Raw genomic sequence first — 90,259 nt, 5'->3', positions numbered from 1 at the left:
AAGCCGCTGTGGGAAGCTTGCTTGCAAGCGAATGGGTCAACGCCGGAGGCCGTATTCGCCAGCAAGCTGGTCTCGCACGGAGTGTGCTCCGAAGCCGCCGTGGGAAGCTTGCTTGCAAGCGAATGGGCCAACGCCGGAGGCCGTATTCGCCAGCAAGCTGGTCTCGCACGGAGTGTGTTACGAAGCCGCTGTGGGAAGCTTGCTTGCAAGCGAATGGGGCAACGCCGGAGGACGGAATTCGCCAGCAAGCTGGTCTCCCACGGAGTGTGCTCCGAAGCCGCCGTGGGAAGCTTGCTTGCAAGCGAATGGGTCAACGCCGGAGGCCGTATTCGCCAGCAAGCTGGTCTCCCACGGAGTGTGTCACGAAGCCGCTGTGGGAAGCTTGCTTGCAAGCGAATGGGTCAACGCCGGAGGCCGTATTCGCCAGCAAGCTGGTCTCGCACGGAGTGTGCTCCGAAGCCGCCGTGGGAAGCTTGCTTGCAAGCGAATGGGCCAACGCCGGAGGCCGTATTCGCCAGCAAGCTGGTCTCCCACGGAGTGTGTCACGAAGCCGCCGTGGGAAGCTTGCTTGCAAGCGAATGGGTCAACGCCGGAGGGCCAAATTCGCCAGCAAGCCAGCTCCCACGGGGTGAGCGGTTAATGCTCTGTAACAATTCCGTATCAAAAGACTGAATGGATGCGCCAAAGTGCCCCGGGCTCTTGCGCTGGCGCCCGCCCGCCGGTACCGTCCTGGCTTGCCGGCCCCGGGGGGCGGTCATAAACCGGTAACAGAGAGTCCTGAGCCTGTTGCTCTGAAGCGCAGGGAGCAGGACCCCATGCCGATTTCTGTCGAACGGAACACGGCGCGCCGGGGTTTGCGATGGCGAAATGAGCAGGGCCTCGGGCCGGGCAGGATCGGAGAATCGCTGCTGGCATAGCCATCCGGTGGTAAAGTCGATGTAAAATGCCGCCTGCCGCCGTATTCACGACGTAACGGCCGGGTCATAATCCCGCTCCGGAAGGAGTGTCACAACGGGTTGGAAAAGGATCCCCAGTGGTTGATTGGGCTAAGTGGTTAAAAGGCAGCGCCATCGTCGCGCTGGCCGGATGGGTGTCCGGGGTGCACGCCGCGCCCTGGGTGGAAACCGGTGATTTGCGAGCCAGGCACCATGTGGAAGCGCTGTCCGCCATGGGCTGCTTCAAGGGCCTGACCCTGACCTGGCCCCTGAACTGGTCGGCGATTGCCGTGGGTATGTCCGGCATGCCGGAAGAGTGCGGGAGTTCCGATCACGCCGCCTACTTGCGCGCCGCCATGGATCAGGCCAAGGGCCAGACCCGCACCGCCACACTGACACTCGGCGGCGCCAACCAGGAACCGTTGTTTTCCCATTTCGGCTCCCAACCCATGGGTGAAGCCGATGCCCGCATGGCCGTCAGCTACACCGGCCGGCGCTGGGCCGCCAACATCGAAGCCCAATACATCGACAACGACCGAGATGAGAGTGAAGTGCGCGCCGACGGCAGCTACGTGGCCGGCCGCTTCGGTAATTGGCAACTGGGCGTCGGCGCCATCGACCGTTGGTGGGGTCCGGGCTGGCACAGTTCCCTGGCCTGGTCGTCCAATGCCCGCCCGGTGGCGGGCTTCTGGGTCAGCCGCCAAACCCCGTACGCACCCCAGTCCCGATGGCTCAACTGGATTGGCCCCTGGGATCTGCAAATGTTCGGTGGGCAACTGGAGCAGGACCGTACCATCCCTGATGCCAAACTGCTGGGGGGGCGCCTGACTCTGCGTCCGGCCTCCTTCCTGCAAATCGGCTTCACCCGATTGTTCCAATGGGGTGGAGAGGGCGGCTCCGAAAGCTGGGATTCTTTGGGGGATGCCATCATCGGCAAGGACAACGGGCAGCAGGATCAAGACCCCAGTAACCAGATTGCTGGCTTTGATTTCCGTGCAAACTTTCCGCTGTTCGGCGTACCCACCAGTTTCTATGGCCAGGCCATGGGCGAGGACGAGGCCGGCTATCTGCCGTCCAAATACGCCACCCAGTTCGGCTTCGACTTCCTCACCCATATGGGTAAGGGCAGTCAGCGCTTCTTTATTGAAGGCGCCAACACCGTGGCCGGCGATCTGTTCGGCAATGCCCGTGAAGGCGTGATGTACGAACATTCAAGATATACCAGCGGCTTCCGATATTATGGACGCAATCTGGCCAGCACCTGGGAAAGCGACGCCAAAGTGGCGACCCTGGGGATGCAGCAGTTTTTCCGCGGCGGCGTGGTGTTCACCGCGGCCTTCAGCAGCGCCACCCTCAATGTGGATGGTGGCAAACGGGCCCAGGTGCACCCGGACGGTGCTGAAATCCTCCAGGCCGTGGAGGAGCAGGATGTGCTCCTCGGTGAGCTGCGTCTGGAACACGATTTTCTCGGGGGGCGGCTCACCTGGGCTTTGGCCGCCACCGACGATCCGGTGGAAACCTTCGCTGGCGAGAGCGAACGGTTGACCGCCATGGCGCAATGGCGCCGTACTTTTGACTGGTAACAGGACTTTCCGGTGACTATGACGACAACTATCAAGTCCCTGCCGATCTTTGCCCTGCTGGGAGTGCTGGGCGGTTGTGCCTTCGCGCCGGGCGCGCACATTTCCAATGCGCCGGGCTGGTTCAGCGAAGACGACGGCGTGGAAGCCGAGGCGCTGCCCGACGTGGTGGAAATACATCAAATCAGCACCGCCATCCTGCGGCGGACAGGACAGGAAGGGCCCCTGATGCCCCCGGAAGAACTGCTGCGGGAGCCGGAAGACTATGACTACCAGGTCGGTCCGGGCGACGTTTTGCAGATCACCATCTGGGATCACCCGGAGCTGACCATCCCCGCCGGTTCCATGCGCAGTCCCTCCGAAGCCGGCAACTGGGTGCACAACGACGGCACCATCTTTTACCCCTATGTGGGCAAGATTCAGGTCAATGGTCTGAAGGTGACGGAAATTCGTGATCTGATTGCCGACCGCATTTCCGAGTACATCGAGGACCCCCAGGTGGACGTGGCGGTGGCGGCGTTCCGCAGCCAGAAAGTCTATGTCACTGGTGAAGTGAAACAGCCGGGGGCTTACCCCATTACCAACGTGCCCATGCGTCTGCTGGACGCGGTGAACGCCGCCGGCGGCCTGGGGGAGAACGCGGACTGGACCGATGTGGATCTGAGCCGGAACGGTCAGGATTACCGGCTCAGCCTGCGCGCGGTATACCAGCAGGGCAACCCGGCCCATAACGTGCTGATGCGCCCCGGCGATGTGGTGCATGTGGCCCGCAACGAAGATAACAAGGTGTTCGTGCTGGGTGAGGTGAAGGAACCAAAACCGGTACCCATGACCCGCAATGGGCTGACCCTGGCGGAAGCCCTGTCCACCGTGGGCGGCTTCAATCAGCAGAGCGCGGACGCCTCAGGCGTCTTCGTGGTGCGTCGTGCTCAGCCCGGAGCCGAGCATCTGGTTGACGTCTACCAATTGAACGCCAAGGATGCGACGGCCCTGGTGATGGCGGACGCATTCAATCTGCAATCCCGCGATATTGTCTATATTACGGCGGCGCCGGTGGCCCGTTGGAATCGGGTGATCCAGAACATCATGCCAACCGTTCAAATGATTTACTACGGGGCCTTGGCCGAAGACCGGCTGAGGGATCGGGACGACTGATGTTTGAGAACATCCTGGTCGTTTGTGACGGCAATATTTGCCGCAGCCCCACTGTGGCGGCCTTACTGCAAGAGCTGAAACCGGAGAAATCGGTCAGCTCGGCTGGCTTGGTGGGCCTTGAAGGGCACGATATGGACCCGTTGGCCCGGGACGTGGCCCGGGCCAACGGCTTGGAATGCGGCGAGCACAGCGGCCGCAAGCTGACCAGCGCTCTGTGTCGTGACACCGACCTGATTCTGGTGATGGAGACCCGTCAGCGGGATCGCATTATCAGCCAGTTTCCGGAGGCCAGCGGCAAGACCTTTCTGCTGAGCCATTGGAACGGCGGTCACGATATTCCCGACCCTTTCCGCCGCGGGCGGGAAGTGTTCGAACGCATCTACCCCATGCTGCGGCAGGCCACCGAGGCCTGGGCCGGCAAACTTTGATCAAAAGGAACGATCTTTCCCTATGAGCAGCCCGCAAACCAATAATTCCGGCCGCCTCAACGTGATCAACGACGAAATCGACCTGCGCCGCCTGTGGGGCCTGTTAATGGACGCCCGCTGGCTGGTCATCGGCACCACGGTGTTGGCGTTACTGTTGGGGCTGGCCTACGGTTTCGTCGCTACCCCCATCTATAAAGCGGACGGCCTGCTGCAGGTGGAACCGAAAACCGGCAGCATGGCCAGCATCGGCGATTTGAACGAGCTGTTGAGCCAGGAGTCCTCCTCCGAAGCCGAGATCCAGTTGATCCGTTCCCGTATGGTGCTTGGTCAGGTGGTGGATCAGTTGCACATGGACATTGGTCTGGCGCCGGACCGGCTGCCGTTGATCGGTGCTTTTAGCGCACCGGAGCCAGCACCGGAAGGGACCCAGGTGCCGCTGTTCGCCGGTTTCCGGGACAGCCAAACCTACGTCACCGTGAACCACTTCAATGTGCCGGACCGCTTGCTGGACGAGCCCTTCACCTTGAAGTCCGAGGACGGCCAGCCGGCGCTTTATTATGATGAAGAATTAGTGGCCAAGGGCCCAGCGGATCAACCTCTGCGCAGCGAGGACGGCGGCATCCATCTGGAGCTGGGCGAATGGCAGCCCGGTAACGAAGAGCTCCTTCTGATCAAATACTCCAAGCTCACGGTGGTCAATGGGATTCGCGCTAATCTGGGCGTGAGCGAGGTGGGCAAGCAAACCGGCATCATCAATATGAGCTACACCGGTACCAATAAAGCTCGCATCCGGGCCGTGCTCAACGCCATCGCCGATAACTATGTGCTGCAGAATATTCAGCGCACCGCCGAGGAGGCGGAAAAGAGCCTGGAATTCCTGGACCAGCAGCTGCCGGAAATCAAGAGCACGCTGACCAGCGCGGAAGAAAAGCTCAACGCTTACCGCCTCAAGAGCGAGTCCGTGGACCTGAGCCTGGAAACCCAGTCCGTGCTGGAGCGGCTGGTGGCCATCGAAGCCAAGCTCAACGAACTGAAAATCAAGGAAAGCGAAGTCTCCGCCCGTTTTACCCGTGAACACCCAGCTTACCGGACCCTGCTGCAGCAGCGCCGTTCCCTGGAAAACGAAAAGGCGGAAATCAACAAACAAATTAATCAACTGCCGGAAACCCAACAGGAAATTCTGCGGCTGATGCGCGACGTGGAGGTCAACCAGGAAATCTATGTGGCGCTGCTGAACAAGGTGCAGGAGCTGCGCATCATGCGGGCCAGTACCGTGGGTAATGTGCGTGTTATCGACAATGCCTTGGTGCAACCAGAGCCGGTGAAGCCCAAAAAAGGCCTGATAGCCGCTCTGGCTGGTGTGCTGGGCTTGATGATGTCGGTGGGCTATGTACTGATCCGTGCCGCCTTCAATCGCGGTGTGGAAACTCCGGATCAATTGGAAGAGCAGGGTATTTCGGTTTACGCGGCGGTGCCGTTGTCCGAGCATCAGCAGAAACTGGACCGGGTGATGGCGGCGTTGCGCCGTCGTAAAAAGGGTAAACACGAGCCGATTTCCCTGCTGGCGGAAAAGGATCCGGGCGATCTGGCCATCGAGGCGCTGCGCAGCCTGCGCACCAGCCTGCATTTCGCCATGATGGAAGCGGACAACAAGGTACTGATGATCTCCGGCCCCAGCCCGGGGGTGGGCAAGTCCTTTGTCACCGCCAACCTGGCGGCGGTGCTGGCACAGGTGGGGCAGCGCGTGGTGGTGGTGGACGCCGATATGCGCAAGGGGCACCTGCACCGTTATTTCGAGAACGACGGGCAGACCGGGCTGTCGTCGTTCCTGTCCGGCCAGGCGGATCTGGATCAGGTGCTGGTACAGACCAAAGAGGAAAACCTGTCCTTCATTTCCCGTGGCCAGATTCCACCGAATCCGGCGGAACTGCTGATGCACAAACGCTTCGGCGAGCTGATGGACAAGCTCTCCGAGCAATTCGATCTGGTGCTGGTGGATACGCCGCCGATCCTGGCGGTAACCGACGCCGCCATCGTCGGTCAGATGGCTGGCACCAGCCTGATCGTGGCCCGCTACGGCCAGAACTCGGTGAAGGAAATCGACGTCACCGTCAATCGCTTCGAGCAGAACAAGGTCACCATCAAGGGGGCCATCCTCAACTGTATCGAACGCCGCGCTTCCAACGAGTACGGTTATTACAGCTACTATAAGTACAGTAGCGATAAGAGCTGAGGCTCTTTCCGTGGGAGCTGGCTTGCTAGCGAATGTTTTTATTCATACGTAAGGGCAATTCGCTAGCAAGCTCGCTCCCACAGCAAAGCCACACTCAGATCCAAACGCTATATCCCCATAGCCAATCAATCATTGAATGGAATATGCGAGCCAGTACCATGGATGGCTTAACGGTAATCCGCTACCTGACCACGGGTGCTCCCTGACCAATGACTCCGGAAATCCTGTTCACACTGCTGATTGTTCTGGGTGTACTGATTGCCCTGGCCAGTAACCGGGTACCGGCGGAAGTGACCATGATGGGGGCCATGGTGATTGCCCTGGTCACCGGCATCATCACCCCGCGGCAGGCCCTGGCCGGGTTCGCCAACCCGGGGTTGATGACCGTCGGTGTGCTGTACATCGTGGCCGCCGCGCTACGGGATACCGGCGCCATCTACTGGGTGGCCCATAAGCTGCTCGGCCAGCCCAAAACCGCCTTCGGCAGCCAGCTGCGTCTGATCGCGCCCACTGCCTTGCTCAGTGCTTTCCTTAACAACACCACGGTGGTGGCGATGATGATCCCGGCGGTGCAGGAATGGGCTCAGCGTCTGCGTTTGTCCGCCTCCAAGCTGCTGATGCCGCTCAGCTACGCCGCCATTCTCGGTGGCACCTGCACCCTGATCGGCACCAGCACCAACCTGGTGGTGGACGGCCTGGTGCAGCAAAAAGGGCTGCCCGGCTTTCATATTTTTGATCTCACCTGGGTGGGCTTGCCGCTGCTGGTGATCGGCTCGGTGTTTCTGTTGTTGTTCGGGCGGCGCTTGCTGCCCAGCCGGGAAGGGCTGGTGGAACAACTGAAGAACGCCCGCGAATACCACGTGGAAATGCGCATCCCCGAGGGCAGCCCGTTGCATAACAAGACCATCCAGGAAGCCGGCCTGCGCAATCTCACCCACGGTTATCTCACCGAGATCCAGCGCGACGGCCATCTCTATACCGCGGTGGGCCCGGACATGCAGCTGCAGACCGGTGATCAATTGGCGTTCATTGGCGCCCCGGAGACCGCACGGGAATTACAACGTATCAATGGCCTGGTGCCGGCCCATGGCGCGGTGCACAAACTGAACCTCAACACCCATCAGCGTTGTCTGGTGGAAGTGGTGATCGGCCCCGAATTCCCCGGCGTTAACCAGACCGTCAAGGACGCGGCGTTCCGTACCCGCTACCAGGCCGCCATTCTCAGCATCAGCCGCCATGGCTTGCGCCTGCCCGGCAAAGTGGGGGAAAGGGTGCTCAAGGTGGGTGACACGCTGTTGCTGGATACCGGCGAGAGCTTTGTCGAGCAGTACCGTTACCGTCGCGACTTCATGCTGGTCAGTCCGCTGCGGGATTCCACGCCGCCGGATTTCCGCAAGGCGCCGCTGGCCACCGGTATTCTAGGGCTGATGATTCTGATGAACGTGCTGGGTTGGTTCTCGGTACTGGAAGCGGCGTTTCTGGCCGCCGGTCTGCTGCTGATGACCCGCTGTGTCACCGTCAACCGCGCCCGTATGAATGTGAGTGTGAACCTGCCGGTGCTGGTGGTGATTGGAGCGTCCTTTGCCCTGGGCACGGCGCTGGAAGAGAGCGGGGCGGCGGGCTGGATCGTGGACGGCCTGTTCCGCGCCCATATCACCTCGCCGTGGATGGCGTTGGTGTTGATCTATGTGATCACGGCGCTATTCACCGAGCTGATCACCAATAACGCCGCCGCGGTGCTGGTGTTTCCGCTGGCGTTGGGGGTGGCGGAGCAGTTGGGGGTGAGCCCGACGCCGTTCATCGTCGCGGTGATGTTTGCTGCCTCGGCGAGCTTCATGACGCCGCTGGGTTATCAGACCAACTTGATGGTGATGGGCCCCGGTGGCTATCGCTTCACTGATTACCTGCGCATCGGTGTGCCCATGAGCCTGCTGGCGGGGGCGGTATCCATCACACTGATCCCGCTGGTCTGGCCGTTCTGAATTCTGTCGAAACAATATTCGCGAGCAAGCTCGCTTCCCACAGCGGCTCCGTAGTCATGCTTGTTGTGTGAGACAAACTACGGAGCCGCTGTGGGAGCGGGCTTGCCAGCGAATTTAAACCCCAATCCCTTCAATCAACTGCTTCACGCAGGCTTCAATATCATTCTCGGCGGTGTTGATTACCACCTCGGGTTTCTCCGGTGCCTCATACGGACTGTCGATACCGGTGAATTCTTTGATGATGCCCTGGCGCGCTTTCTGGTACAGCCCTTTCGGGTCACGCTTCTCGCATTCTTCCAGCGGCGCGTCCACGAACACCTCCACGAACTCGCCGTCCTCGAACAGCTCGCGGGCGGCATCGCGGTCGGCGCGGAACGGGCTGATGAACGCGGTCACCACCACCAGGCCGGCGTCCACCATCAGCTTGGCCACTTCGGAGACACGGCGGATATTCTCGGTGCGGTCCTCGTCGCTCATGCCCAGGTTCTTGTTCAGGCCATGGCGCACATTGTCCCCGTCCAGCAGATAGGTGTGCTTGCCTTGCTGAGTCAGAGCCACTTCCAGAGCGTTGGCCAGAGTGGATTTGCCGGAACCGGACAAGCCGGTCAGCCAGATGCACTTGGGGGTCTGGCCCTTGGCCTTGGCCCGATCGGCCTTGGTCAGATGGGATTGGTGCCAGATCACCTCGGCCTTGGCGTCGTGCTCGCGCTTCTGATAAGGGCTGTCGCTCATTGAATCCTCCGTTGCTGATGAATGCCGGCTGGCAGCCGGTATGGTAGGGCTTTGGCTGGGGGCTTCAATATCTATTGGTTCTTTACTTAAGCATTCGCTGGCAAGCTCGCTCCCACAGCGGCTTCGTGGATCGCCGTGGGAGCGAGCTTGCTGACGAATGTATACCGCGCCCCCTCGCATAATAATCACGGAAATAATAAAAAAGCATTGTCATTTTCTTTTTATTAATTCTTTAGGGTTAGATAAAAGAGCACGATCGTCCAACCCAACCCCTTGAAGCGGCAACACTTTTAGCGAAAACGTCGTTGTCAGGAAAGGGTCAAGAAAGACTACTAAAATAGCCCTCCGACAATAATATTGTGAACGAATCCGGGTGCCGGTAGTATCGTGCCCCTGGCGGGCTAAACGTGATGAAACCTGGTGCGGTGTTAGCAGCGGCGGAGTGTTACAGAGCTGTAAAAACTTCACAAACCGGTATCCGCTCAATATCCAGGGTCAGGGGGATCCCAGTACAGTGCGGAGCGGCTGGCGCGATTGGAATGGTCGTGGGCCAGGCCGAGTAGTTCGTAATCAGTGAAGACGTAAGGATGCGATCGGCATGAGCAGGCAAGCAATTTGGGACGCCCGGCGACAGCCATGGGCCGCCACGCCATGCCGGCCCGCCTCCAGAGGCCACGGCTAATTATGTTGGACCCCAGCTCATCCGCCATGAACACCGCCGCCAGTCAGAATGCCTGGTATGTGGTGCAGTGCCGCGCCAACCAGAACTACCGGGCCCGGGAAAACCTGGAAAACCAGGGTTTCACCTGCTTTCTCCCGGAACTCTCCGTGGAACGCCTGCGCGCCGGACGTCGTATCCAGCGTGAGGAACCGTTGTTCCCCGGCTATTTGTTCATCCGTCTTGATCGCGCCGGTGGCTGGCACACGGTGCGCTCCACTCGTGGGGTGCAAAAATTGGTCACCTTCGGCAACCAGCCGGTGCCGGTGCCCGACCAGGTGGTGGAAGAACTGCAAACCCGTACCGAAAGTCAGCACCAGGAGCAGGCCTTTGCTCCTGGCGACACCCTGCGCATTGAAAATGGTCCGTTCAAGGATCTGGAAGCGGTATTCCAGCGCTTTGATGGCCAGGAAAGAGTCATTGTTTTGATGGGCATGCTGCACAAGCAGCACCAGTTAACCCTGTCCATCAAGGACGTGAGCGGCCATTAGACCATCCCCCAAATGGGGGATGGTCAACCGGATCGGCGGCCATACAATGCAACCGGGCCAACACTGCCCACCCGTTCTCAGGGAACCGACGGTAAACCCTGTGGCGGTAGCGTGCCTGGAGAGGGTGAATAGCAGCTTCACGGCATACCCAAATTCGCGCTATATTCATAACTGCTCAATATGAATAGGAGTCAGCCATGGCTACGACAAGTTTGACCTTGGGCTCCCATTGGGAGCGCTTTGTTAAAGAAGAGGTCGCTAGCGGTCGGTACGGATCCGTCAGTGAAGTGATCCGGGACGGGTTACGTACTCTGGAAATGCGCCAGACAAAATTGGCGACTTTGCGCGCTCATCTCTTGGAAGGCGAAGCGCAGGCGGCTCGTGGTGAATACGTTGACAACTTCAGCATGGATGAGCTGATCAGGGATCAGGATGATGCCAAACAGCACTCGATATCGGGTAACACTCCGGGCCAGGGATGACCTCATTGCTATTGCCCGATATACAGCAGCCAATTGGGGCCGGGCGCAGCGCGACATATACATGCGGAACATGGAGCAACGTTTCGTGTGGCTTGCGGAAAATCCGGCGCGGGGGCGTCATCGACAGGATATCAAGAAGGGCTACCACTGTTATCCTCAAGGGAGCCACTTAATCTTCTATGTAATCAATGAGTGGGGAATCGACATCATCGGCATTCCCCATAAACGCATGGATATAGAAGAGCACTTCTAACATTTCCTGCTGGCCCTCTACATCGCCGCTGTGGGAAGCTTGCTCGCAAGCGAACAGACTGCTGCGATAAGCCAGCCGAACGCTGTATTCGCGGCCAAGCGGAGCGCCGCCCGGGCCGCTTCCCACAGCGGCTTCGAAGCCCCCTGTGGGAAGCTTGCTCGCAAGCGAACAGACTGCTGCGATAAGCCAGCCGAACGCTGTATTCGCGGCCAAGGCCGCTTCCCACAGCGGCTTCGAAGCCCCCTGTGGGAAGCTTGCTCGCAAGCGAACAGACTGCTGCGATAAGCCAGCCGAACGCTGTATTCGCGGCCAAGGCCGCTTCCCACAGCCGCTTCGAAGCCCCCTGTGGGAAGCTTGCTCGCAAGCGAATCCGTTCTGCCCAACAGGGGGAACGGATAAAAAACAAAAAAAGAAACACCAAGGAAGGGGGGGAACCACAATGCACCAACCGAACACCCAGTGGCCGGAAATCCGCCACCACGGCGCCGTTGACGGCGTCACCGGATCCGCCCACGAACTGCGCCTGGACCACCAGCACAGCCTGCTGGTGGACTGCGGGCTGTTCCAAGGCCGCGACCAGGGCCCCGGTGGCGCCAACGCCGACGACCTGGCCATCGACTTCCCGGTGGCTCAGGTCAAGGCCCTGGTGATCACCCACGTGCACATAGATCACGTGGGCCGAATACCCTGGCTGCTGGCGGCGGGCTTCAAGGGCCCGATCCTCTGCAGCCAACCCTCGGCGAAGCTGCTGCCCATCGTCTTGGAGGACGCCTTCAAACTGGGCTTCAGCCGCCGGCCGGACGACATAGACCGCTACCTGCGAGTGATCAAACGGCGCCTGGTGCCGCTGCCTTACGACCAATGGCATAGCGCCCTGGACGCCGGCCACGGCCAGATACGAATAAGGCTGCGACGAGCCGGCCACATCCTCGGCTCCGCTTATGTGGAATGCGACGTCAAAGGGCCACCGGGCCGCCACCGGGTGGTGTTCTCCGGGGACCTGGGCGCACCGCGCGCGCCCCTGCTGCCGGCGCCCAAGCCGCCCCATGGCTGCGACACCCTGGTGATTGAAAGCACCTACGGGGATCGCAACCATGAGAACAGAAAGGAACGCCAGCAGCGGCTGCAACGGGTACTGGCCCGCGCCCTGCAGGATCAGGGCACCGTCCTGATTCCGGCCTTCAGCATCGGCCGCACCCAGGAACTGCTGTACGAACTGGAGGACATTCTCCACCGCAACAAACAGAGCAGGGTGCACAAAACCCTGCCTTGGAGCGAACTGCCGGTGATCCTGGATTCCCCGCTGGCCAGCCGCTTCACCAGGGCCTACCGGGCATTGAGACCCTACTGGGAACAGGAGGCGATCAAGCGGATCACCAAAGGCCGCAAGCCCCTGGGCTTTAAACAACTGCTCACGGTGGACGACCACGACGCCCACCTGAGAATGGTCCGCCACCTGGCGGACAGCGCCCGCCCCGCCGTGGTGATCTCCGGCAGCGGCATGTGCACCGGCGGCCGCATCGTCAACTACCTGAAGGCGATGCTGCACGACCCCAGGCATAACGTGCTGTTCGTGGGCTATCAGGGCAAAGGCACACCAGGGCGGCAAATACAGAGGCAAGGGCAGGGCGGTACCGTCACGCTGGACGGCGATACCCACACCATCCAGGTTGGCATCGATAGCCTGGGCGGCTACTCCGCCCACGCCGACCAGCAAGGGTTGATACGGTTCGTCACCGGCATGCGGAAAGCCCCAAGCGCCATCCGCGTCGTGCACGGTGACGACGATGCCAAACGGCACCTGCAAGGTGAGCTGAAGCGCTTGCTCCCCCAATGCCGCATTGTATGCCCCTGTGGGAACCAGCTTGCTGGCGAATAAGCTTTCGGTCCCGTGGAACACCTCCTTGGTACTCCCACGCAACGCCGACAAAGCCCCTGTGGGAAGATTGCCGGGCGGCGCTCCGCTCGCAAGCGAACAGGCTGACTGTAGGAGCGGTCCACGGACCGCGATAAGACAACATTAAAGTGCTCATATTCTTGAGAAGGTATACACTTAACCCCCAATAAAGGGGTGTAAATGTATACCTATGACCCGAGATGAACTGCAGAAAACGCTCAGTGAATGGGACAAACGTGGCCGGTATGTCTTCTCCCGCCACGACATGCGACGCCTGTTTCCCAATGAATCGGAAAAGTCATTGGAAAAGAGTCTGGCGCGCATGGTAGAGCGTGGCTTGCTGCAGCGCGCCGCCCGAGGGGTATATCTGAACCCCTACGCCGGCAGCCAGGACGGCTACGCCATCGAGCATATCGCCAAGGCACTGCGTCCCGGTGAGTACAACTACGTGAGTCTCGAATCTGCCCTGAGCGAATACGGCGTGATTTCGCAGATCCCCATCGACCGGCTCACCGTGATGACCACCGGCCGCAAGGGCACCTACCGGACCCGTCACGGCACCATCGAGTTCACTCATACCAAGAGAGGGCTCGACGAGATATTAAAGAGCATGGTGCCGGTACCGGGGCGGCCATTGCGCATCGCCACGCTAGCCGCCGCCCGCCGGGACTTGCGCCGTGTAGGCCGCAATTGCCATCTGATGGAACAGGAAGAGGCCGGTGATGGCCAGTAAGGATTTCGAGGCGCTGGTCACCCGGGCCATGGCGGTGCCGGGCCGGACCCACATGCGCCCGGTGGTGGAAAAGGAGCTGTTGCATTACGACATCCTGTTCGCCTTGGACCGGCAGGGCCTTCTCGACCGGTTGACGTTTCAGGGCGGGACCAGTCTGCGGCTTTGTCACGGTGCCCCCAGGTTCTCGGAAGACCTGGATTTCGTCGCCGGCACGGAGTTCGGTGATCCGGAACTTCAGGACATCAAAGTCTGCCTGGAACAGTATCTGGGCGAGCGTTATGGGCTCCAGGTGTGGGTCAAAGAGCCCCTGTCAGGTGACGATACCCGGCCGGGCGTACAGGTCCGGCGCTGGCAGGTCAGTATTCGTACCGCTCCGGAGCGGCCGGATCTGCCACACCAGCGGATCAAATTGGAGGTGGTCAATGTGCCCGCCCATACCCGGGTACTCATGCCGCTGCGCCACAACTACGATTTTCTGCCCGATGGCTATGACGAAACCCTGGTCGGTGTGGAGACCCTGGACGAAGTGTTCGTGGACAAGCTGATCGCCTATCCGGCAACGGCGCACCCCCGCTACCGCGACATCTGGGACTTGCAATGGCTGGCCCAGAGGGAAGCTAAAATGGACGAAGCCGTACTGCGCGCCAAAATCGATGATTATGGGCTTGAGGATTATCCCGGCAAGCTGGAACAGGCCATCAAGGAACTGCCGGGACGTATCCAAAGCCAGGCTTTCATGGATACACTGAGCCGTTTTCTGCCCGAGGATACCCTGGATCGGACCCTCAAAAGAGCAGGGTTCCTGGACTATCTGACCAGCGCCGTCGGCGGCCATTTGCAAACCGCCCTAAAGGCGTTGCGAGCGGGCTCCGCGCCTGAACCACCGTTCAACATGTAAATATGCTGTCCGTGGCAGCGCCTGCAACGCAAACCAAGCCGCCTGCTCCCCCAGCCCTGCTGGCGAACCCGCCCTCTACATCGCCGCTTCCCACAGCGGCTTCGAAGCCCCCCTGTGGGAAGCTTGCTCGCAAGCGAACAGACTGCTGCGATAAGCCAGCCGAACGCCGTATTCGCGGCCAAGGCCGCTTCCCACAGCGGCTTCGAAGCCCCCCTGTGGGAAGCTTGCTCGCAAGCGAACAGACTGCTGCGATAAGCCAGCCGAACGCCGTATTCGCGGCCAAGGCCGCTTCCCACAGCCGCTTCAAGTCCCCCTGTGGGAAGCTTGCTCGCAAGCGAATGGCTTTAATGGCCAGCTCCGTAGGCTTAGGTCGCTTGGATGTAATGTGAATATATGCTACAAAAAAAGTAAATTAATCGAATTTGAGGCATATATTCACATGACATTGCAAGAACTTGGCACCCAGCTTGCCGGGTTACGCAAGGCAAACGGCCATAGCCAACAACAAGTGGCCGCCATGAGCGGGGTGGATCGCACCGCGATTTCCCGCTTTGAATCCGGCCGGATCACGGAACTGGGCTTCAGCAAAGTGGAGCGGCTATTCGCGCTATATGGGATGGAACTGGCGCCAAGGCCCCGTAAAACGCCGACGCTGGACGATCTGGTGAGGGAGCGTGAGGGGAGGTAGGTGGTGAGGAACAGAGGGAATCCCCACCTCCACATCAGCGTAGCTGATGGTTAGCGTAAGGGCGCGTGGCAGCCGTCCTGAAATTTGTTAGAATATCCTCGGCCACCACTGATAGGAGGTGCCTATGGCTACTGCTTCATTTGATAAAAGCTTCGTAGTCAAAGACAAGCAATCCATTGACCAAATTCATCAGGATATGGCGAACCCCCGCCATATCAAGGTCAAGAAGCGTGACTACACGGCGGAAAGCAAGCGGGGGATAGAACTATTAAAACAACGATTATCCGACTCGGAGACTTGTTGACGGAGCTTGGTGAGGCCGCGGTCACCAAGCTTCTCAGCACCTTTGCTTGCAACCGCAACGCTGACGTCGAAAATTTTCTCAAGCACCCTGGTAAAGCCATCCGTTTCGAGCAAACAGACAACGCCAGAACTTACCTGATTCTAGATGCCGACAATGGCGATATCCTTGCTTACTTTTCCGTGTCATTTAAAGAGTTGGTACTGGAAGGGGCCAAAATCAGTAAAAACAAGGTTCGTCAGTTGGATGGTATTTCAAAGCATGCCGAACGAATCCGGGCTTTTCTGATTGGGCAAATTGGTAAGAACTCAGCCATTGCTGACAACCCGCTATCACTAGCCTCCATTCTTGACGAAATTTACGCGGTGGTCTCCGAGGCCAGAGCGCTTGTTGGTGGCCGCATCATTATTCTGGAATGTGAAGACTGCCAAGAACTGATTGACCTGTATAAACGCCATGGCTTTACCCTCATCGACATAGAAGGGAACAGCGGAACTTTGCTGCGAACGATGTACACCCATGTGACGGAACACAGAAAGGTCTGAAAACCGGACGCCCTCCATGTGCCTGAATTGAAAGACGCCTCCCCGCGCTTTCCGGATGTGGCACCCGCCATGATAAAAGCCTGGGAGGAAGCAGTGAATGAAATCGCGGCATGGGCATAGGCCCTGCTCCCACAATGCCGCATTTTATGCCCCTGTGGGAGCCAGCCTGCTGGCGAATAAGCCTATGCCGAACGCCGTATTCGCGGCCAAGGCCGCTTCCCACAGCCGCTTCGAGCCCCCCTGTGGGAAGCTTGCTTGCAAGCGAATAGGCTTACTGTAGGAGCCAGCCCCGCTGGCGAACCGGGGGCTCCCCAAGCCCCCAAGCTACATGAATCACCTGGCCCCATCACCGGGACCCGCAACTCAGAAATACGGGAAATAAAACCCCAATGACCGAACAGAAACGCATCCTCAGCATCTTCGGCACCCGTCCGGAAGCCATCAAAATGGCCCCGGTGGTTAAACAACTGGACGCTGACCCGCGCTTTGACAGCCGTCTCTGCGTCACCGCCCAGCACCGGGAAATGCTGGATCAAGTTCTGAATCTGTTCGAACTGACCCCGGACCACGATTTGAACATCATGGCGCCAGGCCAGGATCTGTATGACATCACCTCCCGAATCCTTCTGGGGTTGCGGGATATCCTCAAGGAAGAAAAGCCCGATATGGTCCTGGTGCACGGCGACACCACCACCACTTTGGCTGCCTCGCTGGCCGCGTTCTACCAGCAAATTCCCATTGGCCACGTTGAGGCAGGGTTGCGCACCGGCAACTTGATGTCCCCCTGGCCGGAAGAGGCCAACCGCAAACTCACGGGTAATCTGGCCCGGCTGCACTTCGCGCCTACCAACACGGCCCGGGATGCCCTGCTGGCGGAAGGCGTCAGTGAAGATATCATCAAGGTTACCGGGAATACCGTTATTGATGCCTTGCTATGGGTGAAGGAACGAATCGAAAGCGACACCGGATTACGAGCGGACCTGAAGGGCCAACTCCCTTACGGTACGGATCGGCCTTTGGTTCTGATCACCGGCCACCGCCGTGAGAGCTTCGGTGGTGGTTTTGAGCGCATCTGCCAGGCCATCGCCAAACTGGCCGGAGAACACCCGGACAAGGAATTTGTATACCCAGTGCATTTGAATCCTAACGTTCAGGAGCCGGTAAATCGCTTGCTAAAAGGCCACGGCAATGTCCACTTGATCCCACCGCAGGATTACCTGCCTTTTGTCTGGCTGATGATGAACGCGCGGCTGATTCTCACTGACTCTGGCGGCATCCAGGAAGAGGCGCCCTCATTAGGCAAGCCCGTTCTGGTAATGAGGGACACGACCGAACGCCCGGACGCGGTATCCGCGGGGACTGTCAAGCTGGTTGGTACGCAAAGTGAGAACATCTTCAACGAAGCGCACCGTCTGCTCACCGACGTAGACGCTTGGCAAACCATGAGCCGGGCCCATAACCCCTACGGCGACGGCACTACCGCCGCTCAAATAGCGGATCACATCAATCAGTCGTCTCTCTAACTATTTTGAATGTAAGAACGGTCCTCTTCATATAGAAAGGGCCACAATTCTCCGGCTTACAACAACCTCATTTACGAACTCTGCTCTAGGACAAGGAACACCGTATGAACTTCGACACTATCTGTGTAGTCGGCCTCGGCTATATCGGACTCCCCACCGCCACCATGTTCGCCTCTCGCCGCAAAAAAGTGATAGGAGTGGACGTTAATCAACATGCGGTGGACACGATCAACCGTGGTGAGATCCATATTGTGGAGCCAGAGCTGGATATTGCGGTTCATGCGGCGGTGAAAGAAGGTTATCTACGCGCAACTACTCGTCCCGAACCCGCGGATGCTTTTCTTGTGGCTGTGCCGACTCCGTTCAAAAAGGGCGCTGACGCGGGTAACATCCCGACACCGGACCTCAGCTATATTCAGGCCGCCGCGGATTCTATTGCTCCTGTTTTGAAAAAGGGGGACCTGGTTATTCTCGAATCAACGTCCCCGGTTGGTGCTACCGAACAAATGGCTGCCTGGCTGGCCGAAGCCCGCAGTGACCTGAGCTTCCCACAGCACTCAGGTGAAGAGTCTGATATCCGCGTCGCTCACTGTCCGGAGCGTGTACTGCCTGGAAGAGTGATGTATGAATTAATAGAGAATGACCGAATCATTGGTGGAATGACCGCGAGATGTAGCCAAGCTTCAGCGAAGCTGTACAAAACCTTCGTGCGGGGCGACTGCATAACTACAAATGTTCGAACTGCGGAGATGGCAAAGCTAACTGAAAATGCTTTTAGAGATGTCAATATTGCTTTCGCGAATGAGCTATCGATGATTTGTGATGAATTCGAAATAGATGTGTGGGAGCTTATAAAATTGGCAAATCGACACCCTAGGGTTAATATTTTACAGCCAGGGGCAGGAGTTGGTGGACACTGTATAGCTATCGATCCATGGTTTATTGTGAATGCGGCTCCTAAAATAAGTGAAATGATTCATACGGCTAGAAGGGTGAACGATAATAAGCCGTGGTGGGTAACTGACAAGATAAACAAAAAAATTAAAGATGACTTCAAAGAGTGCAAGAGAATTGTATGTATGGGGATATCTTTTAAAAAAGACATTGACGATATGAGAGAAAGCCCAGCGTTGGAAGTGGTTCAAAATCTTAAAGCAAAGCACAGCAGTAAAGTCTATGTTGTTGAGCCAAACATAGATAAAATAAAGATAAAAGGTTTGGGTTTGGATCCGATAGACATTGATGACATTAATGTAAATGAAGATTTTGTTGTTGTTTTAGTTGATCATACGGCGTTTAACCAATGGCTTTCTAAGGAAAAGCCAAAATATCTATTGAATTTTCGAGGCTAATTTAAAGGAACTGATTTGATCTCCACTAGAGTTATTCGATCTGGGGGTGGGTCCATTGCTATTAAATTAGCTGGAGCGGCACTCTCTTTTATTTCAACCGCCTTCCTATCGAGATCTTTAAGTGTTCAAGAGTTCGGGTTTTATTCAGTGGTTGTATCGACTATTACTTTTATTCTGATACCAACACAACTGGGGCTCCCAGTTTTAGTCATAAGGGAAGCTGCATCGGCCAAAGTAAATAACAATTACGAAAGAATCCATCACTTAATAATCTTCTGCCAAAGGATATTAATTCTTTTGGCTGCACTGCTTCTCTTGGCTTCATGTTTTGCTGCACTCTTTGATAAAAAAATAACTAGCTGGTTGGGGCAGCAGGATGTAATTATTATAATAATGGCTATTCTTGGAATGTCGTGGCTATCTATCGCCTCTGCTCAAATTAGGGGATATTCATATGTCTTGATAGGTCAGCTGCCGGATGTGGTTTTCCGTCCCTTATTTTTTGTTCTTATATGGGCGGGTGCCCTTGTTGTTTTGGATCAGCTTACCTACCACATTGCCTTCTTTGTTCTATTCCTCTCCTCGGCACTTTCATGCCTTTTGGCTAGAATAATGTTGGGTATGATTTCAAAAAGAAATAAGAATAGAGATAGACCTAAAAGACCGCGGGGGGGGTGGTGGCCTTATATTATGCCTCTTGCGATTCTTTCTGGTGCACAGGTCATTAATGGCCAGATAGATATAGTAATGATTGGATTATTTAGGCCTATAGAAGAGGTGGCAAATTATCGCATTTCGGTTCAGATGGCTGTTATGATTAGCTTCGGTCTACATGCCCTTACTGCAATGTCAGCCCCAATAATTACGACACTTTATAAAGAAGCAAACTTCTACGGCCTAAGAAAGTATGTTTTCCAGATTTCAATTATGAACCTAAGTATATCATTACCAATATTTATTATTTTTGTTGTTTGGGGGGAAAGCCTGATAGTCTCTTTTTTCGGAGGGGGGTATTCGGAGGCATTTACGCCTTTAGTGATCCTTGCCTTATCGCAATTGATCCATACAACTATAGGGCCAGTAACTACCTTAATGAATATGCTTGGTAATGAAAAGTGGTCAATGAAGGTTATTGTTTTTTCTTCAGTTTTAAATGTTGTATTAAATCTGGTGCTGGTGCCGCACTATGGCATGATAGGAGCAGCTATTTCTACAGCTGTTTCATTATCTCTTGCCAATGTGGCTCTTTGGGCTATGTTGAAAAAAATTAATGGGATTGATGCATCTATATTCTCAGCGATCGAATTAGGAAAGAGAAAGTCGTGAACGTACTGATAATTTGCGAACACTATAGTCCTAATCTTGGAGATCAACTTATATCCAAAGCGATGAGTGAGCTTTTTGGTAAGAGTTGTAACGTGATTAAGTTCGATTTATCCTTAAGAAGCGAAGATACTGAACATTCATTTGGCTTTTCATCTAAAACAGCCATCAGCAAAATTATAACCTCTTTGTTAAAAAGAGATTATTTGAGTCCATATATAGGGCATCTTATATGGGCGTGGAGATCAAAAAAGAACTATTACGCCAGCCTTGAAAAAAAAATAATTAAGTGTGACTTTGTGGTTATCGGTGGAGGCCAGATTATAACTGAGCATTTTTTTAGCTTTTCTCAAAAAATGAAAGTTATAAACGATTTATGTTTGAAGCATGGTCGCCCGTATGCAATTTTCTCATGTGGGGTTGGGGATAAATTTACGCATTGGGGGAGGTATATATATAAAAGGCTTTTTGAAAAGGCAAGTTATGTTTCCTTGAGGGACCCTATATCATTAGAAAGAGCACGTCGTTTTTTTAATATAAAAAGGAAAATAGAAATTGTTCCAGATAGTGCTTTTGGGTTGGGTCTTAAAAAAGAAGAGAAAAGTGGGTGTAATATTGGAATTGTAGTTCAGTGTAGGGAAGAGTTTAATGCGAAATTAGAGAAGAGCCAAAGGGTCACGCATGAAGAGTTCACAAATTTTTATGTGTGCTATATTGCCCATATGAGAGATGTCTTCAATGAGCAGAGTTTTTCTATATTTACTAATGGTGCACCTGCCGATCGTTTGGAGGCGAGAAATGTTTGGCTGGCAGCTAAGAAAAAATACCCAAACCTCGATATTGATTTATCAGAACCAGAAAACCTAGATCAACTAATTAACTTGTATATGTCTTGCAAAGCAGTCCTTTGTTCAAGAATGCATGCTGGAATTTTGTCTTATATACTAAATGTCCCCTTTGCTCAATTAGTGTGGGACAAAAAAATACGGGGTGTGTGGAAACAGCTTCGCTTAGACGGGGAATTAAATGACGCTCAAGTTATAAAAGAAAATAATAGTTTCAAAGATATCTCATATATACATCCAGAATGTTTAGAAGAAGAGAGGCGCTTATTACAGATTTCCTCGAAAAAATGTCTAAGCCTTATGAGGGATAGATAAAAGAGATGAAAATTCTTTTTCTTATGTCCCAATATCAGCTTCTTGGTGGAGCTGAGCGTCTACAGGTTGAACTTGCAGAAGAACTTGCTAGACAAGGAAAAAAGGTTGAAATTTTATCACTCTATAATCTAAAAGAGCATGCACAAGGGGGGCAGATTGATAGGGCGAAAAAGGCAGGAGTTAGATTTGAGTGCTTGAACTACACTCCTAACCCTGGCTGGATAAAATCTTTATCTATGATTTTTAAGTTGCGGAAAAAAATAAAAAATAATTACTATGAGGTGATAGAAACATCTTCCTTTTCAGTAAACTTGGTCTTGCTGATAGCGACTTTTTTCCTAAAGCAAAGAATTATTAATGGTGTTCATCAAGTATATATAAAGTCTGAACATAACTCCTTAAAACACAAAATATGGAAGGGTATGATTTCTATAAGGAAATCCATGAAGCATTACTGCGTTTCATATTTTGTAAAGAGTGCATGGGTGCGATTTATCGAAAAAGAAAGTGATGTTTGGGTTCTGTATAATTCTGTCAGCGATATAGAGGAAAAGCAAGAAATAATACCTTATTTTGGAAATAAGCCAGTCGCATTATATGTTGGCCGTATTGCTGAATATAAAGGTTTAAATTTTTTGTTTGATGCGTTAACGCCATTATTAGTGAATAATGAAATTAATTTGGTTTTCGTAGGCCATATAGATGAGTCTATAAGTGGCACAGCTCAGATGCTATCTTCCTTAAGAGAAAAAATAATCTCGTATGGCCTAGATGAAAAAGTTCAATTTTTAGGAAGAAGAACTGATATATACTCATTGATGCGTTCCGCTTCAGTTCTTGTTCATCCAACTAGAACAGAAGGGTTTGGCTTGGCCTTAGTTGAAGCCCTAAAGGTCGGCCTCCCTATTGTTTCCACAAATGTAGATGCTATTCCGGAAATATTGTCCGACACCAAATCGGTAATTGTAGACTATGGGAATCATTCTGCCTTTGCTGGGGGCGTAAGAAGTGTGTTGAATTTTTCGGAAAATGAATTGATGGATGTTAAGAGGAAAGGAAAAAAAAGGGCCCATATTTTCAGCATAGAAAATAGAGCGAAAGGATTCATAAAGCTGATTAATGAGGGCTGAAGGCATGGGTGAACTTTCTTTTCTGCCCCGTAATGAAAATTACAAGAAAAAATACCTTGCAGCTGGGCTAGGCATATTAATCCAAGTATGTTCTGTTTCTGTTCTTTCTTTCTTTGATAATGACATATCTACATTATATTCTTGGGTTGTTTTGTTTTGGGGAATGGCGGTTCTGATTCTGACTCTAAATATTGTTGTTCCTGGTATTCTTGTTAACTACATTAGATTTGGAGCTTTGCTACTTTTAGCGGCAGTTATTATTCGAATTTATGTTGATATCAACTTTCAAAAGTACCAAACAACGCCTGACGCGATACACTTTTATTCAATGATATCATCGGATAATGCGAAAAGGTCGCTGTTCGAAATTAGCTCGCTGTCCGTTGGAAGTCTCGCTATAAAAATATGGAGTATAGGGGGGTGGATCGTGGAATCAATAGGCTTGAATTTAAGCCCATCTCTCCCTATTATCATGAATTGTGCTGTTATGTCACTTTCGCTTTCACTACTTTTTTTTGTAAGTGATAATTTGAAACTGGATCGTAGAGTTTCCTTCTTTATTTTTTCATCTCTGTTTTTTGTTATTTATCTTTTCTCATCATTGATATTGAGAGGGGGGTTTGTGTTCATGGCCTCCAGTTTAGTGGTTGTTGGTGTCCACTGTTATTTCTTTTACGAAAAACAAAAGAGCTGGATTTTTCTGGTTGGATTGTTTTCTGTGGCAGCTTATTTTGCCTTCTATCTTCGCCCTCCGTTGATTTTTATCTATACTTATTTAGTCGCGTCAACAATTCTTTTTAGTTTAAGGCCAGGGCTCACATATGCAAAGGTTATATACTTCTTTCTATCTTTCTTATTGTTAGCATTTCTATCTTTCCATTTTTCTGTTTTCGAAAACGTTTCACAGGTAAGTGGTAGGTATCATGATGCATATACAGAGCTAGGTTCGAAATCTTCACAAATGGGCTCCCTCGGTAATGCTTTGCTTTTTCAACAACCAATTCTTATTCGAATTATTGTTGGGTCATTTACACTACTTTCGCCTATTCCTTTTTGGGCTAACCTAAAAATGGGGATAGAAGAATACCATCTGATAAGAGGAATCACTTCTTTATTCTTCATGATTACGTTTCCTTACTTTGTAAGGGGTGGATTGGGGTCTCTCAGGGAAGGAGGGGTTAATGGCCGGTTTTATCTCGTTGTGGCCTCAGCTTTTTTACTAGGGCTAATTTCGGTGTCTGCTACTTCTTTAGAACTAAGGCACCTCTTGCAATTTTCGCCATTTTATCTGGTTTGTGTTTTTATGTCTTTTTCAAGGCCGGATTTCGGGCGAAAATGGGTTTTTAAAATTTGGTATTTATCTGTTTTTTTTGCTCATCTTATGTGGCTCTTTCTTGTTTTCTATCGTTAATTGGATTCTTGCGATGAGGGTGCATTGTGTGTATAGAGTACATAAAAAGTGACTTATTTAGATATGCAGGAAAAGTTAATGCACTATGCTTTTTTGTACATTACATTAAAAATCCGGCCTTCAAATATTGCTTTTGGTTAAGGCTATGCAGAAGCAGCTCTCGTATTGTTAGGTTTTTTGCAGTTATTAGGCATAGAGCATTGTCTACCAAATATAATTTGCAAATTCCCAGAACGACAAATATAGGCTACGGTCTTTATATTGGCCACCATATGTGCGTGGCTATTAATTCTACTGCGATCATTGGTGACAATTGCAACTTAAGCCCATTCGTTACAATTGGGTCAAATTATGGGCGCGCAGCTAATATTGGTAATGGTGTTTATATTGGACCCAATGTAAGTATTGTTGAAAATGTTGATGTTGGTGATGGTTCGACAATTGCTGCAGGTTCAGTGGTTGTTACGAGTATACCACCTGGAGCAACAGTGGCTGGTGTGCCGGCTAAGGTTATCTCATGTTCTAATTCCTCCCGCTTCATTAGAAATCCTTGGATAGTAAGGGAAATGGGATGAAGTTTCTATATTTTGGTTCTAAGCCACCGCCAATTGGCGGGGTGACAGTTAGTATATATAATTACGCATCTGCGCTAAAAAAAAGGGGGCATGAAGTAAGCTACTTTAGCCCCAAATCGCTGCTAAGGAGATATGATATTTCCCATGGCCACTATTCTAAGCCATGGAAGCGCGCTTTGGCCGTAATTATAGGCAGGCTTCTTTCAAGAAAAGTTTTGTTCACGGTTCATGGTAAATATTTAGATACCGAGTCTATTTTAAATAGAATTGCAATTAAACTTTGCGATGGTGTTATCTTGCTTAATAAAAGCACTTACGATTATGTGGTCGACTACATGTCTAATAGGAAGTGCGTGGCCCTTCTGCCCTCTTTATTTCCTGAAGGTGATCATCCGCTTTCAAAAATAGGAAAAAAAATAACTCTAGAAAAAAATAGAAATTATAAGTATTTTTTGGTGTATGCCCAAAATCGTTACTTCCATAAAGGGAAAGAAATATATGGTATATCATTCGTATTGAACAGTCTTGGATTTTTTCCAGAGGATGTGAATTTGATTTTGGTTGATATTAGTAAGGAATATAGAGATGACGTTAAAAGTTTTAAAAATATTATTTACATTGATGAGGAGGTTGATTTCTCTTTCTTGTTGAATCAGGTGGACGTTTATTTGCGACCTACAGCAATGGATGGAGACTCTCTCGCGGTAAGAGAGGCTCTAACTATGAATGTTCCGGTGGTAGCCAGTGATGTTGTTCCAAGGCCAGAGGGGGTCTGCATATATAAATATGAAGATACGGAGTCATTTATCGAATGTATAAGAAAAGCCAGTATTAGTAGCGGGTCATCAGAATCTCAAAAAGGCAGAGTATCGATAGATGATTATATTGATTTTTGTGCGCGGCTGTAGATGGTATAAAGTATGCTGAATTATTTCAAAGAAAATCTCAACCAGTTACCGCTTCCGCTTGGTGTTATTTTGGCACATTTCCCATATGCTTATAGGCCTGGGATGGGCGCTATTTATAAAGAAAGAGTGTCGGAAATAGATAGTTTTAAATCGATGGATTTGGGTGAGAGAAAGAGGTTTATATTCGAGAGGGTGAAAGAAATCTCCTCTCATGCTTATAAGAAAGTTCCGTTCTACAACAGAGTCTATAAGGCTGCGGGGGTGCGGCCGGACAGATTTGACTCATTTGAAAATTTGTTTGATCTTCCTGTAATAAGCAAAGCCGACTTACAGGAAGTTGATATTGATGAGCGTTCATGTAAGACAGAAAATAAATATGTCGCTAATACTGGGGGGACTAGTGGTAATCCGTTGTCTTTTTATATTCAGCCATCAAGTATTGGGCACGAGTGGGCTCATATGCACGCTATATGGCGTGATCTTGGTTTTAGGCAAAACAACTTGAAGATGCTTTTGGCAGGCCGGGCCGTTATCAAAGGGTTGGCTCAGTATGATTCCATTAGGCATCACTTTGCTGTGAATATCTATAAAGGGTGGTCGGAAGTTTCGGATATAATATGTGATTTAATAAAGAGGTATCGAATTAATTATCTCCATGGTTATCCTTCCGCTATATTCGATCTCATTTTGTGGGCTAGTGAAAACCACAGGGAACTACTTTCAGTTTTAACTGACAACATTAAAGGACTGCTTCTTGGGTCAGAATACCCTTCGCCGGTGCTAAGAGGTAAGGTGGAGTCGCTCATAAATGCCCAGTCAATCTCTTGGTATGGTCATACGGAGCGAGCTGTTTTGGCTAGGGAATTGGTCGGGGCGCATGGCGTCTATTATCCGTTTCAAACTTATGGTTTTTGTGAGGCTCTGTCTTTTGAGGGGCAACATCATCTTTTGGGGACATCTTATTATAATTACGCCTCGCCTTTAATTAGGTATGATACTGGTGATCTTGTGGCCCCTGTTTTTTTAGGCGAACTTTTGGAGTCTTTCTCTGTTTCACGGGGGCGATCAGGGGAATATATATTTGACCGAAATGGAAATAAAGTGTTTCTTACCGCGCTTATTTTTGGGCGCCACCATTCGGCTTTCAATTTTTGTTCTAGTGTTCAAGTGTCGCAGCAGAGAAAGGGGGTGGCAAAAATTTTTGTTGTTTTGATAGGAAAAGATATAAGTATGACGGATGTTGTAAGGGGTTTTGATTTTAGTGATGTTTTAGTGGACTTTGATTTTTTTGTGGTCTCCGAACCTAAAAAAACAAAATCGGGAAAGGTTTCGTTACTGATTGATGAGCTGTGAGGCTTTTTTTATTTCTATTTTGACGAAAAGGCGTTGAAGGGAATTAGATGAAACAAATTCTTCAGGATATGGCCAAGGGCGGTACGGTAATTACGGATTCTCCTTCACCCTCAGTTGGCACGGGATCGGTACTTGTCTCGACAACGGCATCACTGATTTCCGCGGGCACCGAGCGGATGCTGGTTGATTTCGGCCGTGCCTCTTATCTGGATAAAGCCCGGCAACAGCCAGAGAAGGTCAAAATGGTTATTGAGAAGGTTCAGACCGATGGCCTTATGACAACGGTGGATGCCGTAAAATCCAAGCTGGCGCAGCCGCTTCCTCTGGGTTATTGCAATGTGGGGAGCATTTCCGAGGTTGGCAAGAAAGTTAACGACTTCAAAGTAGGGGACCGCGTGGTTTCCAATGGCCCCCATGCCGATATGGTCCGCGTAAGCAAAAACCTTTGCGCCAAAATTCCTGATGAAGTGAGTGATGAAGAAGCTTCTTTCACGGTTGTCGCCAGTATCGGTTTGCAGGGGATCAGATTGGCGCAACCTACTTTGGGCGAGGCCTTCGTAGTAACCGGCGTTGGTTTGATTGGGCTGTTGACCGTTCAGTTATTACGTGCACACGGCTGCCGCGTGCTTGCGATCGATTTTGATGACTCGAAACTTGCGTTGGCTGCTCAATTCGGTGCCGAGATTTGCAACCCAGGTAAAGGCCAAGACCCTGTTGCGGCGGGCATGGCGTTCAGTCGTGGTAATGGTGTGGATGGCGTTATTATTACTGCCTCGACGAAACAAAGTGATCCGGTTATTCAGGCGGCACGGATGAGCCGTAAGCGTGGCCGTATCGTCCTTGTCGGTGTCACTGGCCTGGAATTGAACCGCGCGGACTTCTATGAAAAGGAGCTTTCTTTCCAGGTATCCTGTTCCTATGGCCCCGGTCGTTACGATCCTTCCTATGAAGAGCAGGGTAACGATTACCCGCTGGGTTTTGTACGCTGGACGGAGCAGCGTAACTTCGAAGCCGTTTTGGATATGATGGCCAGTGGGCGGCTGGATGTTAAGCCGTTGATTACCCACCGGTTTGAATTCGAGGATGCACCCAAGGCCTATGACCTTCTGACTTCTGATAAGTCGGCGCTCGGCATCATTCTGAACTATTCCAGTGATGTCGAGAGCCGGAACATCCGCTCTGTAGCCCTTTCAGACGGTGGGGTTGTCGATCCGGCGAAGCCCGTTGTTGGTTTTATCGGGGCGGGCAATTACGCTTCTCGGATGTTGATCCCCGCCTTTAAAGAAGCTGGGGCCCAGTTGCACACCATCTCCACTTCTGGCGGCGTTAATGGTGTCATTCATGGTGAGAAAGCCGGGTTCGCTCATGCAACCACGGATACCCAGGGTATGCTGGACAACCCGGATATCAATACGGTAGCCATCGTAACCCGTCACAATTCCCACGCGAGTTTTGTCGCCTCGGCTCTGGATGCCGGTAAACATGTTTTTGTTGAGAAGCCCCTGGCGGTAAATCGGAAGGACCTTGAACTCGTTCAAGAGGCCTATGAACGTAAAGGTGCACAGGCGCCAATGTTAATGGTCGGGTTTAACCGCCGCTTTTCTCCTCAGATCCAGAAGATGAAATCTCTCTTGGAGCCGATCTCAGAGCCTAAATCCTTCATTATGACGATGAATGCAGGGGCTATTCCTGCTGATCACTGGACCCAAGATATTGAGGTGGGCGGTGGTCGGATCATTGGTGAGGCTTGTCATTTTATCGACCTGATGCGGTTTCTAGCGGGTTCGGAAATTGTTTCAGTACAGGCCCGCGGGATGGGCGAGGTACCAGGCATAGCTATTACTGAGGATAAGGCGGCGATCACCTTGGGCTTTGCTGATGGCTCTTTCGGTACTATCCACTATTTGGCCAACGGTGCGGCGAGCTTCCCTAAGGAGCGAGTTGAGGTGTTTGCCGCTGGAAAGGTTTTGCAGCTGGACAACTTCCGCAAGCTGCGGGGCTTCGGTTGGGCGGGCTTTAAGAAGATGAATCTCTGGCGGCAGGATAAAGGCCAGAATGCCTGTGCGGCAGCCTTTTTGTCGGCGATTGAGACGGGTGGACCGGCCCCCATTGCCGTTAACGAGTTGTTTGAGGTCGCCGCAATTACTCTGGATGTGGTGGATCAACTAAGAAGCCAATGAACCCTCTCGCTCTTAAGATCATCACTGCCTGGAATCTGGGCACGATCAATATCGGTCGCGCTTTGTTTTATCGTCTTGGATTGCGCTTTGGTTGGAATCCGGTCAGGAAGATAGCGGCGGATCAGCCCGCGACACCGTTCTTCTTGCCTGTTGTGTCCCGGCGGATGGCCAGTGATCCGCCCGTACCCGATTTTGACATTGCGGAACTTTCTGCCTTTGGTCTGCCCGCCGACTATGATTTGTCGAATGGCGGGCCTGATTGGCACAGGAGCATCATTACCGGCGGTGCTGCTCCTCGCCTTCCATGGTGGCAAATACCCGACTTTGTCGATGGCCTTGGTGATATCAAAGGGGTCTGGGAAGCTTCCCGTTTCGATTGGGTGCTGATGTTTGCCCGCCAGGTGGCGGCGGGGGACGATGATGCCCTGGATAACCTGAACGTCTGGTTACGGAACTGGTGTGAGCAGAACCCCCCTTATATCGGTGCAAACTGGAAGTGTGGGCAGGAAGCGTCCATTCGGGTTATGCATCTGGCGATGGCCGCTCATATATTGAGGCAGATCAGTGGGCCTGCTTTTGGTTTGGTGGATCTACTTCGGGTCCACCTGAAGCGCATAGCGCCCACCATCCAATATGCGATTGCGCAGGATAACAACCACGGCACTTCGGAAGCTACGGCATTATTCATTGGGGGGAGTTGGCTGGCGGTTCTATTCGAAGAGGACATCGATGCTCGTCGCTGGAGGGCGATGGGTAGAAAGTGGCTGGAGAACCGAGCCAGGCGGCTGATCGAAAAGGATGGTTCATTTAGCCAGTACTCCTTGAACTATCACAGGGTCATGCTGGATAGCTATTCGATGGCGGAGATTTGGCGGCGTACTTTGAACCTTCCGGCATTTTCGAATGAATTGATTGACAAACTGACAGCCGCCACCGCATGGCTGGGGAACATGGTCTCTCCCGATAGTGGGGATACGCCGAATTTGGGGGCTAATGACGGTGCCCGTTTGCTTCCTTTGGCTGACACTGACTATCGAGATGTTCGGCCCTCCGTGCAGCTGGCTTCGGTATTGTTTGCAGGCGTGAGGGCTTACTCCACGCCGGGGGAATACGACACTCCACTGCACTGGTTGAAAGTGTCGTTACCTGATGAGTCTGTGAGCTACGCTGAATCACATCAGTATGATCATGGTGGCTATGTGGTGATGCGCCGGAGCAAGGTAATGGCACTGCTGCGCTACCCTCGTTTTCGTTTCCGCCCTGGCCAGTCGGATCTGCTCCATGTGGATTTCTGGCGGGGCGGGCTTAACCTGCTGCGTGATGGTGGCTCATACAGTTACAACTGTGATGAGCCGTGGCAAAGCTATTTTCCAGGTTCGGCCGCCCATAATACGGTTCAGTTCGACGGGCGCGATGCCATGCCAAGGCTCAGTCGTTTTCTGTTCGGGGCATGGCCGAAAGCGGAGAAAGTGCTTCCTCTGGAGGAAAGTGCTGGAGGTATTCGTGCGGGGGCGGGGTATAGCGACTGGAAAGGCGCCAATCATTACCGAATGGTGACCTTAACGGACCGCATTTTAACCGTTACCGATGAGATCCGTGGTTTTGAAAAGGCGGCAGTTTTACGTTGGCGGCTTGCACCTGGTGAATGGCATTGGAAGGATGAAGAGCCGAACGGTGGTTATCTGGAAGGGCATGGGTGCAGGTTACGTATTACTGCCAGCCAACCATTAGTGCGTTGTGAGTTGGTTGAAGGCTGGGAATCCCGGTATTACTCGCAAAAAACGCCTCTGCCCGTATTGGAGGTGGAAGTGGCCAAGGCCGGAAAGCTGATTACTGAGTTGAGTTTCTGATATGCACGTTTTGTATTTCCACCAACATTTCTCCACCCCCAAGGGTTCAACCGGCATTCGCTCCTACGAAATGGCACGACGGCTGATCAAGGCAGGTCATGACGTTACCATGGTTTGCGGCTCCTATGGTGGAGGCAATACCGGGCTCGAATCGCCATTCGCGCGCGGACGCCGGGAAGGTGTTGTTGATGGCATCAACATCATTGAGTTTAATCTGGCCTACTCCAATAGCGATGGCTTTCTTAAGCGCTCGTTGATGTTCCTGCTGTTTGCCTTGCGTAGCATCTGGGTGGCCATGACGAAGCAGTATGACGTGGTTTTTGCCACCACGACGCCGCTGACAGCGGGGATTCCAGGTATTTTCGCTCGTTGGTTGCGTGGTAAGGCTTTTGTTTTTGAAGTCCGGGACCTTTGGCCTGAATTGCCTAAAGCCATGGGCGTGATCAAGAATCCTGCCGTGTTATGGCTAATGTCCGTTCTGGAATGGTGTTCCTACCATTCCGCGCATCGTCTGATCGCGTTGGCGCCAGGAATGGCTGAAGGCATCATGAGTCGTGGCATCCCGGAGGATCGAATTGCGATGATCCCCAATGGGTGTGACTTCGATATCTTCGCGGATTCGGACAGTCCATGGCGGCCGGAAGGTGTTGGGTCGTCCGATTTTCTGGCTATTTTTACCGGAACACACGGTATGGCGAATGGCCTGGGGGCGGTTTTGGATGTCGCGGCAGAGCTGAAGTCGAGAGGGCGGGAGGATATCAAACTGGCACTGGTCGGGGACGGCAAGCTTAAGCCGGAACTGATGGCTCGCGCAAAACAGGATGACTTGACCAATGTGATCTTTCACGATCCAGTGGATAAGAAACGGTTGGCGGGATTGATGTCAGGGGCGGATGTGGGACTTCAAGTTCTGGCCAATGTCCCTGCTTTCTATTTCGGTACATCCCCCAATAAGTTCTTCGACTATATCTCGGCCGGTCTGCCGGTTCTCAATAACTATCCTGGATGGCTGGCTGAATTGTTGAACGATTCCGGCGCTGGTGTGGCGGTGCCACCCGATGATATGGGTGCGTTCGCGGATGCTTTGATTGATCTCGCCGACCATCGGGACCAGTTGTCGGCAATGTCGCAGGCCGCATCGGCTTTGGCCCATGAACGCTTTGATCGGAATATCTTGGGGGAACGTTTCGTCCAGTGGCTTGAGGAAACCTTCGTCACGAACCGGTCTCAACCGGTTAAGCGTACATTTGACTTCTTGGCCTCCGCGGCGGGGCTACTTGTACTTTCCCCCGTGCTGTTGGTTCTTGCGATCATGGTACGGTCGAAGCTCGGCTCTCCCATCCTGTTTACCCAGGAAAGGCCCGGTCTCGACGGAAAACCCTTCAAGATGATGAAGTTCCGCACCATGACGGATGAGCGGGACGAGGAGGGTGATCTGCTGCCTGATGAGGCGCGTTTGACCAGGTTCGGTGCTTTTCTGCGTTCCACGAGTCTGGATGAGTTACCCGAACTGATTAATGTCATTAAGGGCGATATGAGCCTGGTCGGGCCTCGTCCGCTGCTGATGGAGTACTTGCCCCTGTACTCCGAGCGCCAGTATCGCCGTCATGAAGTGCGTCCTGGTATTACCGGCTGGGCTCAGATCAATGGCCGGAATGCCTTGTCTTGGGATGAGAAGTTCGAGCTCGACGTTTGGTATGTCGAGAATCGCTCCCTGTGGCTGGATATCAAGATCCTGTTTCTCACCGTTTTGAAGGTGGTGAAGCGGGATGGGATTAGCCATGGCGGGGAGGCGACCATGCCGAAGTTTACGGGTAGCGGCGACAAGGCCGGGAAATAGCCATGAGACGACTAGCGATCCTAGGTGCTAGCGGGCACGGCAAGGTGGTGGCTGATGCCGCCTTATGCGCCGGTTGGGACGAGGTGTGCTTTTTTGATGATGCCTGGCCGGGCCTGGAACGTAATGATGAGTGGCCAGTGGTGGGCGACTTCGCCCGTATGTTGCGCCAAGAAGGTGCTGACTTTAATGCTGTGGTTGTGGGTATCGGGCGTAATGAAGTTCGCCTTGCCAAGATGGCGGCTCTCAAGGATGCGGGTGTTCCGCTGACCAGCGTTGTTCATCCTGCCTCCGTGGTGAGTCGTTACGCCTCTATTGGCGAGGGGTGCGTTATTTTTGGCGGGGCTATCGTCAATGTCCGCGCCGATCTTGGCGACGGCTGCATTATTAATACTGGTGCGACGGTGGATCACGATTGTCGCCTGGCTGAAGGCGTTCATATCAGCCCCGGAGCAAATCTTGCTGGCAATGTAACGGTTGGAGAGGGCTCCTGGATTGGTATCGGGGCCTGTGTTCGCCAGGGCGTTATCATTGGCCGGAATGTGATGGTGGGTGCCGGTGCGGCGGTGGTTTCGGATATCCCGAATGATGTGACTGTGGTGGGCGTGCCCGCCAAAGTGGTGGAGAGGGATTGAGTCAGGTTGCTCACCCGCCTCTAGCCCTGGAATCAGATGGGCTTGGCTTTTGAGGTGGACAGGGAAAACATCAAAAAGCAATTCGGAGTGGAAACAGGGAAGACGTCGCTGGGAACAGGGTTGACGTGCCTCAGGATGACCCCACGTGCCGCCTGTTGCCTTCGGCACGATAGACAACCAGCTATCTGTGGACAGCCTTCAATAAATATAGTAACGTACCTACATTGTGGTTTCGTGTAGGAGGTGACGCCATGACCATCACGACGTTATCCAGCCGGGAGCTTAATCAGGACGTTTCCCGTGCAAAGAAGGCGGCCAAGAGTGGTCCGGTGTTCATCACGGATCGCGGCAAGCCGGCTCATGTGCTGTTGAGTATTGAGGAATACCAGCGGTTGACAAAGCAACGCCGGAACATCTCTGATGCTCTGGCTATGCCAGACGTCGCGGACGTCGAGTTTGAACCGCCGCGTGTGACCATCGACACCCAGCCGGCTGATTTCTCATGATGTTCGTTCTGGACACCAACGTAGTGTCCGAACTGCGAAAGGTTCGGGTTGGTAAAGCTGACCCAAGCGTTGCGGCATGGACGGAAAGCGTCGATGCCGCCGAGCTTTTTGTCTCCGTCATTACCATCATGGAGTTGGAGCTTGGCGTGCTGTCGATTGAGCGCAAAGACGTCACCCAGGGGGCCGTGCTACGTTCGTGGCTGGAGCAACACGTGCTGCCGGAGTTCTCCGGGCGGACGTTGCCAGTCGATACCGCCGTGGCGCAAAGCTGCGCCCGGTTACACGTCCCCGACAAGCGCGGCGAGCGTGATGCACTCATTGCGGCAACGGCGCTTGTGCATGGTATGACGGTCGTTACTCGCAATGTGGCCGATTTTGAGCCGACAGGAGTGGCCATCCTCAACCCGTGGGAGGAGGGCATTGGAAGGTCGAAGACATGAAGAGGTTGCCGCCTAATCTTGCCCCGCCAAATCCATTGAGGCAAGAGGGATTGAGTCAATCTGGGGTTACGCCCGGCCAGTTGCCTCTGATGGGCATTAAAGGTGCTGACCAGAGGTGGTGGCTGGGTGCCGCGCTGGACGTAGAGGGCATGGCGCATTTGCTCTTGATGCTGGCCATATGGTCAGTGTATTGTGACGATTGATCTATGGGGGAGGCCAAATTCGGAACGAATCCTCCTGGCGGAAGCGTTGTGGGACAGCGTTGTCGCGGAGAATGCGGATATCCCTCTCTCGGAGTCTCAGAAAGATGAACTTGATCATCGGCTCTCCGCGCTCGAAATAGATCAGGATGAAGGTGGCTCATGGTCTGAGGTCAAAGCCAGGGTATTGTCAAAGAGCTGACCTCGTGGCTAGACCTCAAACGTTTCGCATTATGTGACTTTTTTTTGATATATATCGCGAAAGAATTGCGAGAGTATCATGGGGCGCTATAACTCCCTATCCAGTGTGATCGACGCCGCCGAGCGGGCCGGCAAGCTGAATTTACGCATGCAGGACATTCGCGTGGCCTTGCCCGAAGCCAGTTCGAGCGCGTTGCGGCAGGCGCTCTATCGGCAGCAGCAGCGTGGCCGGCTCGTCCGCTTGTCACGCGGCTCGGATCACTGGCTCATCGTGCCCTTGCAGTACGCTGCCGCTGGTGCTCCGCCGCCGGAAGCCTGGTTGGACCGCTACATGAGCAAAACGCTGGGCGTTCCCTACTATGTCGCGCTGCTGAGTGCCGCCGAGACCTTTGGCGCATCGCCCTACGCGGTGATGGTGATGCAGGTGATGGTGGCCGAACGTCGGCGTCCTATCACGGTCGGTCGCCACGAGGTAGTGTTTCACTCCCGTGCACGGATTGAAGACATGCCGACACGCTGGCACGAGACTCCGGACGGACGCTTCAGGGTGGGTACACCGGAACTGACCGCGCTGGAACTGGTCGAGAGAGTGTCACTGCTTGGTGGCATGGCCCGTGTTCGAGAGGTGCTGCGGGGACTGTGGGCCTCCTGCACTCCACAGGGGCTCTCCGAGGCGCTGGATGCCCTGCGGGAAGTCCCGACCGCGCAACGGCTCGGGGCCTTGCTTGCCTTGGATGGCCAGGACGCCCTCGGAGCGCGGGTCGCCGAATGGTTGGGCGACAAAGCGCCGCGTCTCATACCTCTGGAGCGTGGACAGACGCGGGATGTAGCCTCTGAAGTCGATACTTCCTTCAAGGTGCGGCTGACCTTTGATTCCGGGAGTGCCAATACATGATCCAGCACACCCACCTGACGGCTTGGCAGAGCCATGCGCCGTGGCCCAAGCGCAGTCAGATCGAGCAGGATCTGCGGCTTTCCCGTGGCGTGGGGCCATCTTTGCCGATCCAGTTCTAGGTGAACATCTGGCGATGCGCGGCGGCACGGTCCTGCACAAGGCGATGGAGGCCTTGGTCTGGTATCTGGATAAGGAAGGAACACACGTGGGGCGCGACGAGGCCAATGCTCTGCTTGATGCCAGACTGCGCAAGATGGCCTTTCGTCGAGACATGGACACGCTGTCGCGGCCGGGGTTGCCAACGTTCGACGTGGATGAGGGCGCCGCAATTGTGCGGGATGCTTATTTCAAGCATTTAGAGGTATAGCGTTCAGAGTTTGCGCCTGGAAAACGGGTTGAGTCAGTGAGGGGTTGTTGCTTCGCACCCCTTGTCTCCTGTGAGGGCGTTGCGAGAGAAGCGAGGCGGACCTGAATTCGGGGTCGCTGTGGGAAGATTGCCGGGCGGCGCTCCGCTGGCAAGCGAATTGCCAACGGCAGGGAAAATAATTCGCTGCCAAGGCAGCTCCCACAGCGGCTTCATTTAACGAATCTTTGGATAAATTATGCTGAATGGACCTTTTCCCCCCTGGCCTTCCTTTACCCAGGAGGAAGCGGAGGCAGTACAGCGTGTGCTGCTGTCCAACAAAGTGAACTACTGGACTGGCCAGGAGTGCCGCGAGTTCGAGAAGGAATTCGCTGCCTTTGCCGGCACGGAATACGCCATCGCCGTGGCCAATGGCACCGTGGCGCTGGATCTGGCGCTGCAGGGGCTGGGCATTGGGCCTGGCGATGAAGTGGTGGTGACGCCACGTACTTTCCTGGCCTCCGCAACCGCGGTGATCAATGCCGGGGCGACACCGGTATTTGCCGATGTGGATCCGGATACTCAGAACATCACCGCTGAAACCGTCGCCAAGGTGGTGACGCCGCGTACCAAAGCCGTTATCTGTGTGCACCTGGCCGGTTGGCCCAGCGATATGGGTGCCATGATGGCTCTGGCCGAAGAGCACGGCTTCTATGTTATTGAAGACTGCGCCCAGGCCCATGGTGCTACCTGGAAAGGGCGCCCGGTGGGTGGCCTGGGCCATGTGAGTTGCTGGTCCTTCTGCCAGGACAAGATCATGACCACCGGCGGGGAAGGCGGCATGGTTACCGTGAATGACCGCGACCTTTGGTCCCGCATGTGGAGCTTCAAAGACCATGGCAAGAGCTGGGATGCGGTATATGAGCGCGACCACCCACCTGGCTTCCGTTGGTTGCATGAGAGTGTGGGCACCAATTGGCGCATGATGGAAATGCAGGCGGCCATTGGGCGGATTCAACTAAAGCGCATGCCGGAGTGGACCCGCCAACGTCTGGCCCATTCCCAGGCGATCTGGCAAACCGCCGGTGACATCCCTGCTTTGCGTGTGCCGGAGATTCCCGCCGAAGCCGGGCATGCCGGTTACAAATGCTATGTGTTTGTGCGGCCGGAGAAACTGGCCTCAGGCTGGGACCGGGACCGCATCATGAATGAGATAGTTGCTCGTGGGGTGCCTTGTTTCTCCGGTTCTTGCTCGGAAGTCTATTTGGAGAAGTGCTTCCAGGACCTCGATCTGGCGCCGCGGGAACGTTTGCCGGTAGCGAAGGCGCTGGGGGAGACCAGCTTGATGTTCCTGGTGCATCCCACTCTGGAGCAGGCGCATATCGATAAGACTTGCGAGACGCTTCGGGCGGTGATGGCGGAAGCTTCGGCTTAGAGGCCGTTCGCCAGCAGGCTGGTTCCCACGGACCATGCCACGAAGCCGCTGTGGGAGCCTGCCCGCAGGCGAATGTGCCAACGCCGTACGGCCTGTTTGGAACATTCGGATGACAGGGCAAGGGGCCCGTGGGCTGACCGCTGCTTCCCAGGCGAGGGGTAGGTTGACAGCCTGAAGCGGGGCGGTGAAGATGCCGTTAATCCGTTGATTTTCTAATCTTTTCGAGTGCAAGTCATGCAAGCTCGTAGGGGACGGTTTAACAGCAAGCGAAGAATCCGCTCGTTGGAAGAACTGGAGGGAATGGATCTAGTGTCTCTGAGCGATAGGGTGGTCTATTGCGGTAACCCTGTGCACAAGAGGAACCCAGGCGATTTCGGCTTAAGCCCGCCTGCTGGCCCGCGGCCCGGCAAGTCATTGTGTGATACAGCGGCTCTCTTCGAAAAGGCCGTGGCTGGCGAGTTATTGAAGGAAGGTGTCAGGCGCGGTTTGGTAAGCCTGCAGTCCAATAATGGTTGGCCCCAAAATATTTGGGCCGTTGCCGACGATGGCGTAGCGCTGGAGGCGCAATTGGAAAATCGGGAGACTGGAGCCTATCACGGATACCCCATGCCGCCGACGGACCCTTTTGCCGAGCTTGTGATGATGGAATGGGAGGCTCGGCGATAATGACCAACAAGTGCCTGAAATTGGGCTTTCAATGGGAAGCCGCGGGTAATGATAGTGCTGAGTCGTATCACACCATGGCGCGATTGTCGTTAGCCGTTAATGGTTACTCCCTGACACGTAATGAAGACAGCTGGTCGCGCACGGTTAAGGACGATGTGCTGGTGTCGTTGTACCCGTTGGCCCTCTGGTTTGCTTCTTCATGGTGGCGTTTGCTGCATGAACCGCACCCGGGTAAGGGGGTGCGCCCGTCGGTGTCCTGGCGTATGGCGCATGAGTTGGCTGCCGCTAATCAGGGTTATGTGTGGCCTACGGTCATGTTTGCGGCGGATGGTGAAGGTATACACGTTTGGTCTTCACCATCGGGTGATGATACTGAGCAATCGATTCGGTATCTGAATGGTTCGCGCTTTCCTTCTTTTGTGCCAATGGCTGATTTTCGTAAGGAAATTTCGGCTTTTATCGATGCGGTGCTGAGCCGGTTACGTGATTGTGGCTGTACCGATACCGAGCTTGCAACGCTTTGGATGCATGTCAGGGACGAACTCGCTGATCCGGAGATTGCGCGGTTACGCATCTTTGAGGCCATGATGGGTTATGACCCGGAAGAATGCCCCCAACAGCTCTTGCAAACGATGGTCCGTATGGCGGATGAGGTGGGTGAGGAGTCCTTGTCCGAGTTGATATCCGCTTTGGCAAGGGGCAAGGAATTCGACTCGCGCCAGGAGAAGGAGATCGAACTCTTCTCTTTATTAAAGGGAATGGAAGGCAGTCCGAATATTCCTGAGTTTGTGGCCCCAAACGCTGTCGGAGAGAGTCATGCACCCTGGATGCCAGCGGTTCAGGATGCGAGAAGCATGCGGGATTATTTTGGATGGGACTTGGAGCCACTGTCCAACGAGAAACTGTTTTCTGCTTTGGGTATTAGCGCTAAAGCCGTTGAAGGTTACACGCCGGAAAACACATCAAAGGTATCGGTGGCGATCCCGCAGCGTCAGGGCGTAATGCGTTTCATGCCGCGTAAGAGGCATCCCGTGGCCCGACGCTTTGAATACGCTCGCTTTCTCGCGGACTGTATGTTCCAACAACGCGGAGACGGGTGGCTCGTCTCTTCGGATCTGAGCACGTTTCGGCAAAAGTATCAGCGCGCTTTTGCCGCGGAACTGTTATGCCCAATCGAGGGGGCAAAAGCGTTTATGCAGGACGATTACTCAGAGTCGTCCGTTGAGGATGCGGCGGAGTACTTCGACGTCAGCACAACCACGGTTACCAACTTGCTGGCAAATAACCATCTTATTGAAACGGATGATTTTTCCGATGGTAACGGCGCCTGGCCTTACCGCCCTACGGTAACGCTTGCATAGCCCGGTGTTTTCAGCTTGGAGGGCTGGTTCCCACGGGCCATGCCACGAAGCCGCTGTGGGAGCCTGCCCGCGGGCGAATGTACCAACGCCGGGCAAAGGATTCGCCAGCAGGGCTGGCTTAAATACGCCTGTACGGGAATTGTTTAACGACGTTAAATGGCCGTCAAAATGTGAACTATTCAGTCCGTTCCATACCGGGCCGCGTGTTAGTTTGAACACTTGCCGGGTACACGGGGTATCCCACATTGATTGGTCAGGCTGTAGCAGGGGGCTGCGGCGTGCTCATAATGGACTGTGAGGTAGCATGCTTGAAACGGTTTCCACTCCCACCCGCTCGACCCCCTTCTCCCCGCCGATGATCTTCTCTGGCCTTTTGGCCGCCTTTCTCGCTTTTCTGATCGCTTTTCACCCTGCGTATTATGTGTTGCCGCTGACGGCCGCGGTGTTGGTTCTGGGTAGTCTGGCCTTGGCGGCAAGACGTTCCTTGTGGCGGCCTCTCGATCGGGAGGACGGGTATTGCCTCGCTGTTCTGGCGTTGTTTACCGCGCTTTGGTGTCTCGATGTCGCCCGCACAGGTAAATGGCCGGTGGGCGAGGAGAACCAGGGGCTGTATTTACCGTTATGGCCTTTGGTTGCCGCTGTGGTGTGGCTGGGTTGGCGTCGCTGGCCTCCGGCGGTTTCCGCTCTTTGGTATGGGGTGGCGGCAGGTAGCCTGATTGCTGGCGGGATCGCTGCCTACGAGCGTTGGGGGCTGGGTTTGGGCCGTGCCAGCAACGGCATTAACGCTATTCCGTTCGGTAATCTCTCCCTGCTGCTGGCGACGTTGACCATGGTGGCGTTCCTGGCTCGGCGGGGCCGTGTCCGCAATGCCCGGGAGTGGCTGATTCGCGGTTTTTTCCTGCTCGCCGTGGTGGCGGGGTTGGCGGCGTCGGTTTTGTCCGGCACTCGCGGTAGCTGGATCGTTTTTCCGGTGCTGCTCTGGTTGCTGTATGTGGCTTTCTGGGACTCGTTACCGGCCCGGAAAGTGGTGCCGGTGGTGGTGGCGTTGGCCGTTGTTGTTATCGGCGCCTCTCTGGTCCCCAAGGCCGGCGTTCAGGAGCGGGTTGCCGAGGCTGTGGAAAACCTGGAAGAGTACGCGGAAGGGGACACCTATTCCTCTGTCGGGGTGCGGCTGGAGATGTGGCGTGCCGGGGCGCGGCTCTTCAGCGAGAAGCCTGTTCTGGGTTGGGGAGAAGGGCGACTTGAAGATCAGCGGGACCAGTGGGTGGCGAAAGGTCTCTATAACCGGGGTATCAGCCGTTACGACCAACTGCACAACGATCTGATCGATACCGCCGCTCGCCGTGGCCTGGTGGGGCTGATTTCCCTTTTATTGCTCTATGGCGTCCCCATCGTGTTATTCGCCAGGCATTTACGGCGACGCAAGGATATTCAGGGCCGGGCCCTGGCCGTGTCGGGTTTGATCGTGGTGGTGGCATTCATCGGCTTCGGGCTGACGCAGTCCCTGTTGCGGGATGTGCGTGGGCTGTCCGGCTTTCTCGGGATGCTGACGGCGTGCTGGTGTTTGTTGAAGGCGACGCCGGGGGGTGGGGGAAAAGGGGTTCAGGCCTGAGTGCGGAGCCGCTGTGGGAAGATTGCCGGGCGGCGCTCTGCTGGAAAGCGAATTGTTAACGGCAGGGGAAATAATTCGCTGCCAAGGCAGCTCCCACAGCGGCTTCGTTACATAATCCGTGGGAGATTCCATGGTGCCCCGCACCCCTTAAAAGAGCTTTGCGGGGCAATATTCTTGTTGCTGTTTCATCAGGGCGAAGGCGGTGCGGGCGATCTTCCGGGCCAGGATGACCAAGGCTTGCGTGGTGTGCAGTCCCCGGTCCCGATAGCGCCGATAGAAGGCGGGCCAGACCGGATGTCGAGAGGCGCTCATGGCGGCACAATGCAGCAGTCGCCTGACCTCCGTATCCCCTTGCTTGGTCAGCTTACGCTTGCCTCTGAGTTTGCCGGAGTCACGAACCCGGACATCCAGCCCCAGGAAGGCCACGAAGGCATCGCTATTCTTGAAGTCCCCTCTCAGGAAGGCCATGACCAAGGCAGTGGCGGTGATCTCACCGACCCCGTTGATCGCGTCGCATCGCTGGACCTGAGCCTGAAAGCCCTAACGGACCGTCGTTGAAGTTGTTGAATCTGGTGGACCGTAAGGGCATTGAGGTGTTGGCATAGGTCGATACCGCTGCCCGCCGTGGTCTGGTGGGGCTGGTTTCGTTATTGCTGCTGTATGGCGTGCCGCTCGTCCTGTTTGCTACACACTTGCGACGTCGTAAGGATATTCAGGGCCAGGCGCAGGCCTTGTCCGGGGGGATCGTGATGGTGGCGTTCATCGGCTTCGGGTTGACGCAGTACCTGTTGCGGGATGTGCGCGGGTTATCCGGCTTTGTGGCGTAATCCGTGGGCGCCTGTTGTCGTCCGTGGGGCGTGGCTATATCATGCGTGCGTTATTTTCCGCGGACTTATGTGCTTCAGGCGTGTTGTAAGGGACTATCATGCATCCTGTTCTTGCCAAGACCTTTGGTGGTCTTAATCTCCAGTACTATTTCCGTCATTTCGTATTCGCTCTGATCTTTCCCGCCATCTATATCTTCATGACGATGGAGACGGGCAGGCCGATCACCCTGGCGGTGGTGGCGGTCTGTGTGGTCAATACCCTGCTGTATCCGTATGCCCGTTTCGTTTACGAGAGCGTGGTGGGGTTCATCTTCGGCGACAACGTGTTCCTGGTGAACGCCTTCCTGCTGCTGTTCTTCAAGCTGGTCACCATGATGTTCTGCTGGTTTCTGGCGATTTTCATTGCGCCCATCGGTTTGATTTATCTGTATATCCACCACAGTCGGAACGGCTGATCCCTTGTGGGGCAAGCTTGTTGGCAAGCGAATGAAAGAAATTTCGCCTGCAGGGCAGGCTCCTGCAGCGGGGTTGACAGGCCGATGCGGGAGCCTCCCTGGTGGCGACCGAAGCGGTCAGAACTTCGCCTGCCCGGGCAGCCACAGCACCAGTTGCGGGAACAGGGAAATCAATACCACGACCACCAGCATCACTGCCACGAAGGGCAGGGCGCCGCGCAGGATGTGGCCCCATTGCATGCCCGGCGGCGCCACGCCTTTGAAATAGAACAGGCTGCCGCCCACCGGCGGGGTCAGGAAGGCGGTCTGCAGCATCACCGCCACGCAGGTGATCACCCACAGCGGGTCCAGATCGTATTGCCGGATCAGCGGCAGGAAGATCGGGAACAGGATCAGCACGATGGCGATCCAGTCGATGAAGGCGCCGAGGACGAAGGTGAGCAGCATGATCACCATGTACACGCCCCATTTATTCAGGTTCAGATGGCTGACGAAATCGACGATGATCTGGTCGCCGTCCATGCTGTGGAACAGGGCGGTGAAGCACACCGCGCCGACGATGGTGACCATCGCCATGGCGGTGATCTTGGCGGTTTCCTGCACCGATTCCTTGAGCATGGTGAGGCTGAAGCGGCCGTAGGCGACGGTCATCAGCAGGGCGACAAAGGCGCCGACGCCGGAGGCTTCGGTGGGGGTGGCCCAGCCGGAAAAGATCGAGCCGAGCACCGCCGCCACCAGAATCACCGGCGGCACCAGATTGACCAGCGCGCCGCTGATGCGTTTGGCAATCGGCATGGCGGCGGCTTCTTCCGCGCTGAGCGCGGGGCCCCGTTCCGGGTAGCGCCAGCACAGCCCCAGCACGTACAACACGTAGCACAGTGACAACAGCAGCCCTGGCACGATAGCGGCCAGGAACAGCTTGCCCACCGACAGCTCCGCTTCATTGCCCATGACGATCAGCATGATGCTGGGCGGGATCAGTACGCCAAGGGTGCCGCCGGCGGTGATCACCCCGGCGGAGATCTCCTTGCGGTAGCCGTATTTTTCCAGCACCGGGGCGGCCAGCAGACCCATGGTCACCACCGAGGCACCGACGATGCCGGTGGTGGCGGCGAAGATGGTGGAGACCACGATCACCGCCACGGCCAGACCGCCGCGCACCGGGCCCAGCAGGTAGCGCAGGGATTCGAACAGACCTTCCGCCACCGCCGATCGCGACAGGAAGTTGGCCATCAGGGTGAACAGCGGGATCGCCACCAGGGTGTAGTTGTTCATGGTGGAGAACACGGCGCTGACAAAAATGTCGATGATGCCGGTGCCCCAACTGGTGAGGCCGAACAGCATGGCGATGCCGCCGAACACGAAGGCGATCGGGTGGCCGCTGGCGATGCCCAGCAGCAGCGCGGCGAACATGCCGGCGATGATCCAGACTTCATTCATGTTGCGCCTCCGGTTGGTCGCCGCCTTCGATCAGTACCAGAAGGTGTTTGAGGGTTTCCGAGAGGCCTTGTAGCGCCAGCAGGGTAAAGCAGACCGGGATCACTGCTTTGAATGGATACAGCGGCGGTGCGAAGGCGGTGTTGCTGGTTTCACCCATGGACCAGGAATACTCGGTGAAGCCGATGCCGTGGACCGCCACGGTGATCACGAACGGGAAGAACAGCACCAGGTAGCTGACGATGCTGAGCAGCGCTTGCGCGCGCCGGCCAAGGTGGGTGTAGAGCAGGTCCACGGAGACGATGCTGCGATGCAGCAGGGCGTAGGCGGCGACGATCATGAAGTGAAAGCCGAACAGCATGGTGATGGTCTCGAAGGCCCAGATGCCGGGGGCGTTGAAGACCCGGCGGCTGACCACTTCGAACACGGTGACCAGCATCATCGCCAGCACCGACCAGGCGCCGATGCGGCCGACCCAGTCGCTGATGCCGTCGAGAATACGGGTGAGGTGGCGTAAGGCCTGCATGATCAATCCAGCCGGTAGCCGTTGAGGTCATTGGTGCCGAAGCTCCAGGGGCCCTGCATGCGGCGGTAGGGCGCGTAGGCTTTGAGGTAGGCTTGCTGGCTTTCCAGCACTTCCTGGAAGTCCGGGTTCTTGGCGGCGATGTCGCGTACCGCCTTGTTGACGATGCCTTCGATGGTTTTCAGGTCCTGGTCCGGCATCTGGTTTACTTCGATGCCGTATTCGTCCTCGAAGCGCTGCGCGGCGACGCCATCGTCGTAATTGCGGTTGGCGGTGGAGCGCGCCATGATCGCTTCGCTGGCGGTGGCGATGATGTTTTGCAGGTCCTCGGGCAGTTCGTTCCAGGCGTCCTTATTAATGGCGATGCCGTAGACCGCCGCGCTCTGGTGCCAGCCCGGGGTGGACCAGTATTTGGTGACGTCCTGCAGGTGCAGGATTTCGTCGGAGTCCGGGCCGCCCACTTCGCCGGCGTCCACCACGCCCCGTTGCAATGCTTCGTAAACGTCATAGACACCGATGGACACCGGTGACGCGCCCAGTTCGGTCATCACCCGGGTCTGGATCAGGCCGGCGATACGCACTTTCAGCCCTTTGTAGTCTTCCAGTCCGCGGATCGGCACGTTGGAGCGGATGCCGGATTCGGTGCCCAGGGTGGTGATCGGGAAGTAGACGGTGTTGAACTGGCCGTAGATGCGGTTGTACTGCTCCAGGCCGCCGGCGGCGTAGATCCACTGGAAGAAATCAAAGCCGCTGAAGCCCATTACGTGAGAGCCAAGCAGGTCGAAGGCGGTATTCTTGCCGGACCAGTAGTTGGGCCAGTCGCCGCCGGCCTGCACGGTGCCCTTGCTGACCGTGTCGAGCACTTGGGTGGGGCTGACCAGCTGGCCCTGCGAATACCGTTTGATTTTCAGGCGGCCATTGCTGAGTTCGTCCACCAGATTAACGAACTCCTGTTCGTATTCACCGGAGCTGGAGGTGTCGCTCCAGGTGCTGACCATTTTCCAGTTGAAGGTTTCCTGGGACTTTTCGGCGCTTTTCTCGGTGTCGGCGCCGGGGGCGTTACCGGCTTCGCCGGAACAGCCGGAAAGGGTGAACAGGGTGATCGCGGTGATGGCGGCCAGTGTTGTTTTGATCGGACTCATGGAACACTCCTGGATTCGTTGTTTTAGGAATGGCGTTGGTTGATTCGCTTTGTTCTGCCTACGAAGTCGCTGTGGGAAGAGGCCCGGGCGGCGCTCTGCTTGGCCGCGAATTGTTTTCCCCGCCCGTTGGTAATTCGCTTGCCAGCAAGCTTCCCACAGCGGCTTCGTGGCGCGATCCGTGGGAGACCAGCTTGCTGGCGAATACGGCCTCCGCCGTTGCCCCATTCGCTTGCCAGCAAGCTTCCCGCAGCGGCTCCGTAGCACGATCTGCGGGAGACCAGCTTGCTGGCGAATACGGCCTTCGGGGTTGCCCCATTCGCTTGCCAGCAAGCTTCCCACGGCGGCTTCGTGGCACGATCTGTGGGAGACCAGCTTGCTGGCGAATACGGCGTTCGGGGTTGCCCCATTCGCTTGCCAGCAAGCTTCCCACAGCGGCTTCGTGGCACGATCTGTGGGAGACCAGCTTGCTGGCGAATACGGCCTCCGCCGTTGCCCCATTCGCTTGCCAGCAAGCTTCCCACAGCGGCTTTGTGGCACGATCTGTGGGAGACCAGCTTGCTGGCGAATACGGCCTCCGGCGTTGCCCCATTCGCTTGCCAGCAAGCTTCCCACAGCGGCTTCGTGGCACGATCCGTGGGAGACCAGCTTGCTGGCGAATACGGCCTTCGGGGTTGCCCCATTCGCTTGCCAGCAAGCTTCCCACAGCGGCTTCGTGGCACGATCCGTGGGAGACCAGCTTGCTGGCGAATACGGCCTTCGGGGTTGCCCCATTCGCTTGCCAGCAAGCTTCCCGCAGCGGCTTTGTGGCACGATCCGTGGGAGACCAGCTCGCTGGCGAATACGGCCTTCGGGGTTGCCCCATTCGCTTGCCAGCAAGCTTCCCGCGGCGGCTTCGTAGCACGATCCGTGGGAGACCAGCTTGCTGGCGAATACGGCCTCCGGCGTTGCCCCATTCGCTTGCCAGCAAGCTTCCCACGGCGGCTTCGTAGCACGATCCGTGGGAGACCAGCTTGCTGGCGAATACGGCCTCCGGCGTTGCCCCATTCGCTTGCCAGCAAGCTTCCCACAGCGGCTTCGTGGCACGATCCGTGGGAGACCAGCTTGCTGGCGAATTCCGGCCTTCGGCGTTGCCCCATTCGCTTGCAGGGGGCGATCAGCACGTGGGCACCCACCGCAATAAGCAGACACCGCTGTCCTCATCGTGCTGGAAGTGCGCCTGCACGAGCTGGCCGCATTGAATCTTCTCCACGTCTTCGCCGAAGGCGTTGCCGAGCAGCCGCAAACCGTTTTCCAGCTCGGCGACGACAATGGCGTAGGGCAAGTGGTCCTTGAACCAGGGGTGCGGCGCGCGGTACACCACGGAGTAGGTGTAGACCACCGCCTGATCCGGCATCACCGGCCAGTGGAAGCGATCACCGTGGCACTGTTTGCACAGATCCCGGGGCGGCCATTGCCGTTGACCGCAGGCGTCGCACTGCTGCACCCGCAGCTGATTGTCTTTCAGGCCCTGAAAGTGCATTTGATAAAGCGGGTCGTTGACGTCGGGCAGGGGGCGTTGAACGGGGTTACCCATGGTGTCCTCGTTGGGTCCTGTGAACATTAGTTATGCAGGATGGCGATGGCGCCGTCGCCGAAATCGCCGTAGCCAGTGACCAGGCCAAGGTGAGCGCCGGCCACCTGGGCCTGGCCGGCGTCGCCGCGCAGCTGACGCACCGCCTCCACCACGTGGTTCATGCCGGAGATATGCGCCTGGGAGAGCAGCCCGCCGTGGGTGTTCAGTGGTAGTTCTCCACCCAGGGCGATGCGGCCGTTGGCGACGAAGTCCGGTGCTTCACCACGCTGGCAGAAGCCGATTTCCTCCAACTGCCGCAGTACGATGAAGGTGAAGCAGTCGTAGATCTCGGCGAAATCCAGCTCGTCCAGGTGGATGCCGGCGATGTCCAGCGCCCGTGGTGCCGCCTTGCCGATACCCATGCCGAGAATGTCCGGGCGGTTGCTGAGGTCGTCCGGCGAGTCCGGATGGCCTTCGGCGGTGGCCGCCACGTACACCGGCGGTTTGCCACCGGCGTGGCGCGCGGCGTCGGCGCGGGTCACCAGGATGGCGGCGGCGCCGTCGGTTTCCAGGCACACGTCGAGCAGTTTGAACGGCGTCACCAGCATCGGAGAGGCGTCGTAGTCTTCCCGGCTCATGGGGCGATCGCGGAACCAGGCGCGTGGATTGAGATGGGCGTGATGGCGGGTGTTCAAGGCCACCGTGGCCATGCCTTCGCGGCTGGCGTTGGTTTCATGGAACCAGCGGTTGGCGTGCAGGCTGTACCACTGCATCGGCGCGATCATGCCGTAGGGGTATTCCAGGTTGCGGCGGATGTCATCGCCGGGCCAGACCACCCGGGGACCGGAGTCGGTGGCGCCCAGGCGCATGCTGCTGTAGGCGTTGCGGCCAGCGCTGACCAGCACGCGTTCGGCGATGCCCGAGGCCACCGCGTGGCAGGCGAGGTGCAGCCCGGCCACCGGGCTGGCGCCGCCGATCTTGATGTGGGCGTGGAATTTCAGGTCGGTGATGCCGAGGCTGGCGACGAAGTCTTCGTTGGTGCCCACTCGCGAGGTCATTACCAGGCCGTCCACGGCGCCGCTTTCGATGCCGGCGTCGGCGCAGGCTTTCAGCGAGGCTTCCATCAGCAGTTGCAGGCCGCTCTTGTCGGTGCCCCGGGTGTATTCGGTTTCGCCGATGCCGGCGATGGCGGCGGTGTCCGGTTGATAGCCACTCATGAGGCGGCCCCGGTGTTCAGTCCCAGTTTGCGGATCGCCAGGGTGCGCAGGGCCGGCTTGTCGAACTTGCCGGTGAGCGTGATCGGCCATTCTTCCCGCGTTACCGGTACCAGGTGTTTGGGGATTTTGAAGCCGGCGATGCGTTCCTTGCAGAAGGTTTTCAGGGTTTCCAGTTCCAGTTCCTTGCCGGGGTGGGTTTCCACCACCGCGGTCACCGCTTCACCCCAGCGGTCGTCGGGGACGCCGACCACTTGCACGGTGGCGATGTGCGGGTGCTGTTCCAGGAACATTTCCACTTCCCGCTGGGACACGTTCTCGCCGCCGGTTTTCACCATCTGCTTGAACCTGCCCCGGTAATACACGTTGCCGGCGGCGTCTTTCCAACCATAGTCGCCGGTGTGGAAGAAGCCTTCGTCGTCCATGCTCCCGGCGGTTTGCTTTGGCATCTTGTAGTAGCCGAGAAACAGCGACCAGCCGCGCACGCAGATTTCTCCGGGCTCGTCGGCGCCGCATTCGCGGCCGGTTTCCGGGTGCACAATTTTTACTTCACAACCGGGGAAGGGGCGGCCGTTGCTGTTCTTGCGCACGACTTCGTCGTTTTCTTCCGGCGGCACCGCCACCGAGGTGCCTTCGGTAAAACCGTAGTGGTGGGTGACGGAAGTATGGCCAAAGCCCAGCTCACGGACTTTGTCGTACCACTCGGGGCCGCAGGCCAGCATGATGCGGTCGACCTTGCTGACGTCGGTATCGGCGAAGTCCGGGTGCGCCGACATGGCGCGGTAGTGAGTATCGAAGCCGCCCATGCAGGTGATGCCTTCCTCGCGGATCAGCTTCAGAGCGTGGCCGGCTTCGAAGTAGTCCATCAGCACTGTGGTGGCGCCGAACAGGGCGTTGCCCAGGGTGGTGTAGATGCAGCCGCCGACGTGGTAGAAGGGCGACATGCCGAGCTGGCGGTCGCCGGGTTGCAGGCGGAAGGTGGACTGGTAAAGGTGCCCGGCGATGGCGACGTTGCTGCCGTGGCTGCGCAGTGCTGGTTTTGGAAAGGCGGTGCTGCCGGAGGTGAACAGAATATAGGAGGGCGCGCTGGGCGAGAGCCGGGCGAACCAGGCTTCCACTTCCGCTGGCCGCACATGGGCGCCGGAACGCATCACGTCGTTGAAGTCGAAACAGCCGTCGTGGGTGCTGCCCGCCGGGCTCAGCGTTACCACGGTTTTCAGATGGGGGAAGCGTTGGCTGTGCAGGAAACCCGGCGCGGCGCCGACCCGTTCCGGCAGCAGTTCGGAGAACAGGGCCAGGTAGTCCACGTCGCGGAACTCATCCATGGTCACCAGCGCCTTGACGTCGGCGCAGCGCAGAACGTGTTCCAGTTCCTGGCGGCGGAATGTCACGTTGATCGGTACGATCACCGCCCCCAGCAGGGTGATGGCGTAGGATAGATAGAACCATTCCGGCCGGCCGCCGATCAGCGTGGCCACGTGATCGCCGGGCCCGATGCCCAGATTGCTCAGCCCCTTGGCCAGCGCGCAGGCCCTCTGGTACTGCTTGGCGAAGGTGATCGACTCTCCGTGATAACGCAGCGCGACGCCGTCCGGCCATTGCTCGGCCGCGTTCCGGGCTACCTCGGGAATGGTTTTGTTCAACAGAGACGGCTCGCTGGCCATGATCGGTTCTCCTTGTTGGCGGGGAGGGGCTGGCTCGACTGACCGGTCAGCCTAGAACGGGCGACACTCCTGTTCTTGCGTCAACTGGCTAGACGTTGTTGTGGGAAGCTTGCTGGCAAGCGAATTCTTTTACCCCCAAACCGGTACAACAATTCGCTTGCCAGCAAGCTTCCCACAGTGGCTTTGTGGTGCGGCTTTCCGTGGGAGCGGGCTTGCCAGCGAATACGGCGTTCGGTATTGCGCATTCGCTTGCCAGCAAGCTTCCCACAGTGGCTTTGTGGTGCGGCTTTCCGTGGGAGCGGGCTTGCCAGCGAATACGGCGTTCGGTATTGCGCATTCGCTTGCCAGCAAGCTTCCCACGGCGGCTTTGTGGCGCGGCTTTCCGTGGGAGCGGGCTTGCCAGCGAATACGGCGTTCGGTACTGCGCATTCGCTTGCCAGCAAGCTTCCCACGGCGGCTTTGTGGTGCGGCTTTCCGTGGGAGCGGGCTTGCCAGCGAATACGGCGTTCGGTATTGCGCATTCGCTTGCCAGCAAGCTTCCCACAGTGGCTTTGTGGTGCGGCTTTCCGTGGGAGCGGGCTTGCCAGCGAATACGGCGTTCGGTATTGCGCATTCGCTTGCCAGCAAGCTTCCCACGGCGGCTTTGTGGCGCGGCTTTCCGTGGGAGCGGGCTTGCCAGCGAATACGGCGTTCGGTATTGCGCATTCGCTTGCCGGCAAGCTTTCCATGGCGGCTTCGTAGCCCTCTCCGTGGGAAACGATTAAGGTAGCAGCGACTCCAAGCATCCAGGACGTGTACGAAGGAGAAGGAATCAGTATGGCGACGGTATTGGTCACTGGCGGTGCCGGTTATATCGGCTCTCACACGGTGTTGCTGCTGCTGGAAGCGGGCCATCGGGTAGTGGTGGTGGACAACTTCAGCAACAGCAGCCCGGAGTCGTTGCGTCGAGTGGAAGCTCTGACCAGCCAAAGCGTGACGCTGGTGGAAGGGGATATCCGCGACGGCGAATTAATGGAACGTATTCTGCGGGATGAGCAGGTGGAAGCGGTGGTGCATTTCGCCGGCCTGAAGGCGGTGGGCGAGTCCGTGGCTCAGCCGCTGCGTTATTACGACTGCAACGTGGTGGGCACGATCCGCTTGCTGGAGGCGATGGAGAAGGTTGGCGTGCGCCGTATGGTGTTCAGCTCCTCCGCCACCGTCTACGGTGATCCGGCCACGGTGCCGATCCGTGAAGATTTTCCGCTCAGCGCCACCAATCCCTATGGCGCCACCAAACTCCACATCGAGGACATGCTGCGGGATCTTTATCGTGCCGAGCCATCCTGGGGGCTGGCGTTGTTGCGCTATTTCAATCCGGTGGGGGCCCATGAGAGCGGTCGCATCGGTGAGGATCCCAACGGCGAGCCGAACAATCTGATGCCTTATATCGCCCAGGTGGCGGTGGGCAAGCGTGAGAAACTGCGTGTTTTCGGCGGCGATTACAACACGCCGGACGGTACTGGCGTGCGGGACTACATTCATGTCATGGATCTGGCCCAGGGCCATCTGGCGGCGCTGGAGGCGCTCACTGGTCCGGGGCTGATCACCACCAATCTGGGTACTGGCCAGGGTTACAGCGTGCTGGACATGGTGCGGGCCTTCGCCGGCGCCAGCGGCCGGGATATCCCTTATGACATCGTTGAACGCCGGCCTGGTGATGTGGCGGTGTGCTACGCGGACCCGGCCCACGCGGAGCGGGTGCTGGGCTGGAAAGCCACCCGTGGCGTGGACGCCATGTGCGCGGATCATTGGCGCTGGCAGGAGAGTAATCCCGACGGCTTTCGCTAGGGTATTCGCCAGCAAGCGTCCCACAGCGGCTTGTATGGTTTCCCGGCAAGTCTCCCACGCGTGCTATGAAGCCGCTGTGGGAAGCGGCCTTGGCCGCGAATGCGCCCCCAACTGCTGCCATTCGCTTGCCAGCAAGCTTCCCACGGCGGCTTGTATGGTTTCCCGGCAAGTCTCCCACGTGTGCTATGAAGCCGCTGTGGGAAGCGGCCTTGGCCGCGAATGCACCCCCAACTGCTGACATTCGCTTGCCAGCAAGCGTCCCACAGCGGCTTGTATGGTTTCCCGGCAAGTCTCCCACGCGTGCTATGAAGCCGCTGTGGGAAGCGGCCTTGGCCGCGAATGCGCCCCCAACTGCTGACATTCGCTTGCCAGCAAGCGTCCCACAGCGGCTTGTATGGTTTCCCGGCAAGTCTCCCACGCGTGCTATGAAGCCGCTGTGGGAAGCGGCCTTGGCCGCGAATGCGCCCTCAACTGCTGACAATTCCTTGCCAGCAAGCTTCCCACGGCGGCTTGTATGGTTTCCCGGCAAGTCTCCCACGCGTGCTATGAAGCCGCTGTGGGAAGCGGCCTTGGCCGCGAATGCGCCCACAACTGCTGACAATTCCTTGCCAGCAAGCTTCCCACAGCGGCTTCGTGGTACGGCCTTCCCTGGGAGCGGTCTTGCCAGCGACTACAGTGTTCGGTATTGCGCTTCACTTGCGAGTAAGGCCCCCCACGGAACGCAATGGTGACGCCGTGATGTAATCCCCCTGGCGTGTGATGCGGGTCGGTGATACAAGGAAAGGACGCTTTGACCAGAGCAAGGAGGTTGCCATGACACGTTCGTTGGGGATTCTGGGAGCCGGGGGACACGGCAAAGTCATCGCCGATACCGCTATCGCGTCCGGGTGGCGAAAAATCGCTTTCTATGACGATGCCTGGCCCAAGAAACAGGACAACGGTCGTTGGCAGGTTTCCGGGCGCAGCGGCGAGCTGCTGGAGGAAATCAGCGCCATGGATTCGGTGACCGTCGGTATCGGGCGCAATAACATCCGCTTGCGGAAACTGTCGGAGTTACTGGAGTCGGGGGCGACCCTGGCGACCATCGTTCATCCCCACGCGTCGGTGAGCAGGTTCGCGGAAATGGGCGCGGGCAGCGTGGTTTTCGCCAACGCCGTGGTCAACGTGGATTGCGTGCTGGGCATGGGCTGTATCGTCAACACCGGGGCCACGGTGGACCGGGATTGCCGGCTGGCCGCCGGTGTCCATGTCTGTCCCGGCGTGCATCTGGCCAGTGATGTGACCGTGGGGGAGGGCAGCTTCATTGGTATCGGCGCGGTGGTGAAGGAGGGGGTCACCATTGGTGCGAACGTGGTGGTGGGCGCGGGGGCGGTGGTGCTCCACGATGTGCCCGACGGCGTCACCATCATGGGTGTGCCGGCACGATAAGGAGTCTGCTTTCCCCCGATGAATCTGGATACTTTTCAGTGGGCCAAGGTGGTGGCCTCATTGGCGATGCCGGTATCGCCGGTATTGCTGCTTCTGATCTGTGGCACGGTGTTGCTGTGGTGGGGCCGGGCGCGCCGCCTGGCGCTGGCCCTGGTCACCACTGGTACGGTGCTGTTGCTGTTGTTCACCCTGCCGGGCACCGCCCGCTGGCTCGGCGGCCCCCTTGAGCATGCCTACCCACCACTGACCGTGCCGCCACCGGCTCCCTGGGTGGTGGTGCTTGGCGGGGGGGCTCTGGACGACCCTGCCTTGCCGCCGCCTTCCCGATTGCGAGCCCATTCCCTTGCCCGTTTGGCCGAAGGGGTACGCCAGTTCCAGTTGCAGCCCGCGGCCAAGCTGATTGTGTCGGGAGGCGCACCGGACTCGACGCCGGAGAGCGTGACCTCGGCGGATGCCATGGCGGAGCTGGCGGTGGCTTGGGGGGTGCCGCAGGACGCGATCTGGCGCTCCCGCGATGCGCTGAATACGGAGCAGGAAGCCCGGGCGGTGGCCCGCTGGGTGCCACCGGAAGAGAAAGTGATCCTGGTGACATCGGCATTGCACATGCCCAGGGCGTTGGCGTTGTTTCGCCAGCATGGCATCAACGCGGTGCCGGCGCCGGCCGGGCCCTACTGGACGCCAGGGTTGGGGCGGGCGCACTGGGGAGACCGCTTGCCGGGAGCGGAGCCGCTCTATGTGCTGGAGATAAGCTGGTGGGAGAGACTGGGTGCCTGGTGGCAGGGTGACACGCCTTAAGGCGATGCTGGTATGGTTCGCTGCCAAGCAGAGCTGCCGTGGGGGCTTGCTTGCAAGCGAATCGCCAACGGCTGGGGAGTATTCGCGAGCAAGCTCGCTTCCCACAACGGCTTCGTGACAATCCCTGTGGGAAGCTTGCTTGCAAGCGAATGGGGCAACGCCGGAGGCCGTATTCGCTAGCAAGCTAGCTCCCACGGATCGTGCTACGAAGCCGCTGTGGGAAGCGGCCTTGGCCGCGAATGCAACACGAATTCGTGCTCCCATTGAACGGGTTGGCTATGGGCAATTAGCGGTGATATATCTACGGAGATATGAAATAAAATGCGCCTCTGGAAGAGGCGCGGAATGCGAAATCAAAAGGAGATAATGTCGTAAAGAAAGCTTTGATCATCACGCTCCGGCCACATCCATGTTGTTGTTCATCCATTGCGCGATGATTCGAGCATGCCGTGTCGCCTTGCTGATTACAATTACCAAATGTTGCGGAGTGTTGCTTCATGAGCCGAAGTTGCTCTTTCCCGGTTTACAAAAAAGTCGTTTCCGTGCGGTTCCTTTGGTATTAAACCTGCTATTATATCGCCCCTTCGCCGGAGGGATTCGGTCAGATGTTGTCAATCCCCTGAATGGGGTATTTTCCTGTTCGGCCGGTCGCTGTAAAAACGTTAAATTATTGCAAAAACAGCAGGGTGCCGTGGGTGCGTCACAATGAGTGTCATGCATTCACATTTACACTCGGTTTACCTAACGCGCGGGCTATAAAACGTTACGCGCGGGCCTGGAAGTGTGATTTGCATCACACGATAATGGCTCTCTTTTATTGACATTGAGACGACTAAGGACAGGGTCCTATGCATACCGCTTCTTCATCGCTGCAAAGTGCCGTGGCTCGGGTGCTCAAGTGCTCCCGCTGGCAAAAAAGGGCCATCATGCTGATGGCGGACGCGGTGGCACTGCCGGTAATGTTGTGGACCGCCTACGCTTTGCGCTTTGGCAGTCTGTTCCCGCCGATCGAGGATCCCTGGTTATTTCCCCTGACCGTGCTGGTGGGGCTACCCGCGCTTTATCTTCTTGGATTTTACCGCTCCATCGTCCGTTATCTCGGCGCCGAGGTGGCCTGGTCGGTGGTGCTGGGCATGACCGCCACGGTGGTGGTTTTAGCGAGCCTTTCCTATATGGTGCCGGCGATGGTGCCGCGCTCCGTGTTTTTGATCTTCTGGGCCCTGGGTGTGCTGTATCTGGGATCCAGCCGGTTTTTGGCACGCCGGTTCCTGTATCGGGTCATGTCCGGCTATTTTACCACCGAACCGGTGGCGATTTATGGCGCTGGTGGTGCCGGCGGACAATTGGTGACCGCGTTACAGCAGGGGCGGGAACTGCACCCGGTTTTAGTGGTGGATGACGACCCGGGCAAACAGGGTACCTTGCTCTCCGGGGTGCCGGTGGTGGATCGCCTGACCTTGAAACAGGCGGTGGTGGATGAGCGTATCCGCACCGTGTTGCTGGCCATGCCAAACCTGTCCCGGCAGCGCCGCATGGCGGTGGTGAGCTGGCTGGAGAAGCTGGGAGTGAGGGTGCAGACGGTGCCGGCCTTTGCTGATATCGCCAGCGGCAAGGCGCGCCTGGAAGAGATCCAGGATGTCGCCATCGAGGATCTGCTCGGCCGTGACGCGGTGCCGCCCCGGCTGGATCTGTTGAGCCGCTGTATCAGCGGTAAGCATGTGATGGTGACTGGTGCCGGTGGCTCCATCGGTTCCGAAATGTGCCGCCAGATCCTGAAGCTGAACCCGAGCCGCCTGGTGCTGCTGGAGCAGAGCGAGGTGGCGCTGTACGACATCGAGCGGGAGTTGGGCGGCGTGCTGCGGGAAAGCGGCAAGGACATCGAACTGGTGCCGATGCTGGGCTCGGTGGTTAACCGTGGTCTGGTGAAGAGCCTGTGTCTGGAACACCGCATTGATACGCTCTATCACGCTGCTGCTTACAAGCACGTTCCCATTGTCGAGGCCAACCCGGACGCCGGGGTGCGCAACAACATTATCGGTACTCTGGCCGCCGCCGAAGGGGCGCGCGATGCCGGGGTGCGGCATTTCATTCTGATTTCCACCGACAAGGCGGTACGGCCCACCAACGTGATGGGGGCCACCAAGCGCTTCGCTGAACTGGTATTGCAGGCACTGGCCAGCACCAGTGACGGCACCATCTTTTCCATGGTGCGGTTTGGTAACGTGTTGGGGTCTTCAGGCTCGGTGGTACCGTTGTTCCGCAAACAGATCATGCAGGGCGGCCCGGTGACGGTGACCCACCCGGACGTGATTCGTTACTTCATGACCATTCCCGAGGCGGCCCAGTTGGTGATTCAGGCCGGCGCCATGGCCAAGGGTGGCGAGGTGTTCGTGCTCGACATGGGCGAGCCGGTACGGATCATGGATCTGGCCACCACCATGATTCGTTTGATGGGAATGAGTGTCCGTGACACCACCAACCCGGACGGCGACATCGAAGTGGTGTTCTCCGGCCTGCGCCCCGGTGAGAAGCTGTATGAGGAACTGTTGATCGGGGAATGCTCGATCCAGACCGAGCATGAAATGATCATGCAGGCCCATGAAGAGAAACTGGCGCCGGCGGAGATCAACCAGGCGCTGGATCGCTTCCGTACCGCGCTGGAACGTGGCGATCAGGATGCCTTGCGGGCGCTGCTGCGTGCTTATGTCAATGGCTACCAGCCGCGCCAGGACTACAATGATGCGCTGATTCTGCAGCCCACCGCCGATCAGCCTGCTCAAAAGGAAGCCGCTCCCTACAAGGCCCCTTCCCCGACACACTGATGCCGCACGCCGCTTCGCTGCCAAGGCAGCTTCCCACAGGGGGCTACGGAGCCGCCGTGGGAAGCGAGTTTGCTCGCGAATATAACGCGAATTCACATTCCCTGCGGATCGTTCAAAAAACGTATCGCCCGCCGATCCCGTGTATAGGCGACGTTGAGCCGCAGCCAGGGCGAGACTGTTTCATCGGGCAGGAACAGATGACCCGGTGACAGGCTGACGCCGGATTGCCGCGCCAGGTCCACCAGTTTTTGCGAATCCGCCACGCCCGGATAGCGGGCCCAAATGAACATCCCTCCCGCCGGCTCGGAATGCACCTTCCAGCCCGCCGCCCGCACCAGATTGAGGGCGGTGACCATTTGCGAGGAGAGTCGCGTGCGCAACCGTTCCACCAGTTTGCGGTAGGCCCCGTTCTGCAGCATGGTCGTGACCACCTGCTCAGAGAAACGGGAGGCCGAAATGCTGGTCAGCATTTTGATGTCCACCAGCGGCTTGATTCGCGCCGGCGCCGCGGCGATAAACCCCACCCGCAAGGAGCTGGACAGGCTTTTCGAGAAGCTGCCGAGGTAAATCACTCGCCTGAGACCATCGAGCGAGGCCAGACGAAGTGTCGGTTCATGCTGGAAGTCCGCGTAGATGTCGTCCTCGACAATCTGGAAATCGTGCTGCTCCGCCAGTTGCAGGATACGGTGGGCAAAGGTCGGCGCCAGTGTGGTGCCGGTGGGGTTCTGAAACACGCTGTTGGTGAAAAACAACTTGGGCTTGTGCTGTTTCAGCAGGTACGCCATGTGTTCCGGATCCGGTCCGCCGGGGAGGCGCGGCACGCCCACCACATGCACCTGTTGCAGCTTCAGCAGGCCGAGCAAATTGTAATAGCCTGGTGATTCCACGAACACAGTGTCGCCGGGTTTCAGTAACAGTCGCACCAGCAGATCCAGGGCATGACTGCCGCCGCCGGTAAGCAGGATCTGCTGCATGCTGGCGTCAATGCCAAGCAGGCGAATTCGCTCCCGTATCAGTAAGCGCAACTCCGGGGTGCCCATGGGCGTGCTGTAATCGAGGATGCCGGCGCTGTCCTGGCGGGTGACCTGGCGAATCGCGTAGGACAGGTCTTCCACTTCCAGCCAACTGCCCGGCAGCCAGCCGCAACCGAGCTTCAAGGTGGAGGCGTCACTCTGGAACAGGCTCCAGCGATCATCGGCCACCTCTTCCTCACAAACCGGCTCGGTGCCGGTCAACATTCTCACGGCGCCGTTGGTTACATAGAAGCCGGAGCCGGGTTTGGAGCGCACCAGTCCTTGGGCCATCAGACGTTCATAGGCCTCAATAGCGGCGTTGCGGCTCACGTGCAGCTCGCTGGACAGGCGGCGTATGGACGGTAGACGGCTGCCGCCACCGGCGCCGTTCCGCACGATCCAGTGGCGAATCCCGTCTTCGATTTGTTGTGCAATGGGCAGCCCCGAGTCCGGGTCCATATCCAGCTTCATGCCAAGTCCTTAAGGCCGCTGTGGGAAGCTTGCTTGCAAGCGAATTCTTGTGGAACCCCGATTCGCTTGCAAGCAAGCTTCCCGCAGCAGCTCCGCGGCCAGTGCATGACAGACCGCGATGCCCGCGACCGTTACCGGAAAACCCGGAACAGTTCATCAATAACCAGACCCAAGTGTACCTTACCGCCGAATCCGGCGAATACGACCATGGTGTGATCCCGCCCAGGCCGGGGCGCGCGCGTGCGTGCCCCGGCGAGGCGCCCCATGTATTCCTTTTTTTCAAGGTTCGTTATGCGCTGTTTCGACGCCCTGCGTTTGGCTTTTGCTCTGTGCATTATCACATCCGCCTCCAACCTCCAGGCGCCCCTGTACAGCGCACTGGCCGGCAAGGACGGCGTGGGCGTGGGCGTCACCACGGTGGCCTTCGCCTGCTACGTATTCGGCATCATTCCGGTGCTGCTGTCGTTGAACGGCTTGTCGGAGCGGGTAGGGCGCAAATCGCTGATCCTGACGGCTCTGGTATTGTGTCTGGTGGCAACGACACTGACCCTGGTCGCCCCGGGGATTCTGGCCCTGGGGATAGCCCGCTTCCTGGTTGGGGTGGCCACTGCGCTGGCCTCCAGCGTGGCACCGGGCTACATGCATGATCTGTTCTCCGGCGGCGACCATCGCCGTGCCGCCAACTGGGTGACCGCCGCCACCTCCCTCGGGTTCGGCCTGGGCCCGGCGGTGACCAGCCTGTTTTTGCTACGGGCCAGCAGCCTGACGCCGCCCAGCTTCCCGCTTTATCTGCTGGCCGCGGTGGTGGCTTTCGTGCTGGCCGCCGGCTTAAGGGATGACGCGCCCAGATCATGCCGGGCACCGTTGGCCCGATTACCGTTCTTCCCGGCGGGTTCGCTGATCTTCGGCTGGGCGATTCTGCTGGCCTGGGGCACGGTGGGCCTGGTCATCGCCATCCTGCCCTCGGCCCTGCAAAAGCACGGTCTGAGTGAGTGGTCCGGCTTCGCGGTCCTCGCCACCTGCAGCTGCGGCGTTCTGTTCCAGCCCCTGGCGCGGTTGCTGCCATCACGGACCTCCACCCGTATCGGATTGCTGATTCTGCCGGTGGCCTACGCTCTGATCGCCTGGGGGGCGCTGCACGGACAGTTTGTTGGCGTGTTAGCGGGCGCGGTGCTGGCGAGCAGCGCCTGCTATGGCTTCATTTACCTGGGCGGCCTCAGCGCCGTGCTGGCGCTGGCTGAAGAACGCCGCGCCGCCGCCAGCGCCGGGTTCTTTCTGATGGCGTACTTCGGCTTCATTCTGCCGGTGATGGTGACCGGGGTGCTGGTGGATTGGTTCGGTCACACGGTGGCGCTTTCCTGGTACGGTGGAGGTCTGATCTTCGGGGTAGTACTGGCGTTGGTCGGATTGCGGCGTAGCCGGCCGCGGAGCCAATACGCACAGGTGCGCTAAGGAGGGGGGGGCTCTCCAGCGTGGATGCACTGCCTTTCTTGTTTTGTGATCCGTTTCAAGGAAAAAAACGCTCGCCGGTTTTTCATGTCTTTGTTTTAGCCGCCGGGACGGTCCTTTCGTGACAAACAGTAAAACTTGTTTGAATTGGTCGACTCGTTCCGCAGAGCTCGAGCGACAGCGTGAAATTTGTATGGTTAGAATCTGTTCATGCCTTGGAATCGGGGGAGGGAAGTTGGAAGACTTCGAGACGTCTGTCGAAAATAAGGTGATGGATCCCGGATTCTTGCAGTAGCCATGATGAAGGACGGTGCCAGATGATTTCGAAAGTAGTGATCCCGGTCGCGGGATTGGGTACGCGCATGCTGCCCGCCTCTAAATCCATTCCCAAGGAAATGTTGCCGATCGTGGACCGCCCGGCCATTCATCTGGTGGTGGAGGAAGCGGTGAAAGCCGGCCTCAGTGAAATCATTCTGGTCAACCATGCCGCTAAAGGCGCGATCGAGGATTACTTCGATATCAACGCCGAGCTTGACGCGCAGTTACAGGCGAAAGGCAAGGAGAGTTTGCGGCAAAGCTTGCGCCAGATCCTTCCCGATCACGTCAGCGTCATTGGTGTTCGTCAGCGGGAACCGCTGGGGTTGGGCCATGCCATCCTTCAGGCAGCTCCGATTGTCGGCGACGAACCTTTCGTGGTGATGCTTCCGGATGTTCTGGTTGACACCGTTGGTGACCTGGCGGATTTGAGCGCTATGCTGGCACGATTCGAGTCTACCGGGGCTGCTCAGATCATGGTGGAGCCGGTGCAGATGAACAAGGTCGATCAGTATGGCGTGGTATCTATGTCCGGACCGGCGCCAACAGCGGGCAATGGCATTGCGATCCAGGGCCTCGTGGAAAAGCCCGCGCCCGAGTACGCGCCCTCTAATTTGTCGGTGGTTGGACGGTATGTTCTGCCCGGCGAGATCATGGGCCTGCTTGCTGATACCCGCCCCGGTGCTGGCGGCGAGATTCAACTGACCGATGCCATTGCCGCGCTGCTGGAGCGCGCGCCAGTGGAAGCCTACGCCATGACCGGGCGTACTTTCGATTGCGGCAACAAAGCCGGTTATCTCGAAGCGTTCATTCACTTCGCGCTTGGCCACCCGGAACTGGCGGAATGCTCCCGGGCGCTCCTGGAGCAATACCGTGCGCGTTGATGTGGTTGGGGACACGCTATGTGCCGCGGTGACTGCATCGGCTCTGGCCCAAACCGGCCACACAGTGACTTGGTCCCTGCCTGAAGGGCGTTATTGGCAACAGCTGAGGGACGGCCGGGAAGCGTATCATGAACCTGGTCTTATGCCGCTGATTCGCGAGCAGATCGAAGCTGGCTATTTGTGGTGCCGGGATCTGGCGACACCGGCCCCTACTCCGGGCGAAGTGGTGTTTCTGGCGTTGCAGCCGGGGGAGCGCGATCAAGCCGACATCTTGCTGGATTGGATTGCAGGTGGCGAGCAGTGTGAGTTGCTGATCAATCAGAGTGTATTTCCGGTCGGGACGACCGAAGAGCTGCGGGAAGCATTGGCACAACGTGGGCGGACGGTGCCGGTGATTTGCCTGCCGGACACCTTGCAGGAAGGCCGGGCGTTAAATGACTTCACTCGCCCGGAACATATCCTGCTCGGCTGTGACGACCGTTCTGGTGAGATTCTGATCCGGGAAATACTGCGGCCCTTCAATCGGCGGCAGGATGTCATCCAGGTGATGCGTCCCCGTGAAGCGGAGTTCGCGAAGCTGGCTATCAGTGGCATGTTGGCGACCCGCCTGAGTTTCATGAATGACATGGTGATGCTGGCGGAAGAACTGGACGTGGATATTGAGGTGATTCGCCAGGGAGTCGGATCGGATCCTCGTATCGGTGACGCCTATCTGTATGCCGGTTGTGGTTTTGGTGGGCCGGGCTTCAGTCGTGATGTAATGAATCTGACTGATGCGTTGCGCAGCCGCCGAATCAATACCGAGCTGTTGGAGCAGGTCCTGCAGATCAATGAGCGGCAAAAGGAAGTGCTGTTCCGCAAGTTCTGGCGTCACTATGAAGGCGATGTGGCGAATAAGAAAGTGGCGCTTTGGGGCGCCGCGTTCAAGCCTGGTTCTGATCGTGTCGATAACGGCCCGGCGTTGCGCCTGATCGAGGCTCTTTGGGCGCAGGGCGTGGAGGTGCATGTGCACGATCCTCTGGCGTTGCCGGAACTGACACAGTGGGCCGACGGGCGCGGGCCCCTGTATACCCACCAGGACGGTTACCATGCGGCAAGGGACGTGGATGCGTTGATGATTGTGACTGAATGGAAAGAGTACTGGAGTCCCGATTGGGCCATGTTGAAAAATAAGATGAGCACGCCGCTGATTCTGGACGGTCGAAATATTTATGACCCCCGTTATGTCAAACATCAAGGGTTCACCTACTATGGCATTGGGAGATCCTGATCATGGCATTGCCGCTTATGGACACACTCATGGCGCGCCGGGCCGAGAAGGCGTTACGTGATGACGCTTATCGTTCGGGACGTGTTCATATCGCCGATTTGTTCGCCCAGGATGCACGACGTTTTGAACGTCTGAGCCTTTCCGCTTGTGGTCTGCTGGCGGACTTCAGCAAACAGAGAATTGCAGCGGGTACGCTGGAAAAGCTGCGGACGTTAGCCGAAGCGAGAGGTCTGGATGACTGGATTCGTTGCCTTTTTGATGGCGGTGAGGTGAATTGGACTGAGTCCCGTCCGGCAATGCATTGGCGCTTGCGCGAGTGCAAGAAAAATGCACCGGAGGTGCACGAGCAACTCACATTGATGGAGCATATCGTCAATCGGGTCCATTCCGGTCAATGGCGAGGGTGTCAGGGTGACGCGATCACCGACGTGGTCAATATCGGTGTGGGTGGCTCGGATCTGGGGCCGCTCATGGCATCGGTGGCATTGCACGAACACCACCCTGAAACGGGCGGGAGGCCACGTCTGCACTTCGTCTCTTCCATGGACGGCAGCCAGATCGCACCGCTGCTGGATGAATTGAACCCCGGCACTACGCTGGTGGTAATTTCCTCCAAGTCATTCACCACCATGGACACTTTGAGTAACGCGGCCACCACTCGCGCCTGGTTGGAACGGGCGTTTCCTGAGGTGAATGGCGCTTTGCTGCGCTGTCATTTCATCGGCGTTTCCGCCTGCTCTGAACGGATGACGGAGTGGGGGATTCATCAGGAAAACCAGCTCCGGCTGTGGGACTGGGTCGGTGGCCGTTATTCGCTGTGGTCTTGCATCGGCTTGCCGATCGCGCTGGCCATCGGCATGGATCAGTTCCGCGAATTTCTCGCCGGCGCTCACGATATGGACCAGCATTTCCGCAGCGCGCCCTGGGACGAAAATGTACCGGTCTCTCTGGGACTGGTGGATATATGGAACCTCAATTTCCTGAACATCACCGCCCGGGCCGTGCTGCCCTATGATGGCCGGCTGAAGCACCTCCCTGCTTATGTCGAACAGTTGGAGATGGAATCCAACGGCAAATCGGTGACTCGCTCCGGTGAGGCGGTCAAACATCACACTTGCCCGGTGATTTGGGGAGAGGTTGGCCCAAATGCCCAGCACGCGTTTTATCAGCTTCTTCATCAGGGTACTCAGCCCGTGGCCTGCGAATTCCTGGTGGCGGCGCGGCATGGCCGTCGCAACGGCAATAGCGCGGCACTGGAGCCGTTGGAAGACCAACATGGCCTGACCGTGGCCAACTGTCTGGCCCAATCACGGTTACTGGCATTTGGAGAGGCGGCGTTGACACCGGATCAGTCGTTACCGCCATTCATGCATTATCGCGGCAACCAACCCAGTACTACGCTGATGATGGACGAACTGTCGCCGCGGCAGTTAGGTGCGCTACTGGCGCTCTATGAACACAAGGTGTTCGTACAGGCAGTGATGTGGGGTATCAACCCGTTCGATCAATGGGGTGTCGAAATGGGCAAGCGTATCGCCATGGAGATGATAGACGTGCTTAATACTGGGGGCGGCATTAACGAGCTGGACGGCTCCAGCCGCGCCCTGGCCCGCTACGTTCGCGAGCGGCAACAGAACTGACGGGATTTCCCATGACGATAACGTTATCCGACACTTTATTCCGTGCTTACGACATTCGTGGCATCTTCGGCGACACGTTGACCATGGAGGCCGCCGAGCTGATCGGCCAGGCCATAGGTTCAGAGGTGTTGTCCCAGGGAGGCGGCAAGGTAGCCCTGGCGCGGGATGGGCGACTTTCCTCGCCGTCCTTGCATCAGGCTATTGGTCTTGGCCTGCGCTCCGCCGGCTGTGATGTGATCGATATTGGTTTGGTGCCGACTCCGGTTCTGTATTTCGCTACCCATCATTTTGACGGTGTCGACTCCGGAGTAATGATCACCGGTAGCCACAATCCGCCGGATTACAATGGTTTCAAGATCGTTATCAAGGGTACGGCACTATCCGGCGACGCCATCGTGGCGTTGAAAACGCGGATTCTGGACGGCGATCTGAGTCGGGGAGGAGGGCACCAGGAGCAGCGTGAGATCCTGCCTGCGTACCTGGATGCTTTGCGAGAACGGCACCAATTGGCTCGTCCGCTCAAGGTGGTGGTGGATTGCGGTAACGGTGCCGCCAGCGTCATCGCTCCGGAGGCTATCGCCGCGCTCGGGTGCGAGGTGCTGCCGCTCTATACTGAGGTGGATGGCACCTTTCCCAATCACCATCCGGATCCTGGCGATATAGAGACGCTGGCGGACTTGATGGCCATGGTTCAGGGTGAAAAGGCCGATCTCGGATTGGCCTTCGATGGTGATGGTGACCGTCTCGGCGTGATGCTGCCAGACGGCAAGGTCGTATTCCCGGACATCTTGTTGATGGCACTGGCGGAAGATCTTCTGCGGCGTGTTCCAGGCTCGAGAGTGATCTTTGATGTCAAGTGTACCGGAGCTCTATTCGATGTGGTGCGCGCCGCTGGTGGTGAGCCGGAGATGTGGAAAACCGGTCATTCGCTGATGAAAGCCAGAATGAAGGAGACCGGTGCCCTGCTGGCAGGGGAGATGAGTGGCCACGTCTTTTTTGCTGAAGACTGGTTTGGCGTTGATGACGCGCTGGTGGCCGCGGCACGACTGCTGCGTATATTGAGCGGATACGATGATGACGCAGCGACTTTCTTCGGTCGTTACCCTGATTTGTGCACAACGCCCGAGATCACCATAACCGTTACCGAGGAAACCAAATTCGCCATCGTCGAGTACCTGCAGACCCACGCCGACCTGGGACAAGGTGAGCGCACGGTGATTGACGGTATTCGTATGGATTATGAGGACGGATGGGGACTGTGCCGTGCCTCGAACACTTCACCGAAACTGGTGACGCGTTATGAAGCCGTGGATGAGCCGGCCCTGGCACGGATCCAGCAGCGCTTCCAGGCTGCCATCGGCGACGCTGTCAACGCGGTTGGATAGTAGCGGATTCTCCGATGTCAAAACCTCAGATCGCCCATTCCAAGCGCCGCTCTGATCAGCTTCAACCACTGCCTGCCGAACGGGCGCTGGAGTGGGGCTGGGAGGCCATGCATGAGGGTCTGTGGCGTGAAGCCGTGCAACGTTGGGCTACATTAAGGCTAGTGTACCCCGATCAGGGACCAGTTTGGATACAGGCGGGGGTGGCGCACCATCAGCTTGACGAGTACGAGTGTGCGGCGGGGTTGTTGGAGCAGGCGAGACTGCGTTTTCCAGATAACCCGAACGGCTGGATACGCGGCGCGCTGGTAGCGGCCGATGGCGGTATGACTGAGTCGGCGGTGATGCTGATGGAGCAGGCGCGTTATCGATTTCCCAATGACATCGATGTCTGGCTGACCAGTGCCGAAGTCTTGTTTCGCGCGGGAGAGCGGGCCCGGGCCGAGGCATTAAATGCTGAGGTCTGCCGGCGTTTTCCCAAGCAAGCGGCAGGTGGGTGTCAGTATGCTGAGTTTGCCATGAGGGATCATCGCTGGCAGGAAGCGCTGTCCCGCTGGACTCGGGTACGCGCGCAGTTTCCCGAACACCGGCAGGCATTTTTACGGGCTGCTGAGGCTGCTGAGCGTCTTGGCTGCGCCAGCGAGGCGAAAAAGTTGCGGATGGGCGCCAGCTTCGGTGCTGATTGGGTGAAGAGCCTGGAACAGACGGACCAACGCGATACGCAGATTCGACCCCCTGTTCGACGGAATTTAAGGGCGTTTGCTGATCTGGTGGTCACCAAGGCGCGCCTTAACCTTAAGGCGGAGGCCAACCAGAATCATTTGCGGTATCTATGGTGGATCATTGATCCACTGCTGTATATGGCGGTGTTTTATCTGGTCTTCGGTTTGCTACTGCAGCGAGGTGGTGATAACTATGTTATCTATCTATTGACTGGACTGGTGCCGTTTCAATGGTTCGCGAAGACGGTCCAGCACGCTGCGGCAACCATTATTCAAGGCCGTGGTTTGATGAACCTGGTGCGTGTTTCACCGCTATTCTTTCCGCTTGTAGCGGTAGCACAGAACACTGGAAAACAGATACCGGTGTTCATCATGCTCGTTGTTCTTCTGTTTGCCTGTGGATTTTATCCAACGGTGCACTGGCTGGCGCTGGTGCCGGTGGTTGCTATCCAACTGATGCTGATGGCGGCCATCGGCTGCCTGACGGCGATGATCATCCCGTTCTTGCGTGATCTGCTCAACCTGGTGCCCACAGGCCTGCAATTTATTCTATTCTGCAGCGGCGTGTTCTACACCGTTGATACTATCCCGGAACAATGGCACAGCTATTTTTTTGCCAATCCCATGGCTAACTTACTCCATCAGTATCGTCTGATACTGATGGAGCACCAGTGGCCGGATTGGGGAATGACGTGTTGGCTGGCGTTAGCCTGTATGGCGGGACTTGTTTTAGTGGCCTTAGTATATCGTCGGCTGGAGAGCGTGTTTCCACGGGTGGTGATCGAATGAGTGGAGACGCGATCATTTCTCTGCGTGATGTTGGCGTTCGTTATAAACGCCGTGGCGGCTTGTTTGTGCCTAGCCGGTATTATCAGGCGCTTGAAGGTATCACCTTTGATCTTTACCGAGGTGAAACTCTGGGAATCGTGGGTCGTAACGGTGCTGGAAAATCGACGCTGTTACGGCTGATCGCGGGCATAATCCAACCGGATAGTGGTCAGGTAATTAACCATGGTGTCACGGTATCGCTGCTCGCACTCCAAGCGGGTTTCGACGGGGAACTGTCCGGTATTGACAATGCGGTGATCAGCGGTATGTTGCTGGGCTACTCCCGATACCAAGTCGAAAGCCACCTCGACGAAATCGCTGCTTTCGCTGAGCTGGGTGACTTTATGGAAGAGCCGGTTAAGACCTATTCTTCGGGTATGCGATCTCGTCTTGGATTTGCGGTGGCTATCCATATGTCTCCGGATGTTCTGCTTTTGGATGAAGTTCTGAGCGTTGGTGATCAATCGTTCCGCCAAAAAGCAGAGAAAGCGATGATGAAGAAGATCTGTTCGGATCAATCGGTAGTGTTCGTATCCCACTCCGATGAGCAGATCAATCGCATCTCGGACAGAAAGATCTGTCTGGATCGATAGGGAGGAAAAAAGCTATGTGGATACGAAAACGCCGGAAAGGAAAGCGTCTCATACTGCATATCGGGCAACCCAAATCAGGAACCACTTCGATTCAGGATTTTCTTGCGTTCGAGCGACAACGACTGGCGCGTCAGAATTACTTATATCCGGTCTTGGAGAACGTTGAAAATAGAAACGCGCATCATGCTTTGTCCTACTCCTTGAGAGAACGTGTCGAACGAGGGGTCCGTATTAAGGGGCACGACGCGTCCCGTCAGGTCGATATCTGGGGAAGGTTGTCCGATCAGATCTCAGCAGACTGCTGCGGAACCGTGGTGCTGAGTTCCGAAGACTTCTATTTTTTGGACTATGGTGGTCGCCAGCATGGCTCGGCTATCCAGGAGCTTGGGAAATGGGCGGATCAACATTTCGATGAAGTGACCGTTCTGGCGTACCTAAATCGGCAGGATCGACACGTGGAGTCCTGGTGCAATGAGATTGTGAAACACGGTATAGACCAGACCACTCTCCCTATCGCTAAGATTGCTGACCGTCTTCCGAATTGCCATAGCAACTACGCCGGCCTCCGGAGCCGATGGATGAAAGTATTTGGTAACGGTGTGCAGTTTCGGCCATTTCAACGCTCCGCGTTAAAGGATGGTGATGCGGTCATGGATTTCTGTGATGTCATCGGCTATGAGCCGTCCACAGCAGTAAGGAATTTCGAGCGTAAAAATCTCAGAGTGACGCGCCTGGCTTTCGAAGTGCTCAGGAATGCGAATCGTTTCGAGCATAACCAGGAAGTGCATAGAGTTTGTGTAAAGGCGCTTCAAGAGATCGCTCCGGAAGATTCACGGGATGACCTAAAGGTCAACCCGGGACTCTTCTTCGAGGAGGCGATGCGGGAAAAATGGAGGGTTTCGAATGCGAAGTATGATATCGGGTTCGAAGATCCCGAGTTAAAGCAGGCGGTTGGTGACCCTGTGCCCTATTCGCTTTGGCAACCAGAGGACCTTGTTCCTGTCGAGGTGAAGGCGAGACATCTGATGGGATCGAATGAACGGAGAGTAGCGGCTGCGGGTGCGCTTCTGATGGCGGCGGTTGAGGTAATGAGGGCCACTGAATGAGTGTTTGTTTGCAGAATATTGTATTTCCCGACGCTGAGTTATGCGCTGAGCTTGACTTGTACCTACGGCTGGTTTCAGGAGCCACTTATTCCTACAGTTCGAAAGTGTTGATGCTGAAGAGCGGAAGCTCAGTGAGTTCGAACACTCTGTATGGTGCTTTCAGTGTTTGTAAATGGAGGGAATACACTGAGCTCAATCAGCTTTCCTTACAAATCAGGTTTCAAGGTGATCTGTTAATTCGAATCTGGGGAGCAAGCCAGCACTGCTCAAAAGAGTTGATTTTGGAGAAACGGGCCTCAACTCCAAGTTCTGGAGTGCAAAAAATAGAGATATCAAAGGCGCTATCAGAGCTTGAATATGATTCCTTGTATGTGGAGCTGGTCTCTTTATCGGAATCGGAAGTCTATTCCATGGAGTTCTGTACGCAACAGACTCCTTCTCAGGATGTCGCTCTCGCCATTGTGATCACCACATTTAATCGACCGAATGATATCAAAGCGACCGGAGCCAGACTTTCTCAGTTTCTTGAGCAGGTCAATCAGGAGGGGCTGTCGATCCAAACCTTTGTTATCAATAACGGTGATGAGATACCGGTTAATGAAACGCCTTACCTGAAGGTCATAAATAACCCGAATCTGGGGGGGGCGGGCGGTTTCTCTCGGGGGCTTGTGGAAGCTCGAAAAAACGCTTCGTTTACCCACTGTCTTTTCATGGATGATGATGCTTCTTGTGAGACCAGTTCGCTGGTACTGGCCTGTCGATTCCTGGCGTTTTCCAGATTTGACGATCTGGCATTGTCTGGAGCCATGTTGAAGAGCAACATAAAATACATGCAACACGAGGCTGGTGCACGGTTTCACGGCCTGGTAAAGCCGCTAAAATCCAATCTTGACCTGCGCGGTTACTCCAATGTCATTTTCAATGATCTTCCGGAGCGTGTGGATTACGGTGCTTGGTGGTTCTTTTTATTTCCCCTGGATCGAGTCAAACATCTTGCCTTCCCTTTTTTTGTGCGTGGCGACGACATCGAATTTTCCCTAAGCCACGATTTCAGAATTATCACTTTAAATGGGGTGTCTACATGGCAGGATGACTTTGCCGAGAAATCAGGCCCTATGGTGACTTACCTTTCCACGCGTTCGACTTTGGTGACCTCGTTGCTACATGGCGGCTGGTTTAAGACGTGGTTGTGGTTCGCTGTGTCAGCACTGAAATCGGGGTTCGGCTTATGCTACGACCGAACCATGGCCCACTGCCAGGCGGCTGAGGATGTTCTTGATGGCACGGATTTCTGGTCCGAAAATGTGGATATGAAGGGTCGTCGCGCATTGATCAATGAGCAGACCCGGTATGAGCGAAATCTGGATGGAGGCTCCACTCCCAATGCAATGGGTCATTCGTTCAATAAGAAGGAGGGCGCCTTTCACAAGATGGCCCGATTCTTGACCTTGAACGGCCACCTGATTCCTGAATCCCTGTTCAGGCGTCCTGCTGTAGTCTCCTGTGATTTCTCGTTGTCGCCTTTCACGAGAGTATCTTTTCTTCGTCGGGAAGTTATTTATACGCGTCGAGGTCGGCCAGTGTTCATTGCCCGTCATGACAAACGGTATTTCTTTTTGGTAATGACCCGGGCCTTCTCTCTGTGGTGCAAGCTAGCCCTGCGCGGGAAGATATTACAGAAACAGTATGGATCAGCGCATTCGGAATTAACCAGCGCTGCGTTTTGGCAGCGTCATTTCTTTCCCTCCGACAGATAATGGAGATGCCGTAATGAATATACTCATGGTTGGAGCCGGTTTCTCATGTGCGGTTGTCGCCAGGGAGCTGGCCAACGCTGGCCATAAGATCTCCATCGTGGAGCAACGCCCTCATATCGCCGGTAACTGCCACACCGAACGCGACGGTGAGACCGGGGTGATGGTGCACGTTTATGGACCCCATATCTTTCACACCGACGATGTGGAGGTGTGGGAGTATGTAAATCGCTTTTCGACCTTCAAACCTTATGTGAACCGGGTAAAAAGCACGGTTGGTGGCTCGGTGTTCTCTCTACCTATTAACCTTCATACCATCAATCAGTTCTTTGGAAAGACATTGCGGCCGGATGAAGCGAAGGCATTTATCCAGGCTCAGGCGGATACATCGATTGAGAATCCGCGGACCTTTGAAGAACAGGCATTGAAATTTGTCGGCGCTGATCTGTATGAAGCGTTCTTCAAAGGCTATACCAAGAAGCAGTGGGGTTGCGAGCCGTCGGAGCTGCCGGCCAGTATTCTCAAGCGCTTGCCAGTGCGTTTCAACTATAACGACAACTACTTCTTCCATCGCTTTCAAGGCATGCCGGAACATGGCTACACAGCCTTGATCGAAGGGATTCTCGACCACGAGAACATAAGTGTACGTCTCAATACGGCGTTTGAACGCGGTATGATGTCGACGTTCGACCACACCTTTTATTCAGGGCCTTTGGACGGCTATTTCGGTTATAGCGAAGGACGGCTTGGTTATCGGACATTGGATTTCGAGCGTTTTATCTATGATGGTGACTATCAGGGATGCGCAGTGATGAACTACGGTGAGGAGCGGGTGCCGTATACCCGTATCACCGAACATAAGCACTTCTCTCCTTGGGAAGAGCATGAGGGTAGCGTGTGTTACCGTGAGTACAGCCGGGCCTGTGGCGTCGATGATATTCCTTATTATCCGATCCGGTTGGTGGAGGAAAAGGCGATGCTGTCCCGTTACGTGGAATTGGCGGAAAGCGCGGAAGGCGTGACTTTTGTCGGGCGCCTCGGAACCTATCGCTATCTTGATATGGACGTCACCATCCGCGAAGCATTGGATACCGCGCGAGATTACCTGAGGGCACTGCGTGAGAATACCCGTGTCCCTGCGTTCTTCGTCAACCCAATCTGAGGAACTACCGCCCATGACCTCTCTGGTCGCCGTTGTCGTTACCTACAACAGGCTCGAGCATCTTAAAGTCGCGGTGTCCGCCCTGGAGCAGCAGCGCTGCGACGCCATTGTTGTGGTGGATAACTGTTCCACTGATGGTACCCGTGAGTGGCTGTGGCAAAGGGAGGGGGAAAGTGGCCGGTTGGATGTGGTCTTGGCACCGCGTAACCTTGGGGGCGCCGGTGGCTTCGAACTGGGTTTCGGCCACGCGCTGTCACGATATCGCCCGGATTGGCTGGTGTGCTTCGATGATGACGCTTATCCCATGCCCGGATCGTTTCAGGCGTTCCTGGAATCGGATCTGGACGGGATAGATGCTGCCGCGGCGGCGGTCTACTTTCCGGATGGGCGTATCTGTGAGATGAACCGCCCCAGCCTTAATCCATTCTGGCATCTGCCCCGCTTTATTCGCACTGTCTTGGGAGGTGGCCGGAAAGGGTTCCATATCGACGATGAGGCCTATCAAGCCGAGCAGCCTGTCCGTATCGATTCGACCTCCTTTGTCGGTTTCTTTGTTCGCAAGGAAATGGTGGAGCGTATCGGCTTACCGGAGGGTCGCTTATTTATCTATGGAGATGATGTTCTTTATACGCTGATGATTTCCCGTGCCGGAGGCCGTATTCGTTTCCTGCCCTGGGTGCGTTTTGCGCACGATTGTTCCACCTTCAGTAATGGTGCCCGCACATATGCGCCTTTATGGAAGGCCTATTACACTTACAGGAACGGTTTGCGGGTATATCATACCGCGGCTGGTGCCCTATTCTGGTTGTTTGCTCCGATGAAGATCACCCAATGGCTGGCCCAGGCCCGCTTGTATGATCACCCCGGGGCTTACCTGAAGGTCACCCGGTTGGCGATTATGGATGCGCTAAAGCAGCGCTATGACCGGCCGCACGACTCAGTGGTTGCCTTGTGTCAGCAGGCATCTAGCGGGCGCCAAAACCGGTGAAGATGGTACGGATGGTTTTCAGCACGATGAGAACATCAAGACCGAAGCTCTGATGCTTGATGTAGTAAAAGTCGTGCTCCACTTTCTTGCGGGTCTCTTCCAGGCCGGCCACATAACCCTGTTGAACCTGGGCCCAACCCGAGATGCCGGGTTTGACGATGTGTCGGTAGCTGTAGAAGGGGACTTTCTTCTCGAACTCCTGCGCGAATGGTGGTTGCTCCGGGCGCGGGCCGATCAAGCTCATGTTCCCGATCAGAACATTCCACAGTTGTGGCAGCTCGTCCAGACGGCTGCGGCGTAGTGCTCGGCCCAGAGCAGTGATGCGATGTTCGTCTTCGTCGGCGAAGCGTGCCTGATCAGAGCAATTGTCGATGTTCATTGAACGGAACTTGAGCATTCGGAATGGGCAATTACCGACCCCCATTCTTTCCTGAATGAACAGTGCGGGCCCTTTACTCTCCAGTTTTACCGCGATACCGATCAGCAGACAAAGCGGTACGACAAGGGGGGCGAGCAGCAGTGTGCCGCTGATGTCCATGAGGCGCTTGCCCAGCAGGTACAGAGGGTTGGGTTGGAAGGCCGTGAAATCAGAACTGTTCAACATGTCCAGGTTAACACTCCCGCTCACTGCTTCCTGGAGTGAACGACGGTTGAAAACCGGGATGCGGCGGCTGTGGTGCCGGGCAATGAATCGTACCCATTCATCGCTCAGAGGGGTGTCCATATCCACCACCAGTGCGTCGAAGCGGCGCGGATCATCCGCATCACACAGGTATAGAAACCGGAAATGCTCATCGTCATTATGGCATTCCAGTAGCTGGGTGCCCGGTACCACCGCCAATTTCATATAGCGGAAGCGGGCTTTTACCGCCACGGCCAATATCTGCTGTAGCAGGATCAGTGTAAAGCCGAGAAACAGGGGCAGTCGCGCATAGCCCAGACGCAGGGCCAGCACCGCGAGGGTCGCGAATCCAAGGGTGATGCCGGTGACGCTGAGCTGGTAGGGCAGTAAATAGCCTCCAGGATATTGACTAAGTGCACGGGAGAAACAGAGGTTGGCACTGAAGGCGGCCGCCAGAATGAAAAGAGTGGTGACTTGATTGTCGTCGGTTGGCAACCAGGTGTGGTAAGCGAGCCAGAAAGGAGCGAGCAAAACCAGGCAGAAAGAGACGCAGTGCCAGAGAGGAGCGTTGAGCAGAATGCGCTCGTACCAGCGTTGGTGCCTCGTGGGCTCAAGCAGGTAGCGATGGCTGGATTCAAGTTGCTGGGCGATGCCGCCCTGGCTCGTGCTCATCTGACCCTCATGTCATCCCGCGGATAGCGCCGGAGTTCGTTGGTTGCTCGCCGAAACCGGCGAAAGGCTGCCGTTGAGGGATTGAGTCATTTTTGAGGGCGTATTGCTTTGTGCTCTTCCCCAAATAGAAACAATTTTACCAATGGGTGTTGACCCCGGTGGATCGGGGCAGGAAGAGTGGAGAAGAGGTGATGAGGAGGGCTTATCGTCCGGCCGCTCAATCCGCGCACAAAGAAAAAGGGCCTATCCGATGGATAGGCCCCTTTCTATTTGGCTCCGCCTGCTGGGCTCGAACTAGGCGAATTCACTGGATTCGCGCGCTGATTAACAAGCGGCTCTGGCCGCTCAATCAGCAGGCAAAGAAAAAGGGCCTACCCAATGGATAGACCCTTTTCTATTTGGCTCCGCCTGCTGGGCTCGAACCAGCGACCCGCTGATTAACAGTCAGCTGCTCTACCAACTGAGCTAAGGCGGAATGTCCTGAGGCCGCGTATATTAGTGGCGACCCTCGGGGGCGTCAACACCCCCGAGTCCGTTTGTTGCTTATTTGTTCAATGCCTGCTCGATACGGCGCACGGCTTCCTTCAGGGTGTCGAGGCCGACGGCGAAGGACAGGCGCATGCAGCCGGGGGCGCCGAAGGCGGAACCCGGTACCAGGGCGACGCCGGCGGTGTCGAGCAGCTTGGTGGCAAGCTCGGTGCAGCTGGAGACGTCGTCCATCTCGGCGATGGCGCTGGAGAAGTCCGGGAAGGCATAGAAAGTGCCGTCACCGGGGGCGCAGCTCACGCCGGGCAGCTTGTTCAGCGCGTCCACCAGGTAGTCGTGACGCTCCTTGAACGCCTTGACCATGTCCGCCACGCATTGCTGATCGCCGGCCAGGGCCGCTTCGGCGGCGGCCTGGCTGATGGAGGCCGGGTTGGAGGTGCTCTGGCTCTGCACCTTCTTCATGGCGCCAATCAGCTTCTGCGGGCCGGCGGCGTAGCCGATCCGCCAACCGGTCATGGAATAGGCCTTGGAGACGCCGTTCATGACCACGGTGCGGTCGTACAGGTCCGGGCAGGCGTTGACGATGTTCACGAACGGCTGGCCGGTCCACAGGATGTGCTCGTACATGTCGTCGGTGGCGACCACGATGTCCGGGTGCTGCTTGAGCACTTCGCCCAGCGCCGCCAGCTCTTCCTTGGTGTAGGCCATGCCGGACGGGTTGGACGGGCTGTTGATCACGAACAGGCGGGTTTTCGGCGTGATCGCCGCGGCCAGCTGCTCCGGGGTGATCTTGAAGCGGTTTTCCAGTGTGGTTTCCAGGATCACCGGTACGCCACCAGCCACTTTCACCATGTCCGGGTAGCTGACCCAGTAGGGGGCCGGGATGATCGCTTCGTCGCCGTCGTTGAACAGGGCCAGGGCCATGTTGAAGAAGCTCTGCTTGCCGCCGCTGGAGACCAGCACCTGAGCGGGTTCGTAGCTCAGACCGTTCTCACGCTTGAACTTGTCGACGATGGCCTGTTTCAGACCGGGAGTGCCGTCCACCGCGGTGTATTTGGTCTTGCCGGCATGGATCGCCTCAATGGCGGCCTGTTTGATATGATCCGGGGTATCGAAATCCGGCTCACCGGCGCCCAGTCCAATAATGTCCTTGCCCTGAGCACGCAGTTCGGCGGCCTTGGAGGTCACCGCCAGGGTCGGGGAAGGCTTGATACGTTGGACGCGGTCGGAAAGGTTGATATCGGACATGCACTCCTCATCTATCGGATGATGATTGGAACCCGGTTTTGACACGGACCGGGGCACGCAATATTACCGCATCCGGCCCGGATCTCATAGGGTGGCGCCACCATATGGGACCGGTGGGCAGTCCGTGATAGCGTGGCCCGCGGCCGCTCCCACGGCCCCCTGACCAACGGGTCAATCACTACTGACAAAGGCTGTCGGGAGGCGGGCGGATACTGGCTCGCGCCGCTCTTACCCTACAGCAGTACAGCCCCACAGCAGGACAGCGATACACCATGGCAGACACCGCGTTCAAGTTGCACTCGGATTACCAGCCCTCCGGGGATCAGCCCACCGCCATCGCGCAGTTGGTGGAGGGCCTGGAGGATGGGCTCGGTCATCAGACCCTGCTCGGGGTAACCGGGTCGGGCAAGACGTTCACCATGGCCAACGTGATCCAGCAGGTGCAGCGTCCGACCCTGGTGATGGCGCACAACAAGACCCTGGCCGCCCAGCTGTATGGCGAGTTCAAGGCGTTTTTCCCGGAAAACTCAGTGGAGTACTTCGTTTCCTATTACGACTACTACCAGCCGGAAGCCTACGTGCCCAGCTCGGACACCTTTATCGACAAGGATTCCTCGGTGAACGAGCACATCGAGCAGATGCGCCTGTCCGCCACCAAGGCCATTATCGAGCGTCCGGACACCATCATCGTCGCCACGGTATCCGCCATATACGGTCTGGGCGATCCGGCCAGCTACCACGCCATGGTGCTGCATCTGGTGCGTGGTGATCATATCGATCAGCGCGACCTGCTGCGGCGCCTGGCGGAGCTGCAGTACACCCGCAACGAGATGGACTTCCGCCGCGCCACCTACCGGGTGCGCGGCGACGTGATCGACATTTTCCCGGCGGAGGAAGAGAGCTCGGCGGTGCGCCTGGAGCTGTTCGACGACGAGATCGAGGACATCAGTATCTTCGATCCGCTCACTGGCGAGGTGATCAAGCGGGTGGGGCGCGTCACCATTTACCCCAAGAGCCACTATGTGACGCCCCGGGAGACCGTGCTCAAGGCCATCGAGATGATAAAGGAGGAGCTGGCCGATCGCCTCAAGCTGTTGCGGGACAGCAACAAGCTGGTGGAGGCACAACGGCTGGAGCAGCGCACCCGTTTCGATATCGAGATGCTTCAGGAACTGGGCTACTGCAATGGCGTGGAGAACTACTCGCGGCTGTTTTCCGGCCGTCAGCCCGGCGAGGCGCCGCCGACGCTGTTTGATTATCTGCCGTCGGATTCGTTGTTGATCATGGATGAGTCCCATGTCACCGTTCCGCAGCTGGGTGCCATGTACAAAGGCGACCGCTCCCGCAAGGAAACCCTGGTGGAATACGGCTTCCGGCTGCCCTCGGCGCTGGACAACCGGCCCCTCAAGTTCGAGGAATGGGAGCGGCTGGCGCCGCAGATGGTGTTCGTCTCCGCCACGCCGGGCCCCTACGAGGAAAAACACGCCGGCCAGGTGGTGGAGCAGGTGGTGCGGCCCACCGGCCTGGTGGACCCGGCCATCGAGATCCGCCCCGCCGGCAGTCAGGTGGACGACCTGCTGGGCGAGGCCCGGGAATGCATCGCCAAGGGCGAACGGGTACTGGTAACCACGCTGACCAAACGGATGGCGGAAGACCTCACCGAATACCTGAACGAAAACGGCATCAAGGTGCGCTACCTGCACTCCGACATCGACACCGTGGAGCGGGTGGAAATCATCCGCGACCTGCGTCTGGGCAAGTTCGACGTGCTGGTGGGGATCAACCTGTTGCGTGAGGGCCTGGATATGCCGGAAGTGGCGCTGGTCGCCATTCTCGACGCCGACAAGGAAGGCTTCCTGCGTTCCGACCGCTCCCTGATCCAGACCATCGGCCGGGCGGCGCGCAACATCCATGGCCGGGCTATCCTCTACGCCGATCAGGTCACCGGCTCCATGCGCCGCGCCATCGACGAAACCGAGCGCCGCCGGACCAAGCAGATCGAACACAACGAGGCACACGGCATCACCCCGCAAGGATTGACCAAGCAGGTGCGGGACATCATGGATGACGCTTACACCACCGGCGCCGGCCAGCCGGAGCGCAAGCGCACCCGCAAGGTGGCGGACGACCGCGAGAAATATGTGGCCCGCTCACCGGCGGAGGTGGCCAAGGAAATCGATCAGTTGGAAGCGAAGATGATGGAACACGCCAAGAACCTGGAGTTCGAACAGGCCGCCGCTCTGCGCGACCGCATCCACCGCCTGCGGGAAGAAGGCTTCATGCGGTGAGTTCCTTCGCCTGCAAGCAGGCTTCCCACAGCCCGTCTACAGCGCCGCTGTGGGAAGCCTGCTTGCAGGCGAATAGTCGGCCGTGAAGTCTCGCTACCCCACCTCCGGCATCACCTCCGGGCTCAACTCCTTCACCCAGATCAGCGTCCCGGCGATCACCGCCACCGGCATGATGAACAGATTCACCAGCGGCAGCATGGTCAGCCCCATCACCAGCGAGCCGAACGTCAGCACCAGCCAGCGCTTGCGTTTGAGCCGCGCCAGCATCTCCTCGAACGACACCTGACGGTTATCCGCGCCATAGTCAATGTACTGCATGCCCAGCAGCCACCCGGACCACAGGAACCACACCGCCGACGCGAAGACGTTGACCACCGGAATGAAATAAAGCACCACCACCACGAACAGTACCAGTAGCGCCCGCCACAGCCAGTACAGGGTCTTGCGGATTTCCCGTTTGAAGGTCCGCCAGATCATGGCGCCGATGGACTCGTCCGGCATCGGCCGATTGGTGACCTGGATATCCACCTTCTCCGCCAGAAACCCCATGAACGGCGCGGCGATCAGCTGTACGCCCAGGGTGAAGACGCTGGCGAACACCCCCAATAACAGAATCCACACCAGCACCACCGCCGCGTTGGCCAGAAACTGAATCAGCCCGTTGAGGAAGCTCAACCCGCCATCCAGCGCCCAACCCGCGGTCACCGCCGAAATCCAGCCCCCGATCCAGGTCGCGGAAAGCCAGTACAGCACCCCGAACACCAGCACGTTAAAGGCCATCGGCACCAATACATACCAACGCAGGCCCGGGCTGCGCGCCAGACTGAAGGCCTGACTCAAATAGGAAAACGCACGACTGATCTGCTGCACGGTCCACCCTGTCTTCGGCTACGGAAACACCGCGGAGTCTAACGGGGTGGGGCGGTATGCGCCAATTTGTCGTGAAATGACAATTGAAAAATATTGTGGAGAAGTAGTAGTTATTAGTGTCGTGCAAGGAAGCATAACTGCACAGAAACATTGGGGCTAAAATAGCTGACATGGAGATTGTCGACGTATGAACGGGGTGAAGTCATTTCTTGCGTTTCTTTTGATCGCTTTTTGTTTTCAATCCGCTTTTGCTACTCCTCAGTGGTATAGAGGAGAGGTGACCCGAATCTATCAGTATGGCGCTGCTGGGCAATTCGCCATCACTATGGATCCTGTCCTTAATTTCTGCAAATACAACTACGCCTATTTCTCTGGTGAGAAGTTTGAAAATCCAGAGCGCCTGCAGGTCGCGTTATCCATCGTTCTATCCGCTATGCATGGCGGGCGCACGATTGGTATTGTTATTGATCCAGAGGATCTGACGTCTGATGGCCTGTGTTTGGTGCGTAGCCTGGACATACGGTAAGTCTCTCTGACAAGGAAGAAAAAAGGGGTGGGGTATGTTCACGCGCTGCATCGCGGGTTTGTTGCTCTTATGTCTTCGAGGCTCGAATCAAGTAGCAGTTCGAGTCCATCGTAAATGTCTTCGTGTTTTTCTTGTGGTTTTTTTTGCTATTGCGGGCTCCGCAATGGCTGCTCTTCCCTTGAATGAAAACAGATATGACATTTACTACGGTGATATCGACAGCGTGGAACATGGGCTGGATGGGCTTCCTGATATTCTGCTTAAGCCTCGCCAGCAGTATGTCCTGATATCGACCAAGGTTTCGTTTCCCGCCCCCATCGATTCCGGCTACCAACCATTGCTATTTTGTGGAACCAGTAGTGGCAATTTTGTTGCCTGCAGGATGCGTGAGGGGGCTGATTTGCCCGGGTCGCCAAGCAGCGAATTCGAGTTCCTGATCGGAGATCTTGACAATGATGGTGTTCCCGACTTTCTTCTGAAGTCCAATTCTCCCAATGAAAACAGCCTCTTCCTGAGGAATAAGGGGGATGGAACTTTCGAACTGGCGGACCAATTCACCCATATCGGTGATGAACTGGTGTCCGGGGGCGCCGAAGTCGATATAGGGCAAAATCGGGACGCTGATGGTGATGTCATTCAGTTCGACGTTAATAAATACTCTCAGTGGACAGGGGCCGGGTTCTCGGAACCCAAATCGATTGAGCTGAGCACATCTCTGGTTGGTTCCTCCGCTTCCTCCTTCTCCGTTGATCTTGGCCAGGCTGAGTTCAGCCTTCCCATTCAGGTCCCCAAAGGCGGTGCCGGTGTCGACCCCTCGTTCTCGATCCATTACTCCAGCGGGTCCGGTTACGGCCAGGCGGGGATGGGCTTCAGTACTTCCGGTATTTCCGCCATCGAACGCTGCGGCAAGAGTTATGAGCGGGATGGCTTGGTAACCGGTGTTAAGGGGAATAACGAGGATCTACTCTGTCTTGACGGCAATCGCCTGATCCTTGTCTCCGGCAATTATTGGGGCAACGGCTCGATTTATCAGACCGAGGCGGAGTCGGATCGCAAAATCGTCTACAACCAAGGCGGCTTTACCGTCCATGAGAAGAACGGCGATGTCATGTATTACGGCAGCCGGGAGGATACCCGTATCACTGGCCGCTTGTCCGGCAATGCGGTTGGGCGTTGGGTTCTGGATGGCGTGGAAGATCGCTTGGGGTATGGGTATCGGGTAACGTACCAGCCTGGCTCCGCTGGCTATTTCCCTCAGAAGATCGAGTACACGGTCAAGGACGGCCAGGCCGGCAGCGGGGATGCCGAGGTGGAATTCACCTATGAGCCGGATCCCTATGGCTGGAGCACCGCGGTGCTGGGCAAGGTGTATAAAGTCGGGCTTCGTTTGGCCAGTGTGACCTCTCGAAGTCACGGCGCCGTGGCACGCCAATATCATTTCCGCTATGAAACCAGCCCAGCGACCAATCGCTCGCTGTTGGCTCAATTCTTCGAGTGCGATGCCTCGGTTCGTTGTTTTGAACCCATCACTTTGAATTGGAAGAAAGAGCGTCAACCGGATTTTTCCAAGACCACGTACTCCCGCTTCCCGGGAACTCCTTCGACCGATTATGTGTTCGAAGAGGGGTTGCATTATCCAGGCTTTGCCCGCTGGGTGGATATCAATCGGGATAAGTATGACGACTATTGCCGGATATCAGGTACCGGGGCCGGCTATGGCTCCGCCGCCGAAATTATATGTTATCTGAGCGATGGAAACGGGGGCTTTGGGTCACAGATCGAAATTGATGCCGGATTGGTGGGAACACGCCTGCAACAAGATTCGGAGGCTCCGGTGCCTGATTGGGGGCGCCATAACTGGAATGTGGACCCTGCCTGGATCGATATCAACGATGATGGTCTGGTGGACCTTTGTTATTCAACCATTCAGGGTGACAACGATCGTCTGACCTGCCGTTTGAACACCCCGAATCTTCAGAATGCGTTCGAACAGGTTATAACCTTCGATGTCTCCAGGCCTGTTGGTAAGTTCTATGTTGGGCCCCGATCCTGGATGGATTTCAACGGCAATGGCAAGATCGACTACTGCTATACCTATTTGAAAGACAATAAAAAGTACATTCGCTGCTTGGTTCAATCGGTCAACGGATTTACTTTTTCGGAAGCCTTCACCAAGGAAATCACCGATATGGCCGGCTACTGGGCCGATGTCAACGGCGATGGGCTGCCGGATTACTGTATTACCACCAAAACCAAGATTACTTGTCATATCAACAGCCAAGATCAGAATCTGAATGGCGGAACCTGGGCTAAGACGGGTACCCATTTCCAAGCCAGTGAACCCACGAACTGGATTTACAAAGGGAGCTCGACCAAGTACTTCAGCGCACTGTTCACGGACTTTACCGGTAATGGTTTCTCTGATTTCTGTCGTATCTATTGGACCACCAATAACGGCAAGGGAGGTTATCGCGCATCGTGCCTGGAATCCCTGGGTGATGGCTGGGGTAATGAAATTACCTCGCCGTTCCTGCAGGTCACTCCAACAACCACACAAGATTATGAGCGGATGCCGGAAGCCACTCAGTTCATGGACGTCAACCAGGACGGCCGCATGGACTGGTGTGTGGAAAACAGCCTCCCCACCGCCTACACCGATACACATCTGACCTGCTTTATTTCCACCCCAGACGGGTTCGGCGCGTCTTCAGTGAAGTATCGCCTGCCCTATCTTGGATCGAACATCCGGGGCATGCGGGATATTAACCGGGGTTGGGCGGACATCAACGGTGATGGCCACGATTCCTACTGTGCCTTGTACTGGAAGTCCTTGGTCCCCCATAACCGAGGAATGGCCTGCTTCGGCCCTCAGGTGCCGGAGCAAGGAGACCTGCTTACCGGCGTTACCAACGGCTTTGGGTTGGAGTACGGGGTTACCTACAAGGATATTGCCGATCCATCGGTATATGCCTATGGGGGACCGACAGGAAGTCACGGTCAGGTATTTCTGACCAAAGGCATGAACGTGGTTTCGGAGCTGGAGGCTTCCGACAGCATTGGTGGTTACAACACTCAGCAATACTTCTACCGGAACTACGGCTATTACCCCAATGAGTTTGGTGGCGTCGGCTTCGAGATGCTCAGGGTGACCTCGGAGAACGGCAGAAAACGCCATGACATCTGGTTCAATCAGGACGTCCGCAATCAAACCGTCGGTCAGGTGGATCGCTCCGAAACCTATTACAAGGTCGGAGGCGGCTTCCAACTGGTCTCCAGCGAAGAGAACGAATGGCAGACCCAGATTTATCGGGGCCAGGGGTTCCCGCTGCAGTCCGCGTCCAATATATGGAACCGCAACGCCAGTATCTCCCTGCGCTACCGCTCCCTGCTCAAAAGCAGTGTCAGTAAGGAATACGAGCTGGATAGCAGTCTGATTAAGACGGTTACCTCCAATAACACGTACAAGAGCACTGGGGATCTCACCAAGCAGGTGGTGACCACCACGGGGACGGGGCAAACCTTTACCAAGCAGCTGGTCAATCAGTACCTGACCAACAATCTGACCTACTGGATACTCGGCCGTCAGTCCCGTTCCGTGGCCACTTACTCCGGCTCCTATCAGGGGCAGGCGACGCCGACTATTACCCGAACGTCGGCCTGGACCTACTATTCAGCGTCACAGCCCGGTATAGGCGGCATGCTGCAGTCCGAGATCGTGGAGCCGGATCAGCCGTCATTGCGCAAGGAAACCCGCTATACCTATAACGCCTATGGGCTTACGGAAACGCGGGTGGAGAAAGGCGCGGGCGGCGCGGAACGAAGCACGCATTTCACCTATGATCCCACTGGCCGCTTCGTGGTGCAGACCCGCAATACTCTGGGGCACACCTCGAAAGCGACCTATGATCCGGTGCTGGGTGTCAAGCTGACGGAGAGTGACCCGAATAACGTCACCACCCGTTGGGATTACGATTCCCTCGGACGTCCACTGACCGAGTTCAGCGCGGATGGGCAGCGCCGGGAGACCCGCATCAAGGCCTGCATAAGCAATTGCCCGGCCAACGCGGTGTACTACACCGAGAGCTGGCTGGCCGCCCGTAATGGCACGCCGATCAGCGGCCCGACCCGGGAATACACGGATTTGCTTGGCCGTACCATCGAAACCCGGGCCACTGGCTTCGCCGGTGAAACCATCGTGGTGAAGACGGAGTATGATGCCAACGGTGACGTTACCCGCACCTCCGAGCCGCATGAGCAGGGCGGGGCCGTGTACTGGAACCAGGTGGTGTCCCGTGATGTTCTTGGGCGCCCTCTGGTGGAGCGGTCCGCTTCCGGGTTGACGTCCAACCATCAGTACAACGGACTCACCACGCAACAAACGGTGTCCTGGAGCGACCCGGTTGGCGGTAGTCAGACCACCCAGGTGACCACTCACACCAACGACGTTCAGGACCGCTTGCGCCGGGTGGTGGACGCGGCGAATCGGCAACTGGCTTACCAATACGATGCCTCCGGCAATTTGCTCAAGGTGATACTGCCGGACCAGGTGGAACTGGTTAACGCCTACGACGCCCTTGGCCGTAAGATCGGCTCCCAGGACCCGAACATCGGTCAATGGCAGTACGCCTATGACGATTTCGATCAGATTGTGCTGCAACAGAACGGCAGCGGCGCCCGGACCTGCTCGGCCTATGACGAACTTGGGCGGCTGGTCTCCCGGACCGACGATTATCGACCGTCCCTGAGCTGGGCCCAGGCATCACAGGCCGCCGTGAACGGCTGCGCTGGGCAGACCGCGACCCATAGTTGGAGCTATGACACCTCGGCCAAGGGGGTAGGGCGCCTGGCTTTGGTGACCGCCAGCAATGGTTATCGGGAAGAGCCTTTCTACGATGGCATTGGCCGGGTGGTGCAGGTGGACACCCGTTTCGATGGCCGTCAGTTCACCCGTTCAAGCCAGTTCGACAGCAATACCGGCCGCCTTGTACAAGAGACGTTGCCGCACCGAATCAACGGCCCGAGCCTGAGCGTGGAATACCGCTACAACGCTCAGGGTGAACTCCATGAGATCGGCAAGCCCGGTGAGGAAGACTATTACTGGCGGGCCAATGCCAAGACCGTGCGGGGTCAGATCAAGGATGTCTATCAGGGCAACGGCATCATCCGCAAACTGTACGACCATGATTCGGCGTCCGGTTTCCTGACCCAGATCCGCTCCAAGATGATGTTCGACGCCGGCTGGAATATCCAGAACGAGTTCTACGACTTCGATGCCAAAGGGCTGATGCGCAAGCGCACCCAGCAGGCGGTGGGTAACCTGGAGCAAGTGGAGGAAACCTTCGCATACGACGTGGTGGACCGCCTGGTGCAAGCCACGGTGGCCAACATGACCACCCCGGGGAACTCCTTCGAGCAGTCCATCGACTACGACGTCAGCGGCAACATCCTGCAGCGCAACGACGTCGGCCAGTACCAGTATGGCGAAAGCTGCGAAGTGGGCGGTACCCAGCACACACCGGGGCCGCATGCCGTCACCAGCGTTACCGGAACCCGCAACGCCAGCTACTGCTACGACAGTGGCGGCAACATGCTTGCCGGCGGTGGCAAAACCATCTCCTATACCGCTTTCAACAAGCCGGACCAGATTCAGGGCACCAGCGCGACGGTGGACCTGATCTATGGACCGGACCGCTCTATCCTGAAGCAGGTCACCACCACCTCCGGGAAAATCACCAGCAAGATATCTCTGGGCGGGTACGAGTACCTGGATATCCAGAAGAGCGGACAGACCACCATCAAGGAACGTTTCCGTATCACCGGTGACGTGGTGGTGTCCTTCGAAAACGGGGATGCGACCTCACCCACGGAAGAGCACCTGTTCATGGACGGCATGGGCTCCGTGGTGGCCGTGGCCCACGGCCTCGGCGGCGTCACCGAGCGCTACCGCTACGACCCCTGGGGCCGCCCCCGCAAGGACGTGGATTGGACGGCGATCAGCGACACCGCCTGGTTCGGCATGGAACGGGCGGAAAAAGCCACCAGCAAAGGCTACACCGGCCACGAAATGCTCGACGACGTCGGTATCATTCACATGGGCGGCCGCATCTACGACCCCACCATAGACCGCTTCCTCAGCGCCGACCCGGTGATCAAGGGCCTGGACCAGGTGGAAAGCTACAACCGCTACAGCTACGCCCTCAACAACCCCATGAGCATCACCGACCCCAGCGGCTACTCCTGGCTAAGCAAGACCTGGAAGAAGCTGCGGAACTCGATCAAGAAGCGGATGGGGATGGTGGCTTTGGCGTTCATCAATCCCCAACTGGCGTTCAATACCACCGCGTTTAGCAAGGGGGGGAAAGAGCTTGCTCGCTTTGCCGCAAGAAATAAGTATGCAGGGGAAGTCTTCGGCGTTGTAGGTATAGCGGGTTGTTCTTTCTTTTCCGCTGGAGCTGCGACTACCGCCTGTGTCGCGGGGTATCAAGGGTGGGTATCCTCAAGTGTCGCATATGGCAGTGGCGCACCCATTGAGAAGGCCTTGGTGGCCGGCGCCAAATCAGCGGCCTTGGCCTACGCGGACATAAGTGTAGCCGGTGCTATTGGTGCCACAACCGGGAACTGGGCGACTAGCGGAATTGCCCATGGACTACGCGGTGCCGTCTTCGCCCGCCTGCGAGGCGCTGACGTTAAGTCCGGTATCATCGGTGGTATGACCGAAGGGATGATCAGTACCAGAATCAGAGGATGGACCGACGGTGAGCGGGGTTCCGGGACCGTACTGGCGGGGCTGGTCAGTGGTACGGTATCCGAGGCTACGGGTGGCAAGTTCATGGTTGGGGCTGCTACCGGGGCTATGGGGTATTTGTTTAATGAGATGGGAAGTGATGATGTAGGCGCACATGGTGGTGATGGGACGGATATAACTGGTTTTGATAGCTGGAGCTATAACAGTGAGTTAAATTATAACGATGCCTTGCTAGTGGGGATGTCTCTTGCACCTTTGGTTGCTATTGAAGGGGTTGCCGCTTGGATTGGGGGCGGAATCAAATTTTTGTATGGAAGAATTGCTGGGTCTCCTCGGGGGTTAGGATCGAATCCATTCGCTAGAAAAAGCCCTTCTGAGATTGATGCAATGTTACGTGGTAAGGGCTATATACCTAAAGGTCCTTCTCCGCAAACAGGCCAGGGGACATACCTAAACACCAAGAATGGCAGAAGTTATCATATTGATGCGAATCATCCCCCTCCGAAGCCTCCCCATGTGGGGGTTCAGAGACCAAGAGGTAGTCGTAACTTGCCTCCCAGGGATTATCCATTGTAGTGAGGATAAAAGATGTATTTTTCGGTTGAAGTGAAGTCAGCAGATCAGATCTCTGAAGGAAAATCAGAAGTGGAGATATACATAAATAAAGAATCTTTGGAAGATTTGTTGTTGCAATTATCCTTTCTTAAAGAGGCTGGTGATCATGCCCACTTTATGAGTCCGTCATGGGGGGCAGGGGAATTATCTGAAAATCCGTATGTTAAAAAGAATCAGGCTATAAATCATTTAAAAATTACTCTTGTGGATTAAAGTTGGGCTCAAGCGGAAGTGGCGCTGGGGAGGCAGGTCTTGCCATTTGCCTTTTGGGGTTGGAAAGAGTGGGAGAGGGCTTGGGGTCAGAGGACTTGGGGTCAGGTCTTGCCATTTGCCTTTCGCAGAGGACTTGGGGTCAGGTCTGAATGGTACTTACTTAACGCTCGCCTTCTTTCCGCCCGAGGCCGTTTTATTCCATGGGCGTTGCTTCGGTGGATGCCCATGCTGACGTATCCAAGCCTGCGCCTCATGCCGGGGACGGGTTAACAGCGGAAGCGGCTTCGGTCGTCGCTTGACTGCTCTGGGTTCAATACGTCCTGGTCGATTCCCCACACGCTGCTGGCCGATCAGACGAAAGAGTTCCGTTAAATCGTCACTGGTATGGCAAGCGAGCCGTTGTTGGTACCAAGCCTGCCAGCATTGCAGCGCGTGTTTGAAGCTCAGCGTGCGAGGCAATACCTTCGCCAACACGGCGGACGGCACCATCAGAAGCCGCACCAGATTGTAGGCCAGAAGGTACACCCACAGTTCCTTTTCCGCCATCTCCAGCGCAGGGCTTGGGGTCAGGTCTTGCCCTTTGCCTTTCTTGGCTGGAAAGAGTGACCGCGAGGCACCGGGCAAGACCTGACCCCGGTGACGAGAGTGTGATCGTGTTAGGTGACGATGGTGCCCGGCAATACAAGATCTCACCGGGCTTATTACGACCGCTTCGAGATGTGAAGTAAGTCAACTACGTCGCGGAATGAACGCTTACACTGCTACGACAGTGGCGGCAACATGCTTTCCGGCGGCGGCAAGACCATCTCCTACACCGCTTTCAACAAGCCGGACCAGATTCAGGGCACCAGTGCGACGGTGGACCTGATCTATGGACCGAGCCGCTCTATCCTGAAGCAGGTCACCACCACCTCCGAGAAAACCACCAGCAAGATATCTCTGGGCGGGTACGAGTACCTGGATATCCAGAAGAGCGGACAAACCACCATCAAGGAACGCTTCCGTATCACCGGTGACGTGGTGGTGTCCTTCGAAAACGGGGACGCCACCTCACCCACCGAAGAGCACCTGTTCATGGACGGCATGGGCTCCGTGGTGGCCGTGGCCCACGGCCTCGGCGGCGTCACCGAACGCTACCGCTACGACCCCTGGGGCCGGCCCCGCAAGGACGTGGATTGGACGGCGATGAGCGACAGGGCCTGGTTCGGCATGGAACGGGCGGAAAAAGCCACCAGCAAAGGCTACACCGGCCACGAAATGCTCGACGACGTCGGTATCATTCACATGGGCGGCCGCATCTACGACCCCACCATAGGCCGCTTCCTCAGCGCCGACCCGGTGATCAAGGGCCTGGACCAGGTGGAAAGCTACAACCGCTACAGCTACGCCCTCAACAACCCCATGAGCATCACCGACCCCAGCGGCTACTCCTGGCTGAGCAAGACCTGGAAGAAGCTGCGGAACTCGATCAAGAAGCGGATGGGGATTGTACTGGCGGTGTTCAACCCGCAAATGGCCATCGCGGAAGTGACATCCCGCTACGCAGGCAAGGAAATGGCTCGGTTTGCGGCCCGCAACAAGTATGCCGGGGAAGTGTTTGGGATTGTGGGGATGGCTGGGTGCGCAGTAGCGACGGGAGGTGGCGGGGCCGCCGGCTGTCTCAGCGCTTACCAGGCGTGGACGGCGGGGGCGGTGTCTTATGGCAGTGGCGAGTCGATTGAGAAAGCCCTGCTCGCAGGTGCGCGATCCGCTGCGCTGGCCTACGCTGATGCGGGCGTGGTTGGTGCTATCGGAGATTGGCAACTTGGTTGGGCAGGTAGTGGCATTGCCCACGGAGCACGTGGTGCGGCCTTTGCCCGGATGCGAGGCGCTGATGTCAGGTCCGGTGTTATCGGTGGCATGACAGAAGGGATGATCGGCAACAGAATCAAGGGATGGACCGACGGTGAACGGGGTTCCGGAAGCGTACTGGCAGGGCTGGTAAGTGGAGCTGTATCCGAGGCTACGGGTGGCAAGTTCATGGTTGGGGCTGCGACCGGGGCTATGGGGTATTTGTTTAACCAGATGGCGGCTGGGGGTGAAGCCCCGACAGCACCGGGAGGATTTGGAAGTCTTGGGAAGGGATTATCCAATGGAATCAGGCTTATAGCTGCCAGGCTAAATCTCGCGCTGTCGATGGTAGGGCTTCGATCAGACACTCCTCAATCTCAATATATATTTAGAGTTGTTAGTGACCAAGAATTGTCCTTGACTGTTGAGATGCAAGGTCTTGTTCCTGATCCCAATAATTATGGAAAAGGGGTCTGGCTGAATATAGAGGATGCGCGATGGTTTGCTAATGTAAATATTAACCAATCAATTAATAGATCGATAGTGCAAATGCAAATAGGAAAAGAGACGATCGGTTTGGGGCATCCTGTCTCTGATGCAGGGCATGGTTTCATTCACTTTAGGAATGAGGTTCTTCCTGTAGTTAATTCGGATATAATAAGACATGGCGGAGTTAGGGTAAGGGAACGGTATGATGCGAGGTAGTATTTATGGATCTGACATATAGGCTGAGAGTTAGTTTAAATGTTCTTTCAGATGAACGTCTTCCGAAGACATTTTCTGTTGATGCTGGTCATAGGTTTAGGGCTTATTTTAATGGTATTTACCATCCTGCTCAGGTTGATGTCATAGATAAGGCTCTGCATATCGGGGAGTCTGGTGCGGCGGAAATTTCTATTGTATGCATGTCGGAGGAGGAAGGGCAGGTATTTCCTGGTCTTGCAATTGATTTTGTTGGTGGGGTTGACATCGAAGTTGGTTGGGGAGAAGTAATTGCTGTACTGGAAAAGATAGAGGAGTAAAAAACTCTGGGGGCACATGTGAGTGCGGGGCTTGGTGGTGGGGGCTTGGGTCTTGCCATTTGCCTTTTTTGGCTGGAAAGAGTGGCTGCGAGGCACCGGGCAAGACCTGACCCGAATGGCACTTACTTAGTCGATAAGACCTTGATCCAGAAACAAAAAAGCTGATCCAATGGCAGCGTGTTTATCTCGCCAAAGAATCCACACCCCGCCAAGGATCAGCTCCCATGGATGCTAAACAGAATCGATTTCAGCAGCAAGCAATCAAACAGCAGTTGTCCCGCCAAGATGCCATCCGTTTTTTCAATCTACTCACCTCGGCAGAACTCTTTGATGTACTGGAATCCTTATTGCCCGAGCACCGCGAGCGCCTCTTCCCGCCAACGGAAACCTTGGCGATGTTTCTGAGCCAGGTGATGCAAGCGGATCGCTCCTGTCAGCGAGTGGTCAACGAAGCTGCGGTGGCACGCTGGCTGGGAGGGCGCAAGGCGTGCAGTACTTCCACGGGCGGCTATTGCAAAGCTCGGCAGCGTTTACCACTGGAATTGGTCTCATCTCTGGCACGTGCCACAGGCGCGTTGATCAACGAGAAAGTACCTGATGACTGGCTCTGGCAGGGGCGGCCTGTTCGCATCGTTGACGGCACCACAGTGACCCTGCCGGACACGCCCGCCAATCAAGAGGTTTACCCCCAGCAGCGCTCGCAGAAGCCTGGTCTGGGCTTCCCACTGTGTCGTATTGTCGCCGTCACCTGTCTGGCCAGTGGTGCCGTACTGAATGCGGCAATGGGGCCTTACGCGGGTAAAGGCGCCAGCGAACACACCCTGTTCCGTTCGTTGCTGCCTGGCTTCAATGCCGGCGATATCCTCCTGGGGGACGGTCTGTATGGTAGTTATGTGATTCTGGCGGACTGTC

73 protein-coding genes, 1 tRNA gene and 2 pseudogenes are annotated in these 90,259 nt (G+C 56.4%); 61 read left to right on the top strand and 15 right to left on the bottom strand.

The genetic code is table 11. The annotated features are described in order from the left end of the window. The first annotated feature begins 1,033 nt into the window (after nt 1-1,033). The 5 genes from E0L37_RS18530 to E0L37_RS18510 all read left to right on the top strand — a co-directional run bounded on the left by E0L37_RS18530 (nt 1,034) and on the right by E0L37_RS18510 (nt 8,313). Nucleotides 1,034-2,518 (top strand): capsule assembly Wzi family protein, encoded by a 1,485-nt coding sequence (locus E0L37_RS18530; protein ID WP_133493140.1) that lies wholly within the window; start codon nt 1,034-1,036, stop codon nt 2,516-2,518. A gap of 18 nt (nt 2,519-2,536) precedes the next feature. Further along, the gene (locus E0L37_RS18525; protein WP_133493139.1) at nt 2,537-3,670 is read left to right on the top strand and encodes a polysaccharide export protein; all 1,134 of its coding nucleotides are present in this window, start codon (nt 2,537-2,539) and stop codon (nt 3,668-3,670) included. Continuing rightward, nucleotides 3,670-4,098: a low molecular weight protein-tyrosine-phosphatase gene (locus E0L37_RS18520; RefSeq protein WP_133493138.1), complete on the top strand. Its 429-nt coding sequence runs from the start codon at nt 3,670-3,672 to the stop codon at nt 4,096-4,098. The genes E0L37_RS18525 and E0L37_RS18520 overlap by 1 nt, the downstream gene beginning before the upstream one ends. Nucleotides 4,099-4,120: 22 nt before the next feature. Next, on the top strand, nt 4,121-6,331 hold the full coding sequence (locus E0L37_RS18515; RefSeq protein ID WP_133493137.1) for a polysaccharide biosynthesis tyrosine autokinase: 2,211 nt from the start codon (nt 4,121-4,123) through the stop codon (nt 6,329-6,331). Between the two features lie 209 nt (nt 6,332-6,540). Continuing rightward, a complete protein-coding gene (locus tag E0L37_RS18510) occupies nt 6,541-8,313 on the top strand; it encodes an SLC13 family permease (protein ID WP_133493136.1) in 1,773 nt (590 codons plus the stop codon). Nucleotides 8,314-8,427: 114 nt separating this feature from the next. Here the strand turns inward: E0L37_RS18510 and cysC are convergent, their stop codons facing one another. Further along, the gene (cysC, locus tag E0L37_RS18505) at nt 8,428-9,045 is read right to left on the bottom strand and encodes an adenylyl-sulfate kinase (protein WP_133493135.1); all 618 of its coding nucleotides are present in this window, start codon (nt 9,043-9,045) and stop codon (nt 8,428-8,430) included. Between the two features lie 684 nt (nt 9,046-9,729). Here cysC and rfaH point away from each other — a divergent pair. The 3 genes from rfaH (at nt 9,730) to E0L37_RS18490 (ending at nt 10,989) form a co-directional block, all read left to right on the top strand. After that, nucleotides 9,730-10,254 carry a transcription/translation regulatory transformer protein RfaH gene (gene rfaH, locus E0L37_RS18500; protein ID WP_166643097.1) on the top strand — a complete coding sequence of 175 codons (525 nt, stop codon included), beginning with the start codon at nt 9,730-9,732 and terminating at the stop codon, nt 10,252-10,254. 197 nt (nt 10,255-10,451) lie between these two features. Further along, nucleotides 10,452-10,736, top strand: a complete 285-nt coding sequence (locus E0L37_RS18495) for a type II toxin-antitoxin system ParD family antitoxin (protein WP_051015456.1) — start codon at nt 10,452-10,454, stop codon at nt 10,734-10,736. Next, nucleotides 10,687-10,989: a type II toxin-antitoxin system RelE/ParE family toxin gene (locus tag E0L37_RS18490; protein WP_316252608.1), complete on the top strand. Its 303-nt coding sequence runs from the start codon at nt 10,687-10,689 to the stop codon at nt 10,987-10,989. The genes E0L37_RS18495 and E0L37_RS18490 overlap by 50 nt, the downstream gene beginning before the upstream one ends. On the opposite strand, the gene E0L37_RS21575 is transcribed toward E0L37_RS18490, so the two are convergent. Next, nucleotides 10,906-11,202, bottom strand: coding sequence for a hypothetical protein (locus E0L37_RS21575; protein WP_166643093.1), 297 nt, complete (start codon nt 11,200-11,202; stop codon nt 10,906-10,908). The two genes, E0L37_RS18490 and E0L37_RS21575, sit on opposite strands and share 84 nt — an antisense overlap. Nucleotides 11,203-11,428: 226 nt before the next feature. On the opposite strand from E0L37_RS21575, the gene E0L37_RS18485 reads away from it, so the two are divergent. The 29 genes and pseudogenes from E0L37_RS18485 (at nt 11,429) to E0L37_RS18350 (ending at nt 40,947) form a co-directional block, all read left to right on the top strand. Beyond that, complete coding sequence (locus E0L37_RS18485) at nt 11,429-12,868, top strand: MBL fold metallo-hydrolase (RefSeq protein ID WP_133493133.1); 1,440 nt, start codon at nt 11,429-11,431, stop codon at nt 12,866-12,868. A gap of 208 nt (nt 12,869-13,076) precedes the next feature. Next, nucleotides 13,077-13,619 carry a type IV toxin-antitoxin system AbiEi family antitoxin gene (gene abiEi / locus E0L37_RS18480; RefSeq protein WP_133493132.1) on the top strand — a complete coding sequence of 181 codons (543 nt, stop codon included), beginning with the start codon at nt 13,077-13,079 and terminating at the stop codon, nt 13,617-13,619. Continuing rightward, nucleotides 13,609-14,517: a nucleotidyl transferase AbiEii/AbiGii toxin family protein gene (locus tag E0L37_RS18475; RefSeq protein ID WP_097057891.1), complete on the top strand. Its 909-nt coding sequence runs from the start codon at nt 13,609-13,611 to the stop codon at nt 14,515-14,517. The genes abiEi and E0L37_RS18475 overlap by 11 nt, the downstream gene beginning before the upstream one ends. A 385-nt stretch (nt 14,518-14,902) precedes the next feature. After that, entirely contained in the window at nt 14,903-15,205 is a 303-nt protein-coding gene (locus E0L37_RS18470; RefSeq protein ID WP_133493131.1) for a helix-turn-helix transcriptional regulator, read from the top strand. Nucleotides 15,206-15,329: 124 nt separating this feature from the next. Further along, the gene (locus E0L37_RS18465) at nt 15,330-15,509 is read left to right on the top strand and encodes a hypothetical protein (RefSeq protein ID WP_133493130.1); all 180 of its coding nucleotides are present in this window, start codon (nt 15,330-15,332) and stop codon (nt 15,507-15,509) included. Then, entirely contained in the window at nt 15,506-16,051 is a 546-nt protein-coding gene (locus E0L37_RS18460) for a hypothetical protein (protein WP_205655648.1), read from the top strand. The genes E0L37_RS18465 and E0L37_RS18460 overlap by 4 nt, the downstream gene beginning before the upstream one ends. A gap of 389 nt (nt 16,052-16,440) precedes the next feature. Then, nucleotides 16,441-17,574 (top strand): non-hydrolyzing UDP-N-acetylglucosamine 2-epimerase, encoded by a 1,134-nt coding sequence (gene wecB, locus E0L37_RS18455; RefSeq protein ID WP_133493128.1) that lies wholly within the window; start codon nt 16,441-16,443, stop codon nt 17,572-17,574. Between the two features lie 104 nt (nt 17,575-17,678). Then, nucleotides 17,679-18,926 (top strand): UDP-N-acetyl-D-mannosamine dehydrogenase, encoded by a 1,248-nt coding sequence (gene wecC / locus E0L37_RS18450; RefSeq protein ID WP_133493127.1) that lies wholly within the window; start codon nt 17,679-17,681, stop codon nt 18,924-18,926. Nucleotides 18,927-18,941: 15 nt separating this feature from the next. Further along, nucleotides 18,942-20,252 (top strand): polysaccharide biosynthesis C-terminal domain-containing protein, encoded by a 1,311-nt coding sequence (locus tag E0L37_RS18445; protein WP_133493126.1) that lies wholly within the window; start codon nt 18,942-18,944, stop codon nt 20,250-20,252. After that, on the top strand, nt 20,249-21,409 hold the full coding sequence (locus E0L37_RS18440) for a polysaccharide pyruvyl transferase family protein (protein WP_133493125.1): 1,161 nt from the start codon (nt 20,249-20,251) through the stop codon (nt 21,407-21,409). The genes E0L37_RS18445 and E0L37_RS18440 overlap by 4 nt, the downstream gene beginning before the upstream one ends. A gap of 5 nt (nt 21,410-21,414) precedes the next feature. Then, entirely contained in the window at nt 21,415-22,539 is a 1,125-nt protein-coding gene (locus tag E0L37_RS18435) for a glycosyltransferase family 4 protein (RefSeq protein WP_133493124.1), read from the top strand. 4 nt (nt 22,540-22,543) lie between these two features. Beyond that, entirely contained in the window at nt 22,544-23,950 is a 1,407-nt protein-coding gene (locus E0L37_RS18430) for a hypothetical protein (protein ID WP_133493123.1), read from the top strand. A 200-nt stretch (nt 23,951-24,150) separates the two neighbouring features. Then, a complete protein-coding gene (locus tag E0L37_RS18425; RefSeq protein WP_240687504.1) occupies nt 24,151-24,525 on the top strand; it encodes a hypothetical protein in 375 nt (124 codons plus the stop codon). Next, on the top strand, nt 24,522-25,433 hold the full coding sequence (locus tag E0L37_RS18420) for a hypothetical protein (RefSeq protein ID WP_133493121.1): 912 nt from the start codon (nt 24,522-24,524) through the stop codon (nt 25,431-25,433). Before E0L37_RS18425 ends, E0L37_RS18420 begins: the two co-directional genes overlap by 4 nt. Before the next feature lie 12 nt (nt 25,434-25,445). Continuing rightward, on the top strand, nt 25,446-26,786 hold the full coding sequence (locus tag E0L37_RS18415) for a phenylacetate--CoA ligase family protein (RefSeq protein WP_133493120.1): 1,341 nt from the start codon (nt 25,446-25,448) through the stop codon (nt 26,784-26,786). Between the two features lie 47 nt (nt 26,787-26,833). Then, nucleotides 26,834-28,966, top strand: coding sequence for a bi-domain-containing oxidoreductase (locus tag E0L37_RS18410; RefSeq protein ID WP_133493119.1), 2,133 nt, complete (start codon nt 26,834-26,836; stop codon nt 28,964-28,966). Beyond that, complete coding sequence (locus E0L37_RS18405) at nt 28,963-30,816, top strand: alginate lyase family protein (protein ID WP_133493118.1); 1,854 nt, start codon at nt 28,963-28,965, stop codon at nt 30,814-30,816. The genes E0L37_RS18410 and E0L37_RS18405 overlap by 4 nt, the downstream gene beginning before the upstream one ends. A gap of 1 nt (nt 30,817) precedes the next feature. Next, nucleotides 30,818-31,942: pseudogene (locus tag E0L37_RS21790) on the top strand (glycosyltransferase family 4 protein); the annotation flags it as partial. A gap of 48 nt (nt 31,943-31,990) precedes the next feature. Next, nucleotides 31,991-32,656 (top strand): sugar transferase, encoded by a 666-nt coding sequence (locus E0L37_RS21785; protein ID WP_255433185.1) that lies wholly within the window; start codon nt 31,991-31,993, stop codon nt 32,654-32,656. Between the two features lie 2 nt (nt 32,657-32,658). Further along, a complete protein-coding gene (locus tag E0L37_RS18395; protein ID WP_133493117.1) occupies nt 32,659-33,288 on the top strand; it encodes an acetyltransferase in 630 nt (209 codons plus the stop codon). 251 nt (nt 33,289-33,539) lie between these two features. Further along, nucleotides 33,540-33,794: a type II toxin-antitoxin system Phd/YefM family antitoxin gene (locus E0L37_RS18390; RefSeq protein ID WP_133493116.1), complete on the top strand. Its 255-nt coding sequence runs from the start codon at nt 33,540-33,542 to the stop codon at nt 33,792-33,794. Then, nucleotides 33,791-34,234 carry a type II toxin-antitoxin system VapC family toxin gene (locus E0L37_RS18385; protein ID WP_240687503.1) on the top strand — a complete coding sequence of 148 codons (444 nt, stop codon included), beginning with the start codon at nt 33,791-33,793 and terminating at the stop codon, nt 34,232-34,234. Before E0L37_RS18390 ends, E0L37_RS18385 begins: the two co-directional genes overlap by 4 nt. Before the next feature lie 192 nt (nt 34,235-34,426). Next, nucleotides 34,427-34,636, top strand: coding sequence for an addiction module protein (locus tag E0L37_RS18380; protein ID WP_240687502.1), 210 nt, complete (start codon nt 34,427-34,429; stop codon nt 34,634-34,636). A 78-nt stretch (nt 34,637-34,714) separates the two neighbouring features. Then, on the top strand, nt 34,715-35,530 hold the full coding sequence (locus E0L37_RS18375; protein WP_133493115.1) for a type IV toxin-antitoxin system AbiEi family antitoxin: 816 nt from the start codon (nt 34,715-34,717) through the stop codon (nt 35,528-35,530). After that, complete coding sequence (locus E0L37_RS21875) at nt 35,527-35,649, top strand: hypothetical protein (RefSeq protein ID WP_255433182.1); 123 nt, start codon at nt 35,527-35,529, stop codon at nt 35,647-35,649. The genes E0L37_RS18375 and E0L37_RS21875 overlap by 4 nt, the downstream gene beginning before the upstream one ends. A gap of 14 nt (nt 35,650-35,663) precedes the next feature. Beyond that, the gene (locus E0L37_RS18370) at nt 35,664-35,897 is read left to right on the top strand and encodes a hypothetical protein (protein WP_133493114.1); all 234 of its coding nucleotides are present in this window, start codon (nt 35,664-35,666) and stop codon (nt 35,895-35,897) included. A 235-nt stretch (nt 35,898-36,132) separates the two neighbouring features. Then, complete coding sequence (locus E0L37_RS18365) at nt 36,133-37,308, top strand: DegT/DnrJ/EryC1/StrS aminotransferase family protein (RefSeq protein ID WP_133493113.1); 1,176 nt, start codon at nt 36,133-36,135, stop codon at nt 37,306-37,308. 665 nt (nt 37,309-37,973) lie between these two features. Then, nucleotides 37,974-39,335, top strand: coding sequence for a hypothetical protein (locus tag E0L37_RS18355; RefSeq protein ID WP_133493112.1), 1,362 nt, complete (start codon nt 37,974-37,976; stop codon nt 39,333-39,335). 304 nt (nt 39,336-39,639) lie between these two features. Beyond that, nucleotides 39,640-40,947: an O-antigen ligase gene (locus E0L37_RS18350; RefSeq protein WP_133493111.1), complete on the top strand. Its 1,308-nt coding sequence runs from the start codon at nt 39,640-39,642 to the stop codon at nt 40,945-40,947. A 147-nt stretch (nt 40,948-41,094) separates the two neighbouring features. Here E0L37_RS18350 and E0L37_RS18345 read toward each other — a convergent pair whose 3' ends face one another. Beyond that, the gene (locus tag E0L37_RS18345) at nt 41,095-41,454 is read right to left on the bottom strand and encodes a transposase (protein WP_370450611.1); all 360 of its coding nucleotides are present in this window, start codon (nt 41,452-41,454) and stop codon (nt 41,095-41,097) included. A 185-nt stretch (nt 41,455-41,639) separates the two neighbouring features. Here E0L37_RS18345 and E0L37_RS21870 point away from each other — a divergent pair, with 185 nt between their 5' ends. Next, on the top strand, nt 41,640-41,774 hold the full coding sequence (locus E0L37_RS21870) for a hypothetical protein (protein WP_255433181.1): 135 nt from the start codon (nt 41,640-41,642) through the stop codon (nt 41,772-41,774). Between the two features lie 98 nt (nt 41,775-41,872). Next, nucleotides 41,873-42,229: a hypothetical protein gene (locus E0L37_RS18340; protein ID WP_133493110.1), complete on the top strand. Its 357-nt coding sequence runs from the start codon at nt 41,873-41,875 to the stop codon at nt 42,227-42,229. A gap of 117 nt (nt 42,230-42,346) precedes the next feature. Here the strand turns inward: E0L37_RS18340 and E0L37_RS18335 are convergent, their stop codons facing one another. The 6 genes from E0L37_RS18335 to E0L37_RS18310 form a co-directional block, all read right to left on the bottom strand. Beyond that, on the bottom strand, nt 42,347-43,669 hold the full coding sequence (locus tag E0L37_RS18335; RefSeq protein ID WP_133493109.1) for a TRAP transporter large permease subunit: 1,323 nt from the start codon (nt 43,667-43,669) through the stop codon (nt 42,347-42,349). Further along, nucleotides 43,662-44,192, bottom strand: coding sequence for a TRAP transporter small permease subunit (locus tag E0L37_RS18330; RefSeq protein WP_133493108.1), 531 nt, complete (start codon nt 44,190-44,192; stop codon nt 43,662-43,664). The genes E0L37_RS18335 and E0L37_RS18330 overlap by 8 nt, the downstream gene beginning before the upstream one ends. A 2-nt stretch (nt 44,193-44,194) precedes the next feature. After that, nucleotides 44,195-45,331: a TRAP transporter substrate-binding protein DctP gene (gene dctP, locus E0L37_RS21570; RefSeq protein WP_159661568.1), complete on the bottom strand. Its 1,137-nt coding sequence runs from the start codon at nt 45,329-45,331 to the stop codon at nt 44,195-44,197. A 1,153-nt stretch (nt 45,332-46,484) separates the two neighbouring features. After that, nucleotides 46,485-46,904, bottom strand: a complete 420-nt coding sequence (locus E0L37_RS18320; RefSeq protein WP_166643096.1) for a Zn-ribbon domain-containing OB-fold protein — start codon at nt 46,902-46,904, stop codon at nt 46,485-46,487. 26 nt (nt 46,905-46,930) lie between these two features. Further along, the gene (locus E0L37_RS18315; protein ID WP_166643095.1) at nt 46,931-48,100 is read right to left on the bottom strand and encodes a transporter; all 1,170 of its coding nucleotides are present in this window, start codon (nt 48,098-48,100) and stop codon (nt 46,931-46,933) included. Continuing rightward, the gene (locus tag E0L37_RS18310; protein WP_133493104.1) at nt 48,097-49,761 is read right to left on the bottom strand and encodes an AMP-binding protein; all 1,665 of its coding nucleotides are present in this window, start codon (nt 49,759-49,761) and stop codon (nt 48,097-48,099) included. The genes E0L37_RS18315 and E0L37_RS18310 overlap by 4 nt, the downstream gene beginning before the upstream one ends. Before the next feature lie 816 nt (nt 49,762-50,577). Between E0L37_RS18310 and galE the strand changes: the two genes are divergently transcribed. The 4 genes from galE (at nt 50,578) to E0L37_RS18290 (ending at nt 56,633) form a co-directional block, all read left to right on the top strand. Then, nucleotides 50,578-51,588 carry a UDP-glucose 4-epimerase GalE gene (galE, locus tag E0L37_RS18305; RefSeq protein WP_133493103.1) on the top strand — a complete coding sequence of 337 codons (1,011 nt, stop codon included), beginning with the start codon at nt 50,578-50,580 and terminating at the stop codon, nt 51,586-51,588. Nucleotides 51,589-52,401: 813 nt separating this feature from the next. Further along, the gene (locus E0L37_RS18300) at nt 52,402-53,016 is read left to right on the top strand and encodes an acetyltransferase (RefSeq protein WP_133493102.1); all 615 of its coding nucleotides are present in this window, start codon (nt 52,402-52,404) and stop codon (nt 53,014-53,016) included. An 18-nt stretch (nt 53,017-53,034) separates the two neighbouring features. Next, on the top strand, nt 53,035-53,811 hold the full coding sequence (locus tag E0L37_RS18295) for an ElyC/SanA/YdcF family protein (protein ID WP_133493101.1): 777 nt from the start codon (nt 53,035-53,037) through the stop codon (nt 53,809-53,811). A gap of 848 nt (nt 53,812-54,659) precedes the next feature. Further along, on the top strand, nt 54,660-56,633 hold the full coding sequence (locus E0L37_RS18290; RefSeq protein ID WP_133493100.1) for a nucleoside-diphosphate sugar epimerase/dehydratase: 1,974 nt from the start codon (nt 54,660-54,662) through the stop codon (nt 56,631-56,633). 92 nt (nt 56,634-56,725) lie between these two features. Here E0L37_RS18290 and E0L37_RS18285 read toward each other — a convergent pair whose 3' ends face one another. Next, nucleotides 56,726-58,117 carry a PLP-dependent aminotransferase family protein gene (locus E0L37_RS18285; protein WP_133493099.1) on the bottom strand — a complete coding sequence of 464 codons (1,392 nt, stop codon included), beginning with the start codon at nt 58,115-58,117 and terminating at the stop codon, nt 56,726-56,728. A 291-nt stretch (nt 58,118-58,408) separates the two neighbouring features. Between E0L37_RS18285 and E0L37_RS18280 the strand changes: the two genes are divergently transcribed. The 11 genes from E0L37_RS18280 (at nt 58,409) to E0L37_RS18230 (ending at nt 72,210) form a co-directional block, all read left to right on the top strand. Further along, the gene (locus tag E0L37_RS18280) at nt 58,409-59,569 is read left to right on the top strand and encodes an MFS transporter (RefSeq protein ID WP_133493143.1); all 1,161 of its coding nucleotides are present in this window, start codon (nt 58,409-58,411) and stop codon (nt 59,567-59,569) included. A 314-nt stretch (nt 59,570-59,883) separates the two neighbouring features. Further along, nucleotides 59,884-60,765 carry a UTP--glucose-1-phosphate uridylyltransferase gene (locus tag E0L37_RS18275; protein ID WP_133493098.1) on the top strand — a complete coding sequence of 294 codons (882 nt, stop codon included), beginning with the start codon at nt 59,884-59,886 and terminating at the stop codon, nt 60,763-60,765. Continuing rightward, nucleotides 60,755-62,035: a UDP-glucose/GDP-mannose dehydrogenase family protein gene (locus E0L37_RS18270; protein WP_133493097.1), complete on the top strand. Its 1,281-nt coding sequence runs from the start codon at nt 60,755-60,757 to the stop codon at nt 62,033-62,035. The genes E0L37_RS18275 and E0L37_RS18270 overlap by 11 nt, the downstream gene beginning before the upstream one ends. Nucleotides 62,036-62,037: 2 nt before the next feature. Beyond that, nucleotides 62,038-63,675, top strand: a complete 1,638-nt coding sequence (gene pgi / locus E0L37_RS18265) for a glucose-6-phosphate isomerase (RefSeq protein ID WP_236564139.1) — start codon at nt 62,038-62,040, stop codon at nt 63,673-63,675. An 11-nt stretch (nt 63,676-63,686) separates the two neighbouring features. Continuing rightward, complete coding sequence (locus E0L37_RS18260) at nt 63,687-65,060, top strand: phosphomannomutase/phosphoglucomutase (RefSeq protein ID WP_133493096.1); 1,374 nt, start codon at nt 63,687-63,689, stop codon at nt 65,058-65,060. Between the two features lie 14 nt (nt 65,061-65,074). Continuing rightward, nucleotides 65,075-66,568, top strand: coding sequence for an ABC transporter permease (locus E0L37_RS18255; RefSeq protein WP_236564138.1), 1,494 nt, complete (start codon nt 65,075-65,077; stop codon nt 66,566-66,568). Next, a complete protein-coding gene (locus tag E0L37_RS18250; protein ID WP_133493095.1) occupies nt 66,565-67,200 on the top strand; it encodes an ABC transporter ATP-binding protein in 636 nt (211 codons plus the stop codon). Before E0L37_RS18255 ends, E0L37_RS18250 begins: the two co-directional genes overlap by 4 nt. Nucleotides 67,201-67,214: 14 nt before the next feature. Then, entirely contained in the window at nt 67,215-68,306 is a 1,092-nt protein-coding gene (locus E0L37_RS18245; protein WP_133493094.1) for a hypothetical protein, read from the top strand. Between the two features lie 131 nt (nt 68,307-68,437). Then, on the top strand, nt 68,438-70,063 hold the full coding sequence (locus tag E0L37_RS18240; protein ID WP_166643094.1) for a glycosyltransferase: 1,626 nt from the start codon (nt 68,438-68,440) through the stop codon (nt 70,061-70,063). A gap of 25 nt (nt 70,064-70,088) precedes the next feature. Beyond that, nucleotides 70,089-71,222 (top strand): UDP-galactopyranose mutase, encoded by a 1,134-nt coding sequence (gene glf, locus E0L37_RS18235; RefSeq protein WP_305015803.1) that lies wholly within the window; start codon nt 70,089-70,091, stop codon nt 71,220-71,222. A gap of 13 nt (nt 71,223-71,235) precedes the next feature. Beyond that, nucleotides 71,236-72,210 (top strand): glycosyltransferase, encoded by a 975-nt coding sequence (locus E0L37_RS18230; RefSeq protein ID WP_133493091.1) that lies wholly within the window; start codon nt 71,236-71,238, stop codon nt 72,208-72,210. Here E0L37_RS18230 and E0L37_RS18225 read toward each other — a convergent pair. The 3 genes from E0L37_RS18225 to E0L37_RS18215 all read right to left on the bottom strand — a co-directional run bounded on the left by E0L37_RS18225 (nt 72,188) and on the right by E0L37_RS18215 (nt 75,238). Beyond that, nucleotides 72,188-73,504 (bottom strand): sugar transferase, encoded by a 1,317-nt coding sequence (locus E0L37_RS18225; RefSeq protein ID WP_133493090.1) that lies wholly within the window; start codon nt 73,502-73,504, stop codon nt 72,188-72,190. The genes E0L37_RS18230 and E0L37_RS18225 overlap by 23 nt on opposite strands. 399 nt (nt 73,505-73,903) lie before the next feature. After that, nucleotides 73,904-73,979: transfer RNA gene (locus E0L37_RS18220), tRNA-Asn, on the bottom strand. Nucleotides 73,980-74,047: 68 nt separating this feature from the next. After that, on the bottom strand, nt 74,048-75,238 hold the full coding sequence (locus E0L37_RS18215) for a pyridoxal phosphate-dependent aminotransferase (RefSeq protein ID WP_133493089.1): 1,191 nt from the start codon (nt 75,236-75,238) through the stop codon (nt 74,048-74,050). A 272-nt stretch (nt 75,239-75,510) separates the two neighbouring features. Here E0L37_RS18215 and uvrB point away from each other — a divergent pair, with 272 nt between their 5' ends. Next, on the top strand, nt 75,511-77,526 hold the full coding sequence (uvrB, locus tag E0L37_RS18210; protein WP_133493088.1) for an excinuclease ABC subunit UvrB: 2,016 nt from the start codon (nt 75,511-75,513) through the stop codon (nt 77,524-77,526). 93 nt (nt 77,527-77,619) lie between these two features. On the opposite strand, the gene cysZ is transcribed toward uvrB, so the two are convergent. Continuing rightward, on the bottom strand, nt 77,620-78,396 hold the full coding sequence (gene cysZ / locus E0L37_RS18205) for a sulfate transporter CysZ (RefSeq protein ID WP_133493087.1): 777 nt from the start codon (nt 78,394-78,396) through the stop codon (nt 77,620-77,622). A 187-nt stretch (nt 78,397-78,583) separates the two neighbouring features. Between cysZ and E0L37_RS18200 the strand changes: the two genes are divergently transcribed. Genes E0L37_RS18200 through E0L37_RS18190 form a run of 3 tightly spaced genes read left to right on the top strand, consistent with a single transcriptional unit; the run spans nt 78,584 to nt 86,495 of the window. After that, nucleotides 78,584-78,922, top strand: a complete 339-nt coding sequence (locus E0L37_RS18200; RefSeq protein ID WP_133493086.1) for a hypothetical protein — start codon at nt 78,584-78,586, stop codon at nt 78,920-78,922. A gap of 34 nt (nt 78,923-78,956) precedes the next feature. After that, nucleotides 78,957-86,243: an RHS repeat-associated core domain-containing protein gene (locus E0L37_RS18195; RefSeq protein WP_240687500.1), complete on the top strand. Its 7,287-nt coding sequence runs from the start codon at nt 78,957-78,959 to the stop codon at nt 86,241-86,243. Nucleotides 86,244-86,255: 12 nt separating this feature from the next. Next, entirely contained in the window at nt 86,256-86,495 is a 240-nt protein-coding gene (locus E0L37_RS18190; protein WP_133493085.1) for an Imm32 family immunity protein, read from the top strand. 156 nt (nt 86,496-86,651) lie between these two features. Here E0L37_RS18190 and E0L37_RS18185 read toward each other — a convergent pair. Continuing rightward, nucleotides 86,652-87,041 (bottom strand): annotated as a pseudogene (locus tag E0L37_RS18185) (IS4 family transposase); the annotation flags it as partial. A gap of 234 nt (nt 87,042-87,275) precedes the next feature. On the opposite strand from E0L37_RS18185, the gene E0L37_RS18180 reads away from it, so the two are divergent. From E0L37_RS18180 to E0L37_RS18170, 3 genes are all read left to right on the top strand, one after another. Beyond that, nucleotides 87,276-89,030 carry an RHS repeat-associated core domain-containing protein gene (locus E0L37_RS18180; RefSeq protein WP_240687499.1) on the top strand — a complete coding sequence of 585 codons (1,755 nt, stop codon included), beginning with the start codon at nt 87,276-87,278 and terminating at the stop codon, nt 89,028-89,030. Nucleotides 89,031-89,035: 5 nt separating this feature from the next. Next, a complete protein-coding gene (locus E0L37_RS18175) occupies nt 89,036-89,347 on the top strand; it encodes a hypothetical protein (protein ID WP_133493084.1) in 312 nt (103 codons plus the stop codon). A gap of 224 nt (nt 89,348-89,571) precedes the next feature. Further along, nucleotides 89,572-90,259: IS4 family transposase (locus E0L37_RS18170; protein WP_133491545.1), on the top strand; the 688-nt coding region annotated here is incomplete at its 3' end.

It is taken from the genome of Alcanivorax sp. 24, assembly GCF_004360225.1.
Taxonomy (GTDB): Bacteria; Pseudomonadota; Gammaproteobacteria; order Pseudomonadales; family Alcanivoracaceae; genus Alloalcanivorax; species Alloalcanivorax xiamenensis.
This window is presented reverse-complemented; position numbering and strand designations above follow the sequence as displayed.

Excerpts from the sequence above, each read along its gene's own strand:
- E0L37_RS18525 (WP_133493139.1), top strand. The coding sequence starts at position 2,537 with ATGACGACAACTATCAAGTCCCTGCCGATCTTTGCCCTGCTGGGAGTG.
- E0L37_RS18520 (WP_133493138.1), top strand. The coding sequence starts at position 3,670 with ATGTTTGAGAACATCCTGGTCGTTTGTGACGGCAATATTTGCCGCAGC.
- E0L37_RS18515 (WP_133493137.1), top strand. The coding sequence starts at position 4,121 with ATGAGCAGCCCGCAAACCAATAATTCCGGCCGCCTCAACGTGATCAAC.
- E0L37_RS18510 (WP_133493136.1), top strand. The coding sequence starts at position 6,541 with ATGACTCCGGAAATCCTGTTCACACTGCTGATTGTTCTGGGTGTACTG.
- cysC (WP_133493135.1), bottom strand. The coding sequence starts at position 9,045 with ATGAGCGACAGCCCTTATCAGAAGCGCGAGCACGACGCCAAGGCCGAG.
- rfaH (WP_166643097.1), top strand. The coding sequence starts at position 9,730 with ATGTTGGACCCCAGCTCATCCGCCATGAACACCGCCGCCAGTCAGAAT.
- E0L37_RS18495 (WP_051015456.1), top strand. The coding sequence starts at position 10,452 with ATGGCTACGACAAGTTTGACCTTGGGCTCCCATTGGGAGCGCTTTGTT.
- E0L37_RS18490 (WP_316252608.1), top strand. The coding sequence starts at position 10,687 with ATGATGCCAAACAGCACTCGATATCGGGTAACACTCCGGGCCAGGGAT.
- E0L37_RS18485 (WP_133493133.1), top strand. The coding sequence starts at position 11,429 with ATGCACCAACCGAACACCCAGTGGCCGGAAATCCGCCACCACGGCGCC.
- abiEi (WP_133493132.1), top strand. The coding sequence starts at position 13,077 with ATGACCCGAGATGAACTGCAGAAAACGCTCAGTGAATGGGACAAACGT.
- E0L37_RS18475 (WP_097057891.1), top strand. The coding sequence starts at position 13,609 with ATGGCCAGTAAGGATTTCGAGGCGCTGGTCACCCGGGCCATGGCGGTG.
- E0L37_RS18465 (WP_133493130.1), top strand. The coding sequence starts at position 15,330 with ATGGCTACTGCTTCATTTGATAAAAGCTTCGTAGTCAAAGACAAGCAA.
- wecB (WP_133493128.1), top strand. The coding sequence starts at position 16,441 with ATGACCGAACAGAAACGCATCCTCAGCATCTTCGGCACCCGTCCGGAA.
- wecC (WP_133493127.1), top strand. The coding sequence starts at position 17,679 with ATGAACTTCGACACTATCTGTGTAGTCGGCCTCGGCTATATCGGACTC.
- E0L37_RS18435 (WP_133493124.1), top strand. The coding sequence starts at position 21,415 with ATGAAAATTCTTTTTCTTATGTCCCAATATCAGCTTCTTGGTGGAGCT.
- E0L37_RS18430 (WP_133493123.1), top strand. The coding sequence starts at position 22,544 with ATGGGTGAACTTTCTTTTCTGCCCCGTAATGAAAATTACAAGAAAAAA.
- E0L37_RS18420 (WP_133493121.1), top strand. The coding sequence starts at position 24,522 with ATGAAGTTTCTATATTTTGGTTCTAAGCCACCGCCAATTGGCGGGGTG.
- E0L37_RS18415 (WP_133493120.1), top strand. The coding sequence starts at position 25,446 with ATGCTGAATTATTTCAAAGAAAATCTCAACCAGTTACCGCTTCCGCTT.
- E0L37_RS18410 (WP_133493119.1), top strand. The coding sequence starts at position 26,834 with ATGAAACAAATTCTTCAGGATATGGCCAAGGGCGGTACGGTAATTACG.
- E0L37_RS18405 (WP_133493118.1), top strand. The coding sequence starts at position 28,963 with ATGAACCCTCTCGCTCTTAAGATCATCACTGCCTGGAATCTGGGCACG.
- E0L37_RS18395 (WP_133493117.1), top strand. The coding sequence starts at position 32,659 with ATGAGACGACTAGCGATCCTAGGTGCTAGCGGGCACGGCAAGGTGGTG.
- E0L37_RS18390 (WP_133493116.1), top strand. The coding sequence starts at position 33,540 with ATGACCATCACGACGTTATCCAGCCGGGAGCTTAATCAGGACGTTTCC.
- E0L37_RS18385 (WP_240687503.1), top strand. The coding sequence starts at position 33,791 with ATGATGTTCGTTCTGGACACCAACGTAGTGTCCGAACTGCGAAAGGTT.
- E0L37_RS18375 (WP_133493115.1), top strand. The coding sequence starts at position 34,715 with ATGGGGCGCTATAACTCCCTATCCAGTGTGATCGACGCCGCCGAGCGG.
- E0L37_RS21875 (WP_255433182.1), top strand. The coding sequence starts at position 35,527 with ATGATCCAGCACACCCACCTGACGGCTTGGCAGAGCCATGCGCCGTGG.
- E0L37_RS18370 (WP_133493114.1), top strand. The coding sequence starts at position 35,664 with ATGCGCGGCGGCACGGTCCTGCACAAGGCGATGGAGGCCTTGGTCTGG.
- E0L37_RS18365 (WP_133493113.1), top strand. The coding sequence starts at position 36,133 with ATGCTGAATGGACCTTTTCCCCCCTGGCCTTCCTTTACCCAGGAGGAA.
- E0L37_RS18355 (WP_133493112.1), top strand. The coding sequence starts at position 37,974 with ATGACCAACAAGTGCCTGAAATTGGGCTTTCAATGGGAAGCCGCGGGT.
- E0L37_RS18350 (WP_133493111.1), top strand. The coding sequence starts at position 39,640 with ATGCTTGAAACGGTTTCCACTCCCACCCGCTCGACCCCCTTCTCCCCG.
- E0L37_RS18340 (WP_133493110.1), top strand. The coding sequence starts at position 41,873 with ATGCATCCTGTTCTTGCCAAGACCTTTGGTGGTCTTAATCTCCAGTAC.
- E0L37_RS18335 (WP_133493109.1), bottom strand. The coding sequence starts at position 43,669 with ATGAATGAAGTCTGGATCATCGCCGGCATGTTCGCCGCGCTGCTGCTG.
- E0L37_RS18330 (WP_133493108.1), bottom strand. The coding sequence starts at position 44,192 with ATGCAGGCCTTACGCCACCTCACCCGTATTCTCGACGGCATCAGCGAC.
- dctP (WP_159661568.1), bottom strand. The coding sequence starts at position 45,331 with ATGAGTCCGATCAAAACAACACTGGCCGCCATCACCGCGATCACCCTG.
- E0L37_RS18320 (WP_166643096.1), bottom strand. The coding sequence starts at position 46,904 with ATGGGTAACCCCGTTCAACGCCCCCTGCCCGACGTCAACGACCCGCTT.
- E0L37_RS18315 (WP_166643095.1), bottom strand. The coding sequence starts at position 48,100 with ATGAGTGGCTATCAACCGGACACCGCCGCCATCGCCGGCATCGGCGAA.
- E0L37_RS18310 (WP_133493104.1), bottom strand. The coding sequence starts at position 49,761 with ATGGCCAGCGAGCCGTCTCTGTTGAACAAAACCATTCCCGAGGTAGCC.
- galE (WP_133493103.1), top strand. The coding sequence starts at position 50,578 with ATGGCGACGGTATTGGTCACTGGCGGTGCCGGTTATATCGGCTCTCAC.
- E0L37_RS18300 (WP_133493102.1), top strand. The coding sequence starts at position 52,402 with ATGACACGTTCGTTGGGGATTCTGGGAGCCGGGGGACACGGCAAAGTC.
- E0L37_RS18295 (WP_133493101.1), top strand. The coding sequence starts at position 53,035 with ATGAATCTGGATACTTTTCAGTGGGCCAAGGTGGTGGCCTCATTGGCG.
- E0L37_RS18290 (WP_133493100.1), top strand. The coding sequence starts at position 54,660 with ATGCATACCGCTTCTTCATCGCTGCAAAGTGCCGTGGCTCGGGTGCTC.
- E0L37_RS18285 (WP_133493099.1), bottom strand. The coding sequence starts at position 58,117 with ATGAAGCTGGATATGGACCCGGACTCGGGGCTGCCCATTGCACAACAA.
- E0L37_RS18280 (WP_133493143.1), top strand. The coding sequence starts at position 58,409 with ATGCGCTGTTTCGACGCCCTGCGTTTGGCTTTTGCTCTGTGCATTATC.
- E0L37_RS18275 (WP_133493098.1), top strand. The coding sequence starts at position 59,884 with ATGATTTCGAAAGTAGTGATCCCGGTCGCGGGATTGGGTACGCGCATG.
- pgi (WP_236564139.1), top strand. The coding sequence starts at position 62,038 with ATGGCATTGCCGCTTATGGACACACTCATGGCGCGCCGGGCCGAGAAG.
- E0L37_RS18260 (WP_133493096.1), top strand. The coding sequence starts at position 63,687 with ATGACGATAACGTTATCCGACACTTTATTCCGTGCTTACGACATTCGT.
- E0L37_RS18255 (WP_236564138.1), top strand. The coding sequence starts at position 65,075 with ATGTCAAAACCTCAGATCGCCCATTCCAAGCGCCGCTCTGATCAGCTT.
- E0L37_RS18250 (WP_133493095.1), top strand. The coding sequence starts at position 66,565 with ATGAGTGGAGACGCGATCATTTCTCTGCGTGATGTTGGCGTTCGTTAT.
- E0L37_RS18245 (WP_133493094.1), top strand. The coding sequence starts at position 67,215 with ATGTGGATACGAAAACGCCGGAAAGGAAAGCGTCTCATACTGCATATC.
- glf (WP_305015803.1), top strand. The coding sequence starts at position 70,089 with ATGGTTGGAGCCGGTTTCTCATGTGCGGTTGTCGCCAGGGAGCTGGCC.
- E0L37_RS18230 (WP_133493091.1), top strand. The coding sequence starts at position 71,236 with ATGACCTCTCTGGTCGCCGTTGTCGTTACCTACAACAGGCTCGAGCAT.
- E0L37_RS18225 (WP_133493090.1), bottom strand. The coding sequence starts at position 73,504 with ATGAGCACGAGCCAGGGCGGCATCGCCCAGCAACTTGAATCCAGCCAT.
- E0L37_RS18215 (WP_133493089.1), bottom strand. The coding sequence starts at position 75,238 with ATGTCCGATATCAACCTTTCCGACCGCGTCCAACGTATCAAGCCTTCC.
- uvrB (WP_133493088.1), top strand. The coding sequence starts at position 75,511 with ATGGCAGACACCGCGTTCAAGTTGCACTCGGATTACCAGCCCTCCGGG.
- E0L37_RS18200 (WP_133493086.1), top strand. The coding sequence starts at position 78,584 with ATGAACGGGGTGAAGTCATTTCTTGCGTTTCTTTTGATCGCTTTTTGT.
- E0L37_RS18195 (WP_240687500.1), top strand. The coding sequence starts at position 78,957 with ATGTTCACGCGCTGCATCGCGGGTTTGTTGCTCTTATGTCTTCGAGGC.
- E0L37_RS18190 (WP_133493085.1), top strand. The coding sequence starts at position 86,256 with ATGTATTTTTCGGTTGAAGTGAAGTCAGCAGATCAGATCTCTGAAGGA.
- E0L37_RS18180 (WP_240687499.1), top strand. The coding sequence starts at position 87,276 with ATGCTTTCCGGCGGCGGCAAGACCATCTCCTACACCGCTTTCAACAAG.
- E0L37_RS18175 (WP_133493084.1), top strand. The coding sequence starts at position 89,036 with ATGGATCTGACATATAGGCTGAGAGTTAGTTTAAATGTTCTTTCAGAT.